This is a genomic window from Rhodococcus sp. MurmanLake-1 (assembly GCF_056945715.1).
On the sequence record NZ_JBWZNF010000007.1, the window covers coordinates 166,269 to 276,935 of the forward strand.

The 110,667-nt window shown below is 62.1% G+C and carries 115 protein-coding genes and 1 tRNA gene (2 of these 116 running past the window's edge); 69 read left to right on the top strand and 47 right to left on the bottom strand.

Annotation, left to right across the window (positions count from 1 at the left end):
- Positions 1–178, bottom strand: partial view of a redoxin domain-containing protein gene (locus AC2ETI_RS20505; protein ID WP_019745575.1) — the beginning only. The gene continues 431 nt to the left of window position 1, outside the view; the window shows 178 of its 609 coding nt (coding positions 1–178); it begins with the start codon at positions 176–178; the stop codon falls past the left edge of the window.
- Between the two features lie 43 nt (positions 179–221).
- Positions 222–812 (bottom strand): MauE/DoxX family redox-associated membrane protein, encoded by a 591-nt coding sequence (locus tag AC2ETI_RS20510; RefSeq protein WP_007729691.1) that lies wholly within the window; start codon positions 810–812, stop codon positions 222–224.
- Positions 813–1,160: 348 nt separating this feature from the next.
- Here AC2ETI_RS20510 and AC2ETI_RS20515 point away from each other — a divergent pair, with 348 nt between their 5' ends.
- On the top strand, positions 1,161–2,699 hold the full coding sequence (locus AC2ETI_RS20515; protein ID WP_483634321.1) for an APC family permease: 1,539 nt from the start codon (positions 1,161–1,163) through the stop codon (positions 2,697–2,699).
- Positions 2,696–3,481, top strand: coding sequence for an IclR family transcriptional regulator (locus AC2ETI_RS20520; RefSeq protein ID WP_019745572.1), 786 nt, complete (start codon positions 2,696–2,698; stop codon positions 3,479–3,481). The genes AC2ETI_RS20515 and AC2ETI_RS20520 overlap by 4 nt, the downstream gene beginning before the upstream one ends.
- A 2-nt stretch (positions 3,482–3,483) precedes the next feature.
- Here the strand turns inward: AC2ETI_RS20520 and AC2ETI_RS20525 are convergent, their stop codons facing one another.
- Genes AC2ETI_RS20525 through AC2ETI_RS20540 form a run of 4 tightly spaced genes read right to left on the bottom strand, consistent with a single transcriptional unit; the run spans position 3,484 to position 7,592 of the window.
- Positions 3,484–4,806, bottom strand: coding sequence for a bifunctional adenosylcobinamide kinase/adenosylcobinamide-phosphate guanylyltransferase (locus AC2ETI_RS20525; protein ID WP_483634322.1), 1,323 nt, complete (start codon positions 4,804–4,806; stop codon positions 3,484–3,486).
- Positions 4,806–5,594, bottom strand: coding sequence for an ABC transporter ATP-binding protein (locus AC2ETI_RS20530; RefSeq protein ID WP_050657036.1), 789 nt, complete (start codon positions 5,592–5,594; stop codon positions 4,806–4,808). Before AC2ETI_RS20530 ends, AC2ETI_RS20525 begins: the two co-directional genes overlap by 1 nt.
- Positions 5,591–6,625, bottom strand: a complete 1,035-nt coding sequence (locus AC2ETI_RS20535; protein WP_141488301.1) for a FecCD family ABC transporter permease — start codon at positions 6,623–6,625, stop codon at positions 5,591–5,593. The genes AC2ETI_RS20530 and AC2ETI_RS20535 overlap by 4 nt, the downstream gene beginning before the upstream one ends.
- A gap of 7 nt (positions 6,626–6,632) precedes the next feature.
- Positions 6,633–7,592, bottom strand: coding sequence for an ABC transporter substrate-binding protein (locus tag AC2ETI_RS20540; protein WP_483634323.1), 960 nt, complete (start codon positions 7,590–7,592; stop codon positions 6,633–6,635).
- Between the two features lie 308 nt (positions 7,593–7,900).
- Here AC2ETI_RS20540 and AC2ETI_RS20545 point away from each other — a divergent pair, with 308 nt between their 5' ends.
- From AC2ETI_RS20545 to AC2ETI_RS20555, 3 genes are read left to right on the top strand one after another with little or no spacing between them, the layout of a single operon-like run.
- The gene (locus AC2ETI_RS20545) at positions 7,901–8,317 is read left to right on the top strand and encodes a GntR family transcriptional regulator (RefSeq protein ID WP_007729675.1); all 417 of its coding nucleotides are present in this window, start codon (positions 7,901–7,903) and stop codon (positions 8,315–8,317) included.
- A complete protein-coding gene (locus AC2ETI_RS20550) occupies positions 8,314–9,183 on the top strand; it encodes an ABC transporter ATP-binding protein (protein ID WP_483634324.1) in 870 nt (289 codons plus the stop codon). The genes AC2ETI_RS20545 and AC2ETI_RS20550 overlap by 4 nt, the downstream gene beginning before the upstream one ends.
- A complete protein-coding gene (locus AC2ETI_RS20555; RefSeq protein ID WP_483634325.1) occupies positions 9,180–10,250 on the top strand; it encodes an ABC transporter permease in 1,071 nt (356 codons plus the stop codon). The genes AC2ETI_RS20550 and AC2ETI_RS20555 overlap by 4 nt, the downstream gene beginning before the upstream one ends.
- A 1-nt stretch (position 10,251) precedes the next feature.
- Here the strand turns inward: AC2ETI_RS20555 and AC2ETI_RS20560 are convergent, their stop codons facing one another.
- Complete coding sequence (locus AC2ETI_RS20560; protein ID WP_483634326.1) at positions 10,252–10,893, bottom strand: DUF4232 domain-containing protein; 642 nt, start codon at positions 10,891–10,893, stop codon at positions 10,252–10,254.
- 191 nt (positions 10,894–11,084) lie between these two features.
- On the opposite strand from AC2ETI_RS20560, the gene AC2ETI_RS20565 reads away from it, so the two are divergent.
- Both AC2ETI_RS20565 and AC2ETI_RS20570 read left to right on the top strand, forming a co-directional pair.
- On the top strand, positions 11,085–11,930 hold the full coding sequence (locus tag AC2ETI_RS20565; RefSeq protein WP_003939910.1) for an alpha/beta hydrolase: 846 nt from the start codon (positions 11,085–11,087) through the stop codon (positions 11,928–11,930).
- 24 nt (positions 11,931–11,954) lie between these two features.
- Entirely contained in the window at positions 11,955–13,028 is a 1,074-nt protein-coding gene (locus AC2ETI_RS20570; protein WP_483634327.1) for a VIT1/CCC1 transporter family protein, read from the top strand.
- A gap of 8 nt (positions 13,029–13,036) precedes the next feature.
- On the opposite strand, the gene AC2ETI_RS20575 is transcribed toward AC2ETI_RS20570, so the two are convergent.
- Together AC2ETI_RS20575 and AC2ETI_RS20580 are read right to left on the bottom strand one after the other, a co-directional pair.
- The gene (locus tag AC2ETI_RS20575; protein WP_070795595.1) at positions 13,037–14,869 is read right to left on the bottom strand and encodes an APC family permease; all 1,833 of its coding nucleotides are present in this window, start codon (positions 14,867–14,869) and stop codon (positions 13,037–13,039) included.
- A gap of 94 nt (positions 14,870–14,963) precedes the next feature.
- Positions 14,964–16,175: a DUF2254 family protein gene (locus tag AC2ETI_RS20580; RefSeq protein ID WP_387403302.1), complete on the bottom strand. Its 1,212-nt coding sequence runs from the start codon at positions 16,173–16,175 to the stop codon at positions 14,964–14,966.
- A gap of 117 nt (positions 16,176–16,292) precedes the next feature.
- Between AC2ETI_RS20580 and AC2ETI_RS20585 the strand changes: the two genes are divergently transcribed.
- Positions 16,293–18,659 carry an arylsulfatase gene (locus AC2ETI_RS20585; RefSeq protein WP_020970977.1) on the top strand — a complete coding sequence of 789 codons (2,367 nt, stop codon included), beginning with the start codon at positions 16,293–16,295 and terminating at the stop codon, positions 18,657–18,659.
- Between the two features lie 193 nt (positions 18,660–18,852).
- Here AC2ETI_RS20585 and AC2ETI_RS20590 read toward each other — a convergent pair whose 3' ends face one another.
- The 3 genes from AC2ETI_RS20590 to AC2ETI_RS20600 form a co-directional block, all read right to left on the bottom strand.
- Entirely contained in the window at positions 18,853–20,508 is a 1,656-nt protein-coding gene (locus AC2ETI_RS20590; protein ID WP_483634328.1) for an FAD-binding dehydrogenase, read from the bottom strand.
- Positions 20,505–21,170 carry a TetR/AcrR family transcriptional regulator gene (locus tag AC2ETI_RS20595; RefSeq protein WP_029537099.1) on the bottom strand — a complete coding sequence of 222 codons (666 nt, stop codon included), beginning with the start codon at positions 21,168–21,170 and terminating at the stop codon, positions 20,505–20,507. Before AC2ETI_RS20595 ends, AC2ETI_RS20590 begins: the two co-directional genes overlap by 4 nt.
- 140 nt (positions 21,171–21,310) lie before the next feature.
- Complete coding sequence (locus AC2ETI_RS20600; RefSeq protein WP_020909324.1) at positions 21,311–22,642, bottom strand: MFS transporter; 1,332 nt, start codon at positions 22,640–22,642, stop codon at positions 21,311–21,313.
- Between the two features lie 157 nt (positions 22,643–22,799).
- On the opposite strand from AC2ETI_RS20600, the gene AC2ETI_RS20605 reads away from it, so the two are divergent.
- The 3 genes from AC2ETI_RS20605 to AC2ETI_RS20615 all read left to right on the top strand — a co-directional run bounded on the left by AC2ETI_RS20605 (position 22,800) and on the right by AC2ETI_RS20615 (position 25,370).
- Positions 22,800–23,963, top strand: coding sequence for an LLM class flavin-dependent oxidoreductase (locus tag AC2ETI_RS20605; protein ID WP_003940457.1), 1,164 nt, complete (start codon positions 22,800–22,802; stop codon positions 23,961–23,963).
- 150 nt (positions 23,964–24,113) lie between these two features.
- Complete coding sequence (locus AC2ETI_RS20610; protein WP_020970975.1) at positions 24,114–24,650, top strand: hypothetical protein; 537 nt, start codon at positions 24,114–24,116, stop codon at positions 24,648–24,650.
- A gap of 87 nt (positions 24,651–24,737) precedes the next feature.
- Entirely contained in the window at positions 24,738–25,370 is a 633-nt protein-coding gene (locus AC2ETI_RS20615; protein ID WP_483634329.1) for a hypothetical protein, read from the top strand.
- 10 nt (positions 25,371–25,380) lie between these two features.
- Here the strand turns inward: AC2ETI_RS20615 and AC2ETI_RS20620 are convergent, their stop codons facing one another.
- Positions 25,381–25,896, bottom strand: a complete 516-nt coding sequence (locus AC2ETI_RS20620) for a CGNR zinc finger domain-containing protein (protein ID WP_047889055.1) — start codon at positions 25,894–25,896, stop codon at positions 25,381–25,383.
- Positions 25,897–25,921: 25 nt separating this feature from the next.
- On the opposite strand from AC2ETI_RS20620, the gene AC2ETI_RS20625 reads away from it, so the two are divergent.
- From AC2ETI_RS20625 to AC2ETI_RS20640, 4 genes are all read left to right on the top strand, one after another.
- Positions 25,922–26,113: a hypothetical protein gene (locus tag AC2ETI_RS20625; protein ID WP_021331840.1), complete on the top strand. Its 192-nt coding sequence runs from the start codon at positions 25,922–25,924 to the stop codon at positions 26,111–26,113.
- Positions 26,114–26,216: 103 nt separating this feature from the next.
- Positions 26,217–27,824 (top strand): AMP-binding protein, encoded by a 1,608-nt coding sequence (locus tag AC2ETI_RS20630; protein WP_483634330.1) that lies wholly within the window; start codon positions 26,217–26,219, stop codon positions 27,822–27,824.
- A gap of 127 nt (positions 27,825–27,951) precedes the next feature.
- The gene (locus AC2ETI_RS20635) at positions 27,952–28,236 is read left to right on the top strand and encodes a hypothetical protein (RefSeq protein WP_003939785.1); all 285 of its coding nucleotides are present in this window, start codon (positions 27,952–27,954) and stop codon (positions 28,234–28,236) included.
- Between the two features lie 38 nt (positions 28,237–28,274).
- Positions 28,275–29,006, top strand: coding sequence for a hypothetical protein (locus AC2ETI_RS20640; protein ID WP_197940819.1), 732 nt, complete (start codon positions 28,275–28,277; stop codon positions 29,004–29,006).
- 14 nt (positions 29,007–29,020) lie between these two features.
- Here the strand turns inward: AC2ETI_RS20640 and AC2ETI_RS20645 are convergent, their stop codons facing one another.
- Positions 29,021–30,976, bottom strand: a complete 1,956-nt coding sequence (locus AC2ETI_RS20645; protein ID WP_483634331.1) for an ABC1 kinase family protein — start codon at positions 30,974–30,976, stop codon at positions 29,021–29,023.
- Between the two features lie 302 nt (positions 30,977–31,278).
- On the bottom strand, positions 31,279–31,416 hold the full coding sequence (locus AC2ETI_RS20650; protein ID WP_021345701.1) for a hypothetical protein: 138 nt from the start codon (positions 31,414–31,416) through the stop codon (positions 31,279–31,281).
- Between the two features lie 1,420 nt (positions 31,417–32,836).
- Between AC2ETI_RS20650 and AC2ETI_RS20655 the strand changes: the two genes are divergently transcribed.
- Positions 32,837–33,136 carry a DUF4259 domain-containing protein gene (locus AC2ETI_RS20655; RefSeq protein WP_223304584.1) on the top strand — a complete coding sequence of 100 codons (300 nt, stop codon included), beginning with the start codon at positions 32,837–32,839 and terminating at the stop codon, positions 33,134–33,136.
- Positions 33,137–33,170: 34 nt separating this feature from the next.
- Here AC2ETI_RS20655 and AC2ETI_RS20660 read toward each other — a convergent pair whose 3' ends face one another.
- Positions 33,171–33,413: a hypothetical protein gene (locus AC2ETI_RS20660; RefSeq protein ID WP_483634332.1), complete on the bottom strand. Its 243-nt coding sequence runs from the start codon at positions 33,411–33,413 to the stop codon at positions 33,171–33,173.
- Between the two features lie 278 nt (positions 33,414–33,691).
- Positions 33,692–34,573 (bottom strand): alpha/beta fold hydrolase, encoded by an 882-nt coding sequence (locus AC2ETI_RS20665; RefSeq protein WP_317830385.1) that lies wholly within the window; start codon positions 34,571–34,573, stop codon positions 33,692–33,694.
- A gap of 112 nt (positions 34,574–34,685) precedes the next feature.
- Here AC2ETI_RS20665 and AC2ETI_RS20670 point away from each other — a divergent pair, with 112 nt between their 5' ends.
- The 3 genes from AC2ETI_RS20670 to AC2ETI_RS20680 are packed head-to-tail and all read left to right on the top strand — an operon-like array spanning position 34,686 to position 36,226.
- On the top strand, positions 34,686–35,330 hold the full coding sequence (locus tag AC2ETI_RS20670; protein ID WP_021331849.1) for a TetR/AcrR family transcriptional regulator: 645 nt from the start codon (positions 34,686–34,688) through the stop codon (positions 35,328–35,330).
- A 9-nt stretch (positions 35,331–35,339) separates the two neighbouring features.
- A complete protein-coding gene (locus tag AC2ETI_RS20675; protein WP_019745537.1) occupies positions 35,340–35,789 on the top strand; it encodes an FAS1-like dehydratase domain-containing protein in 450 nt (149 codons plus the stop codon).
- Positions 35,786–36,226 carry a MaoC/PaaZ C-terminal domain-containing protein gene (locus AC2ETI_RS20680; RefSeq protein ID WP_021331850.1) on the top strand — a complete coding sequence of 147 codons (441 nt, stop codon included), beginning with the start codon at positions 35,786–35,788 and terminating at the stop codon, positions 36,224–36,226. Before AC2ETI_RS20675 ends, AC2ETI_RS20680 begins: the two co-directional genes overlap by 4 nt.
- A 76-nt stretch (positions 36,227–36,302) precedes the next feature.
- On the opposite strand, the gene AC2ETI_RS20685 is transcribed toward AC2ETI_RS20680, so the two are convergent.
- Entirely contained in the window at positions 36,303–37,157 is an 855-nt protein-coding gene (locus AC2ETI_RS20685) for a hypothetical protein (protein ID WP_019745535.1), read from the bottom strand.
- A gap of 123 nt (positions 37,158–37,280) precedes the next feature.
- Between AC2ETI_RS20685 and AC2ETI_RS20690 the strand changes: the two genes are divergently transcribed.
- From AC2ETI_RS20690 to AC2ETI_RS20705, 4 genes are all read left to right on the top strand, one after another.
- On the top strand, positions 37,281–38,342 hold the full coding sequence (locus AC2ETI_RS20690; RefSeq protein ID WP_400818514.1) for an NAD(P)/FAD-dependent oxidoreductase: 1,062 nt from the start codon (positions 37,281–37,283) through the stop codon (positions 38,340–38,342).
- A 118-nt stretch (positions 38,343–38,460) separates the two neighbouring features.
- Positions 38,461–39,648: an ATP-binding protein gene (locus tag AC2ETI_RS20695; RefSeq protein WP_021331853.1), complete on the top strand. Its 1,188-nt coding sequence runs from the start codon at positions 38,461–38,463 to the stop codon at positions 39,646–39,648.
- A complete protein-coding gene (locus AC2ETI_RS20700; RefSeq protein WP_003940327.1) occupies positions 39,645–40,364 on the top strand; it encodes a M50 family metallopeptidase in 720 nt (239 codons plus the stop codon). The genes AC2ETI_RS20695 and AC2ETI_RS20700 overlap by 4 nt, the downstream gene beginning before the upstream one ends.
- Positions 40,365–40,537: 173 nt before the next feature.
- A complete protein-coding gene (locus AC2ETI_RS20705; protein WP_046379384.1) occupies positions 40,538–41,374 on the top strand; it encodes an SDR family oxidoreductase in 837 nt (278 codons plus the stop codon).
- A gap of 54 nt (positions 41,375–41,428) precedes the next feature.
- On the opposite strand, the gene AC2ETI_RS20710 is transcribed toward AC2ETI_RS20705, so the two are convergent.
- Entirely contained in the window at positions 41,429–42,436 is a 1,008-nt protein-coding gene (locus AC2ETI_RS20710; RefSeq protein WP_019745531.1) for an NAD(P)H-dependent glycerol-3-phosphate dehydrogenase, read from the bottom strand.
- A 97-nt stretch (positions 42,437–42,533) separates the two neighbouring features.
- The gene (locus AC2ETI_RS20715; RefSeq protein WP_020909304.1) at positions 42,534–43,262 is read right to left on the bottom strand and encodes a FadR/GntR family transcriptional regulator; all 729 of its coding nucleotides are present in this window, start codon (positions 43,260–43,262) and stop codon (positions 42,534–42,536) included.
- Between the two features lie 133 nt (positions 43,263–43,395).
- On the opposite strand from AC2ETI_RS20715, the gene AC2ETI_RS20720 reads away from it, so the two are divergent.
- From AC2ETI_RS20720 to AC2ETI_RS20740, 5 genes are all read left to right on the top strand, one after another.
- Positions 43,396–44,784, top strand: a complete 1,389-nt coding sequence (locus AC2ETI_RS20720; RefSeq protein WP_020909303.1) for a GntP family permease — start codon at positions 43,396–43,398, stop codon at positions 44,782–44,784.
- A 12-nt stretch (positions 44,785–44,796) separates the two neighbouring features.
- Complete coding sequence (locus AC2ETI_RS20725; RefSeq protein WP_020909302.1) at positions 44,797–45,327, top strand: gluconokinase; 531 nt, start codon at positions 44,797–44,799, stop codon at positions 45,325–45,327.
- 46 nt (positions 45,328–45,373) lie between these two features.
- The gene (locus AC2ETI_RS20730; protein ID WP_483634333.1) at positions 45,374–45,913 is read left to right on the top strand and encodes a LiaF domain-containing protein; all 540 of its coding nucleotides are present in this window, start codon (positions 45,374–45,376) and stop codon (positions 45,911–45,913) included.
- Positions 45,914–45,923: 10 nt separating this feature from the next.
- A complete protein-coding gene (locus AC2ETI_RS20735; RefSeq protein WP_483634334.1) occupies positions 45,924–46,361 on the top strand; it encodes an SRPBCC family protein in 438 nt (145 codons plus the stop codon).
- A gap of 143 nt (positions 46,362–46,504) precedes the next feature.
- Entirely contained in the window at positions 46,505–47,476 is a 972-nt protein-coding gene (locus AC2ETI_RS20740) for an alpha/beta hydrolase (protein WP_483634335.1), read from the top strand.
- Positions 47,477–47,482: 6 nt separating this feature from the next.
- Here the strand turns inward: AC2ETI_RS20740 and AC2ETI_RS20745 are convergent, their stop codons facing one another.
- Genes AC2ETI_RS20745 through AC2ETI_RS20755 form a run of 3 tightly spaced genes read right to left on the bottom strand, consistent with a single transcriptional unit; the run spans position 47,483 to position 49,756 of the window.
- Complete coding sequence (locus AC2ETI_RS20745) at positions 47,483–48,286, bottom strand: transglutaminase-like domain-containing protein (protein WP_030536536.1); 804 nt, start codon at positions 48,284–48,286, stop codon at positions 47,483–47,485.
- A 58-nt stretch (positions 48,287–48,344) separates the two neighbouring features.
- Positions 48,345–48,911, bottom strand: coding sequence for a nucleotidyltransferase family protein (locus tag AC2ETI_RS20750; protein WP_483634336.1), 567 nt, complete (start codon positions 48,909–48,911; stop codon positions 48,345–48,347).
- Positions 48,912–48,913: 2 nt separating this feature from the next.
- On the bottom strand, positions 48,914–49,756 hold the full coding sequence (locus AC2ETI_RS20755; protein WP_019745522.1) for an alpha/beta hydrolase: 843 nt from the start codon (positions 49,754–49,756) through the stop codon (positions 48,914–48,916).
- 146 nt (positions 49,757–49,902) lie between these two features.
- Here AC2ETI_RS20755 and AC2ETI_RS20760 point away from each other — a divergent pair, with 146 nt between their 5' ends.
- Together AC2ETI_RS20760 and AC2ETI_RS20765 are read left to right on the top strand one after the other, a co-directional pair.
- Positions 49,903–51,012, top strand: coding sequence for a DUF6670 family protein (locus AC2ETI_RS20760; RefSeq protein ID WP_483634337.1), 1,110 nt, complete (start codon positions 49,903–49,905; stop codon positions 51,010–51,012).
- A gap of 18 nt (positions 51,013–51,030) precedes the next feature.
- Positions 51,031–51,606, top strand: a complete 576-nt coding sequence (locus AC2ETI_RS20765) for a P-loop NTPase family protein (RefSeq protein WP_333822747.1) — start codon at positions 51,031–51,033, stop codon at positions 51,604–51,606.
- On the opposite strand, the gene AC2ETI_RS20770 is transcribed toward AC2ETI_RS20765, so the two are convergent.
- On the bottom strand, positions 51,589–52,233 hold the full coding sequence (locus AC2ETI_RS20770) for an SUMF1/EgtB/PvdO family nonheme iron enzyme (protein WP_333822749.1): 645 nt from the start codon (positions 52,231–52,233) through the stop codon (positions 51,589–51,591). The two genes, AC2ETI_RS20765 and AC2ETI_RS20770, sit on opposite strands and share 18 nt — an antisense overlap.
- A 26-nt stretch (positions 52,234–52,259) precedes the next feature.
- On the bottom strand, positions 52,260–53,780 hold the full coding sequence (locus tag AC2ETI_RS20775; RefSeq protein ID WP_257237587.1) for a PucR family transcriptional regulator: 1,521 nt from the start codon (positions 53,778–53,780) through the stop codon (positions 52,260–52,262).
- 175 nt (positions 53,781–53,955) lie between these two features.
- Between AC2ETI_RS20775 and AC2ETI_RS20780 the strand changes: the two genes are divergently transcribed.
- Together AC2ETI_RS20780 and codB are read left to right on the top strand one after the other, a co-directional pair.
- Positions 53,956–54,420 (top strand): nucleoside deaminase, encoded by a 465-nt coding sequence (locus AC2ETI_RS20780; protein WP_003940577.1) that lies wholly within the window; start codon positions 53,956–53,958, stop codon positions 54,418–54,420.
- Positions 54,417–55,748, top strand: a complete 1,332-nt coding sequence (codB, locus tag AC2ETI_RS20785) for a cytosine permease (RefSeq protein WP_003940432.1) — start codon at positions 54,417–54,419, stop codon at positions 55,746–55,748. Before AC2ETI_RS20780 ends, codB begins: the two co-directional genes overlap by 4 nt.
- A gap of 94 nt (positions 55,749–55,842) precedes the next feature.
- Here the strand turns inward: codB and AC2ETI_RS20790 are convergent, their stop codons facing one another.
- Positions 55,843–56,694 (bottom strand): mechanosensitive ion channel family protein, encoded by an 852-nt coding sequence (locus tag AC2ETI_RS20790; protein ID WP_007729990.1) that lies wholly within the window; start codon positions 56,692–56,694, stop codon positions 55,843–55,845.
- A gap of 80 nt (positions 56,695–56,774) precedes the next feature.
- Between AC2ETI_RS20790 and AC2ETI_RS20795 the strand changes: the two genes are divergently transcribed.
- The 4 genes from AC2ETI_RS20795 to AC2ETI_RS20810 all read left to right on the top strand — a co-directional run bounded on the left by AC2ETI_RS20795 (position 56,775) and on the right by AC2ETI_RS20810 (position 60,502).
- Positions 56,775–57,413 (top strand): DUF2461 domain-containing protein, encoded by a 639-nt coding sequence (locus tag AC2ETI_RS20795; protein WP_054828147.1) that lies wholly within the window; start codon positions 56,775–56,777, stop codon positions 57,411–57,413.
- A gap of 428 nt (positions 57,414–57,841) precedes the next feature.
- Positions 57,842–58,834 carry an ABC transporter substrate-binding protein gene (locus AC2ETI_RS20800; RefSeq protein ID WP_007729992.1) on the top strand — a complete coding sequence of 331 codons (993 nt, stop codon included), beginning with the start codon at positions 57,842–57,844 and terminating at the stop codon, positions 58,832–58,834.
- 83 nt (positions 58,835–58,917) lie between these two features.
- Positions 58,918–59,703 (top strand): alpha/beta fold hydrolase, encoded by a 786-nt coding sequence (locus AC2ETI_RS20805; RefSeq protein WP_050654629.1) that lies wholly within the window; start codon positions 58,918–58,920, stop codon positions 59,701–59,703.
- Positions 59,704–59,773: 70 nt separating this feature from the next.
- Positions 59,774–60,502, top strand: coding sequence for a Clp protease N-terminal domain-containing protein (locus AC2ETI_RS20810; RefSeq protein WP_021331866.1), 729 nt, complete (start codon positions 59,774–59,776; stop codon positions 60,500–60,502).
- Between the two features lie 69 nt (positions 60,503–60,571).
- On the opposite strand, the gene AC2ETI_RS20815 is transcribed toward AC2ETI_RS20810, so the two are convergent.
- Positions 60,572–60,775 (bottom strand): cold-shock protein, encoded by a 204-nt coding sequence (locus AC2ETI_RS20815; RefSeq protein ID WP_003939930.1) that lies wholly within the window; start codon positions 60,773–60,775, stop codon positions 60,572–60,574.
- Between the two features lie 346 nt (positions 60,776–61,121).
- Here AC2ETI_RS20815 and AC2ETI_RS20820 point away from each other — a divergent pair, with 346 nt between their 5' ends.
- Positions 61,122–62,171 (top strand): ABC transporter substrate-binding protein, encoded by a 1,050-nt coding sequence (locus tag AC2ETI_RS20820; RefSeq protein ID WP_474338422.1) that lies wholly within the window; start codon positions 61,122–61,124, stop codon positions 62,169–62,171.
- A 46-nt stretch (positions 62,172–62,217) separates the two neighbouring features.
- The gene (locus tag AC2ETI_RS20825) at positions 62,218–62,937 is read left to right on the top strand and encodes a dienelactone hydrolase family protein (protein WP_030536547.1); all 720 of its coding nucleotides are present in this window, start codon (positions 62,218–62,220) and stop codon (positions 62,935–62,937) included.
- On the opposite strand, the gene AC2ETI_RS20830 is transcribed toward AC2ETI_RS20825, so the two are convergent.
- Positions 62,938–63,663: an SDR family NAD(P)-dependent oxidoreductase gene (locus tag AC2ETI_RS20830; protein WP_020909286.1), complete on the bottom strand. Its 726-nt coding sequence runs from the start codon at positions 63,661–63,663 to the stop codon at positions 62,938–62,940.
- 72 nt (positions 63,664–63,735) lie between these two features.
- Here AC2ETI_RS20830 and AC2ETI_RS20835 point away from each other — a divergent pair, with 72 nt between their 5' ends.
- Entirely contained in the window at positions 63,736–64,275 is a 540-nt protein-coding gene (locus AC2ETI_RS20835) for a MarR family winged helix-turn-helix transcriptional regulator (protein WP_020970947.1), read from the top strand.
- Here AC2ETI_RS20835 and AC2ETI_RS20840 read toward each other — a convergent pair whose 3' ends face one another.
- Genes AC2ETI_RS20840 through pcaH form a run of 6 tightly spaced genes read right to left on the bottom strand, consistent with a single transcriptional unit; the run spans position 64,276 to position 70,204 of the window.
- On the bottom strand, positions 64,276–65,487 hold the full coding sequence (locus AC2ETI_RS20840; protein WP_047888311.1) for an acetyl-CoA C-acetyltransferase: 1,212 nt from the start codon (positions 65,485–65,487) through the stop codon (positions 64,276–64,278).
- 24 nt (positions 65,488–65,511) lie between these two features.
- Positions 65,512–66,336, bottom strand: coding sequence for an IclR family transcriptional regulator domain-containing protein (locus tag AC2ETI_RS20845; RefSeq protein WP_007730008.1), 825 nt, complete (start codon positions 66,334–66,336; stop codon positions 65,512–65,514).
- Positions 66,333–67,514: a bifunctional 3-oxoadipate enol-lactonase/4-carboxymuconolactone decarboxylase PcaDC gene (gene pcaDC, locus AC2ETI_RS20850; protein ID WP_021331868.1), complete on the bottom strand. Its 1,182-nt coding sequence runs from the start codon at positions 67,512–67,514 to the stop codon at positions 66,333–66,335. The genes AC2ETI_RS20845 and pcaDC overlap by 4 nt, the downstream gene beginning before the upstream one ends.
- The gene (gene pcaB, locus AC2ETI_RS20855; protein WP_483634338.1) at positions 67,511–68,839 is read right to left on the bottom strand and encodes a 3-carboxy-cis,cis-muconate cycloisomerase; all 1,329 of its coding nucleotides are present in this window, start codon (positions 68,837–68,839) and stop codon (positions 67,511–67,513) included. Before pcaB ends, pcaDC begins: the two co-directional genes overlap by 4 nt.
- An 11-nt stretch (positions 68,840–68,850) precedes the next feature.
- Positions 68,851–69,492, bottom strand: a complete 642-nt coding sequence (gene pcaG / locus AC2ETI_RS20860) for a protocatechuate 3,4-dioxygenase subunit alpha (RefSeq protein ID WP_483634339.1) — start codon at positions 69,490–69,492, stop codon at positions 68,851–68,853.
- Entirely contained in the window at positions 69,485–70,204 is a 720-nt protein-coding gene (gene pcaH, locus AC2ETI_RS20865; protein ID WP_007730015.1) for a protocatechuate 3,4-dioxygenase subunit beta, read from the bottom strand. Before pcaH ends, pcaG begins: the two co-directional genes overlap by 8 nt.
- 171 nt (positions 70,205–70,375) lie before the next feature.
- On the opposite strand from pcaH, the gene AC2ETI_RS20870 reads away from it, so the two are divergent.
- Complete coding sequence (locus tag AC2ETI_RS20870) at positions 70,376–71,122, top strand: CoA transferase subunit A (protein ID WP_483634374.1); 747 nt, start codon at positions 70,376–70,378, stop codon at positions 71,120–71,122.
- Positions 71,119–71,766 (top strand): CoA transferase subunit B, encoded by a 648-nt coding sequence (locus AC2ETI_RS20875; RefSeq protein WP_483634340.1) that lies wholly within the window; start codon positions 71,119–71,121, stop codon positions 71,764–71,766. Before AC2ETI_RS20870 ends, AC2ETI_RS20875 begins: the two co-directional genes overlap by 4 nt.
- A gap of 63 nt (positions 71,767–71,829) precedes the next feature.
- Here AC2ETI_RS20875 and AC2ETI_RS20880 read toward each other — a convergent pair whose 3' ends face one another.
- Complete coding sequence (locus AC2ETI_RS20880; protein WP_019745501.1) at positions 71,830–72,708, bottom strand: AraC family transcriptional regulator; 879 nt, start codon at positions 72,706–72,708, stop codon at positions 71,830–71,832.
- A 154-nt stretch (positions 72,709–72,862) separates the two neighbouring features.
- Here AC2ETI_RS20880 and AC2ETI_RS20885 point away from each other — a divergent pair, with 154 nt between their 5' ends.
- The 4 genes from AC2ETI_RS20885 to AC2ETI_RS20900 all read left to right on the top strand — a co-directional run bounded on the left by AC2ETI_RS20885 (position 72,863) and on the right by AC2ETI_RS20900 (position 76,964).
- Positions 72,863–73,435 (top strand): peroxidase-related enzyme, encoded by a 573-nt coding sequence (locus AC2ETI_RS20885; protein ID WP_483634341.1) that lies wholly within the window; start codon positions 72,863–72,865, stop codon positions 73,433–73,435.
- 133 nt (positions 73,436–73,568) lie between these two features.
- Entirely contained in the window at positions 73,569–75,266 is a 1,698-nt protein-coding gene (locus AC2ETI_RS20890; RefSeq protein WP_483634342.1) for a hypothetical protein, read from the top strand.
- Positions 75,238–75,855: a sortase domain-containing protein gene (locus AC2ETI_RS20895; RefSeq protein ID WP_003940455.1), complete on the top strand. Its 618-nt coding sequence runs from the start codon at positions 75,238–75,240 to the stop codon at positions 75,853–75,855. Before AC2ETI_RS20890 ends, AC2ETI_RS20895 begins: the two co-directional genes overlap by 29 nt.
- 26 nt (positions 75,856–75,881) lie before the next feature.
- A complete protein-coding gene (locus AC2ETI_RS20900; protein WP_029256364.1) occupies positions 75,882–76,964 on the top strand; it encodes a M20/M25/M40 family metallo-hydrolase in 1,083 nt (360 codons plus the stop codon).
- Here the strand turns inward: AC2ETI_RS20900 and AC2ETI_RS20905 are convergent.
- Complete coding sequence (locus AC2ETI_RS20905) at positions 76,925–77,950, bottom strand: LacI family DNA-binding transcriptional regulator (protein WP_019745496.1); 1,026 nt, start codon at positions 77,948–77,950, stop codon at positions 76,925–76,927. The genes AC2ETI_RS20900 and AC2ETI_RS20905 overlap by 40 nt on opposite strands.
- A 234-nt stretch (positions 77,951–78,184) precedes the next feature.
- Between AC2ETI_RS20905 and AC2ETI_RS20910 the strand changes: the two genes are divergently transcribed.
- Genes AC2ETI_RS20910 through AC2ETI_RS20945 form a run of 8 tightly spaced genes read left to right on the top strand, consistent with a single transcriptional unit; the run spans position 78,185 to position 85,160 of the window.
- Entirely contained in the window at positions 78,185–79,027 is an 843-nt protein-coding gene (locus AC2ETI_RS20910) for a BtpA/SgcQ family protein (protein ID WP_003940276.1), read from the top strand.
- Between the two features lie 2 nt (positions 79,028–79,029).
- A complete protein-coding gene (locus tag AC2ETI_RS20915; RefSeq protein WP_070795621.1) occupies positions 79,030–79,929 on the top strand; it encodes a carbohydrate kinase family protein in 900 nt (299 codons plus the stop codon).
- Positions 79,926–80,933: a substrate-binding domain-containing protein gene (locus AC2ETI_RS20920; RefSeq protein WP_019745494.1), complete on the top strand. Its 1,008-nt coding sequence runs from the start codon at positions 79,926–79,928 to the stop codon at positions 80,931–80,933. The genes AC2ETI_RS20915 and AC2ETI_RS20920 overlap by 4 nt, the downstream gene beginning before the upstream one ends.
- A gap of 2 nt (positions 80,934–80,935) precedes the next feature.
- Entirely contained in the window at positions 80,936–81,706 is a 771-nt protein-coding gene (locus AC2ETI_RS20925) for an ATP-binding cassette domain-containing protein (RefSeq protein WP_003939830.1), read from the top strand.
- Complete coding sequence (locus tag AC2ETI_RS20930; protein WP_003939698.1) at positions 81,703–82,746, top strand: ABC transporter permease; 1,044 nt, start codon at positions 81,703–81,705, stop codon at positions 82,744–82,746. The genes AC2ETI_RS20925 and AC2ETI_RS20930 overlap by 4 nt, the downstream gene beginning before the upstream one ends.
- On the top strand, positions 82,743–83,792 hold the full coding sequence (locus AC2ETI_RS20935) for a phosphotriesterase family protein (RefSeq protein WP_021345661.1): 1,050 nt from the start codon (positions 82,743–82,745) through the stop codon (positions 83,790–83,792). The genes AC2ETI_RS20930 and AC2ETI_RS20935 overlap by 4 nt, the downstream gene beginning before the upstream one ends.
- The gene (locus tag AC2ETI_RS20940; RefSeq protein ID WP_003939869.1) at positions 83,785–84,537 is read left to right on the top strand and encodes a glutamine amidotransferase; all 753 of its coding nucleotides are present in this window, start codon (positions 83,785–83,787) and stop codon (positions 84,535–84,537) included. Before AC2ETI_RS20935 ends, AC2ETI_RS20940 begins: the two co-directional genes overlap by 8 nt.
- Positions 84,534–85,160 (top strand): TenA family protein, encoded by a 627-nt coding sequence (locus tag AC2ETI_RS20945; protein ID WP_020909271.1) that lies wholly within the window; start codon positions 84,534–84,536, stop codon positions 85,158–85,160. The genes AC2ETI_RS20940 and AC2ETI_RS20945 overlap by 4 nt, the downstream gene beginning before the upstream one ends.
- Positions 85,161–85,257: 97 nt before the next feature.
- Here the strand turns inward: AC2ETI_RS20945 and AC2ETI_RS20950 are convergent.
- A tRNA-Met gene (locus AC2ETI_RS20950) sits at positions 85,258–85,331 on the bottom strand.
- Positions 85,332–85,384: 53 nt separating this feature from the next.
- Positions 85,385–86,095 carry a FadR/GntR family transcriptional regulator gene (locus AC2ETI_RS20955; RefSeq protein WP_019745491.1) on the bottom strand — a complete coding sequence of 237 codons (711 nt, stop codon included), beginning with the start codon at positions 86,093–86,095 and terminating at the stop codon, positions 85,385–85,387.
- Between the two features lie 98 nt (positions 86,096–86,193).
- Here AC2ETI_RS20955 and AC2ETI_RS20960 point away from each other — a divergent pair, with 98 nt between their 5' ends.
- From AC2ETI_RS20960 to AC2ETI_RS20975, 4 genes are read left to right on the top strand one after another with little or no spacing between them, the layout of a single operon-like run.
- The gene (locus tag AC2ETI_RS20960; RefSeq protein ID WP_019745490.1) at positions 86,194–86,943 is read left to right on the top strand and encodes a (Fe-S)-binding protein; all 750 of its coding nucleotides are present in this window, start codon (positions 86,194–86,196) and stop codon (positions 86,941–86,943) included.
- The gene (locus AC2ETI_RS20965) at positions 86,940–88,460 is read left to right on the top strand and encodes a LutB/LldF family L-lactate oxidation iron-sulfur protein (protein ID WP_483634343.1); all 1,521 of its coding nucleotides are present in this window, start codon (positions 86,940–86,942) and stop codon (positions 88,458–88,460) included. The genes AC2ETI_RS20960 and AC2ETI_RS20965 overlap by 4 nt, the downstream gene beginning before the upstream one ends.
- Complete coding sequence (locus AC2ETI_RS20970) at positions 88,457–89,083, top strand: LutC/YkgG family protein (RefSeq protein ID WP_483634344.1); 627 nt, start codon at positions 88,457–88,459, stop codon at positions 89,081–89,083. The genes AC2ETI_RS20965 and AC2ETI_RS20970 overlap by 4 nt, the downstream gene beginning before the upstream one ends.
- A 58-nt stretch (positions 89,084–89,141) precedes the next feature.
- On the top strand, positions 89,142–89,957 hold the full coding sequence (locus AC2ETI_RS20975) for a mycofactocin-coupled SDR family oxidoreductase (protein WP_019745487.1): 816 nt from the start codon (positions 89,142–89,144) through the stop codon (positions 89,955–89,957).
- Between the two features lie 6 nt (positions 89,958–89,963).
- Here the strand turns inward: AC2ETI_RS20975 and AC2ETI_RS20980 are convergent, their stop codons facing one another.
- Positions 89,964–90,602 (bottom strand): LON peptidase substrate-binding domain-containing protein, encoded by a 639-nt coding sequence (locus AC2ETI_RS20980; RefSeq protein WP_020970928.1) that lies wholly within the window; start codon positions 90,600–90,602, stop codon positions 89,964–89,966.
- Complete coding sequence (locus AC2ETI_RS20985; RefSeq protein WP_020970927.1) at positions 90,602–91,078, bottom strand: DUF309 domain-containing protein; 477 nt, start codon at positions 91,076–91,078, stop codon at positions 90,602–90,604. The genes AC2ETI_RS20980 and AC2ETI_RS20985 overlap by 1 nt, the downstream gene beginning before the upstream one ends.
- Before the next feature lie 140 nt (positions 91,079–91,218).
- On the opposite strand from AC2ETI_RS20985, the gene AC2ETI_RS20990 reads away from it, so the two are divergent.
- Positions 91,219–91,563 carry a YciI family protein gene (locus tag AC2ETI_RS20990; RefSeq protein WP_007730031.1) on the top strand — a complete coding sequence of 115 codons (345 nt, stop codon included), beginning with the start codon at positions 91,219–91,221 and terminating at the stop codon, positions 91,561–91,563.
- Between the two features lie 6 nt (positions 91,564–91,569).
- On the top strand, positions 91,570–92,811 hold the full coding sequence (locus tag AC2ETI_RS20995) for an RNA polymerase sigma factor (protein ID WP_141488329.1): 1,242 nt from the start codon (positions 91,570–91,572) through the stop codon (positions 92,809–92,811).
- Positions 92,812–92,819: 8 nt separating this feature from the next.
- Here the strand turns inward: AC2ETI_RS20995 and dprE1 are convergent, their stop codons facing one another.
- The 3 genes from dprE1 to AC2ETI_RS21010 form a co-directional block, all read right to left on the bottom strand.
- Positions 92,820–94,232: a decaprenylphosphoryl-beta-D-ribose oxidase gene (gene dprE1, locus AC2ETI_RS21000; RefSeq protein ID WP_211918756.1), complete on the bottom strand. Its 1,413-nt coding sequence runs from the start codon at positions 94,230–94,232 to the stop codon at positions 92,820–92,822.
- Positions 94,233–94,293: 61 nt separating this feature from the next.
- The gene (locus tag AC2ETI_RS21005; RefSeq protein WP_483634345.1) at positions 94,294–94,872 is read right to left on the bottom strand and encodes a DUF7822 domain-containing protein; all 579 of its coding nucleotides are present in this window, start codon (positions 94,870–94,872) and stop codon (positions 94,294–94,296) included.
- A gap of 35 nt (positions 94,873–94,907) precedes the next feature.
- Complete coding sequence (locus AC2ETI_RS21010) at positions 94,908–95,507, bottom strand: TetR/AcrR family transcriptional regulator (RefSeq protein ID WP_020970923.1); 600 nt, start codon at positions 95,505–95,507, stop codon at positions 94,908–94,910.
- 140 nt (positions 95,508–95,647) lie between these two features.
- Here AC2ETI_RS21010 and AC2ETI_RS21015 point away from each other — a divergent pair, with 140 nt between their 5' ends.
- The 3 genes from AC2ETI_RS21015 (at position 95,648) to AC2ETI_RS21025 (ending at position 98,395) form a co-directional block, all read left to right on the top strand.
- Positions 95,648–96,793, top strand: a complete 1,146-nt coding sequence (locus AC2ETI_RS21015) for an acyl-CoA dehydrogenase family protein (protein ID WP_007730036.1) — start codon at positions 95,648–95,650, stop codon at positions 96,791–96,793.
- A gap of 95 nt (positions 96,794–96,888) precedes the next feature.
- The gene (locus tag AC2ETI_RS21020) at positions 96,889–97,650 is read left to right on the top strand and encodes an SDR family NAD(P)-dependent oxidoreductase (RefSeq protein ID WP_003939707.1); all 762 of its coding nucleotides are present in this window, start codon (positions 96,889–96,891) and stop codon (positions 97,648–97,650) included.
- Between the two features lie 97 nt (positions 97,651–97,747).
- Positions 97,748–98,395 (top strand): TetR/AcrR family transcriptional regulator, encoded by a 648-nt coding sequence (locus tag AC2ETI_RS21025; RefSeq protein WP_019745481.1) that lies wholly within the window; start codon positions 97,748–97,750, stop codon positions 98,393–98,395.
- A gap of 2 nt (positions 98,396–98,397) precedes the next feature.
- Here the strand turns inward: AC2ETI_RS21025 and AC2ETI_RS21030 are convergent, their stop codons facing one another.
- The gene (locus AC2ETI_RS21030; RefSeq protein ID WP_019745480.1) at positions 98,398–98,859 is read right to left on the bottom strand and encodes an SRPBCC family protein; all 462 of its coding nucleotides are present in this window, start codon (positions 98,857–98,859) and stop codon (positions 98,398–98,400) included.
- A gap of 89 nt (positions 98,860–98,948) precedes the next feature.
- Here AC2ETI_RS21030 and AC2ETI_RS21035 point away from each other — a divergent pair, with 89 nt between their 5' ends.
- Positions 98,949–99,575: a TetR/AcrR family transcriptional regulator gene (locus tag AC2ETI_RS21035; protein ID WP_387403225.1), complete on the top strand. Its 627-nt coding sequence runs from the start codon at positions 98,949–98,951 to the stop codon at positions 99,573–99,575.
- A 59-nt stretch (positions 99,576–99,634) separates the two neighbouring features.
- On the opposite strand, the gene AC2ETI_RS21040 is transcribed toward AC2ETI_RS21035, so the two are convergent.
- The gene (locus tag AC2ETI_RS21040) at positions 99,635–100,213 is read right to left on the bottom strand and encodes a glycoside hydrolase family 3 N-terminal domain-containing protein (RefSeq protein ID WP_483634375.1); all 579 of its coding nucleotides are present in this window, start codon (positions 100,211–100,213) and stop codon (positions 99,635–99,637) included.
- 409 nt (positions 100,214–100,622) lie between these two features.
- Between AC2ETI_RS21040 and AC2ETI_RS21045 the strand changes: the two genes are divergently transcribed.
- Both AC2ETI_RS21045 and AC2ETI_RS21050 read left to right on the top strand, forming a co-directional pair.
- Complete coding sequence (locus tag AC2ETI_RS21045) at positions 100,623–101,915, top strand: MFS transporter (RefSeq protein WP_019745477.1); 1,293 nt, start codon at positions 100,623–100,625, stop codon at positions 101,913–101,915.
- 107 nt (positions 101,916–102,022) lie between these two features.
- Complete coding sequence (locus AC2ETI_RS21050; RefSeq protein WP_019745476.1) at positions 102,023–102,526, top strand: NUDIX domain-containing protein; 504 nt, start codon at positions 102,023–102,025, stop codon at positions 102,524–102,526.
- A gap of 150 nt (positions 102,527–102,676) precedes the next feature.
- Here AC2ETI_RS21050 and AC2ETI_RS21055 read toward each other — a convergent pair whose 3' ends face one another.
- Together AC2ETI_RS21055 and AC2ETI_RS21060 are read right to left on the bottom strand one after the other, a co-directional pair.
- Complete coding sequence (locus AC2ETI_RS21055; RefSeq protein WP_133727159.1) at positions 102,677–102,928, bottom strand: hypothetical protein; 252 nt, start codon at positions 102,926–102,928, stop codon at positions 102,677–102,679.
- Positions 102,929–103,333: 405 nt separating this feature from the next.
- On the bottom strand, positions 103,334–104,353 hold the full coding sequence (locus tag AC2ETI_RS21060) for a Gfo/Idh/MocA family protein (protein ID WP_483634346.1): 1,020 nt from the start codon (positions 104,351–104,353) through the stop codon (positions 103,334–103,336).
- A gap of 361 nt (positions 104,354–104,714) precedes the next feature.
- On the opposite strand from AC2ETI_RS21060, the gene hisD reads away from it, so the two are divergent.
- The 4 genes from hisD to AC2ETI_RS21080 form a co-directional block, all read left to right on the top strand.
- Positions 104,715–106,037, top strand: coding sequence for a histidinol dehydrogenase (hisD, locus tag AC2ETI_RS21065; protein ID WP_019745472.1), 1,323 nt, complete (start codon positions 104,715–104,717; stop codon positions 106,035–106,037).
- Positions 106,034–107,467: an aspartate ammonia-lyase gene (locus AC2ETI_RS21070; protein ID WP_019745471.1), complete on the top strand. Its 1,434-nt coding sequence runs from the start codon at positions 106,034–106,036 to the stop codon at positions 107,465–107,467. The genes hisD and AC2ETI_RS21070 overlap by 4 nt, the downstream gene beginning before the upstream one ends.
- A 153-nt stretch (positions 107,468–107,620) precedes the next feature.
- Complete coding sequence (locus AC2ETI_RS21075; RefSeq protein ID WP_483634347.1) at positions 107,621–109,207, top strand: GMC family oxidoreductase; 1,587 nt, start codon at positions 107,621–107,623, stop codon at positions 109,205–109,207.
- Positions 109,208–109,247: 40 nt separating this feature from the next.
- A protein-coding gene (locus AC2ETI_RS21080) for a thiamine pyrophosphate-binding protein (RefSeq protein WP_438472477.1) crosses the window boundary here: on the top strand, positions 109,248–110,667 show its 5' portion. The gene runs 380 nt beyond the window's last position; 1,420 of the gene's 1,800 nt are visible here — the first part of the coding sequence; the start codon lies at positions 109,248–109,250; its stop codon lies off the right edge, out of view.

The following is a 110,667-nucleotide window of genomic DNA, read 5'->3' on the forward strand; positions in this document are numbered from 1 at the left end:
CGGCAAACGACGGGCCGGCCTGTTCGACCTTGGGGCCGGTATCCATCATCCGGGCACCGAGAGGTCCGAGACGTACTTGTACGCGGCCGATTTCACGAGCCAGAGCAAGAACCATCAAGAACAGTACGGCTACGGCGATCACCAGGATCACTGTCGCGACAAGGAGGAAAGTGGTCATCGTGGTAGTCCTGCCTTCGAGTTTTCAGTGGTGGGGATGTGAGTCACGAGCCGTACCGGGACGCGGTTTCGGCGGTTCGGAGGCGGATGGAGGCGCTCGACAGGTAGTCGTCGACCGGGCGTCGTCCGAGGTGGACCACCGAACGAATCTGTGCGAGAGCAACTCCCGCCAGAACGAGGAGGAATCCGAAGGTCGCCGCCACGACCTGGACGCCGATCTCAGCCTGTCCGGCGGTGACCGACAGTGCCACAGCGATCACCGCGAGTGTTCCGGCGCGAACGGCGTGGAACCATCCGATACGCGGAATCTCGCCGACTCCGAATGCAAAACATCCGCAGTCCAGATCGCGTCGCCCACGCAGGAGGTTGATCGTGAGGCCCGTGAAGAACGACGCGAACATGACGGCAGCAACCAAGGCGGCGAGGCGATGGGCCACGCCGAGAACCAGAAGGATGCCTACGACGGTTTCCGCGACGGGAAGGATGCGAGCGATCGGTACTTCGAGTCGCACCGGCAACACTTTGTATCCGCGCACCGAACGAAGGACCCCGTCGTGGTCGTTCAGCTTGGGAATGCCGGCGAGCAGGAGAACAAATCCGATGATCGCCGAAGTGGTGGCGCTGACCAAGTCCATGCTTCCTCCGTTCCTCTCGGGTAGTGCCGGTGGTGTGTGGGACACATCCTGTACGGGCGATGCTGCGAACCCGCGTCGACCGCGCTACGCCTGGACGAGGTGCAACTGAGAGAGCAGTTGTCGTGTGAGAATCGGAGAACTCGCAGGTCAAGGTGCTCCCGGAGGGGCCGGATGCCGTCGGCCGCCCTTGATCCGGCATGACGCTGGGTGGGAAACAGAGTCGGATTCTCACTTGAAAGTTCTGTGCGCGCCATCGTGGAAACTGCGCGGAAACATAAGCGGACTAACTTGACCGAATTCTGACAATTCGCTCGTAGGTTCGGGCCTGGACGCGACGGACGGTGACACATGGCCGTGAGTGCGGCACTGCGTGCGGCGATCACGCGAGCGCAGAATGCGGATCAACACAGTGAGCCCGTGTTCTCCCCGCTCCGTGGTCTCGGACGAGGACGTTTGACCCCGATCGACCTGTTGGGGCAATCACTCTCCACGATCGCTCCGGCAACGGGAATGGTGTTCATCGCCCTGTGGATGATCACCTACAGTCCCGGCTACGTCGGGTTGGCTGCGATTGCTGCGACAACTTCGGCGGTGTTTCTCGTTGCGTTCTGCATCACTCAATTCACGCGGAGACTGGCCGCAGCAGGATCGTTGTACAGCTTCGTCTTCCAAGGCTCCGGTATCCGGGCGACACTGACGGCGGGCGCCGCACTGGTACTCGGGTATCTCGGAATCTCGGTTTCGGTTTTCTCGCAGGCGGTTCCGAGTCTGCTCGATACCATCGCCATTGTCGGCCCCGACGTGCGAGGAACTGCCGCGACAGTGATCACGACGGTGGCGATTGCCCTGGCCGTAGCGTGGATTGCAGTGCGCGGCGTCCGGTTCGCCACCCGAGCGATCCTGGTCGTCGAAGCGTGCTCGTTGATTCTCATCGTCGTGGTCATGCTGGCGACGCACAGTGACACGACAACTGCTGTTGCCCTGCCGAATCCGGCGCTGAGTGCAGTTCCGTTTCTCGCGATGCTGACGGTGCTCAGCATGGCGGGCTTCGAAAGTTCGGCCTTCTTCGGTCCGGAAGCGAAGCGACCACTCATCAGCGTCACACGCACGGTTCTCATTTCGCCGATCATCTGCGGGGTCCTCTTCGTTTTTGCGGCCTGGGCGGCGATGACCGGCCACGGCGCGACGATCGTCGGAGCGTACTTCGAGGGAACGGCATCGGGGGCCAGCGCGGAGGTGGTTCTGGCAGTCAAGATCGGAATGACGTGTTCCTGGTTCGCATCCACTCTCGGTTGTGCGCAGGCGGGTTCGCGGTTGTTGTATTCGATGGGGATCGAACGGGTACTACCTGCGCCGCTCGCTCGCGTGCACAGACGGTTCCGCACCCCGTACGTTGCGGTACTTGCGTTCGTCGCGGTAAGTGCGGCAGGCGTATTCATCTATTCGGATACGGTTCGCGACGATTCGGGATCCTTCGACGGCGTGGTGGAGACCGCGTTGGTCTGCGCTTACACGCTGGTGGCCTTTGCTTCGTGGAAGTTCTTGCGCCGAATCGGGGAACATACGTCGCTGACCCGGATATGCACCCTGTCCGTGAGTACCGCCGGTGCTGGTCTACTGGTCTACATCGTTCTCGACGGTGCGGTTCACGGGATGTGGGCACTGCCGATCGCTGCTCTTGCTGTTGCGGTGTCGGGGACAGTGTGGAGCGCATTGCTCCGTAGAGCCAGACCTGAAAGCCTTCTGATGGTTGGCGCTTTCGACAGCGTCGAGACGGCGGACCTGTTGCCCGGTGCTGGCACTCTGCTGATCGACGGTGACGGGCGAAGGCGACTCGTTCCGGATCGTGGGACCGCCGAGGGTGACTCGCCGGAGCATGGGCGGTGACCGCGGACCGTGCAACCGCTGGTCCACGATCAGGAAAACAGATCGGCGAAGAGACCCACTTCAGTGGACAACAACCGCGTGCGGTTCAGAAGGCGCTGGGGATGCTCGAGGCGGTGGCTCATCTGGGACCGGGAACAACCGCGAAGGAGATCGCCACTTTTGCAGGCGTTCCATCGGCCACGGCGTACCGGATGCTGAATCTGCTGGTGGCGGAGGGCTTTCTCGTGCGGGTGCCGGACCTGTCAGGGTTCGCGTTGGGACGTCGGACTGCCGAGCTCTCGCATGCGGCGTCGTCGAGTGGTCCGGCGCCGACGCTGCACGAGCGCGTCGAGGACATGCGGACACACACGAGGTTCGGATTGCACGTCGCGTCATTCGCCGGTGGGCGCTTGCGGTTCGTCGACAAGGATCCGGATCACGAGATCATCGGAATAGCGGCACTGGCCAAGAACCTTCACGCGAATGCGCTGGGGAAGGTTCTGTTGGCGCACGACGAGCGGTTACTTTCGGGTTTGGAACTTCGCCGGGTCACGGAGTTCACCCTCGGTGATTTCGATGCGTTGTATGAGCAGCTGAGGTCTGTTCGCCTGCAGGGTTTTGCATTCGAGAACCAGGAATGCCGCCTGGGTCGATCCGCGGTGGCAGTACCGGTTCGAGATCACGCAGACCAGGTGGCAGGCGGGTTGTGTGTTCAGGGAGCGAGCGGGCGAGTGACGGATGAGGATCGAGAGTTGGTCGGTTTTCTACTCGATTGTGCGCGTCAGCTCACCGGATTGCTCTGACGTCACACGCGCAGGCTCAGGGGGAGTCCGGCGGTCATCAGGACCACGGACTCCGATTCACTGGCGATGCGGCTGTTCACCAGACCGAGTAGATCGCGGAACAGCCTCCCGGACTTCGTGTCCGGGACGACGCCGCTTCCCACTTCGTTCGTGACGGCGACAATCGGAACCGGACAGGCGGTCCAGGCGTCGGCCAACCGGTCGATATCTGCGTGGACGGCGCTGAGATCTTCTGTCGCCCACGCCTGATGTCGGTCCAGACGTGCGGTCAACCACGTGCCTAGGCAATCGAGCAGGATCGGTGTTGTTGCGGCCGCGAAAATCTCGGTCACGTCGGAGGTCTCTACCGTCGTCCACGTCGACGGCCTCCGCGCGCGATGCGACGCAATTCGTTCGATCCAGTCGGGATCGTCGTCCTGCGGATCCCCGGTGGCGATGTACGTGACGTTCCGGTAGCCGGCAAGCAGGCCCTCCGCGTAAGTGGACTTGCCCGAGCGGGCGCCACCGGTGACCAGAGTTCGATGGCCCTGTCCTACCCCGATCTCGAGCACAGCTCCATCCGGAACCGCTCGCGCCCCGGACACGCGAAGTGCTTCCGAGAGTTCGTTTTCGACTGGGTTGTGGTGTCCGAGGTGTACGGCGACCACATCGGTTCGATCGGCGATCGCGTCGCAGTTGCGGAGCCGCAACACCGTCTCCGCGAAACTCGACAGATCGTGGTGCCCGGTGCCGTGGTCGGTCTTGTAGCCGAAGGTCTCTTCGAGAAAGACGGCGTCGAAACGGGCGTCGGCAAGTGCGTCGACAGTGGATTCGGGCAGAGGCCCGGTGTCGGTGGCCCAGAAGATTCGGGTTCCGGATGCGTCGGTGATGTCGTAGAGAAGGGTGGGCACTTCGTGCGCGGCTTCGAGTGCGCGAACGCGATAGGTGCCCAACATGATCGACTGGCCGGTCTCGAGCGGTGTGAAGGTCACCGGGTCATCCGGGCCCACCCAGTCTCGGCAGAGAGCGAGCGCGTCGGGTGGTCCGAGAACCTGTAGTGGTTCGGTGCGCGAGGCCCAGGACCGGAACAGCAATGCCATCGGGCCGAGGTGATCGGGATGAGAATGCGTCAGCAGGATGTGTTCGACGTGTGCCAGCGTGCGACCGAATCGCGACGCGGCACGCGGTACTTCGGGACCACAGTCCAACAGGATTCTGTTGTCCACCAGTGCAGCGGTGTGCCCGCGAATGGTTTCACTCGACAGGGCAGCCAGGCAGGAAGGGCAAGTACAGAACGGGTTCGGCCAACCGTCGGCAGCGCCGGTGCCGAGCATCACCAATTCCATCAGCGGGTGCCTTCCTGCCGAATCGGAACAACTATGGGACCGCTGGGCCGGTCCAGGATTTCGACCCGAGCGCCGTACACGCGGCCGAGGAGGTCTGCCTCCAGCACCGATGAGGGTGTGCCGTCGGCAACGACGCTGCCCTTGTCCAGCAGCACGATTCGTCGACCGTACTGACCCGCGAGAGTGAGGTCGTGCATCGCGGCGATGACCGTGATGTTGTCGGCTTCACGCAGTTCCTCCACCAAGTCGAGAACCTGCTGCTGGTGACCGATGTCGAGCGCGCTGGTGGGTTCGTCCAGGAGCAGTACCTGCGGTTCTTGGGCCAGTGCCCGAGCCAGGACCACGCGTTGCAATTCGCCACCGGAAAGTTCGGTGGCTCGTCGATCTGCGAACTCGGTGAGGTCGAGCCTCTCGATCACCGAAGAGATCACCGAACGGTCAGTGGCGGTTTCGGTTCCGAAGCGTCGTAGATAGGGAGTGCGGCCGAGCGCAACCAGTTCCTTAACCGTTGAGCCCTCGGGTACTACCGGACGCTGAGGCATCAACGCGACGACGGCGGACATCGCCTTGCGGCTGGAATTGCGAGGACTCAGTCCCCCGACCGAGAGCTCACCGGTAGACGGAATCAATCCGGCGAGGGCATGCATCAAGGTTGTCTTGCCGGCGCCGTTCGGCCCGACCACGGCAACCCAATCGCCTGGTGTCACATCGAGATCGATGCCGTCGACGACGTCCTTGCCGCCGAGGTTGACTCGGAGGTCGCGGCACCGCACTGCGCTGTCGGTCATGCCGAGACCCGGCTGCGGCGCAGAACCAGAAGGAAGAACGGAGCGCCGATCATGGCGGTCACAACCCCGATGGGGAGTTCGGCCGGTGCCATGACCGTGCGCGCGGCAACGTCGGTGAGGACGAGAAACGCCGCTCCGAGCATGAGTGACAGGGGGAGAAGCAGTCGATGCGACGGGCCGACGACCAGTCGAACCGCATGGGGAACAACGATTCCGACAAAGCCGATGAGTCCACTTGCACTCACGACCGCCGCCGTTCCCAGAGTTGCGGCGAGCACCAGTACCAGGCGTGATCTGGCCGGGTCGACGCCGAGGCTGGCGGCTTCGACGTCACCTACGGCCATCACGTCGAGTACGCGTCGGTGTACCAGGATGACGGCAGATGCCAGCGCGACGTACGGCAGGACAACCAGAACTTCCGACCAACCGTCGGTGGACAATCCGCCGAGCAGCCAGGAATAGACCTCGCGGAGTGAATCGTCGAACCGCTGCTGGACAAAAGTCTGCGCTGCATTCGTGAACGCCGCGACTGCGACACCGGCGAGGATGATGACTACCGCGTTCTGCGGCCCGCCAATGCTTCGGCCGAGCGAATAAGTTGCGAACACGGCCAGCACACCACCGACGAAGGCGGCCATGGGAATTCCGAACATGCCCAGCGCTCCACCCGAAACGATGGCGAGGGTTGCTCCCAGTCCGGCTCCGCTGGAAACGCCGAGGAGATACGGATCTGCCAAGGGATTTCGGAACACGCCCTGGTAGGCGGCACCGGCAACGGCCAACATTGCTCCGACCAACGCGCCCAGTACTACTCGCGGAAGCCGGATCTGCCAGAGAATCGCCTGCTGTGTCGCGGTGAGACCGGAATCGAGGTTGATGCCGGGTATTCCGTCCAGAAGTTCGAGAATGGTCCGATCAGGCGTCAAACCGGCCGGCCCCACCAGAACACCGATCAGCAAGGCAGCGCACAGAATCAGCGCGGCGCCGAGCAGAACGGCGGTCCGATGGTGGGAGATACCGGCTTTGATCATCGAGTGCTCAGGCCGCGGGAACTCGGGCGACGATTGCCGCGACGGCCTTCACCTGATCGGCGACGCGAGGTCCCCAGCGGCTGGAGAGGTCTTCGTCGAGCACATGGATCTGGTTGCCGGTAACCGCTTTCATGCCGCTCCACCCGGGCCGAGCGGCGACGGATTCTGCTGTCACTCCACAGCATTGGGAGTCTGCGAGAAAGATGAGATCGGGATTGGCCTGCACCACGAATTCGGCGGACAGCTGCGGATAGTCGCCCTGCCCCGCGGCGTCGGCGATGCTCTTCATTCCGAACAGCGAGTAGATCTGCCCGACGAAGCTCGAACTCGTGACGGTGTAGAGCGAGGAGTCGAGTTCGTGGAAGTACGTCAGCGGCTGTTGGCGCGCAGGAACACTGGCGACAGCGGCGTCGATGTCCGAGCGCATGGTGTCGACAACTTCGGTGCCCTTGTCCTCGTGGCCGGTGGCCTTCGCGACGCGCTCGATCTGGGCGTAGACGTCGTCGATGCTTGTGGCTGCCGGTAGCAGGAGTGTCGGCACCTTCGCCTTTTGCAGTCCGGAGACAAGATCGTTCATGTCATCCGATGCGATCACCAGATCCGGTGCGTAGCCGAGGATGGCTTCGACGTTCGGTTGAAAGCCCGAGAGATCGGTGACCGGGATACCGGCCGGGTAGTCGGACTGATTGTCGACGGCCTTCACCTGATCGCCCGCGCCGACGGCCCACAGGGTCTCGGTGGCGCTGGGACTGAGTGACACGATCGACTGCGGACGTGACTCGATGGTGATGTCCGTGCCGGAATCCGTGGGACCGGAAACAACAGTCACCGGGAACGAGCCGTCCGAGGCGGCTGTGGTTGCGGGTGCATCGGACGTCGAGCTACTGCAGGCACCGGCAAGCAGTGCGGTGCTCACCGTCAGTGCTGCAAGTACAGATCTGAATCTACGTGTCGGCCGAGTACTCACAGCCACCCCTCCGCTAGTGGTGAAGGGTCGCGAGCAGCGCGGCCGCGAGGCGAAGCGCCACGAGCGGTCCTTCGTCCGAGAACCATCGTGTCGCCACGAGGCCGGTGACCTGACTCGTTCGCCTCGAGTAGTGACGGGCGAATTCACAGTTGCGTCGACAGTGCCGGGGTTTCACCGAACTTCACACGAGCAGCGTGGCACCCCGGTGAACCGGGGCATCTGCACTTTACAGGGGTCGTCTGGCTTGACCCGGGAGGTCAAGGCAGGGTAAATATCTATTCCACTAATGAACTAGTGAAAGGGTTCGGATGATCGACTTCCGTATCGACCGCCGATCCGGCATTCCCACTTACGTGCAATTGGTCCTTCAGGTGAAGCAGGCGCTCAGGCTCGGTGATCTCCAAGTCGGGGATCGGCTGCCCACAGCCAAGGACGTCGTGGGAGCGCTCGCGATCAACCCGAACACAGTCCTGAAGGCCTACAAGGAACTCGAGCGCGACGGACTTGTCGCCCCGCGGCCCGGATTGGGCACGTTCGTCGTGAAGTCCCTGGCAAAGCCCGGTATGGCGGAAAGCTCTGCGCTCCGTCGTGAGTTGGCGCGTTGGGTTGCAGATGCCGTGGCCGCCGGACTCGAGCGCACGGACATCGAAGCATTGGTGAGTTTGGAGCTCGAGAAGACGTTCATCGAATCGGATCCGTCCGGAAAGCAGGGGGAGACATCATGACTGCGCAAGAATCGGCACTGACGATGCAGGACGTGGACAAGCGCTTCGGCAAGAAGAAGGTGCTCGACGCCTGCACTTTCGAGGTCGCAACGGGAAGCATCACTGCCCTGGTCGGGGTGAACGGCGCCGGTAAGTCCACACTGATGTCCTTGGCTGTCGGGTTGACGATGCCTGACCACGGTTCGATCTCGGTACTGGGCAGCACGCCGGATCAGGACGGCATCTGCCCAGGCCTGTCCTACCTCGCTCAGCACAAGCCGCTGTACCCCAAATTCACTGTTGCGGAACTTCTTCGATTCGGTGCGTATACCAACGACAAGTGGGATGCGAAGTACGCTCTGGATCTGGTGGAGCGCGCTGGGATTGCTCTCGATGCAAAGGCGAAGACTCTGTCACCAGGTCAACGAACCAGGGTTGCACTGGCTTTGGCGCTCGGACGCAGACCGCAGCTGCTTCTACTCGACGAGCCTCTGGCAGATCTCGATCCCGTGGCACGGCGGTCCGTCGCGACCACTCTGCTCGAAGACGTTGCCGAGTACGGCACCACGGTTCTGCTGTCGTCACACATCGTTTCCGAACTGGCAGACTTCTCGGATCGACTTCTCCTGCTGGGCGGCGGAAACGCGAGATTGTCCGGTCCGTTGGATGAATTGATCGCTGCCCATTACGTATTGATCGGGGACGGCGATCCTTCGGACGTGGTCGGCGCCGGTGCGGTCATTCATACCGACAAGGGGATGCGGTCGAATTCTCATGTAGTGGAGGGAGTCCGTCCGAGCCCTCGGGCCGGCTGGGTGATCGACGACGCAACTCTCGACGACGTGGTGCTCGGGCACCTGAGCGCGGAAACGATGGTGGCGGCATGATCTGGGTTACGTGGCGGCATCACCGGACATCGCTCGTTGTGTCGTTGGGATTCCTCGCGGCATTAGCAGTCATTGTCTTGTCGAGTGGTGCGATCATCAAGAGCGGCGGACAAGCCCAACTCTTCGGATCGCCTCTCAGTTGCTTCGATGACATCACCGCTATCTGCACGGCAGAGACTGCTCTCACACTGACGACAGTGGTTGCGACGGCTCTGCCGGTGTTCCTCGGCGTGTTGATCGGTGTCACCGTGTTTTCGCGGCATATCGAACAGGGAACGCACGTATTGGGGCTTACTCAATCGGTCAGTCGGACTCGTTGGTTCTGGACCCGGGTGTTGATCGTCTTCCTGCCGATTTCTGTGGCTTCGGCATTGCTCGGATTTGCACTGCAATGGGCTCGATCTCTCCCGGACAACTCCCGGTATGCATTTGTTGCCGGGCGTTCGACTTTCGTCGAGATATCGAACCTGTCGTATCCGCTCTTTCAATCCAGCGGACTGGTCTTGGGTGCATACACATTCATGGCACTCATGCTCGGAGCAGCTCTGGCTTTGCTGGTGCGTAGTTCGATCGGCGCAATGGCGATCACGATGGTCGGTGTTGTTGCGATCCTGGCAGCATTTCAGTTGGTTGCACGACCCGATTACGCCGAGCCGAGTGTCCGAACGTCACCCGTCGCCGGATTCAGTTCCTACTATTCGAGCGATACCAGTATTCCCGCGGTCAATTGGGAACTCGCGCAGGGATATGTCGACCTCCGAGGTAACTGGGTCGACATCAAATACGACGAGTGCACGTGGGGTGGATCAGGCGGCGAGAACCCGTACGACCAGCGCCCGGAGGAGACCGGCGCCGAGTACAGCCTCCGCATGGATGTGCTCTCAGCGCAGCAGAACAGAGAGATGGAGATCTGTTTGCGGGAACACGGCGTCGACCACTACGAAGTTCGCTACCACTCAGCTGATCGGTTCTGGCGTTTCCAGTTCACGGAAGCTGCACTCGTCCTGATCCTTTCGGGCTTGTTCCTCCTGCCGGCGCTCTGGGGCCTACGACGCCTCAAGCCGTGACTCAGCGGGCGACCGGCGCGACCGTCAGCTGGTTGATGTTCGCGCCGGTCATCGAGCATCCCTTGGTGGGGTAGGCAAGGAAGACCGAGTCGTAGCTGTTGGGCGGGTAAACCCTCAGTCCCGCAACGTCGGTCACGCCGCACTGATCTGCCGGGTAGTTCTCGACATTCGTGGCGCGCACCAAAGACGTTGCGGCAGAGCCAGGGGCAAGGGAGACGAGTGAACCGGATCCGGAGCGGCCGGCTGCAGCACCCACTTCGCTTCCGGACGCTCCCGTGGCATACGAGACGCCGGGGAAACCGTCGAGCGTGCACGTGCGACCGCCCGTGTTGGTGAAGACCACCGGAAGCTCCACAGAACCGGCGGCGCCACTCGACTCGCCGAGGGTGACGTTCAGTTCCCCGATCGCGCAGCCTTCGGGATTGGGTGCCGTCGAGGTTGTGGTTTGGGTGTGGTCGGTATGGGTCGTCGAAGGTGCGGCAGTACCGGTCTGGGTCGTCGGCGCAGAGGCGCTCGTGGTTGAGGCGGGTGCCGGTGAACTCTCGGCCGTTCCCGTTTCGTCCGAGCCGCAACCGCTGAGAAGGGCGAGAGCAGCAAGTGGAGCCGCCAACAAGCCGACGTTGCGCATGCGGTTGGGATTCATCGCTCTGTACTCCTCAAGCTGGTCGACAACTGGCTCCGGAACATCCGTGTCCGGTATATCCGAATCCGAGGCCGGATGTGCAGAAACGAATCAGGCTCGCCGGTGATCAGGACCTACTTCCCGGATGGATTGCTGCTGCGGATCTAGCATGAGAAATGACCTGTCCGGATCGCGACCACCGGGAGTAGCGCATGTTCACCTTCACCAGCGACGACGGAGTGGTCATTCATGTCCACGAATGGCCCACCGAGCAGGAACCTCGAGGGGTTGTTCAACTCGCGCACGGTATGGGTGAGCACGCAAAACGCTACGCACACGTTGCCGAAGCCCTGAATGCTCGCGGGTTCCACGTCTATGCGGCGGACCACCGCGGCCACGGTGAGAGCATGCACGCCGGCCCAGGCAACATCGGCGACGACGGCTGGAACCGCTTGGTGGCAGACATGGTGACCCTCACGGGCATCATCCGCGACAAACACCCCGGCCTGCCCGTCGTATTGCTCAGCCACAGCCTCGGTTCGTTCGCTTCGCAGCAGTACATCCTCGATCATTCGCACCTGATCGACGCCGTTGCACTGTCGGGGACCACCGCGGTCGATCAACTCATCGAGAGCCTCGTCAACGACGGCCCGGACGTCCTCGCCCAGTTCAACGCCGAATTCGAACCGGCCCGAACTCCGCACGACTGGCTCAGCCGTGACGAAGCGCAGGTGGATTTGTACATCAACGATCCACTGTGCGGTTTCAGCCTGGACGACGCCGGCATGGGCGGACTTATCGCAGCGGGGCCGAGGTTCGTCGACGTCGAGGGCGTGCGACAAGACCTTCCGATCCTGGTCTTCGTCGGTACCTCGGATCCTCTCAACGCCGCGCTGAGCCGTACCGACGTCGCAGTCGAACGGTACAACTCGGCGGGGATCGAAGACGTCACCTATTACACCTATCCGGGCGCCAGACACGAGATCTTCAACGAGACCAACCGCGACGACGTCATCAATGATCTGACGACGTGGATGGACCGCGTACTCGAAGCGTGACCGCCTCACCGGAAGGGGAACACGATGTCCACAGTTCCGGCCGCACGACCCGATCCAGACCGGCGAGATGTCAAGCGCTGGAGACGATACCTCGCCGACGAACAAGCCGAGGCCGCCGTCTACCGCGACCTCGCGAGTAGGCGCAGCGGCGAGGAGCGCGAAATCCTTCTCGCCCTGGCCGACGCGGAGGGCCGACACGAGGCGCACTGGCGAGCGCTTCTCGGCGATCACGTCGGCAAACCACTACGCGGCGATATCCGCACTCGGATACTGGGCTTTCTGGCCAGGCGTTTCGGTTCCGTGTTCGTGCTCGCTCTTGCCCAGCGCGCGGAGACGCGATCCCCGTATCCGAACGATGCCGACGCGACCGCATCGATGGGCGCGGACGAGAAGATCCACGAAGAAGTGGTGCGGGCCTTGGCCACTCGGGGTCGGAACAGACTTTCGGGGACGTTTCGTGCCGCCGTCTTCGGAGCCAACGACGGCCTCGTCAGCAATCTCGCTCTCGTGCTCGGCATCAGCGGTAGCGGCGTCTCCAACCAGATCGTTCTGATCACCGGCATGGCCGGGCTTCTGGCCGGCGCCCTGTCGATGGGAGCCGGCGAGTACGTTTCCGTCCGCTCGCAGCGAGAGTTGTTGGAAGCGTCGAATCCTGGTCCCGCGGCCAGCGAAGCCGTCGGACTGCTCGACGTCGACGCCAACGAATTGGCGCTGGTCTACCGGGCCCGTGGCATGTCCGCCGAGGAAGCGGACCAGCGCGCCGCCGAGGTCCTCGCGAACAGCACCTTCGGCGCCGCGGACGTTGTCGACGACCATGAAGCCGTCGGAACCGGATTGGGCGCAGCGGCGGCAAGTTTCTGCTTCTTCGCCTCGGGCGCAATCATTCCGGTGTTGCCGTATCTGTTCGGCCTGGAAGGCATGACGGCTCTGATCGTCGCGTCCGTACTCGTGGGGATCGCGTTGCTGACGACGGGCGTTGTGGTCGGGTTGCTGTCGGGCGGGCCGCCGTTCAAGAGGGCCCTACGCCAACTTGCGATCGGCTATGGCGCTGCCGGCGCGACGTATCTGCTCGGCATGTTGTTCGGGACCTCGCTCTGAACGTCTGCTCACGCGCGTAGGGCGGGATCGCGGTGAGCCGGATCGATCCGGACCGGAATTTGGCACACCACGGCCTCGGTGTGTTTGCGCAGTGCATGAGCGATCTCATCGGTCCGTTGGCTCGGGAGTATCCGATGCCATCTGGTCGCCGGGTCGATGGTGGCGACGACAACAAAGGTTTCCCGGTGGGGGAAGTGTGTGCGGATGTATCGAGCGAGGGTGTTCCCCACGGAATTCTCGGTGTCCTCGATGACGATCAAACGCGAATTCGGGTGTCGGGCTTGCCATCGGCGGGTGAAGTCCGTCGTCGATTCGTGGGCCAGGCAGACTCGAATTGCGATGGGCTGCGAAGACATTGCCGTTGCCGCGGCCATCGCGCGGGTGGAGAGCGACGTAATTTCGGACACGGGTACTAGGACCGCTGGTTTGTATCCGATAGACAGAGAATCGTTCTCACCCTGAACGGTTAACCGCGTACCGATATGTGTGTACGCACCGCGGATGCGTTCCATGCCGAGGACGAGCGCAGGGAGCGCGAGAGCGATCAACCAGGCGCCCTCGGTGAACTTCATGGCGGTAGTCACCACTGCTGCGATCGAAGTCAACGCAGCCCCGAAACCGTTGAGCGCTAGGCGCCACTTCCAGCCCGGTGTCCGTTCAGCGAGCCAGTGGCGCACCATGCCGAACTGCGCGAGCGTAAATCCGATGAACACACCGATGGCGAACAGCGGCACCAAGGTGTTCATGTTTCCGCCGGATCCGATGAGCAGGAGAGCACCGACGCCACCGAGCGACAAAACGCCGTACGTGAAGACGTCGCGCGTCGACTTCCGGCTGAAGCGGTGCGGGAGCACGTTGTCGTCGGCGAGGATCCGCATCAGGTTGGGAAGTCCGCCGTACGAGGTGTTCGCGGCCAACGCCAACAGAATCACGGTGGAGAATTGGACGACGTAGTAGCCCACACCATTTCCGAGGGCAGCGGAAGTGAGTTGCGACAGGACCGTTGTTCCAGGGACCGGGGCCAGTGAGAACTTCTCGATCAACACGGCAAGGCCGATCAGCATGGTGCCCAACAGGATTCCCAGAGCTACTTCGGCACGCTGAGCGCTACGCACGCGAGGCTTCTTGAAACTGGGTACCGCGTTGGCGATGGCTTCGACACCGGTCAATGCGGCGCAACCACTCGAAAATGCCTTGAGCAGAAGGAGAATGCCGATCGTGTGTGCGTTGTCGGCGAGGAAGGGAGCCGTGGCGGCGGCAGGGTTTTCCCGAAGTAGTCCGGCACCGATCACCGTGAAGATGCTGACGACAAAAACCACGGTGGGCAACATGAATACCCGCGCGGAATCTGCGATGCCCCGCAGATTCAGTGCCGTGATGCCGCCGAGTATCGCCAGTGCGATCCAGACCGTATAGGGAAGAAGCGCAGGGAAGGCGGAGGTCAGAGCCGCGACACCGGCTGCGATCGATACCGCGACGTTGAGGGTGTAGTCGACGATCAACGATGCGGCGGCAGTCAGGCTTGCGCGAGGACTCAGATGCTTCTTTGCGACGGCGTACGCGCCACCGCCTTCGGGAAATGCGGCGATCACCTGGCGATACGACGCCACCAGGACCACAAGCAGCACGGCGATGGCGATCGTCACCGGCACGGTGAAGCCGATCCCCGCGCCGCCGGCGAGGGCCAACACCAACACGATGGCCTCTGGACCGTACGAGACCGAGGCCATCGCGTCGAGCGACAGACCCGCCAGTCCGGTTGCGACGGAGAGCTTTTGCTTCTCAGGTTCGCCGCCGGCGCGGGTGGTCGACGATATGACTCCACGGTGTCCGAGTATCACTGCATGTCTCACCGAGTCAGTATCGATACTTCCCGTTGAGCTGAGACCGATCTTGACGATGCCTTGACGCGATGGCCCGTAAATCTGTACGGGTTCACAACGGGGGTTCGAGTCGAGGGAAGCCTTGTGACAGCTGATCAATCCAGCGGGCGCGCGTGGCGAGAATATCGCGGTTCCGAGACTCCGATTGGGCGGCGACGTGCGAAAGTAGGTCGCGAAGTCGGCCCAGAACGAGTGGTGAGTTCGATGCCGAGGCTATGACGTCGTCCAGTCCGGTTCTGACGAAGGTCGTGAAGTCGGGTAGCGGAATCACCACACGCAGATCACCACGCTCGTCGACGGCCCGGATCGAATCTGCGCGAACGGCGGCCACCAGAGAGAGGAGGTCTTCGATCTCGTCCAGAGCCTGCACGGCCGTTGCAGGATCGTTGATAGCGGGTGAGAGCGCTCTGAGCGCGATGTCAGCCAACAACCGAATCGCGAGTAGGGGGTCCTGGGTGAAGGTCCGCTCACTCCCACTGACCAAGGCGTCAAGGATCGTGTTGGCGGGCATGGGTCCGCCGTAGACGTCGGCGAGCGGCAATCCGTCTCGCAGCGTGCTACCCGGCGACACTCGGAGGACCACCATGGATCGGCAGTTCCGAGTGCTCTGCAGGAGATCTTCGACGAGGATCTGTTGCAGAACGGCCGGCGGTCGATGCCACTCGATAGTCGTGATCACCGGAAGTGTTGGTAGAGGAGGCAACTCCCGATCGGTGGTGGGGTACACGGCGGCGAAGACTGCTCGGCCACGACTCGAGATCGAGGTCAGTACAGGAGCCAACTGGATGGCCGAGAATGCGCGCAGCTGGAGCAGCCTGATCAGCGTCAGCGTGGCTAAGAGCGCCAGCACTGCGAGACTTGGCACAACCACGGACACATCCGTTTCGTTGCTGATGGCGAGCGCTGCCGTGATGTCGAAAACCGACTGGCCTATGGCGAAGGCAAACGTCCGCCACACGATGGGGTCGTCGCGGAACAACAACAAGCGAGGAGTGAAGGTGGTCGCGGCCCACTGGACGACAAGGAACAGTAGCGAGAAGATCACTGCGACTACACCCAGTAACCCCAGCCCGAGTGCAACGAGCATCTCGCTGACCTGACGGGCGGGAATCATTGGGCCGCTACGTAAATATGGCATCGCCAGTCCGGCAGCCAGTCCTACGACGACGCACAGGATCTGGGTCAGGCCGGCACGCACACGGCGCCGGGGGACGAGGAAGGCATGCCCGATCGGGGTGGGAGCGAAACGTCCGGGCTGATCCACCCTTCAAGCCTCCACGCTGCGGCAATGGTGCGCCTTCACCCGAAACGGATGATGTCGACGCCGTCGTGATCCTGAAACGCTTGAAAGAGCCATGTGAGAGACAGAAGGCGAGACGTCATGACGGATCCGACAGGCCAGAGCCGCGCTGTACTACCGATTCCGGATCGACAACATCTTGGTCTGGTGACGTACGACGCGAAGGATCCGGACACGGAGTTTCCGCCGATCACTCCGCTACTGCCGCCGGCCGGGGCACCCAATGTTCTGGTGGTCCTGTTGGACGACGTGGGATATGGCGCGAGCAGTGCCTTCGGCGGACCAGCGGACACACCGACTGCTGAGCGATTGCAAAGTAATGGGCTCACGTACACGCGGTTTCACACGACTGCGCTGTGTGCACCGACCCGCGCCGCACTGCTGAGTGGGCGCAACCACCATTCGGTCGGTATGGGCTCGGTCACCGAAACCGCGACCTCGGCTCCGGGACTTTCCGGTCTGCGCCCGAATACCAAAGCCGCACTACCGATGACGTTGAAACTGAACGGATACTCGACGGCGCAGTTCGGCAAGTGTCACGAGGTACCGCCGTGGCAGACATCCCCGGTGGGGCCGTTCACATCGTGGCCGACGGGAGAAGGCGGATTCGAGCACTTCTACGGATTCATCGGCGGGGAGAACAACCAGTACTACCCGGCGCTGTACGAGGGTGTCGCGCCCGTGGAGGCGGACAAGACACCGGAGGAGGGTTACCACCTCACCGAGGACCTGGCCGATCACGCCATCGACTGGGTTCGGATGCAGAAGTCATTGGCTCCGGACAAGCCGTTCTTCGTCTACTTTGCACCCGGCGCCACACATGCACCGCACCATGTTCCGAAGGAGTGGGCAGACAAGTACGAGGGCCGGTTCGCAGGAGGTTGGGACGCGCAACGCGAATCGATTCTCGAGCAGCAGAAGCAGCGGGGAGTCGTCCCCGCGGATGCGGTCCTCACCCCGCGCCCCGAGGCCATTCCGGCGTGGGAGGACATGAGTGAGGAGATGAAGCCTGTCCTCGAACGCCAAATGGAAGTCTATGCAGGGTTTCTCGAACACACCGATTTCCATGTCGGCCGGCTTGTCGATGCGATCGAGGAACTCGGAGCTCTCGACAACACCCTCGTGTACTACATCATCGGCGACAACGGAGCGTCCGCAGAGGGGACGATCAACGGAGCCTTCAACGAGATGGCCAACTTCAACGGACTCGCCGCCATCGAAACACCCGAGTTCATGGCGGAAGTGAAAGACAAGTTCGGTACCAAGGACGCGTACAACCACTACTCCGTGGGGTGGGCATGGGCAATGTGCACGCCGTACCAGTGGACGAAACAGGTTGCCTCGCATTGGGGTGGCACTCGCAACGGAACGATCGTGCACTGGCCGGCTGGGATTCGGACCAAGGGTGAGACGCGGTCGCAATTCACCCACGTCATCGACGTCGCACCAACGATCCTCGAGGTCGCGAAACTGCCGGAACCGACCTTCGTCAACGGCGTCCAACAATCACCGATCGAGGGGACCAGCATGGTCTACACCTTCGACGACGCCGAAGCCGCCGAACGTCACGATCTGCAGTACTTCGAGATGGCCGGCAATCGCGGTATCTATTACAAGGGTTGGAGTGCGGTCACCAGACACAGCACTCCGTGGCTGTTCGCGGAGGCACTCCCCGCTCTCGACGACGACGTGTGGGAGCTCTACGACGGGTCGCAGGATTGGACGCAGTCCAAGGATTTGGCGGCCGAGTTGCCGGAGAAACTCGCTGCACTGCAACGGTTGTGGTTGATCGAAGCGGTCAAGTACAACGTTCTTCCGATCGACGACCGAAGATTCGAGAGGTTCAACCCTCACATCGCGGGGCGTCCGCAGTTGGTGTCCGGGAACCGACAGGTTCTGTTTCCCGGAATGAAACGGCTGAGCGAGCACAGCGTGCTGAGTATCAAGAACCGATCGTTCAGTGTCACAGCAGCAGTCGACATCGCGGATGGCATTACTGCCAACGGTGTGATGATCGCGCAGGGCGGCAGGTTCGGCGGCTGGGCACTTTACGCGCGGGAAGGGCGCGCCAAATTTGTCTACAACCTGCTCGGCATGACCGAGTTCGTCGTCGGGTCCGACGTTGACATTCCGGCAGGATCACATCAGATCAGAGTTGAGTTCGCTTACGACGGCGGTGGTCTCGCGAGGGGCGGCGGTGTCACGATCTATCACGACGGTCGCGAGGTGGGCTCGGGTCGCGTCGAGCAGACCCAACCGATGGTCTTCTCCGCGGACGAGACCACTGACGTCGGTGACGACTACGGCATGCCTGTCAGTGTCGACTATAGTGGCGCAACCACATTCAACGGCCGTATCGAGGTAGTGCAGATCGACGTCGGCGACGATGACCATACCCACCTGATCGACCCGGAGGAGGTGGCGCGAGTGGCGTTGTCCAGACAGTGATTCCACTGACAAGAGCAGCAGTCACAATCTCCTGAGGGAGGGTCGCAATGCCGACCGTCATCCGTACTGTTCACGATCTGGTCCGCCACGCGCGCGGGCCGACGCACCATCACCACCATCAATCCGTGCATGAGGCACGGCGAATGCGCGCCCACCACATACTGGTCACGCATTCGCTCGCCTGATTTCGGGGCTACAGGTCGCGCGCCACTGCTCGTCCGGCTGCGCGGCCGGAGAAGATGCAGCCACCGAGGAAGGTTCCTTCGAGCGCGCTGTAACCGTGGGCTCCGCCGCCGCCGAAGCCCGCGACCTCACCGGCTGCGTACAGGCCGTCGAAGACACTGCCGTCGGCCTTGATGACCTGTGAATCCAGGTTGGTTTCCAAGCCGCCGAGGGTCTTGCGGGTGAGCAGGTGCAACCGGACCGCGATCAGTGGGCCGTTCTTGGGGTCCAGGATCTTGTGCGGTGCAACGACGCGCACGATCTTGTCTGCCAACAGATTACGAGCACCGTGGATGGCGGTGACCTGGAAGTCCTTGCTGTACTTGTTGTCGACTTCGCGGTCGCGGGCGATCATCTCGCGCTCGATGTCCTCGTAGTCGAGGAGCGGTTCGTCGGTGAGGGCGTTCATGCCGTCGACCAGATCACGAAGGTTGTTGCGCACCACGAAGTCTGCGCCCTTCTGCTTGAATGCCTCGACCGGTCCCGGCGCGCCCTTCTTGATTCGTTCGAGGAGGAGCTTGAAGTCGCGGTTGGTGAAGTCCGGGTTCTGTTCCGATCCCGAGAGTGCGAACTCCTTCTCGATGATCTTCTGGTCGAGGATGAACCACGTGTACTCGTGGCCGCTGTCGAGGATGTACTTGAAAGTTCCCATCGTGTCGAAGCCGGGGAAGTTGGGGACGGGCAGACGCTTGCCGGTGGCGTCGAACCACATCGAGGACGGTCCGGGGATGATTCGGATTCCGTGGTTGGGCCAGATGGGATTCCAGTTCTGGATGCCTTCGGTGTAGTGCCACATGCGGTCGCGGTTCACGATGTTTCCGCCCGCGGATTCGGTGATTTCGAGCATCCGTCCGTCGACGTGTGCAGGTACTCCCGTCAGCATGTGCTTCGGTGCCTTGCCGAGTCGCTCGGGCCAGTTCTTCTTCACCAGTTCGTAGTTGCCGCCGATTCCACCGGAGGTGATCACGACTGCCTGTGCGGCGAACTCGAATTCGCCGATGGGGGTGCGCGAACTCTTCACGCCGCGTAGATCACTGGAAGGTTCGAGGACGGTTCCGCGTACACCGGTGACCGCACCATCGGTGACCACCAACTGATCCACCTGGTGGCGGTGCTTGAACGTGACCAGTCCACGCTTCTGAGCGGCGATCACCTTGGTCAGGAAGACATCGACCACGCCGGGGCCGGTTCCCCAGGTGAGGTGGAATCGCGGTACCGAATTGCCGTGTCCAAGAGCCATTCCGCGGCCGCGTTCGGCCCAACCGACATTCGGCATCAGACGAAGCCCCAGGTCGTGCAGGTACTGACGCTTGTCGCCGGCCGCGAACTCGACGTACGCCTTGGCCCACTGGCGAGGCCAGTGATCTTCGCGCTCACGGTCGAATCCGGCAGTGCCCATCCAGTCCTGCATTGCCAACTCGAGAGAGTCTTTGATACCGAGTCGGCGTTGCTCGGGGCTGTTCACGAGGAAGAGTCCGCCGAGCGACCAGAATGCCTGCGCGCCGAGGTTGGCTGCGTTCTCCTGTTCCACGACAAGGACTTTGCGGCCGGCGCGTGTCAGTTCGTAGGTGGCGACCAGTCCCGCCAGCCCTGCCCCGACAACGATGACGTCAGCTTGTTCGCTCACGACAGCTCCTCTTCCGATTGGTTGTTCTGGATTATTTCGCTGTAGGACAGCAGGATTCGAGTGAAGATATCGCGGCGCAGTGCAAAGGCGGCGTTGGTGTCGGTGTCGACGAGACACTGCACGCTGGTGCCGTCGTGCACTGCGACCAATGCCCGTCCCAACGCAGTCGGGTCGCCGACGATTGTTCGCCCGACGTCGCTGAGCGCGGACTCCACAATGGGCAACAGGGTGCGAAGGATCGCGTCTTCACGGTCGGCAAGGGCTTTGCGAAGTGCCGGGTTGCGGAGCGCGTGAGCGGTGAATTCCGCGTTGATCCGGTACCACTGCGGGTCGACCGGAACCACCGCCACGATCCGGGCGACAGCGGCATGGATGTCGACGGTGTTACCGGCGGTGATCGACTCCGTCGCCAACCGCAGATCAGCGAGCATTGCTGCAGATCGTTGCTCCCACATCGCGAAGAACAGTTCGTCGAGTGAATCGAAGTTGGAGTAGAACGCGCCTCGGGAGTAACCGCCGCGTTCGCAGATCTGCTCGACCGTCGCGTGCCCGAACCCTGATTCCGAGAAGGCGTCTGCAGCCGCGTCGAGCAGGCGCTGCCTGGTTTGACCACGGCGTTTGGTGACACGTTTGGCCGGCGAGTTGTCCGTTCCAGTCGTCATCGGCGCCTCCATCGGGTGGAACCCAAACGATACACCGATGTATCCGATGCGAAGACGTATCTCGATTAGATCTTCTTGGCAGGTGTTTCTATCTATATCTAGCAAATATGCAAGATAGGAAGATATTTGTATGACGACAGCTACAAGTGCAGATCACGCTTCCTGATCGCCGCAGTGGCGACGACGCTGATCGCCGAGGTGGCCACCAGATATCCACAAGCCAGCCACGGTGAACCGCCGCTGGCGCCGATCAGTGCCGTCAGAATCAGAGGTGTGACGCCGGAGGCGTAGATACCCGAGAACTGGTAGACGACCGACAACCCGGTGTACCGGATTTCTGTGGGGTAGAGGCTTGCATACAGGGTTCCCTGGGCGCCGTAGAACAGGGCATGAATCACTCCGAAGACCACGACCATCGCGACTCCGAAGAGCAGGAGATTCTCGGTACCGAACAGTGCGAAGGCGGGGAAGATCGCGAGGCCGTACGCGGCGATGCCCACGATGTAGACCCGTTGCGGGCCGAACCGATCGGTGAGTAAACCGGAAAACGGCAGCAAGATCGCCATCACTACTGCGGCCACGGTGACCACAAGAAGTACGGGAACCTTTTCGAAATGCAGAGTCTTGGTTGCATACGTGATTGCGAAGACGCCCCAGGTGTTGAACGCGGCGCCCTCGCCCCAGCGAGACAACATGCCCAGTACGGTGTTTCGCGCGGCTTTTCCTTGAAAGACTTCCCTGAGCGGGGCGGACGAGCGCTGTTCGAGGTCGCGAACGGCCTGAAAGGCGGGCGTCTCGTCCACCTTCAAGCGGACCACCAACCCCACGATCACGAGCACCAGGCTCAGGACGAAGGCGATGCGCCAGCCGAAACGGAGAAACTGGTCGTCGTCGAAGACTGTCTGAAGCAGCGCGAACATTCCTGTGCCCAATGCCAACCCGAGAGCCAATCCGATCTGCGGGATGCTGCCGAACAGTCCACGCTTCTTCTCCGGACTGTGTTCGACCGCCAAGAGAACAGCTCCGGCCCACTCACCACCGAGAGCAAATCCCTGCAGGATACGAAGCAGCAGAAGCAGAATCGGCGCAACGACTCCGATCTGAGCGGCGGTCGGAAGAACGCCCATCAGCGCCGTCGCGATACCCATGATGAACATCGTGAGAGCAAGCGTCTTCTTGCGCCCGATGCGATCGCCGATGTGACCGAACACCACTCCACCGATGGGGCGAACGAGAAAGCCGACTGCGAAGGTCGCAAAAGAGAGCATGGTCCCGACGAACGAACTCTGGTTCGGGAAGAACAGTTGGTTGAAGACCAGACTCGCTGCCGTTGCGTAGAGGAAGAAGTCGTACCACTCGACCGTCGTGCCGAGCAGGCTCGCGGCGACGACGGTTCTCAATCTGGATCGCCGCTCGTCGTCGGTCTCGTTCGAGAACGGTGAATTGTGCTCGACTTCGGCAAACGTGGTCATCGGAGCCCCCGGGTCGCGGTGCAAATTCACGAAGGTATCGCCGGCGCCGAAAGTGGGCACCCCTAGCGATCAGGGTGATTTCAACCCTGTTCTTCGAGGTGGACTGTGGTTGTAATGACAGAAGAGTTCTGCCTGTACGTCGACGAAAGGAATCACCGTGTCACTGCGCTTCCACTGGTTCTTGCCTACTTACGGTGATTCCCGGAATCTGATGGCGGGTGGGCACGGCAGCTCGATGTCCGGTGATCGTCCGGCGACGCTGAAATACCTCAATCAGATCGGCGCGGCCGCCGAGACGAACGGCTTCGAAGCCGTCCTCACGCCCACCGGCGCGTGGTGCGAAGACGCATGGCTGACGACGGCGATGATGCTCGAGACCACCGAGACACTCAAGTTTCTGGTTGCTCTGCGCCCGGGATTGCTCAGCCCCACGCTTGCCGCTCAGATGGCCGCAACCTTCCAATGGCAGTCGGGCGGTCGTCTGCTGCTCAACGTCGTGACCGGCGGGGAGGACCACGAGCAGCGCACGTTCGGTGACTTCCTCGACAAGAACCAACGGTACGCACGATGCGGCGAGTTCCTCGACGTGATCCGCCAGTTGTGGTCCGGTAACGGTCCGGTTGATTTCTCCGGCGAGTACGTCAACGTGGAAAAAGCTACGCTGCAGCGTATTCCGGATCCGGTACCGCCCATCTTCTTCGGCGGATCCTCGCCGGCGGCCGGCACCGTCGCATCGCGCTACGCGGATACCTACCTCACCTGGGGTGAGACGCCGTCCGCTGTTGCCGCCAAGATCGCCTGGATCCGCGACCTCGCGGAAGTCCAAGGTCGTCACCTCGACTACGGAATCCGTTTGCACGTCATCAGCCGGGACACCTCGGAACAGGCATGGGCAGAAGCGGATCGGCTGCTCAGTGCGCTCGATCCGGCGACCGTCGAGCAGGCTCAGGCGAGTCTTGCGCGATCCGGCTCCGAAGGTCAGCGTCGGATGCTCGAATTGCACGGCGGTGGTTCGGCTTACAAGGAGGGCGTCGGAGCGCGGTCGCTGGAGATTGCGCCGAACCTGTGGACCGGCGTCGGATTGGTGCGAGGGGGAGCAGGTACCGCATTGGTCGGTTCGCACCAAGAAGTGGCTGATCGGATTGCCGAGTACGCGGCGATCGGACTGGATCACTTCGTATTGTCGGGCTATCCGCATCTCGAAGAGGCGTATCAGTTCGGTGAGGGTGTGCGTCCGATCCTCGAAAAGCGTGGATTGGTAGCACCGCACGGTTCGGTCGGCGGACCGGTGCGAACGCCCTTCGTCTCCAGTGGGAACTGAGTCGAAAAGCTAGCTCTTCGAGAAGGGGACGTTTGTCCCGATCTTTCGGGCATGCCCTCCCGGCGGGGCAATTGGGCCATTTCGGGCGCTAGATCCGATCTAGGCTGCGCACTGTTGCCGAACTCAAGGCGCAGTACGAAAGGATCCTCGATGAAGCTGGGCACGAGTGGAGTACGTCGCGTAGTGGGAACCGTGGCAGTCGCCGCTGCAACCGCGGCAGGCGTCGCGATGGTCAATCCTGCGACTGCGTCGGCCGAGGTGGTCCCGCCGGTCGTCTCGTACAAGGTGACCGGAAACGATCTGGCGCTGACGATCACGAACAACAACACGGGAATTGCCCCGTTGTGCCAGGCGTTTGTCGTCAACGCCGCGGATTCTGCTGCTGTGCTTGATGATCCGCTGAAACTGCTTGATCCGAACCTTGTGGTGTACCCCAAGATCACCGATCCGGCCTCGCTGTTCGACGTGGGCAAGGGGCAGACGGTCACCGATACCGTGACCGATGTTCCGGACGGAACCTACGCCGTGCTCGGTGCCTGCTCCGATCTTCTCGATCTCGAGACGTTGGGTAAGCCCGTTCCTGGCGTGCCGAGCCTCGTTGTCATCGGTGGACCGTTCAGCGGCATCAATACCGGAAGCCTGAGCGACCTGTTCGGTAGCGGCAGCCTCGAAGGGCTTTTCGGGTAGCTCGCTGCCTGCCTCCCCAATTTTCCGACTGAGCGGTCTATTCTTCATGCATCTGGTGATCTGACCGACTTGCCTGGAGGTTCGGAAATGCGAAGTCGTGGATTCAAACGCGCTCTCGGAAGCATTGTCGCGGCGTCCGCCGCCGTCGTGGGACTGGTTGTCATGACTCCGGCGACGGCGTCGGCAGCACCAGCGATTCTTCCGCCTCCGGTATCGGTGAGCGCAGCGGACAATGCGATCACCTTCACCGTCACCAACCCGAACCCGCGGTTCAGCTTCATCAACTGCACGGTGGCGATCCTCAATGCCAGGGATGTCCCCGACGTGATTCGTGATCCGGCAAAGCTGCTCCAGCCTGGCGTGTTGGTGTACCCGACCGTCAGTAACATCCTCGATCTGTTTGCCGTTTCGCCTGGGCAGACGATCACGCGGACCGTCGGTAATCTGCCGGCCGGGGTTTACGCCGTTGCGGGAGCGTGCGTTCGACTACTCGATCCGACCAACCCCACTATCGCGATTCCGCAGGCAGTTGTGGTCGGCGGCTGGTTCGAGGGCGCGGGAACCGGAAGTCTCTCAGGATCTTTGGAGGATCTGGGATACAACACGGTTCAGGACTTGATCGACGCATGGAATCGGATCAGCTCGGGAAGCAGCGGCGGTAGCTTTCAGTTCGAGTACCAAGGTGGCTCGGATTTCGAGGTAGTGGGTCCCACGTCGTAGTAGGTGCAACTCACTTGCGTGCACGATGTCGCCGCACCGCGTCGCGGTTCGCGCACGTGGGGGAGCAGTACCGCTGATTGCCGTTGCGGGAGGTGTCCGCGTAGATGTTGGTGCACTCGTCCAGGGTGCATCGACCTAATCGGTGCATACCGCGGCCGACGAGGTGCAGCGCCGTGCCTACCGAGAAGAGTGCCTTGAGGACCTCGGCGAGCGACTGTTGGGGATCGCGGTAGTGCAGATGCCAGCCGTCGTTCGCGTGGTTGGTCATGCGCGGATACGCCGACGCTTGCTCGAGCATGACGTTCACAAGTTCGGCGCGGGCTGCCTCCTCCGTGATGTCGACGATTTTCGACCACTCGATCAGAAGGTCGAGGGTCTCGTCGAGGTCCTTCTCGGCGATGGGGAAATCGAGAATGATGCCTGCATCGACGCAGCGTTCGACGAGTTCGGCCAAGGTCTCGGGGTTTCGATTGGCCAGGTCGGCGGCCAGCGTCACCGCATATTCGCCGTAAGGGTTGAGATGCACAATGCCATTACATCATGCTCGTTGCATGAAGAAAACAGAGATCACGCCGATCGGTTGCATCCATCGCTGGGAGGTCGAATCCCGGCACCGAACCAGCGAGGGGACGGTCACCTACCTGCGCTGCCATTGCGGGTCGTGGCAGACCTTGCTCGCCGAGTGGATGTCGGGTGGGGCAGCCTCGGCCGTCGCCGCACCGATAAAGGTCAGGTCCAGGTAATGATCAGCTAATCGTTCCGTTTTACCTCCGGCGACATGGAACGTGTTCTAGATTCAGGGTTATCTGCCTCGATGTCGCGGCGCGGACTCTGAAAGGAAAGACAATGCAGTTCAATCTTGCTGACATATTCGAGACCGTTGCCGGCTCAGTCCCTGATCGCGTTGCATTGACTTACGAGGGAGAGAACTTCTCCTACTCTCAGTTGGATGCGGAGGCTAACCGAACGGCCAACCTGTTCGCGAAAGCCGGCATCTCGCGCGGCGATCATGTAGCCCTGTTCCTGAAGAACAGCGTCGAACATGTCACGTCGATCCTCGGGTTGATCAAGATCCGTGCGGTCCCGATCAACGTGAACTACCGGTACACACCCGCGGAGCTCGAGTACATCTTCACCAATTCCGACTCGGTCGCGGTGGTCGTGGAACTCCCCGAGCATCAGCGTGTCCTTGCTTCCCTCTTCGGTGCATGCCCGAAGGTGAAGACGGTGATCGTGATCGGCGAGGTCGACGCCGAACTGGTCGCAGCAGCAAAAGCGCATGAAGTTTCTGTGGTTTCGTTCGACGACGCTCGTGAACAGTCTCCAGTGGGGGAGTTCGACGCTCGTTCTGGCGACGACGTGTACCTCCTCTACACCGGCGGGACCACCGGATACCCGAAGGGCGTCATGTGGCGTCATGACGACTTCTTCCGTAAGCCGCTCTCCGGCGGCAATCCGTACGGTGAGGGAGCGCGGCAGGACCTCGCCGAGATTGCCAGTGCTGCAAAGGAATTTCCGGAACTCTCGTTCCTCATTGCTGCCCCGCTGATGCATGGCGCCGCGTTGTACTCGCTGTTCACCTTCCTCACCCTCGGTGCGCGAGTTGTTCTACGACGCGAGTTCGACGCGGAGAAGGTCGTCGAAGCGATCGAGAAGGATTCGGTACAGGTGATCTTGATCGTCGGCGACGGCATGGGACTGCCGTTGGTCGACGAGATGGAACGACGCAAAGACGAGGTCGATTTCAGCACCCTGTTCTCGATCACCTCGGGTGGCGCGATCTGGTCCACCAGCGTGCGGGATCGCATGCTGGCGGTGAAGCCGGACCTGCTGCTGCGGGACAACTTCGGAGCCTCCGAGTCCGGTAACGACGGCGCCTTCTCCATCGACGAGGCGGGCAATCTGCGAATGCCGCCCTCGCCGAACATGATTCTGGTCGACGAGCGCCTCGAAGAGATTCCAGCGGGCTCCGACGACGTGGGCTACATCGCGCGCATCGGAAACGTCCCGCTCGGGTACTACAAGGACGAAGAGAAGACCGCCCGCACGTTCCCGACCCGCGCCGACGGCACCCGCCTTTCGGTGCTCGGCGACATGGGCAAGGTGGAAGCAGACGGCACCATTGTCTTCCTCGGCCGTGGCTCGCAGTGCATCAACACCGGTGGCGAGAAGGTCTTCGCCGAGGAGGTCGAGGCTGCCCTTCACGCACATCCGGCGATCTCCGACGCGCTCGTTGTTCCCGCACCCGATGCGCGCATGGGGCAGCAGGTCGCAGCGGTGATCGCGACCTACCCCGGATCCGACGAGCTGACTCTCGAAGCGGTACAGGAACATTGCCGCAAGACGTTGGCCGGCTACAAGGTGCCGCGCACGATCGTGCTTGTCGATGAAGTCAAGCGAACCCCGGCCGGTAAGGCGGACTACCGCTGGGCGACGACACTGGCGTCGTCCTAGCGGCGTGGAGTGGGCGACGACGATCTTTCACACGGATTTCACCACGACATAAGAGACATACCGGAAAGATGGTGCAGAGTAAGTCGTTCGCGCCTTGCGTCGTCACTCCACGAAAGGGCCTTGTCTCATGCTCATCATCGGAATACTCCTGTTCGGGATCGTCATCGGAGCGGGAGCCCAGCTGATTCTGGGGAAAACGACCGCACGAGTGGACTGGACCTTCGCGTTCATCGCGGGAATCGGTGGTTCGCTGGTCGGCGGATTGCTCGTGAGTTTGATTGCAGGCGACGGATTATCATTGCGCCCGAGCGGCATCCTCGGGTCTCTTGCCGGCGCTGTCATCATCACCGCGGGGTGGCAGTGGTACCGCGGCAGGAACGCAACTACAACTACGCGTCCGTCTGATCGCTGATTTCCACAGTTCCGTCAGGGGACGGAGAGCGTCGACATATGAACGAACTACTCGATGAAGTCCTCACCGCACATGGCGGAGTCGAACATTGGCAGTCCGTTTCAGCGATCACGGCACGGGGACGTTTGGGCGGTCTGCTGCCCCAGCGCTTCCCAGGCAACAAGTTGGCGAAGTTCACGGTCGAGGTTGAAGTCGCCGAGCAACGCACTGTCCTCCAAGACTTTCCGCGTGTCGGCGAGTGCGCTGTGTTCGACAAGGGCGTCGTGCGGATCGAAACTCGTGACGGCGAAGAACTCGGGAGTCGAACCGACCCACGTTCAGCGTTTTTCGGGTTGAGTGGAGTCCGGCGCAACCTCCACTGGGACGCACTCGACACCGCTTACTTCGCCGGCTACGCCTTTTGGAACTATATGACGGCACCGCTGCTGCTCGCCCGCGACGACATCACTGTCACCGAAGCCGAACCTTGGCAGGAATCCGGGCAGCAATGGCGACGACTTCAGGCAACGTTCGCGCCGGCGATCGATACTCATTGCCGGCAGCAGACCTTCTATGTCGACAACGGCGGCCTCATCCGCCGTCACGACTTCGTCGCCGAACCGGTAGGCAGCTGGGCGAAAGCTGCTCTCTACTGCGACCATCACCGTCAGTTCGACGGTCTCACGTTTCCCACTCGACGACGTGTGCTCCCGAGAGGGCCAGGCGGCCGCGTTCTCTCGCGCCCGACGCTCCTGGCGCTCGACTTCGACGACATCGAGATCAAGCGATGAAGATCAGTTCTCGGTTACCTGTTGTCGAGTGTGAACAAACGGAACACGGTCCGCATGCACAGAACGACGCCGACGAAGCCCAGTACAGCGCTCACGAGTGCGTAGGCCGACAGCTGAGGTGTGAGTTGTGGTCCGCCAGGTACGAACAGCAGGATCGCTGCGACAATCAGCGCGGTCACTCCCGCCGCCATACCCAGGGCGTTGTTCGCCGACCGTCGTAGCCATCGCCTGTCGTCGGGGTGTGCGACCGAGCGAGTGCGAAGTGTGAAGCTTCCCGACGCGATCGAGGTCGCGATCTGGTCGAGCTGACCAGGCAGGCGCCTGACCACCGCGGTTGTGACCGCCGTCGTCGACAGGATTGCCTGCGCGGCTGCAGTCGGGCTGGCGACCTGGGTCAACAGTCGGGGTACTTCGGCCCGAACAGCAGCGACGAGGTCGATCTGCGGATCCAGGAGCCGGAGGGCGCGCTCCAAAGACGCGAGCGAACGGAAAGCGGCGGCGACGTCTCCCGGCACTCCGATTCGGTGTTCTCGAAGCACGGTGAACATTCGCGCGAACGATGCCATGGAAACATTGGGTTGGACACTGAGCAGGGTGATCTCTCGGCCCACCTGGTGACGTAGTGCTCCGCGATCAACTTCGGGCGGTACGTCGAATGCCATCAGCATCGCGTCGACTGTCGCCACCGGATCACCTGCGAGGGCAGCGTTGAGGAGCACGGCGAACAAGACCCGTGTCTCGCCGTCCAGAACCCCTACTGCGCCGAAGTCGAGGAGTCCGACCCGGCCGTCATCGAGGATCATGATGTTGCCGGGGTGCAGGTCCGCGTGAAACACCCCGTGGACAAAGATCCCGTCGAGCAACGACGCAAGAAGTTTGTTGGCGACGCTGCTGCGGGTGTCGCGGTCGAGGCCGATGAGCGCGGCCTCACCGTCGGAGAGCGGTGTGCCGTGAAGACGTTCCATCACGAGCACCCGTCCGCTACTGAGGTTGGGGTAGATATGCGGAACGACGATATCCGGGCGGTTCGACATGGTGGAAGCAATCGCGCCGGTGTTCGCTGCTTCGGTGCGGTAGTCGAGTTCCTCGAGCAGTGACGTGACGAGGCCCCCGGCGAGTCGATGAACTCCGATATCGCGTGCCCAGGGAAAACGGGTCTCCGCGAGCGCCGAAACGCGAAGGAAGATATCGCAATCCACGCTCACTTGTGCGCTCGCCTCGGGGCGTTGAACCTTCACCACAACGTCGACGCCTTCAACGGTGCGCGCGGAATGTACCTGTGCGACAGAGGCGGCGGCGAACGGCTCCACATCGAACCACGCGAACACCGACTCTGGTGCGTCGCCGAGTTCCGATGCCAGTAGCTCCGCGATACGGTCGGGATCAGCCGGGCGTGCCGAACTTTGCAGAGAAGAAAGGGCGCGAGCCAACTCGGGTGGTATGAGGTCGTCTCGCGTGCCGAGGATCTGTCCCAACTTGACGAAAGTGACACCGCACCGGTTGATTACTTCCACCAGTGCATCCCCGAACTGAGGCGCTGATGGCCCAGCACGGAGAGCGGGCCCGCCTCCCGCTCGCACGACGATGCCCATGATCTGGACGTACCGCTTCGTTCGGCGCCACGATTTTCGGCTGCGCTGCAATGCTTCTGGCGGGCCGGGTATGGACCCCGTTGGAAGGACAACTTCGAGGAAGACCAGTACTGCCAGGCACGCCGCGAATACCCAGAGTGCGACAACTCCGAAGAACGTGAGCGCTACTCCCACGCTCACCAGAAGTTGATCGTCCTGGCTGGCAATTCCTGCGAATGTCGCGGCGTAGCCAGACAGGGGGACACCCACCGAGAGCGCTATCACCGCGACCGCAAGGGTTCGCGGCCATCCGACTCTCGTCCCCAGCGTTCGTCGCATCACGCCCGCCAGTGCTGCTGCAAGAAATGGCGTCGTGACGATCCAGACCATCAAGTCCATTGCGATAGCGTACGGGTTCGCGATCTGCGATACATCCAGGAAAACCCCGAGCCCACCCCGACTGACGGGTAACAAGCCCGACAGTGCCCAAGCGTCGAACATGCTTGGGCACTTCGGTGTTCAGTCGGTCCGATGTCGACTCGTCCTGATCGACCGTCCAAAACTGCGTTCACTGGCCATCCGCGAGGCCGAACTACACATCATGCTCGTCAGCGATGTCCCGGCACCCTTCGTGTGGAGCTGTACAGCCGAAGAACAGGCTGCGATGGACGCCGAGCAGAAGTGGGACCGAGTGGACTCCTTTAAAGAATGGGGCCGCCGGTGAACAGGTTGACGAGACTCACCGCGAAGAACTGGACGATCGCTATGGCGGTGGCAAACGGGTCGCCCGCATACGTAGCTTGGTTGACCCATTCGTTGAATGCGTTGATCGAACCCATTGTGAATCCTCCTGAGTAGTGATGGCGTGATTGATTGAAACTGGTGGTATGACACTCGACGCGAGGGACGTCAGTACGGACCCAGCGCAGTTGGGCTTATGAGGCCACGAAAGGTCAGTGACGAGCGCCGACAGTGCGCTGCGGTTGCGGCCTTCTGCGTTTCGAATGTAGTTCCTCGACTTAGGAATACCGTGAAGGACGGGCGGATTGGTTACGAGTATCCCGCGACAGACGACATCGTCAATATTACGATGTCGGCAACAAACGCGACGACGGCACCAATCGGATTCTGGACAATCCACGAAATTACTTCAGTCATGTTCTCGGTCCTTCCTTAGCGTAAGACGCGTGATCGAATACTCGACCAGCTATTGCAGTACCCGGCCCCGTTCGGCGAATTAAACCGTTACCGAGGATGATTGGCGCAAATAGATAGATCGCACACCGGGGGGCGTTGAATCAACTCGCCCAATCGTTGCACCTCTATGCTCGGGGTTCGATTCGTTACCAACATCTTTCAGAGAAGGGGTGATCAGTCCCATCAGCGATCGGTACCCCGCGTGCGAAATCCTTCTTCGTAAACACCTGCCCAGCAACGTCGTAACGTCAGCGGTGGTAGTTGGCAAGGCCGACCGTCTTCTCGAGATCGTGGCGAGTTTTGCTGGGCAGATGTGACACTACCTTGCGGTCTCGCCGGATCAGTCTTCCTTTCGGAGATCGATGGCTGTTCTTCGTGTGGTTGTTACACGATCGACGGAATCGCTGTTGGGGGTGGCGATGCGCAGCTAATTCCCCTACGAATCTTCAGGAATTGCCTGCGACACCCGTGGATACGGATCCTCGATCTCCACCGAGCGCAATTCCGTGTGCCGACAACATCGCAGTGCTTCCGACCGGATCGATGCACCCAGAACCAATCGCCGTCACGCACAAAGGGCCAGACGGTTCTGGGAAAGACCCAAGCGCTCCTTCAGCTCCCGGCGATCTGTTGCGCCAGTTCGAGTTCACACCTGATCTAACTGGTCGACGCATGGTGGTGTACCGGTAGCCAAAAGAGTCCCGTCGGTCGGTTAGTGTTGACGGTGAAATACGACGCGGAGGTGGCTGTGAGAATCTGGAACTGGTTGATGCTCAAAATTTCAGCAATCGGTGGGTCGCCGAAGTTTCGGAAGATAGTCGACAGTCCGATTTGGGCGGGCGCCAATGACCGCAAGCTCTGACTGAGCGGGCGGCAGATTCTCCAATTTGCAATTGCCGACCTGCGACTGCGAGCACGCTCACGGCCTGCTGCGACGGGAACGCGACTGTCGACCTGAATTTATCTGCAATCGATATGGGAGGGCTTGTGGGAGTCTGGGGTCCGGGGAACTTTGACAGTGACACCGTCGCGGATGGGTTGGGGGCCCTGACCGGTCGAATCGTGGACGACATCACTGCCGAGTTCGAAGACGATTCGAGTCTGGAGCCGGATGAATGGGGCGGGGAGATGGTGCCGGCGTGGCTCGAGATCCTCACCGATATTGCCCAGACGAAACGAGTCGGTGTGACGTTTCCATCGACGCAAGTGCTGATCGACTGGCGCGATCGATATCTGCGCGTGTGGGATGGCTACATTGACGAACTCGAACCGGACGAGGATCACAAGGTCGCTCGACGTGCAGTGCTCGTCCATACCTTTGAACAGGCGGTCGCCCTCGCCGCCGAGCGGGAACAGGCATAAACCTGGTGCAGCCGCGCTACTGACCATAGATCCGTCAGTTCCCGGGTGGAACGACGGTGAACGTGAACCCTCCGGAAGTCATTGCGTTGGCTTCTTCGAACATCGAACAGAGAGCTTCGGCGGCGTCGGTCGCCAATGCTCGGGCAGCGCTAGGGGTTCGACCTCGGGCCGTCACCGCGAGCCCAGGTACGTCCGCATCTGTGATCGTCAGATCGGACTCGTAGTCGGAAGCACTGCCGCCGAGTATCTGCGCGAGTTTTTCAGCAGGAACAGACATGCCGTTGGAGGCTTCCCGTTCGCCGATGTACGCATCGCGCGGGGACCCGTCGTAGAGTCCGGTTCGATTACTACTGACTCCGACCGCCGCGGTCAGGTAATGGTGGCCGTTGCCGCCGCCATTTTGGTCGTAGCGGGAGGTCTGTGGTGGACGAAGACCATCTCCTTCACCGAAACTGCAGTAGTTCAGTGAGGAATGTTCTCATCTGTCAGTTGTACCGCCTTGGCCGGCTGATTGACCGGCTTCATCACTACCTTGTCGGCGGCTGGTCCGCGAGATCACGTCCGCTTCGCGTCGTCATGATTGCGGACGAACTTCATGAGTCGGGGAATTACCCGATCAGGTATGTGTCCCAGGATTCCGTGGCCGGTTCCGGCATAAATCTCCACTTCGGCTTCAGGTACAAGATCAGCTAACCTCGCGGCCACCTGCTCGGGGTTGGAGACCACCGTCTCGGCGCCGGAGATTACGAGCATTGGAACCGAGATCGACTGCACTTCTGCATCTTTGAGCATTCGTGCCCACCCCACACCGGGGCGGTAGTTCAGCGCTTCCTTGGCGAGGGCGAACTCGAGGTCGCCGAGAACGTATCCGGGGGACAGCCAATCGTTGAGTTTGCGAATATTTTTGTCGGTGCGGCGTATACCGGCGCGGACCATCTTCAGCAGTACGCGCCACGAGGGCTTGTCGAAGACTCCGCCCGGCTCGATGAGCGTCACACTCGCCAGTCGTTCAGGGGCGTGCAGTGCTACGAGAACGGCGTGCCACGCGCCCTGCGAGTAGCCGACCAGGTGGACGCGATCGACCTTGAGTTCGTTCAATACCTCGCTGATCCAGGTGGCGAAGTCGGATTCCCCGGTCAATGGAGAAGTCTGGACACTGCGGCCTGGTGTGCCGATCGTGTCCATTGCGTACACGACTCGGTCTCGGCACAGGTCCTCGATGACGATGTGCCATTGCAGACAGTTGGCCCCGAGAGAGTGCACCAGGACGATCGGCGTTTCCGTGCCGGTCCCCGACCTACGGACATGGGTGGTTCCGAACGATGTCGGCACGTCGAGTTGTGTCGACGGAACCGGCCAGGTGCCCTCTAGTTCTCGGTAGATGCTCTCGTACGCCTGCTTTGATGCCTCGTTCTTGAATCGTCCGATCTTCGGCATGAGCCTCCCTCTCGCTGCTTTCAATTTTGATGGTATGACCGTATCACTAATGCGGTACGTGCGTATCATTAACGAGTCAAAGTCATCCATTCGAAAGGGGAAGGACGGCCTCATGCCGCGACTGGTCGACCATGAAGTGAGGCAACGGGAGATCACCGATGCGGTGCGGCGAGTGATTGTCGACGGTGGGCTCGCGGCGGTGACATTTCAGTCCGTTGCTGCCGAGGCTGGGATTTCGGTGCGACTTGTGCAGTACTACTTCGGCACGAAGCGGGAATTCCTTCTCGCGACGCATCAAGCTGTGCGTCAGGATGCGGGTGCTCGCTTGATGCAGGAGTTGTCTGTTCTTGGCGCGGAAGCGACACCCCGCGAGGTTATTTCAGCGTTCCTTGTCGGCATGCTCCCACTCGATCGACAACGTCGGGAGGAAGCGATTGTTCTCGGTGCCTTCCACGCTGCCGCACTGACCGGACAAGGAATCGCCGCCGAGGAAACCCTCACTGCCCCAAGAGAGTTGACAGTGCTCATTTCCGGCCAGCTTCAACGAGTGACCAATCGGGACGCGGTTGCGCCGTCAATGGATCCCGACCTCGACGCCGAGCTCATTCTGGCGGCTGTCGCCGGGCTCGCCCAGGGGATGCTTCCCGGCTACGCCACAGCAGAATTGGCGGCCCAGTTGGTTGAGCGTCTCCTCGATCGCATTCTCGGGCCGACGAGACCTCAGGCCACGAATGAACCCGAAGTCGGCCGCCGTTAGTATTCCGGGATGTCTCCTGTGAACCCAGCGCTCGCCGGCCGGGTGTTTCCCTCGTCTTCGTACCTTGTCGGGCGCGAAAAGATTCGCGAGTTCGCTCTGGCGGTGCGTTCGAGCAATCCCTTGCACCATGATGTCGGTGTCGCCAGGGAGGCCGGGTTCGTCGATGTCATCGCGCCGACAACATTCACAACCGTTGTCCAGCAGCGAGCGATCATGGCACTGCTGCGCACGCCGGATACTGGGCTCGATCCGACTCGTGTGGTCCATACTTCCGAGAAGATCGAGCATCAGCGTCCGATAGTCGCCGGCGATGACCTGTCTACGACACTGACGATTACAGGGGTGACAGTGCGAGCAGGCAGTGCGATCCTGTCGACAGTTTCCGAGATCCACGACGTGACCGACGCTTTGGTCGCAACGGTCACCTCGACCCTGCTGGCGCGAGGAGAAGGCGCATGACCGTACCCGTCGTGCCGGTTTTCGAAAACCTCGTCCTTGGTGACATCGTCGCGAAGGTTGATCTGGTCCTCACTCGTGATGACCTAGTTCGCTACGCCGGTGCCTCCGGCGACATGAACCCGATCCATTTCAACGACGCAATCGCTACTGCGGCTGGGCTACCGGGAGTTCTGGCGCACGGAATGCTCACTGCCGGAATTGCTTTGCAGGCCATCGTCGACTGGGTTGGTGACCCGAGCGGTGTGATCTCGTATGAAACTCGCTTTACTCGGCCCGTCGTAGTCGATGCCGTCGATGGTGCTGATCTCTCCATCGCTGCGAAGATCGCGCGGATCGACTCCACAACGCGGACTGTGCGTATCGATGTCACCGTCATGCACAAGGGCCAGACGGTTCTGGGAAAGACCCAGGCGCACCTTCAGTTCCCGGGCGCCTGACAGGATTGCGGGCTGTCACTGGTCACATCGGGACCTACGCATCCGGGCGGGAGATCAACTGCATTGTGGCGCAGCACTACCGGAAAGACACCAACAGCTCGTCCGACGCTTGCATCGGTGCGTATCCGTCGGCGATGACGCGCCGACAGCCGTCGAGTTCGACGGTGAGTAATCGTTCCTCGTTCGTAGGACGGTCCACGTAGATCGTCGACGCCACCTCGGTGGCCACCGCGTCACAGTCGGGAGCGGGTGAAAGTCCGTCGAAGGTTTCCGTCGTAGACGATGTGCCTACGAATTCGGTGGCGGAGAATCGGCAGAAAACGCTGCCCGCCGACAGCGACGTCAGCGCCGTGGTACCTGTTGTGGCTGGTCGGTAGGCCGGCCGACAATGCGACAGTTCGTAGATCTGGTCGTCGGACAACGCTATTCGGTGTTCGGTACTGCCGACCGGTGTCAGTTCCTTGATGGCGGCCAGGCCACCGGGTTTCGGCAGTCCACACGAATCGGAGGGATACCCCGGCCGAGTTGCTCGGCCTCGATCGTCGACCAACCAGAATTGGTCCAGGACAGCCAGGCTGTAGTTGTCACCGCAGCCTTCGGGGAACCAAGTCTTGTGCGCGGACGAGCGGTTCAGCATTTCCACCGCCCGACTGAAATCGCCCTCCCAACGATGAGCAGAGAAGCTGACGGTTCGGTCGGCTGCCACGTTGTCGCTGACAAACGGGTCGCACGTGACTGCGGCGACGGGTACGAAATCGTCTGGAACCGTCGCCGTTGATGTCGTCTGGAGCGGGCCGATCGGATACGGGGTCGCGCACCCCAGCGTCTCGGCGTCGACTATTACGGCAACTGGTCGATCGGGGATGGTCACGTGCCAAATGCCGGCAACAGCGAGGATGACGATCACGACTGCGAACCAACGCCAGAGCATGAGCACACCGTATCGTTCCCGATGTACGCCGAGCGGGAACAGGCCTAGTCCTCCGTTAACCGCCGAAGTCCTCGCATCCAAATTGAGTGGATCCAGGTTGCGGCTCGCAGATATGGTCCACTGGTGACGCATCCGAATGGCCGAAACGACAGTCCGATCCTGGTGATTGGTGCCGGTGTCGTCGGCGCGTCGATCGCGTATCACCTGGCGCGCATTGGTCTCCGAGTCACGGTGCTGGACCACGGCTCGGTGGCAGGAGGGGTGACCGGCAACTCCTTTGCCTGGGTCGGCCTCTCGAAGAGTGCCGCAGAAACTTACTCAGATCCGTTCCGGCAAGGCGCTGCAGTCGAATTCGACCGCCTGGAGCGCGAACTCGTCGAGCCAATCGGTTTGCGCCGCAGAGGCGCGATCACCTGGGAAGCGACGGAAGCGGAGACTCGAGCGTTCGTAGATGCTCATCGAGCACTCGGCCATCCCGTCGACCTCGTCGGTAAAGAGGAAATCCTTGCTCGTGAGCCGGGATTGCGGACGGCCCCCTCGGTCGCAGCGTACGCGCCTGATGACGGTGGCGTTGACCCGGTTGCGTTCGCTCGATCGCTCCTGCGAGGTGCCGAAGAGTGCGGTGCCACAGTGTATTCCGATGTCAGTGCGCGCGGGGTGCTCACGGAGGGCATGAGAGTGTACGGAGTAATGACTGCCGACGGTCCCGTCTACGGATCGGCCACCGTGCTCGCTGCGGGTACCGCGATCCCTGGACTCGCGGCGTCGGCGGGAGTCGACGTCGAGGTCGACGCCTCCCCGTGTTGCCTCATCAGATTCTCGACGCCCCACCCATTGGTGAACGGAATACTGTCCTCTCCGGATTTCGAGATCCGGCAATTGGACGAAACGACACTGATTGCGGCTGAAGATGTTCCGGCCGGGTTCTCCGGAGATGCTCGTGAGCTTGCGGGGCCGACGCTGCACGCGATCCGCAGTCAGCTCGTGGACGGTGACCAAGTGGAACTGATCGAGGCGGTAGTCGCTGACCGTCCCATCCCGCGTGGTGGCCGCCCGCTGCTGGGCTTCGCCGAAGGCGTGTCGGGGCTCTATCTGGCCGCGACGCATCCGGCGATCATTCTGGCCGGAGCAATTGGAGCCCACGTGGCCGGGGACTTCGCCCGAGCGTCGAGCCTGGACGGTTAGACGACGATGCCGGAGCCCGGTTCGACAAGGTCGAGCCGATATTGCGGTTCCTAGTTCTCTCTAGGACACGCGCTAGAGAGCGGGATATTCGTCTACTCGGCTTGTACCGTCGATGGGCATGGACCCCGTGCGCAATCCGTATGCCCCCGGTGCCGGTCAACGCCCGCCGGAACTCGCCGGGCGCGACAAGCAGATCGACGCCTTCGACGTCGTTCTCGAGCGAATTGCGCGTGGCCGCCCGGAACGAAGTGTTGTCCTCACCGGCTTGCGTGGCGTCGGCAAGACCGTCCTGCTCAATCAGTTGCGTTCGGCCGCGATCTCCCGAAGTTGGGGGACCGGCAAGATCGAGGCGCGCCCCGATCAGGATTTACGACGCCCACTCTCGTCGGCGCTGCACATGGCAGTCCGAGAGATCGCGGTCTCCCATCGCGATCCCGAGCGGGTCGAGCAGTTCCTCGGAGTCCTCAAATCGTTTGCCCTACGCGCCACTGCGGACAAGGGAATGCGCGAGCGCTGGCAGCCAGGCATCGATGCACCCGCGATCAAGGGTCGGGCAGACAGCGGCGACATCGAGATCGACCTCGTCGAGTTGCTGCTCGACGCGTCGTCGCTGGCCAGGGATGTCGGCGTCGGGATCGCCATCTTCATCGACGAGATGCAGGACCTCGGTGCCGCGGATGTCTCGGCGATCTGCGGGGCCTGCCACGAGTTGAGTCAGGACGCGGCACCGTTGATCGTCGTCGGGGCGGGGCTTCCGCATCTGCCTGCTGTGCTGTCGGCGTCGAAAAGCTACTCGGAGCGCCTGTTCAGCTACCACCGGATCGACCGCCTTGAGCGTGAAGCTGCAGATCAGGCACTGATTGCGCCTGCTGAGCGTGAGGACGTCGAGTTCACCGAATCCGCGCTCGACGCCCTCTACGAAGCGGCTGACGGGTACCCGTACTTCGTTCAGGCCTACGGAAAGGCCACGTGGGATGTGGCGGCGTCGAGTCCGATCACGTCGGAAGACGTGCGCGTCGGCGCGCCGACGGCTGAGGAAGAACTCGCTGTCGGCTTCTTCGGATCACGGTACGAGCGAGCAACGCCCGCGGAGCGTGAGTACATGCGCGCCATGGCCGATCTCGCCGGTGACGACGGACCCGTCGCAACCGCGAAGATCGCCGTCGAGTTGGGGCGCAAGCCGGCTTCCCTTTCGCCGGCACGCGATGGACTGATCAAGAAGGGACTGATCTATTCGGCAGAACGTGGGTCCATCGGATTCACGGTCCCTCACTTCGGCCGATACCTGCGCGGACAAGCGGAGTGAACGCGCTCGAAACCGCGTGGGATCGGGTGGCGGCGCTCAGTCCCAACCCACCGGCGTGGGTAGTTCAACTGGCCGCGTTGATCGCCGTGATCATTGTTCTCGAACCACACCTGTGGCGGATCGCCCGTAACGTCGTCACCATCGCACACGAGGGCGCTCATCTGATTGTCGCCGTCCTGGTCGGTCGACGGTTGAAAGGTCTTCGCCTGCATTCGGATACGTCGGGTGTCGCTATTTCGTCGGGCAAACCGACCGGCTTCGGCGTCATTCTGATGACGTTCGCGGGGTACGTCGGACCGTCGATTCTCGGACTCGGCGCGGCCGGGTTGTTGGGCGCGCAGCGTGCGGTCTCGGTGTTGTGGATCGGCGTATTCGTGATCGCGGTGATGATGGTTCTGATCCGAAACCTCTACGGAGTCTTCTCACTTGCCGTGGTGGGAGCCGTGTTGTTCGGACTCGTCTGGTGGGGGACCCAGGAGCAGCAGGTGGCTGCTGCCTACTTCTTGACGCTCTTCCTGCTTTTCGCCGGACCACGCCCGGTCGTGGAGCTTCAACGGCAGCGAATGCGACGAGGCGGGGCACCGGACTCGGACGCCGACCAATTGGCCAGGCTCTCACCGATACCCGCGATCGTCTGGGTCGGTTTGTTTCTGCTCGTGAACGTCGCGGTGCTCGTGCTCGGCGGATGGTGGATCCTGCGCCCGGTGGGTGGCTGACCGCATTGATCAGTTGTCCTGACGGGACAACTGATCAACGATTATTGATGCTCCGCGGCCGTAGTCATCGCGTGAAGGCGCTCATATCGTGGAAGTCGACGAGTGGTCGTGCCGGGACTTCCCGCGGCCACAACCGCAGCGACGAAGACCGTCGACGATGACAAGGATTCGTTTTGGACGACAAGAACTTCCGCGGACGAACCGCGATCATGTCCGGGGGAAGCCGTGGCATCGGACTTGCCATCGCCCGTGCGATAGCGCGCCGCGGCGGAAACGTCGTGTTGCTCGCCAAGACCGATACGCCTGACCCCCGGTTGCCCGGAACAATCCACACGGCTGTGGACGAGTTGAACGAGCTTGGGGGTCATGCCGTTCCCGTCGTCGGTGACGTGAGGAACGACGACGACATCGCGCACGCCGTCGATGCAGCGGTAGAGCACTTCGGTGGTATCGACATCGTGGTCAACAACGCGAGCGTCCTCGACATTTCGAAAACCGAAGACCTCGCGATGAAGCGATTCGATCTGATGCAGCAGGTCAACGTCCGTGGCACTTTCGCGCTCACCCGAGCGTGCCTTCCGTACCTTCGGGTTTCGGCCAACGCGCACGTATTGACGCTGTCGCCACCGCTCAACTTTTCGCCGCACTGGTTGGGTGCTCATCCGGGCTACATGCTGGCCAAATACGGAATGACATTGGCGGCCTTGGGTATCGCCGCGGAGTATTCAGGTGCACCGATTTCGAGTAATTGTCTGTGGCCGGAGACCATGATCGCCACGGCGGCCGTCGGAAACCTGCTCGGGGGAGACGAAAGTATCGATCACTCGCGTTCACCCGAGATCATGGCTGATGCGGCTATCGAGATTCTCGGACGTCCCGCCGGCACGGATACCGGTCGGACGGTGCTCGACGTCGATGTCCTGCGCGAGGCGGGGATTTCGGACTTCTCGCAGTACGGCGGTCAGTCACCGTTGGCTATCGACATTTTCGTCGACGCTCCAATTCCGTGATCTCGGGTGATCTACAGGTATCTAGCCAAATCGCTAGATACCTGTAGATCTTCCTCACGCCACCTCGTGCTCGCCGCCCGGGGCAACCTTCTGAAGTCCGCGATATGCGTCGCTGGCACTTTGGCGACCACCGATGACGGCCTCGACCTCCGCGGCAATCGGCATGTCGACTCCGTATTCGCGAGCCAGATCCATGACGGTAGGGGCAGTTTTTACTCCCTCGGCGACCTGGCCGAGCTTGGCGACCGCCTCCTCGACGGTCAATCCCTGCGCCAGAGCTTCGCCGACGCGACGGTTGCGAGAAGTCGGAGCCATGCAGGTGGCGATCAAATCGCCGACGCCCGTCAAGCCGGCAAAGGTGCGCGGGTTGGCGCCCATCGCTTCACCGAGTCGGGTCATTTCGGCGAGACCGCGCGCGAGCACCATCGCACGAGTGTTGTCCCCGACTCCCAGGCCGTCGGCCATGCCCGAGGCGATGGCAACGATGTTCTTGAGGATGCCGCCGAGTTCACAGCCGAGCACGTCGGTGTTGCGGTAGACACGGAAGACCGACGACGCGAACAGGGGTTGCAGCGCGGCGGCGACGCGATCGTCCTGGGTGGCCACGACCGATGCCGCGGCCATGCCGTCGACGATCTCTTTGGCGATGTTGGGGCCCGCGAGCAGTCCGACGGGATGGCCGGGCAGGCACTCGGCGATCACTTCGGTGGGGCGCTGCCGGGTGCCGGGCTCGAGGCCCTTGGACAGTGACAACACCGGGACCCACGCCCGAACCTCGTTGGCGATCTCGGCGAGGGTGGCGCGAACGGCGTGCGAAGGCACCCCACATACGAGTACGTCCGCTTCACGAGCGGCTTCGACCAGATCCGAGGTTGCCTTGAGTCCCTTGGGAAGTTTGCGCTCACCAAGGTATTTGGAGTTGGTCCGTTGCGAATTGATCTCGTCGGCCGCTTCGGAATTTCGTGCCCACAGCAGGGTGGGAGTGTTGCGGGCAGCGAGGCCGGCCACCGTGGTTCCCCACGATCCGGCACCGAGGACGACGACGCGTACCGGGCGGGCCATCAGAGTGCGCTGTTCTGGGTAGCGAGTGCTGTCATGGCGCCAAGCGTTCCACTTGCGGAGCAGTTGCGGGCCAATTCCGGCGAGTCTGTGGCTCGACTTACAGATGAGGCGGCGGTTCGGGGCTTTCGCGCATTGTTTCGACCGCTTCTGCGGATTCCGCGACGATCGAGCGCATCGCGGTTTCTGCAGCGTCGGCGTCGCCGGACTGAATGGCTGATGCGACCACTCCGTGCAGGTGAATCGCTTCGGGGTCGGCCTCGTGGGGCATCAAGGAGTGGCGTGTGCGGCCTTCGAGTATCTCGACGACGATCTGCGACATCGCCCGCAGCATCGGGTTACCGGAGGCGGCGAGCAGGGTGCGGTGGAAGTCGGAGTCATGGCCGAGATAGGCACCGGTATCGGCAGCGCGAGAGGTAGCTGACATGCCGATGACGGCTGCGGTCAGCGCGCCGCACTGCTCGGGTGTTGCGCGAGTTGCGGCCAGTCGCGCCGCCAGGGGCTCGATACCGGAACGGAGTTCACTCAGGATCGAAAGCTGCTCGAACCGATCAGGACCGGCCAGTTGCCAGCGGATGACATTGGGGTCGAGCGAGTTCCAGTGTTCGGAGCCCAGGATGGTGATTCCGACGCGTCGACGAACCGAAGCCAATCCGAGAGATTCGAGAACGCGGACAACTTCGCGGATGACGGTTCGCGACACGTCGTAGCGCGTTGCCACCTCGTCGGCGGAGATCGTGGTTCCCGGGGCGAGAACGCCACCGACTATGTCTTGGCCGAGCTGTTCCAGCATCGAGTCGTGTAACTGCTGAAACGGGACAGAAGGCATACGTAGATCGTCCCATGCGTATGGAGTAAGCCCGGTGCAAGGCGAATAAATACTACAAATTAGTGTCTGCTCTTGAAATTGTAGGTTAATTAAGGAACAGTGACCTCAATCACTCATCGGACTGGGAGTCCCTATGAACACCACAGCATTGCTGGCGGCCGAGGTCGTCCCCGCTGGTAGCGACGCACGATTGATCATCGCTGCAGTCGCCGGCGTCGCGGTCATCATCGCGCTGATCACCTGGCTCGACCTGCATCCCTTCCTCGCGCTGTCCATCGGCGCGGTAGGTGTCGGTCTGGCGGCCGGCCTCGGTTCGGCAGAGTCGGTTGCAGCATTCGCCACCGGTTTCGGATCGACCATGGGAAGCGTCGGAATCCTGATCGGTTTCGGCGCGATGTTCGGCAAACTCCTCGCCGATTCCGGTGGTGCCGACCGAATCGTCGACACACTGGTCGGCCGCTCCAGCACCAAGGCACTCCCGTGGACCATGGCTCTGGTCGGCGCGGTCATCGGTCTGCCGATGTTCTTCGAGATCGGTCTCGTTCTGTTGATGCCGGTCATCATCCTCGTCGCGCGGCGATCCGGATTGTCCCTGATGCGCATCGCGATCCCCACCCTCGCCGGCCTCTCGGCCATGCATGGGTTGGTTCCCCCGCACCCCGGGCCGCTGGTTGCAGTCTCGGCTTTGAACGCAAACCTCGGCCTCACGCTCGCGCTCGGTGTCCTCGTCGCGATCCCCACTGTTGTTCTCGCCGGTCCGGTCTTCAGCAAGTACGCAGCGCGGTGGGTCGACGTGAAGGTTCCGGATCTCTTTGTCACAGGCGAAGATCGAGGTGAAGAAGCGAAGCAGCAGCGCCCTTCGTTCGCGGCGACTCTCGCAGCGATCCTCCTCCCGGTTGTTCTCATGCTGGGCAAGGCATTCGCCGACGTGATCGCACCCGATTCCGAGGCACTCCCCAAATCCGTCCTCGACTTCCTCGGAACACCCGTTGTGGCTTTGGGTCTCGCGGTTCTGGTCGGAATGGTGCTGCTGGGTCGCGGCGGCGGAATGGACCGCAAGGCCATCTCGAAGTCACTCGAGAGTTCCCTACCTCCCATCGCAGGCATCTTGTTGATCGTCGGCGCCGGTGGCGGTTTCAAGCAGGTCCTGATCGACACCGGTATCGCCGGAGTGATCGCCGACGCGATCAAGGGCAGCAGCCTTCCCGTGCTGTTCCTGGCCTGGCTGGTAGCGGTATTGATCCGCGTCGCAACGGGTTCGGCAACGGTGGCAACGGTGACGGCGTCGGGCATCCTCGCTCCGGTTGCGGCCGACCTCTCGTCCGCACATGTCTCGCTGATGGTCTTGGCGATCGGCGCAGGCTCGCTCTTCCTCTCGCACGTCAACGACGCCGGATTCTGGTTGGTGAAGGAGTATCTGGGCGTCAGCGTCGTACAGAATCTCAAGACCTGGACCGTGATGGAATGCATCATCTCGGTATCGGGCCTGGCCGGAGTGCTCGTCTTGAGCGCATTCATCTAGGTAGGCGAGCACATGAACAGCGAAGCGGCACAGCAGAAGCAGTATCCCGTGCTCGTCCTGATGGGTGTCTCGGGTTCGGGAAAGTCGACGGTCGGGGGCATGCTCGCCGGAGCGATGGGCTGGGACCTTCAAGAAGGCGACGATCTGCACCCGCAGGCGAACATCGACAAGATGGCGACCGGGCATCCGTTGAACGACGACGATCGCTGGCCCTGGCTCGACAAGATCGCCGTCTGGATCAAGAGCCATACCGACGCCGGTCAGCCGGGCATCGTCACGTGTTCGGCACTCAAGCGCAGCTACCGCGACGTGCTTCGCGGTGAGCACGTCGTATTCGTGCACCTCGCCGGTTCGCGGGATCAGATCGGCCAGCGATTGACCGCGCGCCTCGATCACTACATGCCCGCCTCGCTTCTCGACTCCCAGATCTCGACGCTCGAGGCCGTCGACCCGGACGAGCAGGCCATCGTCGTCGACGTGGGCGGTAGTCCCGCCAAGATTGCGGAGGAGATCCTGCGACGGGTGGAGACATTCGAATACTGAGCATGCCAGGCGTGTAGAGACCCGCGGTTCGGGTTACGGTGCATGGGTGACTGCTGCTGACGAAGGCCACGACGTCGATCAATTGCGTGTCGATGCCCAAGCGCGTCTGGAAGTCGCGGTGGGTGAGGGGCGTTTGACCCTCGAGGAGTACTCGGACAAGGCGGCAGTGGTGTGGTCGCCCACCGCAGATCGAGGGCAGCTCGAGCAGATCGTGCCGTTCAGTGCGGCACCACCTGCTGTGGTGTCGCCGCCGCAAGCAACGATCGTCGGTGTCTTCGGTGACACGAAGCGCTCCGGCCGTTGGTCTTTGGCAAAAAAGACACTCGCTCTGCTGTTGTTCGGGGACGTCAAGTTCGATCTGCGATCGGCAACCATCACAGTGTCCTCCTCGACGATCACCATCGTGTCGATCTTCGGGGACACGAGGCTGCGGGTTCCGGAGGGTGTTTCAGTCGAGTTGGGTGGCTTCGACCTTTTCGGAGATCGGGAATTCGACGGGGGTCGACAGGATCCTGGCCCAGGTGCACCGGTTATTCGTGTCGTCTCGTATTCGTTGTTCGGCGATCTCACCGTGCGCACCGGCTAGCTCGGACGCCGTGACCGACTTCGACTTCCACAGCGTCTGGACGCTCCAGGCCTCTGCCGACCGCGTCTACGCCGTTCTCGCGGACGCCGAGCGGTATTCGCAATGGTGGCCTCAGATACGCCGAGTCCGGGCGACCGACGAGCACTCGGGCTCCATGGCCATCCGCAGCGCTGTCCCTCTGACGCTGCTGGTCTTCGGACGACGCGAGGTCGAAGACCCCGTTGCCCGCCGTCTGCAAGTGCGCCTCTCCGGCGCAATGATCGGGTGGAGTAGCTGGGTGGTACGCCCCGCTGAATCTGGCTGCGTCGCCGACTTTCGGCAACAAGTAGCGGTGTCCGGAGCGCTCGGTCTGGCCTCGAAGATCGCGAAGCCGGTGTTCGAGTGGAATCATGAAGCGATGATGCGTGGCGGGCACCGCGGACTCTCCGCGTATCTCTCCCGGCCGTGATTGCGAGCCGAACTTGCACACACTCGAGTAATTTATGCCTACCCGTCGTGTCGTTTTGACGCAGCGTCAGTTATCGTTCACAACAGCAGTCGACAAGTATGTGTAACTCACATGCACAAAACGTCTTGACCTGGGAGGACGCTATGCGGACGCGAGATTCGACGGTATGGCATTGGAACGTGAGTCCCCGAGCGCGGGTTATCTTCTGCCTGACCAGGACGTTCGTGAAGCCGATGTTCACCCTCTGGCCGACCACCGAACGCGGCATCCGCCAACTCGAGCGACTCGACGCGATGGCGGACAAACTGCCGAAGCCGAAGAACCTCGACATCGAGCCTTTCACGCTTGGTGGTGTGCCAAGCGAGAAGGTGCAGCATCCACGCAAAGCGCAGGGCGAGTTGGCCGGAGCCACGATCCTCTACTTCCACGGCGGTGGGTTCGTCTTCTGCGGTCTGGCAACGCACCGCGCGCTGTGCGGTTTGCTCTCGGCGAAGGCCGGAGTGCCGGTGATCTCCGTGCGCTACCGTCAGCTGCCGGAAGGTTCCATCGGCACCTCCGTCAAGGATGCGATGGCCGCGTACACCGCGTTGCTCGAGACAGCGGAAGACCCGAACAAGATTGTGCTTGCCGGTGATTCGGCGGGCGGTTACCTGGCCATGAAGGTCGCCGAAATTGCCGCACTGCGCGGAATCACGCGGCCCGCTGCCGTGGTGGGATATTCCCCTCTTCTCAACGTGAACCTCGAGGACCATGATCCCGATTTCATGAAACGTGATGCCTACCTACCGATGTCACAGGTGGAAAAGCTCAAGGACCGGTGGCTCGAGGGGCCGGACGAGATTCCTGGTGCGCAGTCGCCGATCAACGCCGACGCCAGTCTGATTCCGCCGTCGTTCCTGGTGTCCGCCGAATACGAACTGATGCGTCCGGACGTCGAGATCATGACCGAAAACTTGATCAAGGCAGGACAAGCCGTCGAAACGCACATCTGGAGTGGGCAGATCCATGCTTTCCCGGTGATCGGGAAAGCTCTTCGGGAGGGGAAGGCGATCGTCGATCTCACGATCAAGTTCCTCGAGCGAACGATGGCCTCGCAGAACCAGATCAGCGCCTGACGCTTTTCAGCCGATCGATGTGAGTGTTGCGTAGTCGTCGTTGTCGAGAACGCCGTCGACGACTGCGCGAACTTCCGAGGCGTGCAACGTGATCGAACCGCCGTGATTGTCGAGGAAGGCTGTGTCTGCGGCATCTCGGCCGGTCGAGATGCGCACAAGATTGCTGCGCGGCGCCAATTGCGTTGCATCGACCACGCGCCAGACGTGGTCGATATTGGCTTCGACTACGGCGTGAAAATCCATCGGATCGCAGCCCGGCGCGTAGACGGCCACCAGTCGAGCGGGAATCCCCACGGCGCGCAGCAGTGAGATGGTCAGGTGCGAGTAGTCGCGGCACACTCCGGCGCCGGCGAGCAAGGTGTCGACCGCACTGTCGGTGCCGCGACTGGTGCCGGGAACATAACTCAAATGTGTACTCACCCAGCGAGTGACTTCGAGGAGGAGTTCGGCCGGGGGAGTGGCGAGATCGAATTGCCCGGCGACAAAACCGAAGAACTTGTCGGCCTCGGCATACCGGCTGGGGCGCAGATATTTCGACACGTCGTAGTCGCTGACCGACGCCGGTTCTGCGCGGCCGATGACGGTTGCGTCGTAGCTGACGATCAGTTTGCCTGGGGCACAGTCGAGTAGGTGAATCCGGGTACCGTGTTCGGCGGTGATCTCGCGGGGTTCGAGCGGATTGCCGTCATGGACGAACGACATCGTTTCCAGCAGTTCGACACCCGGCGCGCGCGTCACCGCGATCTTGAACTCCAGGTTGGTCGCCTCGTCGATCTCGATGTCGAGCAGGGCGGCGACTGTACGTTTCATCGGGCCATCTTTACACCGAATACGGACACCCACCACCTGGGAGGATTGTGACGTGCGATCAGGCTTCGGGGTAGTCGACGTCGACGCCGCTGCTGAGGTCGCTGCACTCCACCAACTCGACCCCGTGTTCGCGTAGGTAGGTGTTGGCGCCGCCGTCCCCGGTGAGTGACTTTGCAAGCGTCGGCCAGTAGTCGCGTCCGATCAGGACGGGATGGCCGGGACGGCCGTGAAAGACAGCTCTTCGCAGTATGTTTCGTGATGGGGAGCTGTGACCCACGATCCGCGTCACGGTGTCGGCGTTGAGGTCCGGGACGTCGACCAGAGAGATCGCTGCCGCATCTGCGTCGTCGATTCGCATGGCGGCCTCGAGTCCGCAGCGCAGTGACGCGCTCATTCCGTGTTGCCAATCCGATATCACCACAATGACATCGGTGGTGGGCAGTAGTTCGAGGGCGTCCTCTGCCTGCGCGCCGAGGACCACGATGACCGGTGAGAGGCCTGCGGACTGCAGTGTCGTCACCCCGTGGTGGAGCCAAGACTGACCCTCGGCGTTTGTGACGAGCGCTTTGGGCTTGCCCATGCGGGATCCGACCCCGGCCGCCAGCAGGATCCCGCACGTAGACATGACTATGCTCCGGTGACCCGCGGACGCAGCCACTCGATCAGATCGTTCAGAACTTCTTCCTGCTCAGGCTCGTTGAAGATCTCGTGGTACAGGCCGTCGTACACCTTCAAGGTCACATCCGAAGAGCCGGCCAGATCTGCGACGAGCTTGCTGCCGGCCGGGTCCGTCAAACGGTCGTCCGAGCCGTGTTGAAGCAGTACGGGAATGGTGAGCGAGGGCAGGCGCGCCGGGAAGCCTTCCGCGGCGGTGATCATGCCGCGCGCGATGCCGGCGGGAACCTTGCCGTGGTGAACCAGCGGGTCGGCGTTGTACTTGTCGACGACCTTCTGATCACGCGATACGGCAGCAGCTTCCAGGTTCTCGACGGGCACGTCCGGGAGGTATTTGCCGACGATCTTGCCCAGCTGCATCACGATCTTCGGAGTGCCGGTTGCGATGATCACCGCAGGTCCGGACAGGGCGAGGGCTTTGAGATCGGCCTGATGGTCGAGGGCGTAGGAAAGGGCGATCGCGCCGCCCATGCTGTGCCCGAGCAGGAACTTGTCCTTGCCGGGATGTGCCGCCGTCACGATCGAGAACAACGTGTGGACGTCGTCGGTGAAGTCGGAGAATTCCTTCAGGTGAACGCGCTTGCCGCCAGAGCGTCCGTGCCCGCGATGGTCGGGTGCGTACACGATGAGCCCGAGTTCCCCGAGCCGCGCAGCAACATGGTCGTAGCGCCTCGCGTGTTCGCCGAGTCCGTGGCACAGGACGAGAACCCCGGTGGGTTCGCGGTCCGGTGTCCACACGTCGTAGACGATCTTGGTGCCGGCCACTCCGGTGAACGACGACTCTTCGTGCTGCATTGTTGCGCCCTCTCTGCGACCGGTTCCGGTACGCGGATTCTCACATGCTATTCGCCGCGTGCGCAGGGCGCGGGTGTTCAGGGTGTGAGGTCGTCGAGGAAAATTCGACACTTGTTTGTTACGTCTGGTTACATTAACTTAGGGGCGTGACCGGACAAACCGTTGATCGTTCCGACCCTGTTCCCGCCACCCGCTCGCGCCGATTGTGGCGACCCGCGGTTCGGGCCTTGCTGGACGGCGCGCTACCGCTGATCGACAAGCGAATGGCGGAATCGGTACGCCCGTTCGATCGGCCCGACATGATGCGTCCGCACCTGGCTTCGCGGAAGTTCGCGTGGACGCACTACGGGATCTTCGTTCCCCGGCTGCCAGGGCCTCTCCGTTACCTCAACACCATGACGTTGATCGGTGCAACCGGGACGGTGGTGTTCGACAACGACTATCTCGCTGCACCAGACGCGCGAAACACCGCAACCGTGCTGAGTTCCACCGCAGCGCCGGGCCATCACTTCTACCGGGCGTACGACGCTGCCGATGAGTGTGCATTCGAAGAAGATGGTTCGCGAATCGCCTTCGGTGACAACCTGATCATCGAGAACAGCTATCCGAACTTCCGTGTCACCGGGCGATACGACTCATTCGACGTCGATCTCGAGATCGTGGCAACGGACCAAGCGTCGTGGTTCGTGCGTAATCCCGTCTACGACCACGTCAGTCTGCTGGCAGAGTGCTCCGGAACAATTGCGAGTCCGGATGGACCGATGAGTATTTCGGCTCCGTGCACCGTCGAGTACGCGCGGTGCATGACACCGCAATCGTTGACTCGCCGCGCGCTTCCCGAGTCGTGGAAGCTCCCGGCCGACTTTTTCACCTACCAGATCGTTCAACTGGACGACCGGCATCAGTTGTTGCTCACCGATGTTCGAGCGTCAGGGGTTACGGCGTGCAAGCTCGCCCACATTCGGACTGTCGACGGTAGTGCGAAGGTCTTCGACGACGTCGAGTTCGACGTGCTCGAGTACGCCGACGCATTGCACGTCGACCCACAGGGTCGCGAGATGCGTGTGCCGCGCGTACTGCGTTGGCAGGTGCGCGATTACGGTAGGACGGTCGTGGAGTTCGAGGCGGAGATCGACTCGGAGTGGCGCTACGGTCACGGCAAGGGATACGTCGGCGCGTACACCTACCGGGGAAGCTTCGACGGTGCGTCGATCAACGGCACCGGTTACATCGAATGGGTGGACTGCGAAGTGTAAGGCCCCTAGGGTGTATCGGTGCCTTTCGTAGACCCCGCCGCGCTGACGATTCGTCCGCAGAAGATCCTTGTCGCGGGGACTTCCGGTGCCGGAAAGACGACTCTCGCCGGTCGAATCGGGCGGCTTCTCGAGATCGAACACACTGAGCTGGACTCGCTGTTCCACGGGCCCGGCTGGATTCCGCTCGACAGTTTCGAAACCGAAGTACGACGCTTTTCCAGCGAGCCGGCCTGGGTGACCGAGTGGCAGTACGGTGCGGTGCGTCGACTTCTGGCCGAGCGTGCGGACCTGATGCTGTGGTTGGATCTGCCTCGGCGGACGGTGATGCGCCAGGTGATCACACGAACCGTGCGTCGGCGATTGCAGCGAGAGGTGTTGTGGAATCGCAACATGGAGCCGCCACTGCACACCATTCTGTTCGATCCGGATCATGTGGTGCGCTGGGCCTGGCGAAGCGACGGACGCAACGTCGGGCGTATGGCCACGGTCCTTGTCGATGTGCCGTCGTTGCCGATAGTTCGGCTGCGCAGTCGAGAAGAGATCGAGGCTGTGCTCGAAGTCCTCGGCCGTCTGCCCTCAGATCGTCTGAGCTAGGCGAAACCCCAAGTCGTCGATAGCAAACGTCGGGTGGCTTCGCCTCCTTACGGTAGCGCCGCAACCGCGCTCACTTTCGGCCCAACTGCCGCCGCGGAAGATCCGGTACGTGCCGTAAACCTCGGGGTCGTAGAGATCCCAGCACCATTCCCAGACATTGCCGATCATGTCGTACAGGCCCCAGTTGTTGGGTGTCTTGGTTCCGACGGGATGCGCTCTACCCTCTGAATTGTCGCTGTACCAGGCAATCTCGTCGATCTCGCCGTAGCGGTAGCCGGAGGTGCCGGCCTTGCATGCGTACTGCCACTCGGCCTCGGTGGCGAGCCGGTAGCCAGTTGCGCCCCGGTCCCACTGCGGAGAATCGGTGTCGACGTCTCGATATGCGGGTGTCAGACCGTCCGCGACCGAAAGTGCGTTGCAGGTTGCGATGGCGTCTTTCCACGAGAGGTCGACCGCTGGTTTGCTCGAATCGTCCGACGAATCTCCGTGAAGCAGCGCCCTGGTGGTGAGATGGCGTGCGAGGCGGAAGGATTCGACTTTCGAGGTCCACGCAGTACCTTTGCGGTCGTCCCGAAGGTGCACCTCGCCGGCAGGGATCTCGATCATCAACTCCGCTGCTCCGGTCATTCGTTCATCATCGCAGAGGTTGTCACTCACCCGGGGAGACGCTCGAACGCTGCTTGTGGATCAAGGCCGGTGCGCATGCGCCATGCGGTCAGCGCAAGCCCGAGGCAGACCACCTGTGCCGGATCGTCGAGGGAAACACCCATCAGCTTCTCGATACGCGTGAGCCGTGCATAAAGCGACTGACGCCGAATGCCGAGAAAATCCGCGGTTCTCGCCTTGCCGCCCCGATGTGCGAGGTACGCGTCGAGCGTTCGGACGAGATCGGCGGAATGTGCTGTGTCGTATGCGATCAGCGAACCGAGTTGCTCGGTTACGAACATGGACAGCGAAGCGGGAGTCGTTCCGGCGGCGAGCAGTCGCTGGACGCCGACGTCCCTCGCGAGGATCACTCCGGTCCGGGTGCCGAAGCGCCGCGCGATCTGGACGACTTCGCGAGCTTGCGCGACCGCCGCCCCGACGCCCGACAGGTCCGCGACCGGCGTCGCCACTCCGAGCGTGCGTACCGCGGAACCGCCCGGCCCGCGGCGTAGCAGCTCGTCGGCTTCGGTGAACGCAGTCCGCACTCGAGCGGGGGATGCGGACGCCCACCCATGCGCGAGCACGATGACGTGATTGGCCGCAGTCCCGACGACACAGGAGCCGAGCACGGCCCGTACGGCGTCGCGTACTTGGTCAGCGAGCTCTCGAACCGGCGTTTGCCGATCGATGTCGACAGCGGCGACGAGGACGTGGTGCCCCTCCGACAACGGCGTCCACCCGGCCGCTGTCAGTCGCTCGGACAAGTCGCCGTGCGATGTGAGCACACCGCCCACCACGTCGGTGATCACCGATTGGGCGAGTGACTGTCTTGGGCCGAGATCGCCGTGACGGCCGAGTTCCAGAGCTACCGCGACGGCGGCGCAGTTTGCGACGGCGGTTCGGCGTGTGGTTGCCGGCCCGCACAGGACAAGTCGACCGAGTGAGTTCGTCGGGCCGCGTACGTCGTGGATAGTGCGTTCGGTCTCGGATCGCTCTGCGCCGGTTGTGCTGCGCTCGACGGTTCTGCCATCCGCGTCGAGCAGATCGACGCCGCACCCCGCGAGTCGTGACACTTTGTCGAGCAGCGCGGTCATGCCCTGGCCTGCAACCACGAGACTCAGAAGTTCTTGCCAGACAGGCTCGCCCGCTTGCGCCGAACCGAGAGTGCGGCGGAGCATGAGGTCGTGAAAGTCTTCGACCATCCGCTCGAAGGGCACTACTGCGTGCAGGGCCAAGAACGCGAGTCCCCGTCGGCGCGAAGCTTCGACGAGTTCGGGAGGGGCCGTGAGGAACGAGCGCCCGACTTCCATCGCGAGTGCGACGCATCCCGCGTCCGCCAATTGGTCGATGTAGGCGGTGAGCTGCTCGGGAGATCGCCCGTGCAGACCGAGGCCCGTGGTCAGAAGGACCTCACCTCCGGACAGCAGCCCACCCATCTCGTACACCTCGGACGAATGGACCCAGCGGACCACCGCGGTATCGACGTCGCCCGCGAGCACCTCGATTGCGGCGGCCTTGAACGAGGGCATCGCAAGAACTTGTCGCAGAGTCGGGAGCATTTCTATATCGTCCGCCGAGGGGGCACTTCGTCATAGAGCTAGTTCTGCCGAACTGACAGGTTGTCCCTTGTCGGGCTGTTACCACCGTGGTCGGATTGTGACACGAGCCACAATCGACGATTTTGGTCAGACTCCAGGAGCGCACATGAATCATCCGGCACACACCGATGAGTATTTTCTCGGACTTGCGATCGAACAGGCGAAGATCGGTTGGGAGGAGGGCGGCGTGCCGATCGGCGCGGCGCTGATTCACCGGGGCGAGGTTCTCGCAGTCGGACGTAACCGTCGGGTCCAGATGAACAGCGCCATCCGTCATGGCGAGACCGACTGCATCGAGCGCGCCGGACGACTGCCGGCCTCGGTGTATCGCGAGTGTGTCCTCTACACGACTTTGTCGCCGTGCTTCATGTGCGCCGGAACGGCTCGCCTGTACGAGATCCCTCGAATCGTGGTCGGCGAAAATCGTTCCTTCGAGGCATCGGAGGAATGGTTGCGCAGCAGCGGAATTCAGGTCGACGTCGTCGACGACGCGGAGTGTGTGGCACTGATGGACCGCATGCTGGCCGAGCGCCCGAGCCTGTGGCTCGAAGACATCGGCGAAGTTGTATGAGCAGCGCCGTCGAACCTGCCACGGTCGCAGGCGATTCGGAGAGCGCAGGCCACCCGATCGATCCAGACTATCCCGTCACTCCGGTTCCGCTTCATGCACGTAAGCCGTTCTTCTCGCTCGCGGTCGTGTTGTTGGGGTTCACCATCTTCACGCCGACGATGTTGGCCGGAGCAGCGCTCGGTACCGCGTTCTCGTTCTGGAAACTGATGGTGGTGATCGCCGCCGGATCCGCCATCTTGGGGGTCTACGTCGCCATGATGGGGTTCGTCGGAGCCCGAACCGGACTGACTACAGTTGTGATGGCGCGCTACAGTTTCGGCACTCGCGGGTCCAAGCTCGCTTCGATCCTGCTGGGCGGTACTCAGATCGGCTGGTACGGCGTCATCATCGGCACGATCGGCGATCTCACCGCCCAGGCGCTGGGCTGGGATTCCTACCTCGCCAGGGCGTCGGTGATGATCGCGGCGAGCATCTTGATGTGCGTCACCGCCTGCTACGGCTACCGCGGAATGTACTGGGTTTCGCTCGTCTCGACGCCCTTGATCCTGGCGTTGGCCTGCTGGGTCGTATTCCGGTCCCTCGAAGAGGTCGGTGGATTCTCCGGCCTGGTCTCGGTTCAACCGCAGACGACCATGACGATCGCGCTAGCAATCACCACTGTCGTCGGCACGTTCGTATCGGCGGGAACGCAAGCGCCCAACTGGACCAGATTTGCTCGCTCCGGATCACAAGCGGTGTGGGCCTGCGTTATCGGGTTCCTCCTCGGAAACGGATTGATGATCCTGTTCGGCGCCATCGGAGCCATCACGTTCCACGAGGGTGACTTCGTGTTGATCCTCTACAACCTCGGGCTTGTCGGCTGGGGCCTGGTCTTGCTGTTCGGAAACCTCTGGAAGAGCAACGCAGACACCGCATACGCATTCGGAGTGGCCGGTGCCGAACTGTTCAGAAAGCCCCGCAAGACCCCGTTCGTCATCGGTGGATGTGTGATCGGCACGGCGCTCGCTCTGACCGGTGTGCACAACCATCTGGTCGACTACCTGAGCCTGCTCGGAACTTTCATCCCGCCATTGGGCGGCGTGATCATCGCTGACTTCCTGTGCCGGTGGCGGCGAGGCATACCCGAGGGGTACACCCCGCAGCCGGTCCACTGGCGAAACCTGGCCGTCTATGCCGTCGCAGCGTTCCTCGCTTGGCTTTCCGGTGAGTTCGAGGTGGGAATCCCGCCGCTGATCGGAATCGTGGTAGCCATTGCACTGACGATGTTCCTGCACAAGGCGTTTGGCAACAGATCGGCAGATCGGGAGGTCTCGACCTCCACCGTCTGAATCATGCTTCAGGCACCAGCGAGCCCCCGGCGGTATCGACCGCGCCGGGGGCTCGCGCACTTGATGGAAAGGGCAGACGCTTCCGTCTCAACCGTCATCGCAGAACAGGCAGGTACGGTGCCTCGATACCCTGCTCTTCGAACGCAGTCAGCGCCGAGCGCGCAAATGCGCGCTGGACTGCCCATTGGCGCCCAGGCTTGACCTGCGCCGTCACTCGAATGGTAATTGCCTCGGCAGTAACCGAATTGACTCCCAGCATCTCCGGCTTGTCGATCATGTCCGCCCTGATCGGTTCGGACTCTGCCGCCTCGAGGACAGCTCGCGTCGCCACCTCACACGCTTTGTGCACGTTCGCATTGTGGGCGATCGGGAGATCGAGAACTGCAGTGGCGTAACCCTGACTCATGTTGCCCACTCGCAGGATTTCGCCGTTGCGGCAGTACCACAAGGTGCCGTTCACATCTCGAATCGTGGTGACGCGCAGGCCCACTGTTTCGACGGTGCCGACCGCGTCGCCGAGATCGACGACGTCGCCGACACCGTACTGATCCTCGAGCAACATGAAGATGCCGGAGAGGAAGTCACGCACCAGGTTTTGTGCACCGAAACCGATGGCAAGGCCGATGACTCCGGCGGATGCGATGAACGGCGCGACGTTGATCCCGAGGATGCCGAGAATCTGCAGCACACACCAGACCAGGATGACGATGGACACCGTCGATTTGAGTACCGAACCGATGGTCCGGGCTCGCTGCGATCTGCGCTCGTTCACCTTGGCGTTCGGAGACTTGCGAGGCTTCGACATTCGATCGATCCCGCGGTGCAGTGCGAAGCGCAGAACGACTGCGAGCGCCACGTAGATCGCGATCTCGACGGGTCGGTGAATCAACCAGTCTCGGTTGGTATCGGTCAGTTCCCATGCTTGTATTTCGGAAATCATCTCCATGCAGTCTACGGATTCGGGCCGATCCGGGCATCGGTGCAGGGCAGACGGTCCAAAGCCGAACAGGCAGCTAGGCTTACGTCATGGCTGCGTTCACTGGCATACCCGTTGCTGCACTCGATTTCTACGAAGACCTGGAAGCCGACAACAGCAAGACCTGGTGGGCAGCGCACAAGGAGACGTACGACGAAGTGGTTCGTCGTCCGATGGCGTCGTTGACCGCAGCGTTGGAGGACGAATTCGGCACGGCCAAGCTCTTTCGGCCGTATCGTGACGTTCGATTCTCGAAGGACAAGATCCCGTACAAGACGCACCAGGGAGCGTTCGTCGGTCTCGCCGAGAGCTGTGGCTACTACGTGCAGATCGACGCGGCAGGGTTGATGGTGGCCGGTGGTTTCTACGCCAGCAGTTCGGAGACCATCGCGCGTTATCGTGCGGCTGTCGACGACGACGTTCGAGGCCCGGAGCTCGAGAAGATCCTGGCCTCCGTCGAGAAGGCCGGATTCACGATCGGCGGCGACAAGCTCAAGACGGCGCCTCGCGGATACACGGTCGATCACCCGCGGATCGAATTGCTGCGTCACAAGTCGCTGACCGCTGGGCGTACTTACCCGAGCCCGCCGTGGTTGGACAGCGCCAGGACGTTGAAGGAAGTTCGCGCGGCGTGGCGCGCACTGACACCTTTGGTCGAGTGGTCGGGGCAGGTGCTCGGACCGAACTGACCGTCCGACAAAAAGTGTGACGCAGCCGTAGGAGAGTTCACCTCGAGTTCATCGAAACTCGAGACGCCTGGGGCTACCGTGGTGTGTGTAACTCAAAGTTTCGGCACCGCTTCGAGTCGCAGCGCCGCAGTTCGAAGCCATTTTCTCTCGATCGACATCGTGAACAACCCGTGTCAGTGGAGACCATCATGGCTATGTTTCTTGCTCTCGTCCTGATCATCTCGGTTCTCGGAATCGTCGGCACCTACCTCGCGTTCAGCGCGGTCTACTTCGTCGAGATGCGCAAGCTCGACAAGTAGGGCGGCTCGATTTGGCCTGATTCGACTATTTCTGGGCCGATCGCGACGACCCTCCCTGCGTACGCTGTTAGGGCATCCTTATCCGCTCGCAACAGTGGATGAATCATTTCTTCTGGAGGTTCGACACGCATGCCCGCTCAATCCACGCTCTTGCTTCCCGAGGGTTACTCCGACAACCGCCTCGTCTCGGATCTCACTCGTCGGCAATTCGGCTTCGGCGCCGGAATCGCCGGACTGGGCGCGTTCCTGGCGGCGTGCGGTGACAGCGGAAGCAGTTCGGGCGAAACCGAAATGCGTTCCGTGACGACACCTCTCGGAACGTACGACATTCCTGTCAATCCGAAGAGAGTTGTCGCGATCGACTCTCGGCTCGACCTCGAACCTGCTGTAGCTCTGGAACTTCCGCTCGTCGGCTACACGTACGCCCAGGCGACACCGTGGGTGCCTATCGATTCGTCGGTACCGTTCCTGTCGGAGATCCCCAACCGCGAGCAGATCTTGGCGCTCGAGCCCGACCTGATCGTGTGCCTGAACTACGAGAGCGAGTGGTGGCCGGTGGCCGAGATGTCCACCATCGCACCGGTTCTGACGACCGAGTTCACCGACGACTGGCGCACCAACCTCTCGCGGCTGTCGGGCTGGCTCGGTCGAACGGCCACACTCGATCGATTGACGCTCGACTACGACAATCTGATTTCCGACATCCGCAGTCGTCATGCCGAGAAGATTGCGTCCAAGACCGTCGCCAGTGTCTCCTTCATGCCGGATACCAACACGCTGTACGTCACGAGCATCCGTACGTCCGAGAAGGGCGACAAGCCCAGCGACATGACGCTGGGCGACATCGGTGGCAAAACTGCCACCTCGGAGGGGCTTGATCCCGAGGGCGGGGTCAGCCTCGAGGGCCTCGACGTGCTGGCCGGCGTCGACGGCTTCATGATCACCGAAAACGAGGACAGTGCGGCGTACCAGGCATTGGTGGCGAGCAAGCTGTGGCAGCGACTCCCGGCAGTGCAGGCGGGCAACGTCACCAGTCTGGGTGGCTCCACCTTCTACGGTTCGATCTACACGATTTCCTACGTCGCGCAGGGTTGGGATGCCCTGTACAACAAGATCAGCTGAAGCCTCTGCCGACCGGACCGATGAGTTTAGGTAACGCGGGCGGTCTAATCAGGTAGGCATTGACCAGACCTGAGGAGATCGACGTGCAAACAGAGCAATCCCCAGCGGTAGTGCAATCCCGCGACGGTACGACCATCGCATACGAACGCTCCGGTGCCGGACCAGCAGTGGTCCTGGTCGCCGGAGCGTTCTGCGACCGCGGTTGGTTCGATTCCCTGGCTGCAGAGTTGGCGGCGGACTTCACGGTGTACTCGTACGACAGGCGCGGACGCGGGGACAGCGGTGACAGTCGCGCGTTCTCGATCGACGCCGAGGTGGAGGACTTGCGGGCGGTCGTCGCTGCCACCGGTGAAACACCGCTCGTTTACGGATTGTCGTCGGGTGCCGCGCTGGCTTTGGAGGCCGCTGCGCAGGCCGTTCCGATGCGTAAGCTCGCCGTCTACGAGGCGCCGTACATGGACGACGACCAGCGTGACGAGACTGCCCAAAGTGACCTGGAGCGATTGATTGCGGGCGGCGACAGGGAAGGTGCTGTGACGCGTTTTCTGGATCTGACCGGCGCGTCTCCGGAGATGGTCGACGAGATCAAGCGGAGTGCCGATTGGCCCGACATGTGCGCCATCGCGCACACCTTGCCTTACGACGTCGCGGTGTGTGATCACGGCTGTCAGTCGCTCGACTGGCTTGCCTCCATTACCGTCCCTACATTGGTCATGTACGGCGGTGACAGTGGTCAATGGGCACCTGCCTCGGCGACGAGAATCGCTGCAAAAGTCTCGGGGACAAAGACTTTGGAGATCCCCGGTCAGGGCCACGGCGTCGCCGACGACGCTATTGTCCCGGCTCTGCGTGAATTCTTTTCCGGCTGAGCACTGGGCGGCGAAGACGATCGTCAACCTAGGGTTGACGCTTTCGATTGCGTCAACCTATGGTTGACGCATGAGCAAACCAGTGGAAATGACCAACAAGGTTCGACTCGACGACCTCATCGACGCGATCAAGAAGGTGCACACCGATGCTCTCGACCAACTCTCCGACGCCGTGATTGCCGCTGATCATCTCGGTGAAGTTGCAGATCACCTGATCGGTCACTTCGTCGACCAGGCGCGCAGGTCGGGAGCGTCGTGGACGGAGATCGGCGCGAGCATGGGTGTCTCGAAGCAGGCTGCGCAGAAGCGTTTTGTTCCCAAGGCGCCGAGTGATCAGAAGCCGATGGATCCGAACGAAGGGTTCAACCGGTTCACTCCCCGGGCGAAGAACGTCGTCATGGCCTCGCAGAACGAAGCCCGCGCCGCCGGTAACGCAGAGATCCAGCCGGAGCACCTGCTCCTGGGGCTCGTCGAGGAGCCTGCCGGGTTGGCTGCGAAGGCGATAGTGGCGCAAGGGGTGGAGCTCGAATCCGTCCGAGCTGCAGTGGCCGGTGTACTATCGACTCCGACTTCCGAACTACCAGAACTCATTCCGTACGACGCTCGTGCGCGCAAGGTCCTGGAACTGACGTTCCGTGAGGCTCTTCGCCTGGGCCACAACTACATCGGAACCGAGCACATCCTGCTCGCGCTGCTCGAACTCGAAGACGGATCAGGTGTTCTGGCTGATCTCGGAATCTCGAAATCGGTTGCGGAGTCCAACATCGTGGGAGCGTTGGCCGCCATTCAGGATCAGTGATTCAGGGGTGAATCTGATGCAGAAGAGGGCCGCACCCTTGCGGGTGCGGCCCTCTTCTTGTGTCACTGATTAGACAGCGCGCACATTGGTGGCCTGAGGACCCTTCTGGCCCTGGCCAACCTCGAACTCCACACGCTGGTTCTCGTCGAGCGACTTGTAGCCGTTGCCCGAGATTTCAGAGTAATGAACGAACACGTCCGGTGTTCCGTCGTCGGGAGCGATGAAACCAAAGCCCTTTTCGCCGTTGAACCACTTCACGATGCCCTGTGCCATACCGATACTCCCTACAAACTCGATCCGGGCCCTCACATCGAAGTCCCGATCTCGATATGTCTATCCTCCCACGCCGCGCAAGTCGAACGGTGGGCGACGTGCAAAAGACGGTAATTCGGAAGCTTTCGAGGAGGGAATGGCAACTGATCTTCGACTGATTTTCGACGCTGGAGCGACCCGATCGCAGAAGGCAGGGACTGGTGGCTCGCCCAACTGCCTGCGGTGATAGATCAGCGGGAATGTACTTGTCCGCTCGAGAACGGTCCATTTTTATCGCTCCGATCTCTCGGAATCGCAAACGTAGGAACCCTATGGAAGATGAGGGTGGGCTAACCTCTCTTTCGCTGTGCCCTCGGCGCGCGCAGCAGTCGCCGAGAAGGAGAGTGCATACATGTACGGAACGATTTGTGAATCCACGACGTCTGAACTTGTGGACCAGCTCAGTCGCCGTGGGTTCTTCGGGGTCGGCGCAGTGGCAGCGGCCGCCATCCTTGCGGGGTGTTCGACTACATCAGATGCTTCTGATGCCGGCGAACAACGTGAGGTGATCAATGCGCTCGGAACCACCACGATCTCGGGAAAGCCGGAAAGGATCGTTGTTGCCAGCGACTTCACGGATCTGGAATTCCTGCTCTCGCTCGGCGTTCACCCAGTCGCCTACGGCAACACAGGATCGTGGGACCGCGGTTCACTGCCTTGGCAGAGCACCGCGGGAATAGCCGACCTCGAAAGCTTCGGCACCACAGGCGAAATCAACCCGGAAATCATCGCGCGCTACTCGCCGGACCTCATCATCGGAATGAAGACTTATCTCGAACCGGCAGCCGAGAGGCTGAGTCAGATCGCGCCGGTTATCGCGCTGGACTGGACCACCTCGTGGCGTGACGGCGTCGCCACGGTCGGGCAGGCCGCATTTGTCGACGAGGCTGCTGCTGCAGCGATCGCCCGGACCGACGCTCTGATCTCCGACACCGCAGCTTCCCTGAACGGCTTGGGTGGCAAGACGATCATGATCGGCTCGATGTACGGCGATCAGTTGTATGTGCAGGGGGATGCCAGTGCGCCCGGGGTTCTGCTGCGCGAACTCGGACTCGACTATCGCGGATACAACGCCGAGCAGATGACTGCGCTGTCGATGGAGCAGGCGGAGGTACTCGCACCCGCAGACATTTTGCTCAGCCTCGCTTCTGATCAGGAAGCGACGACGAGGTTGGAGAACTTCGCAGTTTTCCAGAACCTCCCCGCGGTGAAGGCGCGAGCCTATGCGCCGGTCGAACTTCTGCTCTCGAATGCCTTTGTCGACAATTTCGGTCCACTGAGCGCACCGTACGCCTTGCCGCAGCTCGCCGAGGTCTTGACCGGGCTTGCAGCGGGCCAGGGAAAACAGCTCCCCTGACCTCGCTTCCGAGCCTATTGACGCCGCGTCGGCCTAGCATCGAAACATGGTGGACATAGATCTGACGGGCCGCGCCGCAGTAGTCGGCGGATCACAACCGCTGCGAGCGATACTCGAAACCCCCACTACCCCCGGCCCGTGGCCGGGGGTAGTGATGATTCACGAGGCCTTCGGGCTCGAGGAGGTGATGCAGCGGCAAGCCAAGCGGCTGGCCGCTGCGGGGTTTTTGACGCTTGCTGTCGACCTCTACAGCGCGGGCGGGGCGAAGCGGTGCCTAGTGCCCACCATGACGTCGATGCTTCGAGGACACGGCAAGGCGTTCACCGACATCGAAGTCGCTCGCAGTTGGCTGGTGGAATCCCCGGACTGCACCGGAAAGATCGGTGTCATCGGATTCTGCATGGGCGGCGGCTTCGCGATGGTCAGCGCCGGAGATTTCGACGCTGCCTCGGTCAACTACGGTCAGCTTCCACGCAAACTCGATGAGGCCGTGGTGGATGCGTGCCCGATCGTCGGGAGTTTCGGAGGCAAGGACTTCTCGCTCCGCGGTGCGGCAGCGAAACTGGAGACGGCGCTCAGCAATGCCGGTATCGAGAACGACGTCAAGGAGTACCCCACCGCCGGCCACGCGTTCCTCAACGACGCGGAGGCCGGACCCAAGGTGCTTCGTCCTTTGGAGCGCATCCTCGGAATCGGTCCCGATCCTGTTGCAGCGCAGGATGCCTGGAAGCGAATCGACTCGTTCTTCGAGCGCCACCTGGCGTGATCAGCGACTGGTTCTCTCGCCGCCGTTGACTGCCAATACCTGACCGGTGATCTGCCGGGCGCCCGGTGAGGCCAAGAAGTGGACGGCTGATGCGATGTCGTCCGGTGTTCCGGCGCGCTTGGTGCTGGTGGACTCGATCAGCATCGCGCGACGCTCGTCCGTCAGAAAGTCTCGGAAGAACTCGGTGTCAGCGATGTAGCCGGGGGAGACGATGTTCGCGGTGATGCCTTCGGGCCCCAGCTCGGCGGCCAGATCGATATTCCACGTCGCAACTGCGGCTTTGGCAGCGCCGTACGCGCCCGCGCCCTTGTCGGCGGCAATCGATCCGATGGTGATGACGGCACCGCCGCTGGGGATTCGATCGCGAACTGCGGCTGTGGTCAGCACTGCCGAGATGAGATTGGAGTCCAGATTCGCACGCCACCCGGCGGCCAGGGATTCCAGATCTGACGGTGCTTCGCGATCGAAGTCCGTGTTGCCACCGGCGCAGTGCACCACGACGTCGATGGTTCCCGGAAGCGAATCCTGCAGCCGCTTCAGGTCTTTCGGGTCGGAGTTGTCACACGTCAAGGCGTGAACATCGGAACCCAACTCCTCCGCGGTCTTTTCGAGTGGTTCCGTGCGTCGGCCGGTGACAAAAACTGTGTCTCCGTCTCGGGCGAACGCCGCTGCAACTGCGCGCCCGATCCCTGTTCCGCCGCCGGTTACCAGAACTGTGCGTGTCATGCCTACCTCCGTGAGCTACGTTTAGACCTATACGAAGAACGTATCATTTAGAGCTAAATGAGGTGTGCAGTGGTGGGCGATTACAACCCGGACGACGCGGTGGACGCGGTTGCGTTGGCCTGGCTTCGCGAAAGGCCGGGCACGCCCGTAGAGGGTATCGGCATTGTGACCAGGCTGTGGATGTGCGCCAAGCTGCTCGGTGAGGATCGCCGACGGGTACTCGCCTCGGCCGGTGCGGACACAGCCACGCTGGACCTACTCAGTGTCCTGCGGCGATCCGGCGAGCCGTATCAGTTGACGACTCGCCAGATCACCGAGCAGACCGGAGTCACGGCCGGTGCGATCTCGCAGCGACTCGCGCGCGCGGAGAACGCGGGTCTGGTGGAGAGGTCCTCCGCCGCGCAAGGGTCACGACTAGTGCTCGTGACCCTCACTGCCGCCGGTCACGAACTGGTGGAGCAATTGGTGGACCGAGTCCTCGGCCGTGAAGCCGAACTGACGTCGATTCTCACCGAGCAGCAGCAGGCCGAACTCACCGAACTGCTGCGTGTCTTTCTCGACGGTCTACGCGGCGAACTCGGTGACCCTGGCGTCGCGCACGTCGGGGCTTGATCAGGACAGACGCTCGAACACTGCAGCCAGGCCCTGCCCGCCGCCGATGCACATCGTCTCGAGGCCGTAACGCGCTTCGCGACGGTCCATCTCGCGCAACAGGGTGGCCAGGATTCGTCCACCCGTGGCACCGACCGGATGGCCGAGGGAGATGCCGGAGCCGTTGGGGTTGACGCGTGGGTCGTCGGCTTCGAGCTTCCAACTCTGCAGGACTGCAAGTGCTTGTGCCGCAAAGGCTTCGTTGAGTTCGATGACATCCATGTCCGCCAGGGTCAATCCGAGGCGGCCGAGTGCCTTCTCCGACGCCGGGACGGGACCGATGCCCATGGTGCGCGGGGGAACTCCGGCAACGCTCCAACTTGCCAGGCGTACGAGGGGTCGCAGTCCGAGTGCGCGGGCTTTGTCTGCGGTGGTGACGATCGCCAGCGCTGCGCCGTCGTTCTGGCCGCTGGCATTACCTGCCGTCACGGTGGAGTCCGGGTCGATCTTTGCGCGCATGGGACGAAGGCGTGCAAGCGATTCCATCGAAGTGTCGGCCCGCGGATGCTCGTCGGTGTCGACGAGCAGGGCCTCACCCTTGCGCTGCGGAACGGATACCGGAACGATCTCCTCGGCGAAGACGCCGTTCTTCTGTGCGGCAACGGCACGCTGATGCGACTGCACAGCGAGTGCGTCCTGATCTTCGCGACTGATGGAGAACTCGGCGCGCAGGTTCTCTGCCGTTTCGATCATTCCGCCGGGAACCGGGAAGTCGCGTCCGCCGGCTGTCACGCGGGCGCGCGCGAGACGATCGCTGAGCGCAACACCTTCACCCTTGACACCCCAACGCATTCCGGTTGCGTAGAACTCTGCCTGGCTCATCGACTCGGCACCACCCGCGAGGACCAGATCACTGCCACCGGACTGAACCTGCATGACGGCCTGGATGATTGCCTGCAATCCCGACCCGCACCGGCGATCCACCTGCATGCCGGGAACATCGACGCCCAGACCGGCGTTGAGCGCCGCGATGCGTCCGATCGCCGGAGCTTCACCGTTCGGCGAAGCCTGGCCGAGAATGACGTCGTCGATCTCCGCGCCGGAAATGCCGGTACGCGTGACGAGTTCGGCGATCAACGTCGAGGCGAGATCTTCCGGGGCTACGTCACGGAAGACACCGCCGAAGCGGCCGACAGGGGTGCGGAGCGGTTCACAGATGACAACGTCAGGCATTGGTTCTTCCTTGGGTATGCCCGGTCAGCGAGTGGCTGCCGAGTGATTGTTGGACGACTGAGTACGTCCGAGATCGACGGAGATGGCGTCCGCGGTGGCGACTGCGGCCGGAACCAGTTCACCGCGAACAGCTTCGGCGCTGTAGCGGGCGGCTTGGGTGGAGATGTTGACAGCCGCGACCACATCACCGGTTGCGTCCCGGATGGGTGCGGCGAGCGAGCGCAGACCCTCTTCGAGTTCCTGATCGACAATCGCGAATCCGTCGGCGCGAATCTTCTCGAGTTCGGCACGCAGACCGTCGGCGGTGGAGATGGTCTTGCCGGTCAGGCGGGCGAAGGACACTCGGGCGAGGTAGGCGTCCAGGGCGTCGTCCGGCAAGCCGGCGAGCAGAACCCTACCCATGGATGTGGCGTACGCGGGAAAGCGCGTGCCGATGGTGATGGAAACCGTCATGATGCGGCTGACCGGAACACGGGCCACGTACACGACGTCGTCGCCGTCGAGGATCGACACGGACGTGGATTCACGGACCTTGGCGGACAAGGCTTCCAGATGCGGCCCGGCGATCTCGGGAAGGGACAGACTGGAGAGGTAGCTGTAGCCGAGTTCGAGGACTCGCGGCGTCAACCAGAACACCGAACCGTCAGTACGTACGTATTCGAGTTCGACGAGTGTGAGCAGGAAGCGGCGAGCAGTCGCACGCGTGAGATCGGTGTGCCTGGCAACCTCGCTGAGGGTGCGACGCGGGTGCTCACCGTCGAAAGCCTTGATGACGGACAGCCCACGGGCCAGCGACTGCACGTAGTCCGGTGACGGTCCCGGCGCTTGCTCGCTGCTGTTCTCACTCATGTTGTCTCGTTCTCCTCAGGTTCGGCCGAGAGGTCTGCGAGTGCTTGCTTTCCCAGCGCAAAAGCCAAGTTGCTGTTCGGCACACCCGCATAAACCGCGGTATGGAGAAATACTTCCACGAGTTCGTCGGGATCGATCCCGGCACGCAGCGCAGCGCGAATGTGCATGTCGAGTTCGTGTTCGTTGCCGACGGCAGTGAGGATCGCGAGAGTGAGGAGCCTGCGGGTGTGGTGATCGAGGCCGGGGCGTGACCAGATGTCGCCCCACGCCGTGCGAGTGATGAAGTCCTGGAACGGGGCCGTGAACTCGGTGGCACCGGCGATGGAACGATCGACGTGGGCGTCGCCGAGCACCTGACGTCGTACGGTCATACCTGCCGATACCGCGGCGCTACGTTGGGCGAGCGCAGATGTGTGCGAGGCAATATGCGTTGCAAGCAGTTTGGTGACGCGCCCGGCCTGTTCGACGTTGGCGAGGTGTGCGCCGGGATCGACCACGTGCAGTACCGCATCGGCGATACCGTCGGCGATCGCGCTCAACGTCGCCGGAGGTGTCGACGGATCCTGCTCGCCCGCGACGAGGAGCGTCGGAGCGACGACGCGGGCCAGGTCGGCGCGGCCGTCCCACATCGAAAGCGCCTCGCAGCAGGCGGCATAACCCTCGTCGGGTGTGGCTTCGACCATCGCGACGTGGCGGGCGACAAGCTCCGGATCGTTTTCGGCCAGTCCCGGCGTGAACCAGCGTCCGACGACGGCGGCCGCGATGGACGCGATGCCGTCCGCACGGACAGCCTGCGCACGATCGATCCACGGCTGAGCCGGGGCGAACTGCGAGGACGTGCACATCAACGTCAACGTCTCGACGCGAGTGGGGTGGTGGGCGGCGATCCATTGGCTGACAGCGCCGCCGAGGGAGAGCCCAACGAGATGTACGGACTCGAGTTCGAGCGAATCGAGGAGAGCGATGACATCGCCGGCGAGATCGGCAATGGAGTAGGGGCCCGCAGGCACCGGTGACTTGCCGTGGCCGCGATGGTCGACGGCGATGACGCGGTAGCGATTCGACAGCGCGTGAATCTGCGGCTGCCACATGGACAGATCGGATCCGAGTGAACCCAGGAGAACCACTGCCGGGGCATCGGGATTGCCGGTCTGTTGAAAGTTGAGCGCGACGCTCATCGAGATCCTCCTGTGGGGCGTTCGGCGAGGGCGCGGTCGACCAGATCGGTGGCGTGGCCCAGATAGTGTGCGGGGTCGAGTAGTTCGGCGATCTCGGTTTCGCTCAGGTGCTCTGCGATGGCGGGATCACGATCCAACCTGGTTCCGGAAGTGGCTGCCGCGGTGACGATGTCGCGTGCTCGATCAGTGTGTGCGGACAGGGCCTTGGTGACACGCTCGGCGAGAATCAGGCCACCGGTGATGTCGAGATTACGAGCCATCGACTCGGTGTGTACTTGCAGGCCGGTGAGGCTCACGGAAAGCTGGTGCGCTGCTCCGCCTGCCAGACGCAGGAGATCGGTGACGGTTTCCCACTCGGCGTGCCAGGGGCCTGCGGCGCGAGCGAATTCGTGATCCATGTTCGACAGGGCTGTGGCCACCAGGGCGGGAGCACGTCGCGCTGCCGCGCGGGCGGTGATCGCGGCAACCGGATTCTGCTTGTGCGGCATGGCCGATGAGCCGCCCGGAGCGCTCTCGGCAACCTCGGACAGCTCGGTGGACGCCATGACGGTGATGTCGGTGGCGGGCTTGGAAACAGCGCCGGCGACGATACCGAGTGTGGTCGCGAGTTCTGCGATGGTCACGCGGTCGGTGTGCCAGGGAGTGACCTGCCTGGCCAGACCGAGTTCGTCGGCCAGCGCGTCCGCGATCCTGAGCCCGTCGGGATGCAACGCAGCGAGTGTTCCTGCGGCTCCGCCGAATTGAACCGGCAACGTGGACAGCACGATTTCGAGACGAATCGCTGCGGCGTCGAGCGCGGTGAACCAACTCGATGCCAGTAGCCCGAAGGTGGTCGGAAGTGCTTGTTGTCCCAGGGTTCTCGCGACCATCGGAGTAGAGCGATGGATGCGGGCGAGGTGGGCGGCGGAATCGGCGGCGCGGGTCAGGTCGGCCAGAACCACCGCGCCCGCGCGTCGCGTCAACAGCATCAGCGCACAGTCCATGATGTCCTGACTGGTGGCGCCCGGGTGCACCACGGAGGCAGGCACACCTTCCTGTCCCACCCTTTCGCGCAGCATCTTCACCAGCGGAATGACGGGATTTCCGCCGGCGGCCGACGCGCGGCCGAGCGCCACGATGTCCAGGCCGCCCGGTTGTGAGAGTTCAGCTGCGGCGGTCGCCACCGCGGCGCAATGTTCCCCGTCGGCCAACCCGACAGTGGCCATCGCACAACTCAGTGCGGCTTCCACGTCGAGCAGCGCGGTGACCCACGCCTGGTCGGACAGGTGCTCCGATACTCGGGTGGCCCCGAACACCGGGTCGAACAGTGCGCCGCGAGTGGGCATGTGTACTCCTCTTACAGCTCGAAGAAGGGCGTCTCGACGCCGTTCGCGTCCTCGTCCTGAACATAGACCGTCCAGGAGTACCCACCGTCGACCTTGGTTGCAACCAACTTCGCGCGTTCGGTTTCGCTCAGTGAGGACAGCACCGGATCTGTTACGTGTGCGTCGGTGTCCTCGGGGAAGTACAAGCGGGTGACCAGGCGGTCGAGCATCCCTCGAGCGAAGACCGACACGTTCACGTGTGGGGCCTCGTCCGCATCCGTTTCAGTGGGCTGCGCTCCGGGCTTGACGGTGTGGACCAGTGCGGTACCGGTGGAATCTGCTGCGCTGCGGGCGAATCCGCGAAAGCCAGCCGGAGTGAGGTCCACTGCACCGCGGGGATCGTCCGGATGGTTGAAGCGCCCGAGCGTATCGGCCTGCCATGTTTCGATCATCGCGTCAGCGACGGGTGTACGGGCGCCGTCGATCACCGTGATGGCCAGCGTGATTCGTCCGGGGGTATCGCTCGGGGCAGCGTCGGGGCCGTCCGTCCAGGGGAGGCCGATGTGCCAGTACGGTCCGACGGTCTGAGAGGGCGTGACCCCGAAGGGGGCGGTGGTGAAGTCGCCGGGGACGACCGGATAAGTGGGTGCGGGCTTCGCGGTGCGATCAGTCATCGTGGTCTTCCTCGTTCTCGAATACGGAGGCATTACGGCCGCGCAGGACGATGTCGAAGCGGAACCCGAGAGCCCAGTTGGGGACTGTGGCGTCGTAGTCGAAGACGCTGACCATGCGGTGACGTGCTGCTTCGGGTACCGCGTTGTAGATCGGGTCCTGGAAGAACATCGGATCGTCGGGGAAGTACATCTGCGTCACGAGGCGCTGCGTGAATGCCGTGCCGAACAGCGAGAAATGGATGTGGGCCGGTCGCCAGGCGTTGTCGTGGTTCATCCACGGGTAGGCGCCCGGCTTGATCGTGGTGAAGCTGTAGTGGCCGTTCGCGTCGGTCACGCAGCGACCGAGCCCGTTGAAGAACGGGTCCAGCGGTGCGGGCCAGTTGTCGCCGGTGTGGCGGTAGCGTCCACCGGCGTTGGCCTGCCACACCTCGAGCAGTGTGTGGGGGACCGGCTTTCCGTCGCCGTCGAGTACACGGCCGTGAACGACGATGCGCTGTCCCTGTGCTTCGCCGCCGTTGGCAATGGTCAGGTCGTTTTCGCCGGCGCCGACGCGATCTTCGCCGAATACCGGCCCGGTGAGCTCCGTGAGGCGCTGGGGGAGCAGCTTCAGCGGTTGCTTCGGGTGGCGAAGAGAAGTGGTCTTGTAGTCCGCGAAATCGGCCGGGGCGTTGACGCCAGTCGGCCGCTGGTACCTCGGCGGTAGATGCAGCATAGGGAACCTCGTCGTTCGGTTACGTGAAGTTGTTCGCAATGTGTACATGTGTTGCGCTCTGCGAACAGAATAGTTCGTAGATGTGACCCAGGCAATGCCGGGGGCGAAAAATGTTCGTGATGCGCACGGGGGTTCACAATACGTACGCACCGCGCTACTGTGATCGACATGATGGACAAAGTCATTTCCACTGCTGCCGAGGCCGTCGCCGACGTGCCGGACGGCGTCACGATCGCTGTCGGAGGTTTCGGGCTCGTCGGAGTGCCGGAAATCCTCATCGATGCGCTCCTAGAGCAGGGCGCGACATCACTCGAAACGGTGAGTAACAACTGCGGCACCGACGGGTTCGGGCTCGGAGTGCTTCTGGAGAAGGGGCGTATCCGTCGTACTGTCAGCTCGTACGTCGGCTCCAACAAGGAGTTCGCGCGTCAGTACCTTTCCGGTGAGCTGGAAGTCGAACTCACGCCGCAGGGCACGCTCGCCGAGCGCATGCGCGCCGGGGGAGCGGGCATCCCCGCGTTCTTCACCCCGGCCGGCGTCGGCACCCAGGTCGCCGACGGTGGCCTGCCACTGCGTTACGACGGCAACGGCGGCATCGCAGTTGCCAGTCCGCCCAAGGAAACTCGTGACTTCGACGGCGTCACCTACGTGATGGAGCGCGGCATCGTCGCCGACTATGCACTGGTCCACGCCTGGAAAGGTGACCGGCACGGCAACCTCGTCTACCGCGCGAGTACCCAGAACTTCAATCCGGCTGCAGCAACGTCGGGGCGCATCACCATTGCGCAGGTCGAGCACCTCGTCGAGCCGGGTGAGCTCGACCCTGCCGAGATCCACACGCCGGGCATTCACGTTCAGCGTGTTGTCCACGTCGGCCCCGTGACGGTCGGCATCGAGAATCGGACGGTACGAGCATGACTTCTGTACTACCCACCAAACTCACCCGCGAAGAGATGGCGGCCCGCGTCGCGCGCGAACTCGAGGACGGGCAGTACGTGAACCTCGGCATCGGTATGCCGACGCTGGTTCCGAACTACCTCCCGACCGACATCACCGTTGTATTGCATTCGGAGAACGGCGTTCTGGGCGTGGGGCCGTACCCGACCGAGGACGAACTCGATCCCGAGCTGATCAATGCGGGCAAGGAGACCATCACCGTTCTCCCCGGTGCGTCGTTCTTCGACTCCTCAGCGTCGTTCGGCATGATCCGCGGCGGCCAGGTCGACGTTGCCGTGCTCGGTGCCATGCAGGTCAGTACCACCGGAGACCTCGCGAACTGGATGATCCCCGGCCACATGGTCAAAGGCATGGGCGGCGCGATGGATCTGGTCCACGGCGCAAAGCGCGTCATCGTGATGATGGAGCACGTCTCGAAGAAGGGTGAGCACAAGATCGTCGAGGAGTGCTCGCTTCCACTGACCGGTAAGGGCTGCGTCCAGCGAATCATCACCGACATGGCCGTGATCGACGTGACTGACGACGGTCTCCGCCTGGTGGAGACGGCGCCGGGCATCAGCGTCGACGACGTGGTTGCCGCTACCGGAGCGAAACTGATTCTTTGACAGTCTGTTTCATCTGATGGCTCAGCCGCCGGGTCGTGACTTCCATCCGACCCGGCGGCTGTTTTACGCCCCGACGTCGTTCAGCTCGCTCTCGACCGGAATCCAGAGCTCGAACCGCGCGACGGTGAAATCGTCGTTGTATTCGGTACGCATGATCTCGGGACCAGGTACGGAGCGAAAAGGGTTGGCCGGGAACCATTCCGTGTAGATATCGCGCCACAAGTACTGCACAGATTCGATTGCCGACCCGTCGGCGGTGAACACGGCCCACGTGTGTGCGTCGACCGTCAGCACATCGAAACCCGTGGGTGAAGGTTTGCCGGTGACCACTCCCAGGTAGTAATCCAGTTCTGTGCCTTCGGTTCTGGGATGCGCCAAATTGTCGACGACACTGACGATTCCCGCCGGTTCCTGATCGGACAGCTCGCGCAACCCGCGCAACGCAACCTTGTCTACGGAGCGGGTGAAATCTTCGATGGCGGAGTTGGGACCTTCGTGTACCAGTGGAACCCGGGTCTTGAACCCGACTACCGTCAGGGCAGGTTTGTCCACAAGCATGTAGTCCATCGGTGTGGCTCCTTCCAACGTCACGTGAATGACAAGTTTCGGTTGTGATTTGAGAACGGCGGGAGCGCGTTTGACCGCGCCGGGGCTCACGCCGTGAAATGCGGTGAACGCTCGTGTGAAGGCTTCCGCGGACGAGTAGCCGTACTTCACGGCGGTCTCCAACACTCCGGATCTGCTGACGGACAACTCGGCACCGGCCAGGGTGAGTCGACGTCGACGGATGTATTCGGATACGGGAATGCCGGCCAGGGCCGAGAACATCCGCCGAAAGTGATACTCCGAGGTGGTTGCCAGCCTTGCCATCTCGGCTGTGTCGATCTCGCCGCTCAGATTGCTTTCGATGTAGTCGAGCGCGCGGTTCAGTCCGTCGATCATCGTGTCTTCCTGTTCACGGGTTTCACGCTACGCAGATCACTTGGGCCGTACCCGACTATCCGTGCCCGAAAAAGTAGGGCAGGAAATGCATCTGGACAACTCAGTTAATCATCATTATCTTGAATTGAACATCGATGGTTGACCAGGAGGCACAGTGAGCACCCGTTTTCCGCAGGCTGAATTGACCGAGGTGCCCGAGGACATCGCCGCCAAGATTCTCGAGATCCAGGAGAAGTCAGGGTTCGTGCCCAACGTCTTCCTGATGTTCGCTCGGCGGCCAGCCGAGTTCCGGGCATTCTTCGCATACCACGACGCGATCATGCTCAAGGAAGATTCCGCACTCACCAAGGGCGATCGAGAAATGATCGTCACCACGATCTCTGCGGCCAACAAATGTACGTACTGCGTTGTCGCGCACGGCGCGATTCTGCGTATCTACGAGAAGAAGCCGCTGGTTGCCGACCAGGTTGCGGTCAACTATCGCACCGCAGAGATCTCCGATCGTCAGCGCGCGATGCTCGACTTCGCCACCAAGGTGAACTCCGCCTCGCACGAAATCGCCGACGCCGACTTCGACACCCTCCGTGTGCACGGCTTCGGCGACGAGGACGCGTGGGACATCGCCGCGATCACTGCATTCTTCGGGCTCAGCAATCGCATGGCGAGCTTCTCCGGCATGCTGCCCAACCCGGAGTTCTACCTGATGGGGCGCGTTCCGCGGTCCTGATTCCTGCGTCTCGAACATAAGCTTTCAATTTTTCGGACCGACCGGTCGTAACGTCTGGAACTCAGCCGACGAAGTAAAGGCTGTCCACGCCGGAATTGCCGTCTTCGTAAAGAAGGCCGAAAGGTTGAGCGCTATGTCGGAGAAGTCCATCGCCCATTCTCGGAGGGTCCGCTCTGCGGCCGCCGGTGCCGTACTAGCTCTCGGATTGGCGGTGGGCGGCACAGGAATTGCATCGGCAGAGCCCGAAACCGTGTGTACCCCGAGTGCCGATCCGCTGGTGACCTGCGCCGAGGAAGAGGCAGCTGCCACCACCGACGCCGACGCGGCGACGAGCACCGAGACCACACCCGAGAAGGTTGAAGCCGGCGTCGCGGGCGCGGGCAGTGCAGAAACCGCAGGTACGGACGCCGCAGCACTGGCGGAAGCCGAAGCAAAAGCCAAAGCAGCAGCCGACGCGGCAGCGAAGGCCGCCGAAGCAGCCGCGACGGCAGGGGTCGACTCGTCCGCAGCGACAGACACTTCGGTGAAGGCGACCGAGGCAATGACTCAGGCGAGCGTCGAGGCAACCAAGGCGGCGGTCGAATCGACCAAGGCCAAGGCGGAGGCAGGGGCCGCGGAACAGTCTGCCAAGGAAGCCGAAGAGGCAGCCAAGGTTGCGGAGTCCGCGGCGGCCGATGCGAAAGAGGTAGCAAAAACAGCTCAGGCAGAAGCAGACGCCGCCGCAGCCAAGGCTGCTGAACTCGAGGAAGCGGCGAAGGCCGCCGGTTCGGGGCCCAAGACAGAAGAGGCAGCACAGGCGCGCGCCGAGGCTAATGCTCTGCAGGCCAAAGCCGATGAGGCGAAGGCTGCCGCGGATGCAAACGCCAAGCTGGTTGCGGACAAGAACAAGGAAGCCGAGGAAGCCTTCAAGAACTGGGATTTCGCGAAGGCAGCCGTCGCTAAGGCTCAGGCTCTGGCCGCCGCATGGAACGCCAAGCAGCTCGCGATCACCGTCAAGGAAACTCAGAAAGTGGCCACCGCCGCGGAAACCACGGCCAAGGCAGCCGAGTCCGCGGCCGCCACCGAGGTAGAAGCTGCCACCGCCGCGCGTAAGGCTGCTGATGAAGCGGCAGCTACCGCAGCTTCCGCACGAAAGGACGCCGACGCTGCGCAGAAGGCCGCGGAGACGGCCCAGGCCGAAGCCGATGCTGCGGGCGAGGCTGCCACCGACAAGCGAGCCATCGCCGACCAAAAGGCTGCCGAAGCCGCCAAGAAGGCCGAAGCTGCCGAAGCGGCGAGCAAGAAGGCGCAGGATCTCTACCTCGCCGCCGAAGACGCGAAGGCCGCAGCCGACGCCGCAGCAGCAAAGGCCAAGGAAGCTCAGGCCGCCGCGGCCGCCGCGAAAGCCGAAGCGGATGCAGCGCAGAAGATCGTCGACGAGCTCAAGGCAAAGGGCGAGAAGGAGATCGACAACGGAACAGGCGTCGGCGGTGAAGTGATCATCGGTGAGCACACCGACGACGGCTCCGGGGTCACGAAGGTCGACGAGACCACCGCTGTAGTGAACAAGACCGGCGTCAAGCTGGTCGGCTACTACAACAACAAGGGCGCCTTCGACGTCGTCGACTACTACGTCACCGACGCCGACGGCGATCCGGCACTTGCAGGAAGCCTGCCCCCCGTCGAACTTGCTCTCGGTGACACCGCAAGCAGCAGCACCAGCGGTAGCAGCAACTCCAACCTGCCGGCTGTATTGATCGGCGTCGGAGTCGTGGGCGCTGCCGCCGCAGCAGCTACGACGGTGGTTGTTCGTCGCAAGCGTCATGACGGCCCGGGCAACACGTCTGCGTAGCGCCGGCCTCTCGGCGGTAGCGATCCTCGCCCTCCTCGCATCCGGATGTTCGGGCGAGAATGCGGGATCGCTACCTGACCGCTCGCCGGTGCAGTCGCATATCGCGGCTGCACCGGCTTCGGTGACCGTCGATCCGGCAGAACCCGAGAGGATCGAGTTGAGGTCTGCGTCCGGGGTCACGTACCTGAGCAGTCCGTTGCACTCGGAGAAACTGATGCGCGGCGGCGAGAGTGGGCAGCAACTGAATCCTGTCGACGAACTGCCGGTGTGGTGGGGCGAGAGCGGAATGCCGGGAACGTCGACCACACAAACAGTTGTCGTGGTCGGCCACAACTACACCACTCGCGAAGCACCGTTCCGGGCGCTCCGGGTAGTGGAGCCGGGAGATCGAATTCTCCTGGGTACACCGAACGGCACACTCGAGTACGACGTCGAAACAGTCGGGCCGCTGCACAAAGGTTCGCTGCTGGGCGCTCACGAGTTGCGCGAATCGGTTCCGGGACGGCTGATCCTCGCCAATTGTGATGTCGTCGAAGGAGAGTCGACCGACGACAATTACGTCGTCATCGCCCAGCTGGCAGCGCACTGAATCCGTGGCAGTGCAAGAATAGGGACATGGATTCCCTCGGACTTCTCTCGGAACTGGTAGCTCTCGACACGGTCTCGGGGGAGGCCGCTCCTCAACGGCGGGCGATGGATTCGATTGTCTCGTTGGTTCTCTCACGTGCGCCACAGGCGAAGGTGGAGTCAGACCTGACCGGCAATCATCCCTGGGCCTTGATCACCAACGAAGCTGCACCCTCGGCAGCCAGACTCCTGTTCGCCTGCCACGTGGACACGGTGCCAGTGGGCACTGTCTCCGACTGGGAGTTCGACCCGTACGCCGCACAGGTCGACGGCGAATTGTTCCTCGGCAGAGGGACATCGGATATGAAGGCCGGCCTTGTTGCCGCTACCGCCGCGGTTGTCGACGCTTTCGAACGTGGAGTCCCGGTCGCACTACTGCTGACGAGCGACGAGGAAATCGGATCGCTCGGGGCCGTTCGTTCGGCCGACGCCGTGGCGAATCTCGAGGTCGGGGCTGTCATCGTTCCCGAGGCGACCGGCAATCGCATCAACCTGGGGCACCGCGGTGCACTGTGGCTCGAAGTGTCCGTCAAAGGAAAAGCCGCGCACGGGAGTACGCCGCAGCGAGGAACTAACGCTGTCCTCAAACTGCTTGACGTCGTCGATCGAGCTCGGCGTGAGCTTCCGCTGTCGTCCGACGCGTTTCTGGGCGCCGAAACCTGGAACCTCGGTTTGGTCGGCGGCGGTTCGGCTCCGAACATCGTGCCGGACAATGCACGTGCGGTGATCGATCACCGCACGGTGGGAGACGGCGCAGACCTGCTTGCATGGTGGCGCGCCCAACCGGAAGTCGACTCGGTGGAGACGTCGATTCACCTGGGAGGTGTGCGTACCGACGCGTCGGATCCGTGGTTGGCTACCTTGCCGATCCCTGTTGCAACCGAACCGGTTTCGTACTTCACCGACGCTTCGGTGCTGGCAGCGGCCGCCCCCGGCGCTCCCGTCGTGATCTGGGGCCCCGGCACTCCCTCGTTGATGCATGCGGCCAACGAAAGCGTCAAGGTGTCCGAACTGGACGATGCGATCGCTGCCTACGGTGCCGTGGCTGCTGCTTGGCCGACGGTGGACTGACGGACAATCAGTTCAGGAGCAAGCGCAATGTGGGCTGTCGACTCGGAAGAGTTGTTCATCGCCTGATCCAGAAGTCGCACAGCTTCTTCCGCGATTCTCTCCTGCGGCTGTCCGACGGTGGTCAACGGCGGATTGCACAGTTCGGAGAAGGGGATGTTGTCGAAACCGGTGACCAGAACGTCGCCGGGGACGTCGATGCCCAATGCGTGGCAGGTCTGCAGCACACCGAGCGCGATCAGGTCGTCGGCGCAGACCAAGGCGTCGGGGCGAGTCTTGCCGGTCAGGATGGTGTTGGACGCCGTGCGTCCCCATTCGATCGAATACTCGCCGAGTTGTGTCCACTCGTCACGAGTTTCGATTCCCATTCGATCCGCATGGCGGAAGAATCCGGCCCGGCGAAGTTCGGTCGACGAATTGGTCAGCTCGGAACTGATGAAGGCAGCCGATCGCGCGCCGCGCTCGGACAGATGCTCCATCACGAGTGATTGAGCGGCGTCGTCGTCGACACCGACCCAGTCCGTTTGGGTATCCATTGCAAACCGGTCCAGTTGAACGACCGGAAGCGTTGCTGCGCTGGCTCGTACTGCTTCGGCACTCAATTCGCCGTGGCACGGGCTGATGATGATTCCGTCCACCTGCCGCGAGACGAGCGACTTGAGCCGCTGCGCTTCCACGTCGGGATCGGAACGAGAATCGCACAGGAACAGTTGTAGGCCGCGCTGAGCCAGGACGTGTTCGACATTGACCACCAACGAAGTGAAGAAGGGATTCGCGATACTGGGAACCACCATTCCGACAGTGTCCGTCCGATTACGACGCAGTGAGCTGGCGATGATGTTTCCCGAGTATCCGAGAGAATCCGCGGCTCGTTTGATCGTCGCTGCAAGCTCGTCCGAGACAGGGCGGGATCCGGACAGTGCCCGCGACACGGTGGCAGTCGAGACCCCGGCCAGTTCCGCGACATCGCGAATGGTCGCCTTGCGCATGCGTCCCCCGTTTTCTGCTCGATTCGGGTCCGAGGTTATCGAACCGCACGGTCCAGTGTCCCGCATGTAACGCGATTGAGGCAATCGTTTACAAATTCGAATTGTGAAATCCTTGACACAACCCGGTGTTGATCGCATAACCTGCTAATTCATCAAGGCAATCGATTACATCGTGTGCAGATCTTGTGCATGGACATACAGCGCAAATCTTGCGCATGGAATGGGGTAGCTGAAGTGACCGCATCACCGCTCGGAGTCTTTCCGCCCAAGCCCTCGGCGTTGGCAGAGATGTTCACCGGCACGCCTTCTCTCATCGGGGCCATCCACCTCCCTGCTCTGCCGGGCAGCCCGCACTACACCGGGCAGCCGGTTTCGGAAATTGCTCGCTTCGCTGTGGAGGAAGCGCACGCGTACGTCGACAACGGTTTCGACGGTGTGATCGTCGAAAATCACTGGGACATACCGTTCCTCAAGCCCGGCGAACACGGATACGAAACCGCCGCCAGCATGGGAGTCATCACGGCAGCGGTGGTCGGCGAGTTCGGCAAGGCCGTCGGCGTCAGCATCCTGTCCAACGCCGGCGAGTGCGGAGTGGCCGCGGCGTGGGCGGCAGGCGCGAGTTTTGTGCGCGTCAATCAGTGGGCCAATGCCTACATTGCCAATGAGGGCTTCATCGAGGGTCAGGCGGCCAAGACGACGCGCTTTCGCCATCGCATCGGCGCCGACCCGGTCCGGATCTTCGCTGACGTGCACGTCAAGCATGGTGCGCATGCCATTGTTGCGGACCGCACCGTCGCGGAACAGACCGAAGACGCCGAGTTCTTCGATGCAGATGTCCTGATCGCGACCGGTTCGCGCACCGGTGACGCCGCTTCGGTCGACGAGGTTTCCGTGATCCGAGACAACACCGTTCTTCCCGTGATCATCGGATCCGGCATCACGGCTGCCAACGTCGCAGCGCTGATGAAGGAATGCGACGGCGCCATAGTTGCATCCTCGGTGAAGGACAATGGACGCTGGTGGGGACGGGTCGCAGGCGAGAAGGTCCGCGAACTGTCCCGGGCCGCAGGAAAGTAACCATGATTGTCTTTTGCGGATACGCCAACAACGATGTGACGGTACATGTTCCACATGTACCGGTGCTCGGAGAGCGCGTGCAGGCAACGGCCATCAGTCAGATCGACGGTGGAATGAATGCAAATGCTGCGGTATCCGCAGCCAGAATGGGCGCGCAGGTGATCTTTGCCGGTGCCGTGGGCCCGGACGCGCGGTCCACCGAGTTTCTCGAAGCCCTCGAGACTGACGGCGTCGACACCAGTTGGTCGCCGCGAGATGCGTTCCTGTCGACGGCAGTTGTACTCATCGCGCAGGACGGCGATCGCTCCATCATCAGTCAAGACGACCCGAACGATGCCGAACGCATCGGAGTTGTCATCACCCGATTGGCTGCTGCCGGTGGTGGACGGCTGTTCCTCGACGGATACCGTGCGGGCTTCCTGCCAGAGGGATTGCCGGGAAGCGTAAGTCTGGTAATCGATCTGGACGGTTGTGAAAACAAAGCCGCGGCACTGCGCGCATTCGCGCTCGCTGACCACGTCGTCGTAGGGCGTGCCCTGTGGGAAGGCGAGTTCGGGATCGGTTTCGATCAGTGGCAGGCACTGGCCGCCGAGCACAACACACACCTGCTGGTGACCGACGGCTCGCGAGGTTGGACACTGGCCACACCGGGCGGCGAGGTGACGAGCGAACCGGCAGTAGTGGTCGACGTCGTCGATGCCGTCGGGGCCGGTGATTGCTTCGGCGGTACGTACATCGCTTTTGTCGACGCCGGGCGCTCACCGGTGGACGCTGCACGACTCGCGGGAGCCTCGGCTGCCTTGGCTTGCGCCACTGCCGGACCCCGCGGATGCCCCACCCGAGATGAATTGGACAGCTTCACAGCAACATTGACCCCTCACACCCTTTTGGAGACTCGATGATGAAACGTGCATTGCCTCTGGCGCTGGGAGCTGCAGTCGCGCTCACGCTCACCGCTTGTGACTCGGCTTCGTCGAGTGACTCGAAGGACGCATCGGGTGGCTCGTCCATCCCGCAGCCGACCCGAGTCGCCGAAAGCTGCGACGGGACGAACGGCAAGCTCAAGGTCGGTCTGGTGACCATCAACCTTCAGGCGCTGTACTTCAACCAGATCAACAATGCCGCCAAGAACGTCGCGGACAAGGCAGGTGTCGACCTGCAGATCATCAGTGGCAACGACGATTCCGTGGCGCAGGCCAACGCCTTCGACAATCTGATCGCCGCCGGAGTCGACGCGATCATCGTCGATGCAATCGACACGGACGGAATCAAGCCGTCGGTGGTCAAGGCCAAGAACGCGGGCATCCCCGTCGTCGCGGTCGACGCGACCATCGACGATCCGGCGCTGTCGACTCAGGTCGGTACGGCCAATGCCGAGGGCGGTGCCAAGATCGGAAACACCTTGGCCGACGTCGCGAACAACACCGGAACGGTCGGTATCGTCGGCGCGCTCAACAGCACTGTCCAGTTGGAGCGGCAGAAGGGCTTCACGGAGACCGTGACCGGCCGCGGAATGACCGTCGGCACCGTCGTGGACGGACGTAACATTCAGGAGAACGCACAGACCGCAGCGGAGAACCTGCTGACCGGCGGTGGCGACATGAAGTACGTCTACGCAACCGGTGAGCCGGCTTTGATCGGACTCGTTGCGGCGGTCAACAGTCAGAAGGCGCAGGATCGCATCGAAGCAGTCGGTTGGGATCTTTCGGATCAGGCGGTAGGCGGACTCAAAGCCGGTTGGCTTAAAGGCGTGGTCCAGCAGAACACCTTCGAATTCGGCCACGAGGCAATGAATTCGGCAATCGACCTGGCTTGTGGTCGCGGCGCTCCGGCGAACATCCCCGTCCCCACCCAGATCGTGACCCCGGAGAACGTAGCCGACTACATGTACTACTTGGAGAAGTAATCATGGCACCTCCACTGATCGAACTCTCGGGCATCACCAAGTCGTACGGACCGGTGAAGTCCCTTCAAGGAGTTGACCTTCGGCTGGCGAAGGGTGAAGTACTCGGAGTCGTCGGCGACAACGGCGCCGGCAAGTCCACCCTGATGAAGATCCTCGCGGGCGCCGTCCAGCACGACGGCGGCGAAATGCGCGTCAACGGTGAACCAGTGCGCTTCTCGACGCCGCTCGACGCGCAGCAGAAGAAGATCGGCATCGTCTACCAGGACCTGGCGCTGTGCGACACGCTCGATGTCGCGAGCAACCTGTTCCTCGGCAGAGAACCGCGAAAAGGTCCATTCCTCGACCGGCATGCCATGCACGAGAAGGCGGCTCACATTCTCGCCGACCTTCATGTCAAGGTGAAGTCGACCTACCAGGAGATCGGGCAACTGTCCGGCGGGCAGCGGCAAACCGTCGCGATCGCCCGCGCTGTTTCCTTTCGGCCAGACGTACTGATCCTCGACGAGCCCACCGCAGCGCTTGCCGTCGCCGAGGTCGAGTCGGTGCTCAAGCTGATCACGGACGTCGCAGCGGCCGGAGTGGGCGTCATTCTCGTGACACACCGCCTGCAGGACCTGTTCCGCGTATGTGACCGAATCACGGTCATGTACGAGGGGCAGAGCGTCGACGACGTTCCGATCGGCGACCTGAACATCGAGTCCCTCGTCGGACTCATCACTCGAACTCCGGTGCCGCAACGGACATCGGCAGCAACACAGGGAGCCACGGCATGACCACTCTCGAGAAGACCCAGGCGCCGATCGAGCGCAAGCTCGCCGCGAAACCCTCCTTGTGGGACAGCGTCAACAAGCCCACCCTCGCGATGCTGGCGGTGACAGTTGCTGTCGCAGCCGTCTTCTCGGCGACCACGTCGTCGTTCCTGACATTCACGAACCTGTCGAACCTGGCAACCCAGATCGCTCCGGTTCTGATCATCGCGGTGGCGATGACTTTCGTGATCACGGCAGGTCAGATCGACCTGTCCGTCGGTGCGATCGTCGCGTTCGTCGCGGCGATGAGTGCCGAGCTTATCCAGGCCGGCGTCGATTCGTCCCTGGTCTTCGTCGCCGCCCCGGTGATGGGTGCGGCCTGGGGCCTGGTCAACGGATGGCTCGCTGCCTATCAGGGCATTCCGCCCTTCATCGTGACTCTGGCGACGATGTCCGTCATTCGCGGTATCGCGCTGTATCGGACCGAAGGATTCTCCGTTCCGGTTCCGGCCGACACTTACTTCGCGAAGCTCGGAACTGCTGAGTTCCTCGGGTTCTCCGCCAGCGCCTGGATTGCTCTCGTAGTCGTGGTCATCGGAGCAATTGCGCTCAACCGCATGCGCTTCGGGCGCTACGTCACCGGTATCGGATCCAACGTCGAATCCGTGCGACGGTCCGGCGTCAACACGCGTCGTGTGCTCATGATGACGCTCGTCTTCACCGGCTTGGCTGCCGGTATCGCGGGACTGCTGATCGCGGCTCGACTGGGCTCGGGTTCGGCCAACTCCGCAACGGGATTCGAGCTCACGGTGATCACCGCGGTGGTTCTCGGTGGTACCAACCTCTTCGGCGGTCGCGGCACCGTGATCGGTACCGTCATCGGCGCTGTCCTGACCGGAATCATCGCCAACGGACTGACCCTGCTCGGTGTGAGCCCGTTCTTGACACCGATCATCACCGGTGTCGTTCTGCTCCTGGCCATCTGGATCAACATGCGGGGACACACCCTGAGCGCGCTGTGGCGACACCTGCAGTCCGCACCCTCGGGGCCTGCACGCTCATGAGCAAGGTTCGTACTGTCACGGGAACTGTGGACAGTTCGGAACTCGGACTGGTTCTCCCACACGAACATCTGCACAACGACGTCACCGGTGCGTACACCGAGGCCCCGGATCCGGTTGTGGCACAGCGGTTGGCCGGTCCGGTACGCGCCGAGGATGCCTGGCTTCTTCACGACAATCCGTATTACAGTCTCGACAATTGTCGAGTCGACGACGCAGCGGCCGTGGTGGAAGACCTTGTGGACTTCGCCCGCCTCGGTGGTCGGACGATCGTTGATCTGACACCGCCGGGACTGGGCCGGGCACCGGAGAAGTTGGCGGAGTTCTCGCGAAAGTCAGACGTGCGAGTGATCATGGGTTCAGGGTGGTACCTCGAGACGACCCATCCGGTCGAGGTCCACGAACTCGGTGTCGACGATCTGGCAGGTTCGCTCGTCGAGGAGTTCGATCCGGCAAAGGAATTGGCACCTGGCGTGATCGGGGAGATCGGAGTCTCCCCGCTCTTCACTCAGAACGAGGCGAAAGCGTTGAGGGCGGCATGCATCGCCCAGCGCGAGGTGGACGTGCCCCTGTTCGTCCACCTTCCGGGATGGCAGCGCGTCGGACATCACGTCGTCGACATCGTGGTCGACGAGATGGGCGTCGATCCGCAAGCAGTGGTCCTGTGCCACATGGACCCGTCCGGACACGACGCCGACTACCAACGATCGCTCGCCGACCGCGGTGTCTTTCTCGAGTTCGACATGATCGGGATGCCTTTCGATTTCCCCGGCGAGGGTCTTTCTCCGCATCCGGCGGAAACAGCCACTGCGGTAGCCGGATTGGTCACCTCCGGTCACGTATCACAGCTCCTGCTCAGTCACGACCTCTTCCTCAAATCAATGCTCAGAAAGCACGGCGGAAACGGATTCTCCTACGTACCACTCGTCTTCGCCGCCCGGTTGGTGCGCGCAGGCGTAGATCCCCAGCAAGTGTCCGCACTGATGCGAGACAACCCGAGGTCGCTCTTCGAGCAGGCCGCGAAAGGAAACAGAAGCAGTCATGGGTAAACGAGTACTGATCGCCGGCGAGAGCTGGATGACGACGTCGACGCACGTCAAGGGCGTCGACGAGTTCAGTGTCCATTCCTACGTCGAGGGAGTCGGTCCGCTTCGGGATGCGCTCACCTCACGTGGCCACGACGTGACACACATGCCCGCACACCTGGTGCCGACGCAGTTCCCCGGTACCGCAGAAGCGTTGTCCCAGTTCGACGTCGTCGTTCTCTCCGACATCGGAGCGAACTCGCTGCAGTTGGCTCCCGGTGTCTTCGACCAGTTCCGCGCCGGGGAGGATCGCCTTGTCGCGCTTCGTGACTGGGTGAACGCCGGCGGCTCACTGATGATGATCGGTGGCTACCTCTCGTTCTCCGGGTTCCAGGCGCGAGCAGCTTTCCGCCAGACCGCGATCGCCGAGGTACTACCCGTGACGATGCTGGCCGAAGACGATCGCGTCGAGACACCGGCCGGGATCGTTCCCACCGTCGTCGATGCTGCTCACCCGGCTCTCGGTGGTGCCGGCGATTCCTGGCCGGCGCTCCTGGGATACAACCGCGTCGTCGCGAAGGACGGTGCCGTGGTTCCTGCCACCATCAACGGCGATCCGCTTGTCGCTGCCGGTGAATACGGCGCCGGACGGTCGATCGTCTTCACCTCGGACTGCTCGCCGCACTGGGCTCCGCCGGAGTTCTGTGAGCAGTGGCCTGGATACACCGACCTGTTCGACGGCTTGATCAGTTGGGTCGCCGGCGAATGAGTCGCTCCTCAGACCTGCTCGCGCGGCAGCAGAGTAATCTCGCTGCCGCGCGGGCGGTTCCATTCATCGAGGACACCATCGGCGGGACGTTGAGTGATGAGGGATTCCGCCGGTACCTCGTGATCGAAGAGGCATTCGTACTGACGGCCGTCAAGGTGTTGGGGTTGGTGGTCGCCGAATCCCCGACGCTCGACGACGCGCTCGACCACGTGACGTCGATGTCGAACCTGGTGGGCGAACAGCGCGAGTATTTCGCGCAGTTGCGTTCCCGCTTCCCGTACGCGGGGGACGCAGCGGCTCTGGTCGAGGAGTCGTCTGTGCTGTCGACGCATGCCTTGACCCTCGCTGGCGAAGAGGGCAGGGCGGCGGCCCTGGTGGGCATGTACGCCGCGGAAACCCTGTATCTGTCGTGGTGTCGGGAGGCGGCGGCAGTGAACGTAGAGCGCGAACCAGCGTTGCAGGACTGGGTAGACATGCATGTCGCTCCGCCGTTCGTGTCTCAGGTGGCGGTGCTGGCGTGCGAGGTGGACGCCATGCCCGAGTCCGTCACCGACGAGGACCTGGATCGGTGGTTCTCCGGCATGCTGGCCGCGGAGATCGATTTTCACAACGTGGCGGTGTGAGCTACTGCTGTGCGCCTTTATTAACCCCCGGCGGTTAATAAAGGCGCACAGCAAAAGGCCCGTAGGTCGCTTTCGCAACCTACGGGCCTCTTCTTTGTAGCGGGGACAGGATTTGAACCTGCGACCTCTGGGTTATGAGCCCAGCGAGCTACCGAGCTGCTCCACCCCGCGTCGGTGTGAAACCAACAGTACACGACTTCTGGAGGTGCAATTACCACCCCCTGTCACCGGCTGGAGTGAGCGCTTTCCGAGTAGTAACCGCGGATGTGTCCGACTATGCGCTGACGTGCGAGTTCGCCGTCACCCGCGTTGACCGCATCGACCAATCCTCGGTGTTCGTGACGCAGTCGCATGCAGGTGCTCGGCCAGCTGTCGATCTGCACGCCCGCGAGAACGTAGGCCTCGATGGACTCTCGTAGGCCGGTCATCATGGCTGCGATCACCTGATTGCCCGCCGCGTCGGCGAGCGCTACGTGGAATTGCGCGTCGAGTAGTAGAAATTCCTCGGCCGAGAGATCTACGTCATCCATCGAGTCGAGCAGTTCGACGGCCGTGCTGAGGTCGGGTGTCGGGGTCCGCGATGCCAGGGACTGAATCACCTCGGATTCGAGAACGAGTCGTGTCTTCACCACATCCGAGACCGGAAATCCTTGTGCTGCAACCTGCATCCGCATCAGCATGGTCATGCCGCCGGTCGGTTTGGCCACGATCATCGCGCCGGACGTCGGGCCGGAGCCAGTCTGCGCCTTGAGGAGGCCGAGTGCTTCCATGACCCGCAACGCTTCTCGGACCGATGACCGTCCGACGCCCAACTCTGCTGCCAGAATTCTCTCTCCCGGCAGGCGCTGGCCAGGAGACACCTCGCCTGAAACGAGCCGACGTTCGAGATGGCTCAGTACTTGTTCCCACGCTCGCGGGCTCGGCTCGGTCGGCATGAGGCAAGAGCATAACCGGGTGGACGCCGTTTACGGGGTGGCCTGTCCGGGGATGTATTACTGTGGTCAGACCACACCGACAGATTGCGGGGAACCACATGCGAGTAGCGCTGTTCGCCACCTGCATCGGGGACACGATGTTTCCCGACGCCGTCAAGGCCACCGCCCTCCTGCTCACCCGTCTCGGGCACGACGTCGTGTTTCCGTCCGGGCAGACCTGCTGTGGGCAGATGCACGTCAACACCGGCTACCAGCCGGGCGCGCTGCCACTGGTCGCGAACTACGCCGATACTTTCGGTGATGCGTCGATCGACGCCGTTGTCGCACCATCGGGATCGTGCGTCGGTTCGATCCGTCATCAACACGAGATCGTTGCCGAGCGCTACGGCACCGCGTCGCTGTGTGGGCAGGTGCAGACAGTGAAGGCAAAGACGTACGAGCTTTCGGAATTCCTCGTGGACGTTCTCGGTGTCACCGATGTGGGCGCGTACTTCCCGCACCGGGTCACCTATCACCCGACCTGTCACTCACTGCGCATGTTGAGAGTGGGAGACAAGCCACTTCAGTTGCTGCGCAACGTCCGCGACATCGATCTGGTCGAACTCCCGGAAGCAGATTCCTGCTGCGGCTTCGGCGGCACGTTTGCCATCAAGAACGCCGAGACGTCGACGGCCATGTTGGCTGACAAGATTCGCCATGTGGCCGACACCGGCGCAGAGTTCTGCAGCGCCGGAGATTCGTCCTGTCTCATGCACATCGGCGGTGGGATGTCACGACTGCAGATGGGCGCCAAGACCATTCACCTCGCGGAGATTCTGGCATCGGTGGAAAGCCGGGTGCACGCATGAGCGCTGTGACGCTGGGTCTGCCCAGCTTTCCGCCGAGGTCACCCGAAGGTGCAGGGTTCCTGCGAGGTACTGAGAAGTTCCCTGTCGCAGCACATCACGAGCTGGCCAACGCGCAACTGCGACGCAATATCGGCAAGGCAACGCATACCATCCGTGCCAAGCGCATCAACGTAACTGGAGAGCTCCCCGATTGGGAGGAGCTGCGGGATGCGGGTTCGGCGATCAAGGCCGACGTCATGGCGCGGTTGCCGGAACTGCTCGAACAGTTCGAAGCTGCAGTAGTCGCTCGCGGTGGGCAGGTGCATTGGGCAGCGGATGCCAACGAGGCCAACGCCATTGTGACCGAGCTTGTCAAAGCCACCGGCTCCGACGAGGTCATCAAGGTCAAGTCGATGGCAACGCAGGAGATCGGTCTCAACGAGCATCTCGAAACCCAGGGAATCATCGCCTACGAGACCGATCTCGCGGAATTGATCGTCCAGCTCGGCCACGACAAACCGTCGCACATCCTGGTTCCTGCGATCCATCGCAACAGGTCAGAGATTCGCGAGATATTCCTGCGTGAGATGCCAGATGTCGATCCGAACCTCGGGGAGAACCCGGCCGAACTTGCCGCAGCTGCACGAAAGTTTCTGCGCCACAAGTTCATGACGACGCCCGTCGCCGTCTCCGGCGCCAATTTCGGCATCGCGGACACGGGCACTCTGACCGTCGTGGAGTCGGAGGGCAACGGGCGAATGTGCCTGACGCTGCCGAAAACACTGATCACCGTCATGGGCATCGAGAAGATTCTGCCGACCTATCAGGATCTGGAGGTCTTCCTTCAACTGTTGCCGCGGTCGTCGACGGGGGAGCGAATGAACCCGTACACCTCCCTGTGGACCGGCGTCACGCCCGACGACGGTCCACAGGAATTTCACCTGGTCCTCCTCGACAACGGCCGGACCGCCGCGCTTGCCGACAAGATCGGGAGGGAAGCCCTGAGCTGCATACGGTGCTCGGCGTGCCTGAACGTGTGCCCTGTCTACGAGCGCACCGGTGGCCACGCCTACGGATCCACCTATCCGGGACCGATCGGCGCGGTACTGACTCCGCAGCTCGCGGGCATGCATGGCAAAGACGATCCGAATTCGACTCTTCCTTTTGCCTCGAGTCTGTGCGGTGCGTGCTTCGACGCCTGCCCGGTCAAGATCGACATCCCGTCGCTGCTGGTCGAATTGCGGCACCAGAAGGTCGAGCAATCCGGTGTCACGGCAGAGTCTTTGGCGATGAAAGCCGCATCTCTGGCGATGTCGACCGAGGGCAGGTGGACGCTGGCTCAGAAAGCTGCCGGGCTCGGACGCGTCGTGGCCGGCAAGAAGGGGAAGATCTCCACATTGCCCCCTCCACTGAACGGTTGGACAGCTGCCAGAGACATTCCCGCTCCACCCAAGCAGACCTTCCGATCCTGGTGGGACTCCGACGAAGGCCGCGAGGCATTGGACGAGGCTCGTCGTGACGGGAAGGCAGACAGATGAATTCACGTGACGTGGTGCTCGGACGCATTCGTGATGCCATCACCTTGGCGCCCGCCGGTGAAGGCGAGATACCGCGAAACTACCGGACTGGCAGAACCATGTCCGACGGGGAACTCATCGATTTGTTCGTCGACCGCCTCGAGGACTACAAGGCGCACGTTCGCCATTGCGCTGCAACAGAAATCGCCGATGCCGTCGCCGGAATACTGAGACAGCACGGACTGAACACTCTGGGGATCCCCGCCGGCCTCGACCGATCATGGGTAGCCGGGTTCGACGGAACGCTGGTGGTGGACAGCCCGGACGTACCGGCTCCCGAACTCGAGAACCTCGACGCCGTTGTCACCGGCTCGAAGGTAGCGTGCGCCGAGACCGGCACCATCTTCCTCGACGCCGGTCCGGAGCAGGGACGTCGTGCGCTGACTCTGGTACCGGACACACACATCTGCGTCGTGTATCGCAGCAGTGTGGAAGTGGGAGTGCCGGAGGCGATTGCGCGGCTGACACCGCAGCGTCCCACCACCATGATCAGCGGCCCGTCGGCAACCTCCGACATCGAACTCGAACGCGTCGAAGGTGTACACGGTCCGCGAAATCTGCACGTCGTGATCGTGGATGGCTGATTCCCGCCGAGCGGGAACTCAGGGGCAGCGGGCCACATCAGCGTCTAACGTCCCGGCCATGACACAACTCTTGGCAGGCAAGGTCGTCTTCATCACCGGTGCAGCGCGGGGTCAGGGACGCAATCACGCGATCCGACTCGCGCAGGAAGGTGCCGACGTCATCGCTGTCGACGTGTGTGCGTCGGTGTCCGAAGACGTGGGTTACGCGGCCGCGACTGAAGCCGACCTCGAAGAAACGGCCCGTCTCGTGCGAGCAGAGGGGCGCGAGATCGTCACCGCGGTAGCGGATGTACGCGACCTCGAGGCGCTGCGGGCGGCGGTGGCGTCGGGCGTCGACAAGTTCGGTCGCCTCGACGTCGTGATCGCCAATGCGGGCATCGCTACGTGGAATCGTTTCTGGGAAATGCCGGAAGAACAGTGGTCGACGCTGGTGGACATCAATCTCAATGGTGTGTGGCGCACGATGGCGGCTGCGGTTCCCTCGATGATCGAGGCGGGCAACGGTGGTTCCATCGTGATCGTCAGCAGTGCTGCCGGCGTCGCCGAAGCGCCTGGTTGTGCGCACTACTCGGCGGCCAAGCACGGTCTCGTGGGTTTGGCTCGCACTGCAGCAACGGAATTGGGAAGCTTCGACATTCGAGTCAACAGCATCCACCCTGGCGCGGTGGAGACTGAGATGGGTAACGATCCCAACGTGGGTAAGGTGCTCACTACTCATCCGGAGTACATGAACTCGTACAAGTGGCCGCTCACGTCCGTCCCACGCACCACCGTCGAGGACATCTCCAACGCCGTCGTCTACCTCGCGACGGACCTCTCCCGCGCGGTCACCGGGACGAAGATCGTCATCGACATGGGTCAGACGATGGCGTAGTTGCGCTCAGAGGAGATTGAACTGCGCCACCTCGATGGTGTTCTCGACCGCCTCCGAGAGCGTGCGAATACGTTCGTCGGCGCCTGGCGCGGTCAAAATCGCCAGGCGATCGGCGTCACCCATCGGAATGTTTCTGGCTAGGGCATACAGCCGAGAACCCAGCGGATCCAAGGGATCCGGTGGGACGGGCATTCGCGGAGTCTGTTCGCCGGCCCGAAGTGCGAGCTTTCCCAACATTCCGTACATGAACTCGATGCGCTCGAGGAGAGAGTCGTATTCGTAAGCGGTGACAGGTGTTCCGTTGTTCTCGTCAGGCCACAATTCGACCTCGGCGAGTGGGTAAGGATCGTCCGGCAGCCAGCGATTGACGCGGATGCGGTCTTCGGTCCGGCAATACAACTGATACCGTCCGGCACCCATTGCGACATGAGACTCGATCCGAGCCAGAGTGCCGACGTCGTGGCGTGATTCGCCGCCACCGACCTCGTGGCCACGAGCGATGAGCACTACTCCGAACAGTGGGCCGTCGGCAGCTTCGAGAACGTTCTCTACCAGTGCGCGGTACCGAGGCTCGAAGATGTTCAGTGGCAACACCTCACCCGGAAGCAATGCAGAGCCGAGCGGAAACATGGGGAAGATGGGCATCAGGGGATTCTCAACCTCGGAATCGGAGGGGCGGGGAAATCGCCGGGGCGATCGATTTCAGCGAGCAAGTGCTCGGACCACATCAGCAGGCCGGGGATGTCGAGGCCGTGCGGACTTTCCACTTCGTAGTGCCTGATGCGGTCGTGACCCTGGCCGAGGAGTGAGACGGCACCGGTGTTGTTGCCCCGAAGTAGATGGGTGAGCCCGACGGCCAATTGAGCCAGTCCCTGCCACAGGTCACGCTCCTCGGCGGGAGCGTCCTTCCACGTTCCTTCGAAAATTTCGTGCGCGTGAAAAGGCATCCCGTGGTCGAGAAGACGCTGAGCCTCGGTGATCGACTCGTCCGGAGGGAGGCGCACATCGTCTGGAATGCGCGGGACGCCGCCAGCTGCGTCACGTGGCAGTGGACGGCCGAGTCCGTCGCGGGGCCGCGAATTGAGGGGCTTTCCAGCGGCGTCCCGGTCGCGTTCGGTCATACACTCAGCCTAACGGCAGCACCTCGGACGAACCCGCCGAAAGTTTTTTCGAGTCGCCTGTCGATTCCGGGGAGAACCGTTCGTCGTCATGTTGTAAGGCAAGAAAGCCGGAAGAGAAACAACAGACCAAGGAGTCAGTCATGAAGTACATGTTGCTCATCTACACCGCGCCCGGCGGAGACACCGAACCCCAGTGCACGTTCGAGGACTGGCAGCAATACGACAAGGAAATGAAGGATGCCGGTATCTGGGTGTCCGGCGATGCCCTCGCCGACCTGACGACTACGACGACGGTTCGAGTCTCGCAGTCCGGGGAAAAGACCGTCACCGACGGACCCTTCGCTGAAACCCGTGAAATCCTCGGCGGCTACGACGTCATCGACGTTCCTGATCTGGATGCGGCGCTGGCCTGGGCCGCGCGGTGCCCCGGCGCGCGCGACGGCGGCAGCGTCGAGGTGCGTCCACTGGCCGGGTTCGGGGACTGATTCGCCGTGGACGAGCAGGCCGAGAACTCCATCGAGTCAGTGTTCCGGGAGGAACGTGGACGACTCTTGGCCTCGCTCGTCCGCCGTTTCGGTGATCTGGATCTGGCCGAGGAAGTTACCTCCGAAGCCGTCGAGGCCGCGTTGGTGCACTGGCCGGTGGACGGAGTGCCGGCCAAACCCGGCGCCTGGCTGCTGACCACGGCGCGTCGCAAAGCCGTCGACAGGCTTCGTCGTGATCAGGCCTATGCGGCGCGATTGGCGGTGATGCAGGTGGACGCCGATCGTGCCGACCCGGCGCCGCCCACGGTCGACGGGGAACTTCCCGACGAGAGGTTGCAGCTGTTCTTCACCTGCTCGCACCCAGCGCTGGCCGAGGACGACCGAATCGCACTCACCTTGCGTTGCCTCGGAGGGTTGACGACGCCCGAGGTTGCTCGGGCCTTCCTCGTGCCTTCGGCGACCATGGCGCAGCGGATCGTGCGTGCGAAGAAGAAGATACGTCAGGCTCGGATTCCCTTTCGAACTCCCAGCGCCGAAGAACTCCCGGAGCGCCTGCCCGGTGTTCTGCAGGTGATCTATTCGGTGTTCACCGAGGGGTATGCCGCCAGTTCGGGTCCGGATCTGCAACGCGTCGACTTGGCGGTAGAGGCAATCAGGTTGGCGAGGATCTTGCGCGCTTTGCTTCCCGATGAGCGCGAGATCGCCGGGTTGCTTGCATTGATGCTTCTCGTCCACGCGCGTCGGGATGCCCGTACCGACGCCGGTGGCGGGATCGTCCTCCTCGAAGATCAGGATCGCGGGTGCTGGGACCAGCCGATGATCGAGGAAGGCAGCGACCTCGTCGTGGTCGCGTTGACCGGGGGAGCGCCGGGGCCGTACGGGGTGCAGGCTGCCATCGCCGCATTGCATGACGAGGCGGCGGATGTGGAGAGCACCGACTGGCCGCAGATCTGCGCGCTCTACGGAGTGCTTCTCACGTTGACGCCTTCGCCCGTCGTCGCAGTCAACAGGGCAGTGGCGCTGGCGATGCGCGACGGCGAGGAGGTTGGGCTGGCAGCTTTGGAAGAACTGGCAGCGGAGCCCAAACTTACCGACTACCACCCGTATCACCTTGCACGCGCCGAACTGCTCGCGCGGTTGGGGCGCACCGACGCGGCAATGTCTGCATACCGACGTGCGCTGAATCTGGTTGGTACGGAACCGGAGCGGGCCTACTTGGAGCGTCGGCTCGGTGAGATCTCTGACTGATCGGTGCGTCAGACCAATTCGAGTCTTCGGGCCATGTCGGACACAAAAACACCTGTCGGATCGATATTTCTGCGCATCTGGATCCACTCGTCGATTCGCGGATACATCGAGTGGAAGTTCGCCGCGGTAGTCCGAGAGTCCTTGGCGGTGTAGAGGCGACCGCCGAATTCGAGTACCCGTTTGTCGAGGGATGCGACGAACTCACCCAGGCCGGGCTTGATCGGGAAGTCGAAGGCGACGTTCCACCCGGACATCGGAAAGCTCAGTGGGGCAGCGTTTCCCCCGCCGAACAGTTTGAAGACGTTGAGTGCCGAGTAGTGCCCCGAGCCCTGGATGTCGCGGATGATGCTCTTGAATTCGTCCACTGCCTCGACCGGCACCACGAACTGATATTGCAGGAATCCCTTGGACCCGTACGCGCGGTTCCACTCACCGATGAGGTCGAGTGGGTGATAGAACTGCGTCAGGTTCTGCACCTTCCCGACGTAGTTGCCACCGGTGCGGTAGTAGAACTCGCCGATCGCTGACGCCGATAGCTTGTTCATCAAGCCGTTGGGGAAAACATCCGGTGTCGTGAACAGTTGTGGCGCATCGAATTTCAACGGGTTCTTCTGCAATTTCAGCGGAAGCTGGTCGACGGTCGCCAACGAACCACGCGTGATCGAGGCCCGGCCGAGCTTCGGCGGCGCAGTGACTGCATCGAACCAGGCGCTCGAATACGTGTATTCGGCTTCGCTGCCGTCGCTGTGAAAAGCGACGGTTTCGTCCAGGCTTGCGGTCAGTGCGCCGTCGTTGACAAAGTATGCCGTTTCGGTCGGCGTCATCTCGAGGGTGACGCGCAGGATGATCCCGGTCAGTCCGATCCCGCCGACGGTAGCCCAGAAGAGTTCGGATGTCGGGCCTTGCGGCTCCAGTGTTCGGATACTGCCGTCAGCAGTGAGCAGATCCATCGAGCGGACATGATTTCCGAAGCTGCCCTCGGTGTGGTGGTTCTTGCCGTGAATATCGCAGGCGATCGCTCCGCCGATGGTTACCTGGCGTGTTCCGGGGAGTACCGGTACCCAGAGACCGAATGGTAGCGCCGCGCGCATCAGTTGATCGAGAGAGACTCCCGCGTCCATCTCCACGAGACGGGACTCGGCATCGATCTTGTGAATTCGACGGAAGGCAGTCATGTCGATGACCAAGCCGCCGGTGTTCTGCGCGTTGTCTCCGTAAGACCGGCCCAGGCCACGAGCGATGACTCCACGTCGGAGGTGCAACGGCTTGTCCGCGTTGTCGTCTGCGACGCGGGCGACGGCCTTTGCGATCGCCTCTACATCAGGAGTCGAAACGACATGCGAGGTAGTTCGGGCTGTGCGACCCCAACCGCCGAGGACGGTGGACGCAGAGGTTGGCAGATCGGTGGCGTAGTCGGACACGAAATCCGAGGGTACCTGTTTGCGGACCAACTGGTCTGAAACCGATGGATGCTCGGTTCGCCTATCGCGGGACGTCGAGATCGAAGTACAGGGTCTCGGACCAGTAACCGAGGCCGAGCTCGCGTAGCGGTTCCTCGACGCTCTCCTGAGTCGGCGTGAACAGCCGCTCCCAGAAGCGCGGCTTGGCGGGTGCGAGTGTGGCCAAAGCTGCCTCCATCTCGGCGTCGATGTCCGCCAGACCGGTCATCAGGGCCGCGCCCTGTTCGGCGAACGGTTCGTCGTCCATGTCGAAGATCTCGCCGCACTCGAGGACGAAGTAGTGGTCGGGCTCGGTGTGGCTGCGCAGGAAACGCAGCGCATCGCCGGCCATCGTGCCGAGTTCGGGGTGATCGATTCGGTCGAGGAAGTCTTCGAGCCGGGCGATACCAGGACCGCAGGGCGCGGTGACCGCGATCAGGTCTGGGGTGTCGTCCCAGATGACCGACTGGTGGGCGAAGGGATTCACGGACACAAGGATCCTCGGGACCAGCGGTATCGCGTACGACCACTCGGAGATACCGGTGAGACCTCGGGCGCGAGCGGCAGCCGGATTCTCATGCGGAGCAACAGGGGTCGAGTAGAGATAGGTGCGGTTGGCCACTGGCCGAGTCCTTTCTGCGGTCGGTGTCACCTGATTCAGGCGGCGCCCACCATCCTCAATGCCAGGTCTCCGTACAGTTTTCCAATGTCTTCCGGATTCGTGTAATTGCCGGCCGGGAACCAGCGGCACACGTCGACGCACAGGGACATCAAGGCGAGGGTGACGCCTTCGGCATCGGGGATCGTGAAGTCGCCCGACTGGACGCCGGCGTCGACAACCTCCCGGACCACCCGCGTCGTGCTGCGGCGAAGCGCGACGACGGTTCGGTAGTGCTCTGGTGTGAGTGCAGTGAGTTCGTATTGGACGACGCGAGCGAGTGAGTGGTGCCCGGCCTGCCAACTGGCGAAGGTGCTGACCAGTTCCTGGAGGCGAACGGACGGCTCTTCACCCGGTCTGTCGGCGCCCTCGACCACCTTCAACGCTTCGGTGTGACCTTCGAAGCTGATCGCGAAAAGCAGCTCTTCTTTCGAGCGGTAGTGCGGGTACATGGCGGCGGGACTCATGTCGAGTCGTGCGGCGATGTCACGGGTGGTGGTGCCGCCGTAGCCCGCGGAGGCAAAAGCGTCCACGGCTGCCGCGCGGATACGGGCCGCAGCTTTGGAGGGGCTGATCACCACGTCAGGTGAATCGCTCACGGTTTCCTCCAGGTGTGACGGATTTCGATGTTGACAATATCCCGCTCTCGATTCACTATAAGCAGATGCTTAGATTCTAAGCGGATGCTTAGGAACATCGTTACGTGTGGCATTGCCACGCCGAAAGGAAGCAACTCGTCATGCGTCGCACTCTGTACGGACCCGATCACGAGGCATTTCGCGAATCTGCCCGCGAATTCGTCAACCGGAACATCCTTCCGGTCGCAGAGAAGCTGATCGACCAGCGCTTCATCGATCGTGAAATCTGGCTCGAAGCGGGACGCAACGGCTTCCTCGGACTCGAGGTTCCAGAGGCGTACGGCGGAAGCGAAGCCGGCGACTACCGCTTCAACGCTGTTCTGGCCGAAGAACTCTCGCGTGCCAGTGCAGCTGTTGCCTCGAGCTTCGGCATCCATGCCGACGTCGTTGCTCCGTACCTCGTTCAGCTCACCACCGAAGAGCAGAAGCAGCGTTGGCTGCCCAAGTTCTGCACCGGTGAGATGCTGACGGCCATCGGCATGACCGAGCCTTCCGGCGGATCCGACCTCGCCTCGCTCAAGACCACTGCGGTCAAGGACGGCGACGACTGGATCATCAACGGCTCCAAGACCTTCATCACCAACGGCTACAACGCCGATCTCGTGATCGTGGCGGCGCGGACCAGTCCCGAGAAGAAGTCCAAGGGCATCACGCTCTTTGCCGTCGAAACCGGCATGGAAGGTTTCGAGCGCGGACGCAAGCTCGACAAGGTCGGCCAGCACGAGTCCGATACCGCCGAACTGTTCTTCGAGAACGTTCGCGTGCCGTCCACCAACATCATCGGTGAGATCGACCGCGGGTTTATCCACATGATGGAAATGCTGCCGCAGGAGCGCGTCGGCGCTGCGGTGTCCAACATCGCGCACGCTGCCCCGATCCTCGAAGAGACGCTGCAATATGCCAAGGACCGCAAGGCTTTCGGTCAGCCGATCGGCTCGCTGCAGTGGAACAAATTCCTTCTCGCGGATCTCGTGACCCGCATCGAGGTCACCCAGGCTTACGTCGACAACTGCGTCGCAGCACACGCTGCCGGCGAGCTGACCGCCATCGACGCCGCCAAGGCGAAGTGGTGGACCGCGCAGGTTCAGAACGAGGTCCTCGATCACTGTGTTCAGTTGCACGGCGGCTACGGCTTCATGACCGAGTACCGCGCCGCTCGCGCGTGGATGGACGCCCGCGTCACCAAGATCTGGGCCGGATCCAACGAGATCATGAAGGAACTCATCGGCCGCGATCTCGGCCTGTAATTTCGCAACTGCAGTCCATATGTCACTGCAGTCGATACGCCACTGCAGTCCATACGTCACTTCCCGAACCCGACGACACAGGAGCATCACCGCGCATGTCTGTTCTCGACAAGTTCTCTCTGACCGATCGAGTGGTCATCGTGACCGGTGCGTCGTCGGGCCTCGGGGTGGCGTTTGCGAAAGCCGCAGCAGAGGCCGGCGCGGACGTCGTCCTCGCTGCTCGCCGCGTCGACAAGCTCGAAGACACGGCCAAGCTCGTGCGTGACGCAGGCCGCGAAGCGTTGTGCGTGGCCACCGACATCGTCGATCCGGCTCAGGCTCAGAACATGGTCGACGCCGCGATGGAGAAGTTCGGCCGCGTGGACGTACTGGTCAACAACGCCGGCGTCGGAACCGCTGTTCCGGCAACCCGTGAGACCCCGGACCAGTTCCGCGCCGTCATCGACATCAACCTCAATGGGTCCTACTGGGCAGCGCAGGCCTGCGGCCGCGTCATGCTCCCGGGCAGCTCCATCGTCAACATCTCGAGCATTCTCGGATTGACGACCGCCGGACTCCCACAGGCCGCCTATGCGGCGAGCAAGGCAGGCGTCGTCGGATTGACCCGTGACCTCGCACAGCAGTGGGGAACGCGCAAGGGCATTCGCGTCAACGCGATCGCGCCAGGCTTCTTCAAGTCGGAAATGACCGACCAATACAACGACGGCTACTTGGACGCGATGGCTCCGCGCCTGATCCTCGGCCGCATGGGCGATCCTGAAGAGCTCGCGGCCACCATGGTGTGGCTCGCGTCCGAGGCAGGCGGATACGTCACCGGTCAGACCATCGCCGTCGACGGAGGAATCACCATCACCTGACGCCGATGCCGAGATGTCGCCGGCTTTGCCGTATAAGTAGCTGGTGACCTCTCGCGCCGAACCTCAGGAGAACTGGGAAGACCGTCCGCCACCATCCATGGCTGCGACGGAGCTTCTGCGTGACCTGCCGGTGACTGCCCGCGGCGTCCGGACCAGGGCTTCTCTGGTCGCAGCGGCTCGAACGGTGTTCGAGCGCGCAGGGTATCTCGATGCCCGTCTGACGGACATCACCAAGGAAGCGAACTGCTCCACCGGCACGTTCTACACCTACTTCGACAACAAAGAGCAGATCTTCGCCGCAGTTCTCGACGTTGCGCAGGAAGACATGTTGCACCCCGGCATGGGACGGGTCCGCGACGTCGACAATCCGTATGCGGTCCTCGAATCGAGCAACCGTGCCTACCTGACGGCGTTTCGCCGCAACGCCAAACTGATGGGTCTGCTCGAGCAGGTATCGCACATCGATCCGGCCTTCGCGAAACTGCGTCGGGACCGAGCCGAGACCTTCATTTCTCGTAATGCCCGAGCCATCGAACGCTTGCAAGCAGCTGGCAAGGCAGACGGCTCGTTGGATCCGCTGTTGGCTTCCCGAGCACTGTCGGCGATGGTGAGCCGTCTTGCCTACAGTTCGTTCGTCTCCGAGGAACCTGGCGCCGACGGCAACCCCGTCCCGTTCGAGGACGTCGTCAAGACGGCTACTCAGGTGTGGGCCAACGCGCTGGGCCTCGAAGGCGACCGCGGGTAGTTTCAGCCTTCGCCGCGGGCCGCGAACTGCTGCTCGAGGCTGTGGCGCAACGTCTCCTCGCTGTTCCTGACAGCGTTTTCGACGAACGGCCCGATCAAGCGGCCGAGAGCTTTGCCGGCAATGCCGCCGGGGAGTTTGTAGGCGAAGTCGACGGAAAGCTCGGTCTTGGAATCGTCGATGGCGGCGAACTCCCACGTGGACGAGTTGGATACACCGCCGAGCGAAGACAGCTTGATGATCCGATTCTTCTCCCACTCGGTGACCTCGAGCTTGGAGCGCAACGTGCTTGGCCCGATCTGCATGGCCGCGTCGAACGTGGCGCCGAGCCCCTGATCGAACTCTCCGAACGGTGTGAACTCGGAAACACCGAACATCCACGTCGGGACGTTGCGGTAGTCGTCGATGTAGTCGAAGGCGACATCAACCGGCACGGCAGCAACCGCGGAGTGGCGAACATGGATCATGACTGGTCCCTGTCTTTCGGTGAACATCGACTGTAACCAATGGCACCGACGCGTTCGGCGGCGGCGCAACGGCGATCTACGGTATCGGTATGACGAACGAGCTTCCGGTACGCGGGTCCTGGCGCGATTACGAAGACCTGGGACTACCGAAACCGCTCGCTGCGGCGCTGGAGGCGTTCGTCGAGCAGGGCTATCACGGGACTTCGATCCGTGACGTCGCGTCGCGGTCCGGGCTGTCGGTGCCGGGGCTCTACCACCACTACCCGTCCAAGCAGGCTCTGTTGATCGGTCTGGCGACCGTGGTGATGACTGAGTTGTTGGAGCGAAGCCGCGCCGCCGAACTCGATGCCGGGGACGATCCCTCGGACCGCTTCGACGCGGTGATCGAATCTCTGTTGCGGTTCCACATGTTTCGACGCGAGCAGTCGTTCGTCGCTTCCTCCGAGATCCGCAGCATGGAGCCCGACAGTCGGGCTGGTTACATCGCGCAGCGCGACGAACAGCAGAAGCAGGTGGACCGGATCGTCCTCGACGGCGTTGCTTCGGGCGTGTTCGATGCCGACCATCCCGAGGACGCCAGCCGAGCTGTCGTGACGATGTGCGTCGCCGTCGCGGTGTGGTACCGACCGGACGGTGAGTTGTCTCCGGACGAGTTGGTGGAGAGGTATCTGGAGATAGCGCGTCGGATGGTGGGGGCGAAGCGGGTGGGGGAGTAACTGCTGTGTGCAGTGTCGCGGTAGGCGGTCGCCAGCGTTTGGTGTCGGCCACGACGCGTTCAACCTCGCTTTTGTTTGCCTGGGAAATCGCGTAGGTCGGTCGCATTGACCAGCGCGCGGAGACGGTTTGCTGCGTTGCGAAGGCGTTCTCCAACTATCGGATTCCGGACGGCCGCGGCGGCCAACGACTTTGCGACAGTGGCGACTTCATCGCCGCCGGGGATCAGTAGGCGGTCAGCGCCGGCAAGGAGGCTTGCGAGTGCGGTCTCTGCGGGTGCCCGCCCACGCGCCGTTGCAGGGGAATCCAGATCGTCACTCCCGACGACGCCGCGGAAGCCCAGGTCCTCTCGCGATGCTCGGACCGTGATGCTCGAGGCCGTCGTCGGAGCGGTTGGATCGACGGCTTCGACAATGGCCGGTCCGACCATCATGCCGGAAACGCCGGCGTTGACGACAGCCTTGAACGGTGTGAGAGTTTTTGTGCTCCAGCCCTTTGCGGCGACGACCGTGTCCTTTGCTGCGGGGTCGTGTTCGAGTACTGGGAACGCTGGGAAGTGTTTTGCGATTGCCGCGACTCCAGAGGTCTGGACGCCGTGAACGAAGGCCGCTGCGATGCGAGCGATTTCCGAATGCGGCAGGTCGAGTGTGCGTGTGCAGGGCTCGCAGTAGCTACTTCTGCGCCGACGCGGGGCGCGCCTTCGGGCATCCGGCTCGGTCGATCGTTTACCAGTGCGCTGATTCTTGCCCTATTGACTCTTCCACGTGCGGTGATACGTTTAACCGCACGAGCATGGTGAGTGTTATCCCCCGGCGTCGGTACGCGCAATGATGCAGTGTGCAGTGTGGACCTGGCGGGCGTGTGACTGCAGGGACTGTTTGGCCTGCTATATGCACGATGTGTGCATATTTATGGTGAAGTAGTGCTCGTACTGTGCATCGTTGTTGTGATGGTGACTCCGTAACGTGATTTGGACAACGCTGATTGCAGTACATGACGTGCCTCGCAACCCTATTGAGGGGCATGCGTGTGCAGATTGAGGACTCACAATGACTACGAACATTTCGGAAGACCCGCGGGCGCTGAGCCTCCAGCGAATTCGGCTTGCCCGGGTTGCGACATTCTTCGGATTCGCACAATTGGGAGCGGTCATGCTCACGTGGTCGACGAACACCACTGCGCTCCGTGCTCACCTGGGGTGGTCGGGGGAGGGCGGCGACTCGAATTTCGGGCTGGTGGCATTGGCGATCGGCGTCGGCGCTGCAGTCGGCTGCTTCCTCATCGGGCCGTTCGTCGACAGGTACGGTCCGCGAGCCACCTGTATGCCCACGATGATCATCTACCCGTTGATGTATATCCCGTTCGCGTTCTTGCAGGGTATTGCCAGCGCAATGTTCCTCGGCGTGATGATCGGCTTGTTGAGAGGTGCCTTCGACACCGCCTTCAACACACACGGTGTGCAGGTGGAGCGTTACTACGGCAGGCCCATCATGTCTGCGTTCCACGCGGCCTATCCGGCAGGCGGATTCGTCATCGGCCTGGTGGCCAGTGCAATCGCCCGTCACTATGTCGAGAGCCCCGCGGTGGCCTACATCTCGATCGGTGTCACGATGTCGGTTCTCGGAGCTGTGTTCGGTCGCTGGTTGTTGACTCGCGATGAGCTGCTACCCCCGGATGCCGCAGCCGTTCTCGGGAAGCAATCGACAACCGGGAGATCGGCGTCGACGACGACTTTGCTGATCATGGCCGGATTCGGCCTCTTGATGCTGGCATCGATGCTCAGCGAAGGCGCAATTCTGGACTGGGGACAAGAGTTCGTCCGGCGCCATGCCGATACCAGCGCTGGTATGGCTGCGACAGCTGTGACCTTCTACTCCGGTGCACAATTCGTGGGGCGCCTCTTCGGTGACCGGCTCGCCGAGTACTTCGGTGCGCGCGTCATCGTGGCCGTCAGTGGTGTGATCGGATTCGTCGGTGCCTTGCTTGCGATCGGGGGTGCGTCAGCTCCGTTCGCCCTGGTGGGATTCGTTCTCCTGGGGCTCGGGCTGGCATGCATGGCTCCGCTGATGCTCTCTGCTGCCGGCCGTCGTGACCCCGAGAACGCCGGAAGAAACATCGGAATTGTCAATGCGATCGGCTACGTCGGCATGCTCGTCGGGCCGGCTGCGATCACGCTCATCGTCGACGGATTCGGAATCGGCTGGATGCCGGCGCTGCCGGCGATCTTGCTCCTGCTCATCGCCGTCGGCGGTCCTGTATTGATGAAAACCGTTCCGCGATACTCGGAAACTGAACGTACGGGAAATGCTCCGAAGCCGGAGCACCACACGGTCTCCCACTGAGGTCGAACAAGCAGTGGCCCACGTGCGAGTACATCGAAATCCGGTGTACTCGCACTGGTGTCACCGAACGGAAGGAAATTCTGTTCGGGATTTGAGGAAGAAACAGGATGAGCACTGGCGGACCTTCGGAGTCGATCAGACGTTCTGCGCGAGCGCTGATCGTGGATCATTCGTACCGAATACTGTTGTGCAACTTTCGATCTAGATCCGATGAAACCTATTGGATCACGCCCGGTGGCCGTTGCGAGGAACGTGAGACCCCACGCGGCACACTCGAGCGAGAGCTTCGAGAAGAGGTAGGGCTCGAACTACGCACGACGCAGCCGCTCGTCTGGCGCCAAACGATCATCGATCCAGAGCACTTTCCCGGATTCAGCGGCGTCGACAACTTCTATTTCCTGGTTCGAGTTCATGGGTTCGAACCACGAGGGGCATTGACCGACGCAGAATTGCGCGATGAGCACCTACACGGTTTCAGATGGTGGACTCTGGAAGAGATCGAGAACTATTCAGGTTCGGCCCTTTTCGCGCCTCACGATATCGCCGAGAGACTCGATCTCACCCTTCGTCGCGGGTCGCCGTGCCCGGTAGTGTGTTTCGGCTCGGATTGATCCAGGTTGCTACTCGTACAGAATCGGGCCGCGCGATCGCTGGCGACACCGACGCTCTGTACAGGAGAATATGCCGTAACTGGGCAGCGACCCGTCGTAGACAACCCCGTGGACGACTCGTGATGCCAATGCTGTTCGAGGTCGACGCGGTTATGTTCGGCGCACCAGGACTGTGCCGTTGGTCGCAGAGTTGGTTCCAGACACGTGAAACATTGCGTGCGCCCAGGGGCGGTCCGCGTTCAGCAACGAATTCTCTTCGATCATCCTGTCGTCGTGATAGCCCTGTGGATCCTCGCCGAGCTCGACCAATCGTTGTCGCGCTGTCTCCGGTGCGGTGTCGACCCACACTGTCGCGTCGTACAACATCCGCAATGAACGGCGGATCGACCCGGCACCTTCCACGAGAAGCAACGTCGTCTGGTCAGAGACAGCGATATCGCGAGGCTTGTCGTGGTTCGACCGGAAGGTGAATGGAAGCCCAGTTCGCCGTATAGGTTCCAGTAATTCCTTGGCGAGCAAGGTATCCCAGCCAAAAAATGTTCGACTGCACGCGATGTCATCTGTGTGCACGATGACCGTCCCTGTGCAGTTTGCCGATAACAGTGCGGCCAGCGTCGACTTGCCGGAACCACCCCTCCCATCGATCCCTACGATTGCCGGGCCGCGCCCAACTGAACCGGACCGCAGAAGTTCCACGAATTGTGGGATCGCGAATCTATTCCAATCCGAATTTTCGTCACGTTCAGTGGGACGTTTCATGAACCTCTACCTTGGATCGAACCAGCTCCGAGTGTGAATTGTGAACGGCTACTGTCCACAGAAGTCGACTGTGACCCGGCTAGCCGTCCTGGCCGACTCGAGTATCGAGATGCTCACTGCCAGTGCGTTGGTCGCGTCGAGTCCGTCGACGACTGGTCGGCCGTCACCGCGCGTGGCACGGGTGAAGTGTTCCAGCGTGATGTCGTACGTGTGCCGGCGGTCTTCGACATCGATCTCGTGTGATCCCCGGCGATCGTGCAGAACGACCGACCCGATGGGTTCCGGAGTCATGACGTCGGCTGCATGAAGGCTGCCGGCTGTCCCGTGCACCTCCACATACGTGGGTGCGAATGGCGTAGTGAAAGTGTCGTGGAATCGTACAAGGACGTTGTTCTCGTAGAGAATCGACGAGGAGGCTGCATCTTCGGCTTCGGTCGCCCAATCTCCTTGAGCCACAGTGATCGCGCTCGCCGTCAGTGCTCTTGTGCCGAGTAGCAGATTCACGACTGATGCGTTGTGGCAGGAAAGATCCATGACGGCGCCTGATCCCGGCGCGCTACCGAGTCGCCACCCTCGCAATCGTTCGGGTAGGAGTGACGTGTGGCGAACACTGACCGACAGAATCCGGCCTATGTCGCCGCGCGTCACTGTGCGTCGAATGGCCTGGTGCGTACCTGCGGCAGGCAGGTGGTGGTTGACACCTAGGACTACGCCGGCGGATTGGCAAGCGGCGGTCATCTTCCGCGCATTGTCGATGCTCGTCGACAGCGGCTTCTCGCAGAGAACGTGTTTTCCGGCTGCTGCCGCCGCGCACACCTGCTCGAGGTGGCGATCATTTGCACTGGAGATGTAGACCGCATCGATGAGGGGATCGCTGAGCAGATCGTTCAGCTTGTTCGTTCGGTTCGATATCTCGTTCCGACGTGCGTACTGCTCGGCGTGGTCCGCATTTCCGCTGTACACGGAACTGATGTGGTGGCCGGTCCTTCGCAGTGCGGGAATCATTCGCGTTTCGGCGATATCACTCGCACCGACGATTCCCCAGACGAGATGCGGTTGTTCGCTCATCGAAGTATTCCTTCTCGGGCATCGACGATGTCGAATAGACAACGACGGCTCCGGGTATTGGCCGACTCGACGTCAGGAGTTCGGCGCGTACGAAATCTTGTAGGCCAACACTACGAAGTGGCGATAAATATCGACAGCGCCAAAACGTGCAAGCGTGAGCCGCTGATCGACCACTGTGAGCAGGCGCGAGCGCTGCACCTGCTCTGACCGTGAGCTTTCGAACGACCGGCATATCATGCACGGATTGGGCAGAATTTGGCAGAAGTGCTTCCCCCTATGTGTCTGTTCGCTGGATCACTTCGCAGGAAAGCTAGGGCTATCAGTTTGATTTCATGCCTCACCTCGAAGGAGCAACCCGCCAATGTCGTTCGTTCTCAAAGCAGCAGTCGGCGAACCAGCGCAGCGTGCCAGCAATCCGGCGGTGGTCGACACTGTCGCGGGTGTGATCGCAGACATTCGTGCCAACGGTGACGACGCGGTCCGCAAGTACTCTGACCGTTTCGACCGGTGGTCACCGGATTCGTTCCGCCTCGACGAAGATCAGATCCGCGAGATCGTCAAGTCCGTCCCGACAACGGTCCTCGAGGACCTGCAGTTCGCGCAGCGTCAGATTCGCGACTTCGCCCAGGCGCAGCGCGATACCATCGCAGACCTCGAGGTCGAGACTCTGCCCGGCGTGTTCTTGGGGCACCGGAACGTTCCGATCGACGCGGCTGCAGCCTACGTTCCGGGTGGCAGGTACCCGCTGACAGCGTCGGCGCACATGACGGTGCTGACCGCGAAGGTCGCAGGCGTCGAACGCGTCGCGGCTACGACGCCCCCGAACGACGGACTCCCGCCCCAGATCAGCATCACCGCAATGCATCTCGCCGGGGCCGACGAGATTTTCGTGCTCGGTGGCGTACAGGCGATCGCAGCGCTGGCTCTCGGTACCGAGACGATCGATCCTGTCTCGATCCTCACGGGGCCGGGCAACGCATACGTGGCAGAGGCAAAGCGTCAACTCTTCGGTGAGGTCGGAATCGATCTCTTTGCAGGCCCCACCGAAACACTGATCGTTGCCGACGATTACGCCGATCCGTTCACCATCGCAGTGGATTTACTCAGCCAGGCTGAGCACGGTCCGGATTCACCGTGTGTGTTGATCACGACGTCTGAGGCTGTGGGCAACGAGGTGACGAAACACATCGACGCATTGCTACCCGGTCTGGAGACGAACGCGATCGCCGGGCCTGCCTGGCGCGACCATGGACAGATCCACGTTGTCGGGACTCTCTCCGAAGCATATGAACTGGCGGACAAGTTTGCCTCCGAGCACGTACAGATCCTGACGCAGAATCCGCGTGAAGCGCTCGACAGCATGAGCAACTACGGTGCCCTTTTCCTCGGGGAAGGAACGTGTGTTCCATACGGCGACAAAGTGATCGGGACCAACCATGTACTTCCTACTCTTGGCGCTGCGCGCTACACCGGAGGGCTCTGGGTAGGGAAGTTCCTCAAGACCCTCACTTTCCAGGAGGTGCGCGATCCGGCGGCGAGCGCCAGGATCGGCGAGATCGCTGCGCGACTGTCCCGATTGGAACGCTTCGAAGGCCACGCCCGTTCAGGTGACCTGCGTGCGGCGAAGTTCGGTGGAGCCGAACTACCGTGGGGCGAGATCCCGGTGGCGGCAAACCTCAAATGACGATGCGCATCGAGCACGACCTGCTCGGTGATCGTGAAGTGCCTGCGGAGGCCTACTACGGCATCCACACGCTGAGGGCACTGGAGAACTTCCCGATCACCGGTATTCCTCTCTCGGTCCACCCGGACATGGTATCGGCGTTGGCCGCGGTCAAGCAGGCCGCGGCTCGGGCGAACGCCGACCTCGGAATCCTCTCGCCCGAGCATGCAACAGCGATCGAGCAAGCTTGCAAGGAGATTCGCGCGGGCAGGTTCGCCGACCAGTTCGTCGTCGACGTCATTCAGGGTGGTGCCGGCACGTCCTCGAACATGAACGCCAACGAAGTGGTCGCGAACCGCGCGCTCGAAATGCTCGGCCGCGAACGGGGGCAGTACCAATTCCTCCATCCTCTCGAACACGTCAACATGAGTCAGAGCACCAACGACGTCTACCCCACCGCGATCAAAATCGGCTTGCAAGGTGCGGTCACCAGGCTTCGAGGTGCGATGGACGAACTTGCAGGCGCATTCGCGGAGAAAGCAGCCGAGTTCTCCCACGTGCTCAAGGTCGGACGGACTCAGTTGCAAGACGCGGTCCCGATGACTCTCGGTCAAGAGATCGTCACGTTCGCCGTGATGATCAAGGAGGACTCTCAGAGACTGGAAGAGGCCGCTCGGTTGATCTCGGAGATCAACCTGGGAGGGACGGCGATAGGCACCGGTCTCAATGCGCACCCGGAGTACGCCAGACGTGTGCGTGAGCACCTGGTGTCGATCACCGGTCTCGACATCTCGACGGCATCGGATCTCATCGAAGCAACCCAGGACGTCGGGGCCTTCGTTCAGCTGTCGGGAGTGCTCAAGCGCACTGCGGTCAAGCTGTCCAAGATCTGCAACGATCTGAGATTGCTGTCCTCGGGCCCACGCGCAGGGCTGGGTGAGATCAATTTACCTGCGGTGCAGGCGGGTTCGTCGATCATGCCCGGCAAGGTCAATCCGGTCATTCCCGAAGTGGTCAATCAGATTGCCTACCGGGTGGTGGGAAACGATCTGACCATCACCATGGCTGCCGAGGCGGGTCAACTGCAGCTCAACGCATTCGAACCTGTCATTGCACACAGCCTGTTCGAGACTGCAGAACTCCTCACGCGGGGCTGCACTGTGTTGCGCGAGCGATGCGTGATCGGCATTACCGCCAACGTCGCGCATCTCGAACGAACGGTCGCGGCTTCGATCGGTGTCGTGACCGCGCTCAATCCCTACATCGGCTACACAGCCGCGACGGAATTGGCGGCGGACGCGCTTGCTTCCGGTCGCACCGTCGTGGAGTTGGTGCTCGAACGCGGGTTGTTGGGCAAGGAGGATTTGGACGCGATCATGGAGCCTGCGAATTTGGCACGAACTGCGATCGTGTCGGCTCCCGATTTCGATCCGCTCGTCCCGTCGACCTGACCAGGTCTTCAGGGCGGTTGACACCGCACATGTGGGCGGTATCGTTTAGTGATACGTATAACTACTTGCAGTCCTGTTGCGTCAGGATTGACAGAAGCTGAGTCGGCACGGTTCAAGGACGTACAGCGTCAAGCCAGCCAGGAGACGGAAACCATGTTCGAAAAGACACGAATGGACAGTCATCCCCCCTGTAAGAGCAACTACGACGTCATCGTCGTGGGAAGCGGAATGGGGGGTGGAACGATGGCATACGCTCTCAAGGATTCCGGCCTCGATGTGCTCTTGATCGAGAGGGGAGACTTCCTTCCACAGGAACGTCAGAATTGGGACCCCCGAGCGGTGTTCGAGAAAGATCGGTACAAGAACGCCGAAAAATGGGTCGACACCGAAGGGCGGGAGTTCGCCCCCGGCACCTACTATTACGTCGGCGGAAACACCAAATTCTACGGTGGCTCGCTGGTCAGGTTCAGGAGAGAGGATTTTCAGTCCTCACGGCATCACGACGGTGAATCGCCGGCATGGCCGTTCTCGTACGACGATCTCGAACCCTACTACGCACGTGCCGAGCAGGTGTACAAGGTTCACGGCGACCACACCGACGACCCGACGTTGCCACGCAACGAACCGTTTCCGTACCCTCCCGTAGGGCACGAGCCAGCGATACAGCAGGTCGCCGACGATATGCGTAAGGCGGGTTTCACCCCTTCCAATCTCCCTCTCGGGGTCGACCTTCGGCAGGGTGGGTCATGTATTCGATGCAAGACATGCGACGGGTTCCCTTGCCGTACCTTGGCGAAATCGGATGCCGACGTCTGTTGCGTGCGACCCGCACTCGATTCGGGCAACGTCGAAATCGTCACGAACGGGTACGTGGAGAAGGTGCTGACCGACGATTCCGGACGTCGAGCATCAGGCGTCGAAGTGACCCATCGCGGCGTCACCTCCACCGTACGTGCGGATACGGTCGTAATCTCCTGTGGTGCGGTCAATTCTGCAGCGCTGCTGCTACGTTCGGCCACGTCTGTCCATCCTGACGGGCTCGCAAATTCCTCCGGAATGGTCGGTCGTAACTACATGGTGCACATGAACTCGATCATGGTGGCCATCGACCCACTCAAGAAGAACAAGTCCGAGTTTCAAAAGACGTTGTACTTCAACGACTTCTACCTGCGTGGCACTGACGATCATCCGTATCCGCTGGGCCACGTGCAACTGATCGGGAAGCTCCAGGCGGAGATGATCAAGGGGCAACGGCCCCACATCCCCAAATGGGCGTTGAGCCTTGCCACGAACCGTAGTACCGATTGGTGGCTGTTCACGGAGGATCTGCCCAACCCTGAAAATCGTGTCACGCTGACTCCCGGAGGGCGTATCCAGATCGCGTGGGAACCGAATAACGTCCGGGCACACGAGGTTCTGGTTCGCGAGACGCGAAAAATGCTTCGCAAGATCGGATTTCCGGTAGTCATCAGTGAAGGAACCGGGATAGAGGTGAACTCGCATCAGGCCGGAACCGTTCGGCTCGGTACCGACCCGGCTACATCGGTCCTCGATCCGAATTGCCAGGCACACGATGTCGACAACCTGTATGTCGTCGACTCCTCCTTCTTTCCGTCGCTCCCGGTGATGAATCCGGCGCTGTCGATCGCGGCGAACGCGTTGCGTGTTGCAGATTCGATCATCGCTCGAAGCGGCGACTCCACGGCGGGTGCATCGCACGGCTCGTCGATCTCTGCATAAATTGCTCACCCCAATTCTTTTCGATTCGAAAGTGAAGAACATGACTGTGCAAAAGCTCACCGGTGGCCAGATGGTGGTCGACATACTGATCCGTGAAGGAGTTGAAAAGGTATTCGCTATTCCGGGACACGGCAATACGGCGTTACTTGATGCGTTCGTCGACCGGGCCGACGAAATCGAGTTGGTTCCCGCCATCCACGAGCAGGGCGCCGCACACATGGCCGACGGCTACTACCGCGCATCGGGCAAGATCGCGGCCGTCTGTACTTCCATCGGACCGGGAGCGACGAACACCGTAACCGGAATCGCGACTGCGTTCGCGGACTCGCAGCCGATGATTCTGATCACCGGCGCCGTTCACACGTATATGGAGAACCGCGGCGTCCTCCAGGAGATCGATCGGCCGCACGGGAACAATTTCCCACGGATGGTCGAGCCGGTCGTCAAGCGCTGGTGGCAGCCCGGTCGACTGGAGCAGCTACCTTCCGCGATGGCTCAGGCGTTCAACACGATGCTCGAAGGTCGCAGAGGGCCTGTCCTGGTGGATATCCCGCAGGACCTGCAAGCTGAGTACGGCGACTATGTTCCAGAGTTGTACTCGCGCCGAGCTCAGACCCGGGCGACTGGTGATCCCGTCGCCATTGCCGAGGCAGCCAAGCTACTGGCGGGTGCTAAGCGTCCCGTGATCCTCGCTGGCGGAGGCGTCATCGCAGCCGAGGCCGGTGCGGAACTCCTCACACTGGCGGAACGTCTCGGCGCTCCCGTGACGCACTCCTTCCAGGGCAAAGGCGCATTCCCCGCAGACCACGATCTGTACGCGTGGCCGTGCGGCGACATGGGATCGATTCCTGGTAACGGAGTCACCAAGACCGCCGACGTCATTCTTGCAGTGGGTTGCCGGTTCAGCGATCGCATCACGTCCTCGTACCGCCCGGGAGTCACATTCGACATCCCTAACACGAAACTTGTTCACATAGACATCGACGGATTCGAGATCGGCCGCAACTACCCGGTCGAGGTCGGGATCGTCGGCGACGCCAAGACCTCGCTCGCGTCTCTGATCGACGAACTCGGCGCACCGGCAGCGGATTACGACTTCCGGGCAACCGACTACTACGCCGAACTTCAGGACTTGAAGGCGCAGTGGGACGAGCACCTGCGCCCTATGCGCGAGACCGACTACTTGCCGATGACCAACTCGCGGGCAATGGTCGAGATCCGAAAGGTTCTTCCGCGTAACGGAATTCTGGTCACCGATTCCAGCAACCCGGCAAACCAGGCGTTCAACGAATTCCCGATCTACGAGCCGAAGAGCAACATCGTTGCCGGCGGATTCTCCGGAATCGGATTCGGTGTACCTGCCGCGATCGGTGCCGCGATCGGCGCACCGGGCAAGCCGGTTCTCGCGCTCGTCGGCGATGGCGCGTTCCTACAGACCGGCACGGAGATCGCAGCTGCCG

What these genes read in the sequence shown, in the direction of transcription:
- AC2ETI_RS20510 (WP_007729691.1), bottom strand. Translation starts at nt 812, where the DNA reads ATGGACTTGGTCAGCGCCACCACTTCGGCGATCATCGGATTTGTTCTC.
- AC2ETI_RS20515 (WP_483634321.1), top strand. Translation starts at nt 1,161, where the DNA reads ATGGCCGTGAGTGCGGCACTGCGTGCGGCGATCACGCGAGCGCAGAAT.
- AC2ETI_RS20525 (WP_483634322.1), bottom strand. Translation starts at nt 4,806, where the DNA reads ATGGAATTGGTGATGCTCGGCACCGGCGCTGCCGACGGTTGGCCGAAC.
- AC2ETI_RS20530 (WP_050657036.1), bottom strand. Translation starts at nt 5,594, where the DNA reads ATGACCGACAGCGCAGTGCGGTGCCGCGACCTCCGAGTCAACCTCGGC.
- AC2ETI_RS20535 (WP_141488301.1), bottom strand. Translation starts at nt 6,625, where the DNA reads ATGATCAAAGCCGGTATCTCCCACCATCGGACCGCCGTTCTGCTCGGC.
- AC2ETI_RS20545 (WP_007729675.1), top strand. Translation starts at nt 7,901, where the DNA reads ATGATCGACTTCCGTATCGACCGCCGATCCGGCATTCCCACTTACGTG.
- AC2ETI_RS20550 (WP_483634324.1), top strand. Translation starts at nt 8,314, where the DNA reads ATGACTGCGCAAGAATCGGCACTGACGATGCAGGACGTGGACAAGCGC.
- AC2ETI_RS20555 (WP_483634325.1), top strand. Translation starts at nt 9,180, where the DNA reads ATGATCTGGGTTACGTGGCGGCATCACCGGACATCGCTCGTTGTGTCG.
- AC2ETI_RS20560 (WP_483634326.1), bottom strand. Translation starts at nt 10,893, where the DNA reads ATGAATCCCAACCGCATGCGCAACGTCGGCTTGTTGGCGGCTCCACTT.
- AC2ETI_RS20565 (WP_003939910.1), top strand. Translation starts at nt 11,085, where the DNA reads ATGTTCACCTTCACCAGCGACGACGGAGTGGTCATTCATGTCCACGAA.
- AC2ETI_RS20570 (WP_483634327.1), top strand. Translation starts at nt 11,955, where the DNA reads ATGTCCACAGTTCCGGCCGCACGACCCGATCCAGACCGGCGAGATGTC.
- AC2ETI_RS20585 (WP_020970977.1), top strand. Translation starts at nt 16,293, where the DNA reads ATGACGGATCCGACAGGCCAGAGCCGCGCTGTACTACCGATTCCGGAT.
- AC2ETI_RS20595 (WP_029537099.1), bottom strand. Translation starts at nt 21,170, where the DNA reads ATGACGACTGGAACGGACAACTCGCCGGCCAAACGTGTCACCAAACGC.
- AC2ETI_RS20600 (WP_020909324.1), bottom strand. Translation starts at nt 22,642, where the DNA reads ATGACCACGTTTGCCGAAGTCGAGCACAATTCACCGTTCTCGAACGAG.
- AC2ETI_RS20610 (WP_020970975.1), top strand. Translation starts at nt 24,114, where the DNA reads ATGAAGCTGGGCACGAGTGGAGTACGTCGCGTAGTGGGAACCGTGGCA.
- AC2ETI_RS20615 (WP_483634329.1), top strand. Translation starts at nt 24,738, where the DNA reads ATGCGAAGTCGTGGATTCAAACGCGCTCTCGGAAGCATTGTCGCGGCG.
- AC2ETI_RS20625 (WP_021331840.1), top strand. Translation starts at nt 25,922, where the DNA reads ATGAAGAAAACAGAGATCACGCCGATCGGTTGCATCCATCGCTGGGAG.
- AC2ETI_RS20630 (WP_483634330.1), top strand. Translation starts at nt 26,217, where the DNA reads ATGCAGTTCAATCTTGCTGACATATTCGAGACCGTTGCCGGCTCAGTC.
- AC2ETI_RS20635 (WP_003939785.1), top strand. Translation starts at nt 27,952, where the DNA reads ATGCTCATCATCGGAATACTCCTGTTCGGGATCGTCATCGGAGCGGGA.
- AC2ETI_RS20640 (WP_197940819.1), top strand. Translation starts at nt 28,275, where the DNA reads ATGAACGAACTACTCGATGAAGTCCTCACCGCACATGGCGGAGTCGAA.
- AC2ETI_RS20645 (WP_483634331.1), bottom strand. Translation starts at nt 30,976, where the DNA reads ATGGACTTGATGGTCTGGATCGTCACGACGCCATTTCTTGCAGCAGCA.
- AC2ETI_RS20650 (WP_021345701.1), bottom strand. Translation starts at nt 31,416, where the DNA reads ATGGGTTCGATCAACGCATTCAACGAATGGGTCAACCAAGCTACGTAT.
- AC2ETI_RS20660 (WP_483634332.1), bottom strand. Translation starts at nt 33,413, where the DNA reads ATGTCTGTTCCTGCTGAAAAACTCGCGCAGATACTCGGCGGCAGTGCT.
- AC2ETI_RS20665 (WP_317830385.1), bottom strand. Translation starts at nt 34,573, where the DNA reads ATGCCGAAGATCGGACGATTCAAGAACGAGGCATCAAAGCAGGCGTAC.
- AC2ETI_RS20670 (WP_021331849.1), top strand. Translation starts at nt 34,686, where the DNA reads ATGCCGCGACTGGTCGACCATGAAGTGAGGCAACGGGAGATCACCGAT.
- AC2ETI_RS20675 (WP_019745537.1), top strand. Translation starts at nt 35,340, where the DNA reads ATGTCTCCTGTGAACCCAGCGCTCGCCGGCCGGGTGTTTCCCTCGTCT.
- AC2ETI_RS20680 (WP_021331850.1), top strand. Translation starts at nt 35,786, where the DNA reads ATGACCGTACCCGTCGTGCCGGTTTTCGAAAACCTCGTCCTTGGTGAC.
- AC2ETI_RS20685 (WP_019745535.1), bottom strand. Translation starts at nt 37,157, where the DNA reads ATGCTCTGGCGTTGGTTCGCAGTCGTGATCGTCATCCTCGCTGTTGCC.
- AC2ETI_RS20695 (WP_021331853.1), top strand. Translation starts at nt 38,461, where the DNA reads ATGGACCCCGTGCGCAATCCGTATGCCCCCGGTGCCGGTCAACGCCCG.
- AC2ETI_RS20710 (WP_019745531.1), bottom strand. Translation starts at nt 42,436, where the DNA reads ATGGCCCGCCCGGTACGCGTCGTCGTCCTCGGTGCCGGATCGTGGGGA.
- AC2ETI_RS20715 (WP_020909304.1), bottom strand. Translation starts at nt 43,262, where the DNA reads ATGCCTTCTGTCCCGTTTCAGCAGTTACACGACTCGATGCTGGAACAG.
- AC2ETI_RS20720 (WP_020909303.1), top strand. Translation starts at nt 43,396, where the DNA reads ATGAACACCACAGCATTGCTGGCGGCCGAGGTCGTCCCCGCTGGTAGC.
- AC2ETI_RS20725 (WP_020909302.1), top strand. Translation starts at nt 44,797, where the DNA reads ATGAACAGCGAAGCGGCACAGCAGAAGCAGTATCCCGTGCTCGTCCTG.
- AC2ETI_RS20740 (WP_483634335.1), top strand. Translation starts at nt 46,505, where the DNA reads ATGCGGACGCGAGATTCGACGGTATGGCATTGGAACGTGAGTCCCCGA.
- AC2ETI_RS20745 (WP_030536536.1), bottom strand. Translation starts at nt 48,286, where the DNA reads ATGAAACGTACAGTCGCCGCCCTGCTCGACATCGAGATCGACGAGGCG.
- AC2ETI_RS20750 (WP_483634336.1), bottom strand. Translation starts at nt 48,911, where the DNA reads ATGTCTACGTGCGGGATCCTGCTGGCGGCCGGGGTCGGATCCCGCATG.
- AC2ETI_RS20755 (WP_019745522.1), bottom strand. Translation starts at nt 49,756, where the DNA reads ATGCAGCACGAAGAGTCGTCGTTCACCGGAGTGGCCGGCACCAAGATC.
- AC2ETI_RS20770 (WP_333822749.1), bottom strand. Translation starts at nt 52,233, where the DNA reads ATGACCGGAGCAGCGGAGTTGATGATCGAGATCCCTGCCGGCGAGGTG.
- AC2ETI_RS20775 (WP_257237587.1), bottom strand. Translation starts at nt 53,780, where the DNA reads ATGCCCTCGTTCAAGGCCGCCGCAATCGAGGTGCTCGCGGGCGACGTC.
- AC2ETI_RS20780 (WP_003940577.1), top strand. Translation starts at nt 53,956, where the DNA reads ATGAATCATCCGGCACACACCGATGAGTATTTTCTCGGACTTGCGATC.
- codB (WP_003940432.1), top strand. Translation starts at nt 54,417, where the DNA reads ATGAGCAGCGCCGTCGAACCTGCCACGGTCGCAGGCGATTCGGAGAGC.
- AC2ETI_RS20790 (WP_007729990.1), bottom strand. Translation starts at nt 56,694, where the DNA reads ATGGAGATGATTTCCGAAATACAAGCATGGGAACTGACCGATACCAAC.
- AC2ETI_RS20795 (WP_054828147.1), top strand. Translation starts at nt 56,775, where the DNA reads ATGGCTGCGTTCACTGGCATACCCGTTGCTGCACTCGATTTCTACGAA.
- AC2ETI_RS20800 (WP_007729992.1), top strand. Translation starts at nt 57,842, where the DNA reads ATGCCCGCTCAATCCACGCTCTTGCTTCCCGAGGGTTACTCCGACAAC.
- AC2ETI_RS20810 (WP_021331866.1), top strand. Translation starts at nt 59,774, where the DNA reads ATGAGCAAACCAGTGGAAATGACCAACAAGGTTCGACTCGACGACCTC.
- AC2ETI_RS20815 (WP_003939930.1), bottom strand. Translation starts at nt 60,775, where the DNA reads ATGGCACAGGGCATCGTGAAGTGGTTCAACGGCGAAAAGGGCTTTGGT.
- AC2ETI_RS20825 (WP_030536547.1), top strand. Translation starts at nt 62,218, where the DNA reads ATGGTGGACATAGATCTGACGGGCCGCGCCGCAGTAGTCGGCGGATCA.
- AC2ETI_RS20830 (WP_020909286.1), bottom strand. Translation starts at nt 63,663, where the DNA reads ATGACACGCACAGTTCTGGTAACCGGCGGCGGAACAGGGATCGGGCGC.
- AC2ETI_RS20840 (WP_047888311.1), bottom strand. Translation starts at nt 65,487, where the DNA reads ATGCCTGACGTTGTCATCTGTGAACCGCTCCGCACCCCTGTCGGCCGC.
- AC2ETI_RS20845 (WP_007730008.1), bottom strand. Translation starts at nt 66,336, where the DNA reads ATGAGTGAGAACAGCAGCGAGCAAGCGCCGGGACCGTCACCGGACTAC.
- pcaDC (WP_021331868.1), bottom strand. Translation starts at nt 67,514, where the DNA reads ATGAGCGTCGCGCTCAACTTTCAACAGACCGGCAATCCCGATGCCCCG.
- pcaB (WP_483634338.1), bottom strand. Translation starts at nt 68,839, where the DNA reads ATGCCCACTCGCGGCGCACTGTTCGACCCGGTGTTCGGGGCCACCCGA.
- pcaG (WP_483634339.1), bottom strand. Translation starts at nt 69,492, where the DNA reads ATGACTGATCGCACCGCGAAGCCCGCACCCACTTATCCGGTCGTCCCC.
- pcaH (WP_007730015.1), bottom strand. Translation starts at nt 70,204, where the DNA reads ATGCTGCATCTACCGCCGAGGTACCAGCGGCCGACTGGCGTCAACGCC.
- AC2ETI_RS20870 (WP_483634374.1), top strand. Translation starts at nt 70,376, where the DNA reads ATGGACAAAGTCATTTCCACTGCTGCCGAGGCCGTCGCCGACGTGCCG.
- AC2ETI_RS20875 (WP_483634340.1), top strand. Translation starts at nt 71,119, where the DNA reads ATGACTTCTGTACTACCCACCAAACTCACCCGCGAAGAGATGGCGGCC.
- AC2ETI_RS20880 (WP_019745501.1), bottom strand. Translation starts at nt 72,708, where the DNA reads ATGATCGACGGACTGAACCGCGCGCTCGACTACATCGAAAGCAATCTG.
- AC2ETI_RS20890 (WP_483634342.1), top strand. Translation starts at nt 73,569, where the DNA reads ATGTCGGAGAAGTCCATCGCCCATTCTCGGAGGGTCCGCTCTGCGGCC.
- AC2ETI_RS20895 (WP_003940455.1), top strand. Translation starts at nt 75,238, where the DNA reads ATGACGGCCCGGGCAACACGTCTGCGTAGCGCCGGCCTCTCGGCGGTA.
- AC2ETI_RS20900 (WP_029256364.1), top strand. Translation starts at nt 75,882, where the DNA reads ATGGATTCCCTCGGACTTCTCTCGGAACTGGTAGCTCTCGACACGGTC.
- AC2ETI_RS20905 (WP_019745496.1), bottom strand. Translation starts at nt 77,950, where the DNA reads ATGCGCAAGGCGACCATTCGCGATGTCGCGGAACTGGCCGGGGTCTCG.
- AC2ETI_RS20915 (WP_070795621.1), top strand. Translation starts at nt 79,030, where the DNA reads ATGATTGTCTTTTGCGGATACGCCAACAACGATGTGACGGTACATGTT.
- AC2ETI_RS20920 (WP_019745494.1), top strand. Translation starts at nt 79,926, where the DNA reads ATGATGAAACGTGCATTGCCTCTGGCGCTGGGAGCTGCAGTCGCGCTC.
- AC2ETI_RS20925 (WP_003939830.1), top strand. Translation starts at nt 80,936, where the DNA reads ATGGCACCTCCACTGATCGAACTCTCGGGCATCACCAAGTCGTACGGA.
- AC2ETI_RS20930 (WP_003939698.1), top strand. Translation starts at nt 81,703, where the DNA reads ATGACCACTCTCGAGAAGACCCAGGCGCCGATCGAGCGCAAGCTCGCC.
- AC2ETI_RS20935 (WP_021345661.1), top strand. Translation starts at nt 82,743, where the DNA reads ATGAGCAAGGTTCGTACTGTCACGGGAACTGTGGACAGTTCGGAACTC.
- AC2ETI_RS20940 (WP_003939869.1), top strand. Translation starts at nt 83,785, where the DNA reads ATGGGTAAACGAGTACTGATCGCCGGCGAGAGCTGGATGACGACGTCG.
- AC2ETI_RS20945 (WP_020909271.1), top strand. Translation starts at nt 84,534, where the DNA reads ATGAGTCGCTCCTCAGACCTGCTCGCGCGGCAGCAGAGTAATCTCGCT.
- AC2ETI_RS20955 (WP_019745491.1), bottom strand. Translation starts at nt 86,095, where the DNA reads ATGCCGACCGAGCCGAGCCCGCGAGCGTGGGAACAAGTACTGAGCCAT.
- AC2ETI_RS20960 (WP_019745490.1), top strand. Translation starts at nt 86,194, where the DNA reads ATGCGAGTAGCGCTGTTCGCCACCTGCATCGGGGACACGATGTTTCCC.
- AC2ETI_RS20965 (WP_483634343.1), top strand. Translation starts at nt 86,940, where the DNA reads ATGAGCGCTGTGACGCTGGGTCTGCCCAGCTTTCCGCCGAGGTCACCC.
- AC2ETI_RS20970 (WP_483634344.1), top strand. Translation starts at nt 88,457, where the DNA reads ATGAATTCACGTGACGTGGTGCTCGGACGCATTCGTGATGCCATCACC.
- AC2ETI_RS20975 (WP_019745487.1), top strand. Translation starts at nt 89,142, where the DNA reads ATGACACAACTCTTGGCAGGCAAGGTCGTCTTCATCACCGGTGCAGCG.
- AC2ETI_RS20980 (WP_020970928.1), bottom strand. Translation starts at nt 90,602, where the DNA reads ATGCCCATCTTCCCCATGTTTCCGCTCGGCTCTGCATTGCTTCCGGGT.
- AC2ETI_RS20985 (WP_020970927.1), bottom strand. Translation starts at nt 91,078, where the DNA reads ATGACCGAACGCGACCGGGACGCCGCTGGAAAGCCCCTCAATTCGCGG.
- AC2ETI_RS20990 (WP_007730031.1), top strand. Translation starts at nt 91,219, where the DNA reads ATGAAGTACATGTTGCTCATCTACACCGCGCCCGGCGGAGACACCGAA.
- AC2ETI_RS21015 (WP_007730036.1), top strand. Translation starts at nt 95,648, where the DNA reads ATGCGTCGCACTCTGTACGGACCCGATCACGAGGCATTTCGCGAATCT.
- AC2ETI_RS21020 (WP_003939707.1), top strand. Translation starts at nt 96,889, where the DNA reads ATGTCTGTTCTCGACAAGTTCTCTCTGACCGATCGAGTGGTCATCGTG.
- AC2ETI_RS21025 (WP_019745481.1), top strand. Translation starts at nt 97,748, where the DNA reads ATGGCTGCGACGGAGCTTCTGCGTGACCTGCCGGTGACTGCCCGCGGC.
- AC2ETI_RS21030 (WP_019745480.1), bottom strand. Translation starts at nt 98,859, where the DNA reads ATGATCCATGTTCGCCACTCCGCGGTTGCTGCCGTGCCGGTTGATGTC.
- AC2ETI_RS21035 (WP_387403225.1), top strand. Translation starts at nt 98,949, where the DNA reads ATGACGAACGAGCTTCCGGTACGCGGGTCCTGGCGCGATTACGAAGAC.
- AC2ETI_RS21045 (WP_019745477.1), top strand. Translation starts at nt 100,623, where the DNA reads ATGACTACGAACATTTCGGAAGACCCGCGGGCGCTGAGCCTCCAGCGA.
- AC2ETI_RS21050 (WP_019745476.1), top strand. Translation starts at nt 102,023, where the DNA reads ATGAGCACTGGCGGACCTTCGGAGTCGATCAGACGTTCTGCGCGAGCG.
- AC2ETI_RS21060 (WP_483634346.1), bottom strand. Translation starts at nt 104,353, where the DNA reads ATGAGCGAACAACCGCATCTCGTCTGGGGAATCGTCGGTGCGAGTGAT.
- hisD (WP_019745472.1), top strand. Translation starts at nt 104,715, where the DNA reads ATGTCGTTCGTTCTCAAAGCAGCAGTCGGCGAACCAGCGCAGCGTGCC.
- AC2ETI_RS21070 (WP_019745471.1), top strand. Translation starts at nt 106,034, where the DNA reads ATGACGATGCGCATCGAGCACGACCTGCTCGGTGATCGTGAAGTGCCT.
- AC2ETI_RS21075 (WP_483634347.1), top strand. Translation starts at nt 107,621, where the DNA reads ATGTTCGAAAAGACACGAATGGACAGTCATCCCCCCTGTAAGAGCAAC.